Genomic DNA, 103,182 nt, shown 5'->3' on the forward strand with positions numbered 1-103,182 from the left:
GATGATTACATGTATAAGGATAATAGTCCTTTTTGGTGTTAAGCAAGCACTATTTTTAGCCTGCACGACATTGTGAACTTTCAAACTAGAAGAAAAAGCCCTAATTTTTTAAAACCAACCAAAACTTTACACTTAGCGGCAAAAACTAGCAAATCTGTTTTGATTATTAATTTTTTAAGTTTACTTATTTTCTTGCTGTTTGATCACAAAACGAGGGTTTCTCTGATTAGCCTGTTTTCTGTGGTCAAAGTTTCTGTTTTGATTGTTATTTTGCCCGCTGTGACCAATATTACCAGAATTGCCGGCTCTTTCAATCAGTGCCCGATGTGATGCTTTGATCCGATCATGCATGTCAACTTCGGTCACTTTGACTTTCATTTTATCACCCACTGTTACTACGTCAGAGACTTGAGCAACTCGATTCGCTTCTAGCTGCGAGATATGCACTAATGCCTCTTTACCGTGGAACAGTTCAACTATCGCACCAAATTTTTCAATTCGGATCACGGTTGCCTCATAAACTTCGCCAACCTTCACCTTTTTAGTTAACAAACGAATGATTTCTTCCGTGCGGTTGATTTCAGCTTGTTGACTGGACATGATCCGAACTGTCCCGTCCTCTTCGATGTCGATCTTAACTCCGGTCTCTGCAATGATCTTGTTGATCGTATCTCCGCCCTTGCCGATCACAATTTTAATTTGATCTTTGGCGATCTGCATTGTTTCAACCTTTGGTGCATATGGTGACAATTCTTTCCGCGGCTGTGCGATCGTACTTTCGATCACGTCTAAGATCTGAAGGCGGGCTTTTTTTGCTTGCTCTAAAGCTGCACGCAAAATTTTCCGGCTGATACCTGTGACCTTAAGGTCCATCTGCAAGGCGGTGATTCCTGTCCGTGTGCCGGCAACTTTAAAGTCCATATCACCAAGATGATCTTCCATTCCTTGAATATCAGTCAAAATTGCAACCTGCTCGCCTTCTTTGACTAACCCCATTGCGATCCCTGCAACGGGAGCTTTGATCGGCACTCCGGCTGCCATTAAAGCTAAGGTTCCGGCACAAATACTAGCCTGCGAAGAAGATCCATTTGATTCTAATACTTCTGCCACGACTCGGATCGTATACGGAAAATCTTCAACTGACGGAATAATTGCCGCCAGGGCTTTTTCTCCTAAAGCACCGTGACCGATCTCCCGTCGTCCTGGTGCTCTCATTCTGCCGGTTTCTCCCACCGAATACTGAGGAAAATTATATTGATGGATAAAGTGCTTCGTTTGCTCTGCATCTAAACCATCGATCACTTGCCCCTCAGACAGCGGTGCTAACGTAACGGTTGAAAGGACCTGGGTCTGGCCGCGAGTGAAAAGTCCAGATCCATGCACACGAGGAATATAATCCACTTTTGCATCTAATGAGCGGATCTCATCTAATCTGCGTCGGTCTGGCCGCAAGTGGTCCTGAATGATCAAAGAGCGCATAATTTTTCTCTCCAAATCGTTCATAATTTCAACCACTTGGTCCAGTTTTTCTTCTGGCAACTCCTCTTGTGCAGCGTAGTGGTTGTACACTAATTCTTTGATCGCGGCAATATTTTCCTCACGTTCCTGCTTTTCTTCAGTCAAGATCGCGGTGCGTAATTGATCACTGGCCATTTTTTCAATTTCATTCACTAAACTCTGATCCATTTCAGGAATTTGGAATTCTTTTTTAGCCAGTCCTATTTCTAGGCTAATTTCTGCCTGCCAATCACACAAACGCTTGATCTCTGCAGCGCCAAATTCGAGCGCATCTAGCATCAGCTCTTCTGCCATTTCCTGGCACCCTGCTTCAACCATGTTGATAGCCGAGCTGGTACCGGCAACCTTTAAATCTAAATCAGAGCCGGCAATTTTTTCTTGTTCGGGTTCGATTTCAAACTTGCCTGCTATCCTCCCAACTTGGACCACAGCCGCCGGACCGGCAAATGGGATATCAGAAATGCAGAGTGCCAAAGAACTGCCTAACATCGCAGCCGTGGCAGGAGAACAATCTTCTTCCACACTAAACACCGTATTAGTGACCTGAACTTCATCTTTAAAACCCGCAGGGAACAACGGCCGCAAAGCCCTGTCTATCATCCGAGCCGACAGAGTCGCTCCATCACTAGGTTTACCTTCTCTTTTAATGAACCCGCCAGGCAGCTTGCCCGCGGCATACATTTTTTCTTCATAGTTGATCGTTAACGGAAAAAAGTCATTTTCACCAGCAGCCGCTTTACTAACAACAGCCGATAAGACAGTCGTATCTCCAAAACGAACTAATACAGCAGCATCTGCTTGTTTAGCAACTTCGCCGCTTTCTACAACTAGCTTGTGTCCTCCCAATTGGGTCGTATATGTATGCTTAACCATCAAGTAATTCCCCCGATCAAAAATTTTTTATGACTGCTTTTTCTTGTTTATAGTATACAATTTTTGAAAACGGTTTTACAAGAAGGATAAAATTTTTAATTCATCATCTACAAGCTGTTAAAGTGAGGGACAAGGCAAAAATTTGGACGAAAAAAAAGCCGCGAATCGCTAAGCAGCGACCCCGACTTTTCCAGCAAGTAATTAACGACGCAAGCCAAGTGCTTGAATCAAATCACGGTAACGATGAATGTCTTCTTTACGCAAGTAAGCTAATAAATTACGACGATGACCGATTTTCTTCAACAAACCACGTTGTGAAGCGTAATCCTTTTTATGAGTACTGATATGCGCGTTTAACTCATTGATATCTGCAGTTAAAACTGCGATTTGTACTTCAGCAGAACCTGTGTCGCCTTCATGACGAGCAAACTTCTGCATAATTTCGTTTTTCTTTTCTTGAGAAATTGCCATTGGTAATTCCCACCTTTCAAAATATTTACTCCCTTGACCGTGTAAACCGGCGGTGAGCTCCGAGTAAACTCAGTCAGGGCCATACGTTATTACGTACTCTATTAATTTACTAAATGTTTCTGCAAAATGCAAGTTGTTTTTCAGACTTTTACAATCACAGTTCAGATCAGGAAGGTCACCCTCTTTTTTTTCGTGTGATCCCAAATTCCATTTGCGCTGAAAATTTTGCTTTTTATTGAGATTTTCGTATTTTTACAAAGACCAACCATAAACTGTCAAGGAAATTTTCTTGACAACACGATTTTTATTGCATTGTGCTGATTGCTCTTGTATAATTGTTGATGTTGAAATTAAATGATTACCATTAATGGAATCACATAAGCTGGAGGTGAAACCCGATGCCAATTATTAAATCTGCGATTGAACGTGTAAAAACAAATGAAAAAGCAAGTGCACGCAACTCAGCTCAATTGAGCCAAATGCGTACTGCCGTTAAAAAGTTTGAAACAGCTAAAACAGCTGGTGCAGACAACGTTGAAGAATTATTCAACCAAGCAGTTTCTGCAGTTGACAAAGCTTATTCAAAAGGCTTGATCAAAGCTAACAAAGCTGCCCGCGACAAATCTCGTATGGCTGCTCGTTTAGCTAAATAATAAAAAAACCGTTGCCTCGCTGCAACGGTTTTTTTTATGCTTTGATCTCAAGCAGCACTGTGCTGACTAAAGTTCAGTAAAAACAACTGAAACAGCAATTCAGGCTCGATCGAAGAAGATTTCATTTTCTCTTCAACGTGCACTAGGCCTAAAAAAGCAGCCTTTAGGTCCGGTAATTTAAACTGCCGATTTTTCTTTAGAGCCAATTTCACTCGATAAGGATGAACTTTTAACTGTGACGCAATACTTCCTTGATCATAACCATGTTGCCGTAAAACCATAACCTGCAACATCAGCCTGAATTGCCCCTCCAAAATTGCATTGATCTTGAGCGGCTCTTCTTTTTGCAAGATCAGGTCCCGATACATAGCCAACGCCTGGTTAACTTTCCTACCTAAGACCAAGTCTACTAAATCAAAGACGTTTTGTTCAAAAGACCGAGAGACCAGCCCCGCAACATCCGCTTTAGTAACTATTTTTGTATCCGCCGAAGCCAACATTAGCTTAGGAAGTTCGTTCATACCTGCAGTTAGTTCTGCCCCCGTCCGCTCCAGCAGCAGTTCCAGCGCATCTGAGTTGATTTGCCAGCCTTTTTTCTGGATGACAGAATTTAATCTTTGACGAACTTCACCCTCCTTTAAGGGAGAACAGTCAATAAATTCTGCTGTTTTACGCAGCTGCTTTGTCAATTTTTTTCGCTCATCTAACTTAGGATATGGTGCCAAAATCAGCAGCATGGTCGCCGTTTCGGGATTCTTAAGATATTTCAGCAGACCGTCCAAATCATGATCGATCGTCTTTTTTTGTCGTGCGCCAGTTAAAAAAGCCGGCCGCTCCACGACAACTAACCGATGCTCGCCAAAAAAAGGTAAAGACTGCGCATCATTGATCGCAACAGCAACGTTGACTGCCTCCATGTCGTAGCGGCCAACATTAAAATCTTCTTGTTCCTGCGGGATCAAGCTTAAAAAGAATCGCTTGAGTTTATCCAGCAAATAGGCTTCTGTGCCTAAAGCAACATATACTGGAGCAATTTTTCCCTGCTTAATTTTTTTTATTGCTTCTTCAACTCGCATAATAAACCTTCCTTAAACTTAAGTTTCCTACAATTTAATTCACTGCTGGTTTGCGTGATAATATTTCTCCACCGTAACTTGTCCTGACCGCCTTACTATCAGTTTGATCATGCCATCGCGAGCTGTCAGTAAATAAGGAACACGCAATCTGGCTAATGTCGCCAGTGTTTCAGCAGCAGGATGACCATAGCGATTATTCCTGCCGGCAGAAATTATTGCCAGTTTAGGCCGCATTTGAGCAATAAAACGCGGATCACTAGCTGTATTACTCCCATGGTGACCAGTTTTCATGACATCGGCGTGTAAAGAAGGATATTTCTGCATCACCATTAATTCATTTTGCTTGTCGAGGTCACCCGTAAAAAGAAAAGATAATCCCTGCAATTGATAGAGCAAGACTAGAGAATCCTCATTTTTTCCTTGGCCTGCTGCAAATGGATGCAAAATTTGAATTGATCCACGCGCTGAGCTGGGTACGAAATGATCAGTAACGGGAACCACATTCTGAGTGTCGATCCCAGATAGAGCCAACCGCCGCTTAAAGGACGCGAACTTCTCCATACCAGCCGGAACGATCAGCTTCTTCACAGCAATTTTTTGACTGATACTCGGAAAATTGCCAACATGATCGGTATCTTGATGAGTCAAATACATCCGATCAATGCGCGTGATCCCCTTGCTATGCAGGTAATTAACGACCACTGATTCTCCGTTAGTCTTTGCATGTCTGTCCTGCCAGTGCTCCTTGTTAAATGATAAACGGCCGCCTGTATCGATCAAATATACTTCACGCGCAAACTTAGTTCTGATCAACGAACAATCGCCCTGACCAATGTCAAAATATGTAACCTCATTATTCATTGGAAAGCGGATCAAACAATAACCCGCTAAAACAGTGACTCCTAACAATACCCCAACCTGCCGGCGCTTGTTACTGACTAAGCAGGTCAGCAATAAAGCCAGCATTAGTATGACTAATAGTCGCGACGGCTTGCCGTAGATGATCGTCCCTGGTAAACGTGCTCCCCAGCCAAAAAACTGCTGAACATAACATAAAACAGCATTACATAAGCTTCTCAGCGGGCCAACAAAGGCGCCTATTAGGACAACTGGAAAAATAAACCAGTCAAAAATTGGTCCGATCAAAAGCGAGAGCGGCAATGTCCAGATGTTCCAACAAAATGTCTGGTATAAAACCAGCGGAATAGTGAAACTGGTCATTTTTATTCCAAGCGCCAGCTGACTCTTCCTTCGATCAAACAGCAAGATCAACGTTAGTAGATAACTAAGTTGGGCGCCCAATGAAAAAATCGCTGCTGGGGCGATCACTAAGTTAAGAAACAAGACGATCGACCAGCATTCGACCCCGCTTAATTTGATCAAGCCAAATCTGCTGCTGCAGATTTGCAGCCAAGACATCGCCACTGAGCGCAGCAAACCTAAAGAACCGCCGCCAATGATCCCATAGAGCGGTAAAACCAACAAAAGGACCAGATCTGTCGTTTCCTTAGTAATGCCCAATTGCCGCAAAAGCCAGCGGATCAGCGTGATCAAATAGAAAACATGCATGCCAGAGAGTGTAAAGAGATATAGTAACCCTAGCTGGTTGATGTTGTCCATCGTGTCTTGAAACCCTTCGCTTTGATAACCCAAAACAAGGACTTGAATAAACCACCCTAATGGCTGGGGAAACTTTTCGGTGGTGACAATAATCTTTTTACGCCAAACATGCAGCAAATTACTCAAAGTTGTCACTGGACCTTGAAACTTCGCCTCTGGCTGACTGTATGCCAGCTTTGCAGCTTGGAGTTCATTGCTAATATTTTTACCCAACATATAACGACGAAAATCAAATTCATTTTCATTGGTTGGGCCGGGGATAGCGCTAATTTGCCCAGTTAATGTCACTAATAGGGGTTTAGTCTGTGCCTTAAAATTTTCTTTTTCCTGCCGGGTTTTAAAATGGTAATAAACCAGCAATGACTGCCGACCTTCCTGCCATTTGCCAGAAAATTTTAGCAAGTCGCCGTCAATTGTATATGCATCTGGATTCAACCAGACCTGCGAATCCATTGCTTTGGTCGGAGTAAAAAACGTGCGTTGTTGGACCTGTTGGATCCACCCCCACAGACAGCCGCACCAGATGACGCAAAAGACGAGATTCACCGCAAAAAATTTTTTCCTTTTGATTGCTAGGAGCCTGACCTGCAACATGATCCAAACCAACCACCACAATGGTGAATGCACTAAAATGGCACAAGTCAGAAATAATGCGTCCAAACTACCAAAAAAAAGATAATATTGGCGCGTTAATGCTCCTCCTGTCGATTGAAATGTTCATCTGAAAAAATCTTGTGTAAATATTTTTCATCAATTTCCACGCGCTGGACCTCAACTTCTTTGCGCTTCAAGAGCTCGACAGCATATTGGTCATTGTGATAATTGCGTAAATAATATATTTTACGGATCCCTGCTTGTAACAACATTTTAGTACATTGCAAACACGGAAAATCTGTCACATAAATTTCTGAACCTGCACTGGCAACACCAAACTTTGCACATTGAAGGACCGCATTCATCTCTGCGTGGATCGTTCTAACACAATGACCATCGACAAGATAACATCCTTCATCTAGACAATGGACATCGCCTGAAACTGAACCATTATAACCGCCGGCAATAATTCTTTTGTCGCGCACTAAAATTGCTCCGACTGATAGTCGCTGACATGTACTGCGTGTTGACAATAAGACAGCTTGAGCCATAAAATATTGATCCCACGGGATCCTTTCATCGATCATTTCTACCCACTCTCCTCGTTAACTATTGCAATCAAGTATAGCATACAAAAAGCCGCAGACAATAATCTCCAGACAGACTTATTTTTACAAACAGCGAACTTTATCTGGCAAATTGACATTCTGCCCACGCATAATTTCATGGTCTAAACCGTGATTTGGTCTGCTAGAGCAGCAAAAGTTTTATCTCCGATCCCAGAGACATTCTTTAAATCCTCAATTGTCTTAAAATTACCATTCTGCTGGCGATACGCGATTATTTGATCAGCTTTCTTATCACCGATCCCGTTTAGTTGCGTAAGCTGCTCCTTAGTCGCAGTATTTAAATTTATTTTATTTCCTGCTTGATTTTCCCCAGTCGAATCAAGACTGGCTGACTGTGCATCTTCACTAGTTGGATCCCCGGTTAGTCCCGGGTTTTGATCGATCAAGGCTGGACTTTTTATTGTGACATTTTCGCCTTTAGTCGGAATGTACACCAACATTTGATCAGCCAGTTTCACCGACAAATTAACTTGGTTTAAATCAGCTTCTTTACTTGGTCCGCCTGCTTTTTCAAGTACCTCAGTGACACGTTGATCAGCTTTGACCTGAAATACTCCGGGATGAATGACCGCACCCTTGACATCAACTTGAATCGTCTGTGAGCCCGTGCTAGAAGTTTGCGAATTAGTTGCAGCACTGGAAGTGACATTCGACGCAGTTTCTGTTTGAGCTGAATCCAACTGCTCGTCACCAGCCAGTTCAGATGCAGTGTTTTTATTTTCCCAAGGACTGATCGCCCTGATTTTTGGAACCAAGAATAGCAGCAAGATGATAATTCCTGCTGCTCCGACAATGATTTTAGCCTTATGTTCTTCCCAAAATATGCTCAAACTTTCCATCTTAATTCTCCTTTCTACTCATAGATACGCAAAAAAAGAGAAATCTTTCTTGGAAATTTCTCTTTTTTTGAATAATTTTATTTTCAATCGGAGCTTTTCAAGTATGAAATAGCCTGGTCAATATTTTTGACAGGAACCACTTTCATCTTAGTCTTGAGTTTCTTAGCAACAGCTGCCGCTTGCCAATAATTATCGCTCTTTTTTAACCGTGGGTCATGGGGGGCCAAAAAAATGTCCGCATGCGCACGCTTGGCAGCAACAACTTTTTGGCTGATCCCGCCGATCTGCCCAATACTGCCATCACCTTCCATTGTACCGGTGCCGGCAATTTTTCTGTCCTTAAAGAAATGGTCTCCGCTCAACTGACTGTACATCTGTAAGGTCAGCATCATTCCGGCTGAAGGACCGCCGATGCCTTGCATATTAACTTTGATCGGCACACTGCTTTTAGTTGTCACGCGGTCTGCCAAAGTGATCCCAAGTCCATTGCGGTCCACCCCAGGTAATTTGATCAATTTACCAGTTGCCTGTTTCACTTTATTACCGCGTAAAAAATTAATGGTGACCTGTTTTTTTAGCGGAAGCTTAGCGATCGCCTTAATATAACTGGCAGAACTCTGATAAGTCCGGCCGTTCACACTAGTGATCACATCACCGATTTTTAATTGTCTGGCAAAATTTGACTGGTGCAGAACTGAGAGAACATAGAGCCCAATATAGTTTCGTTGGGCCGGATAATGCGCGAGCTTTGAAGACCGATATTTTGCCTCCGCTACTGATGCTTGCATATCATATTGTGATATTTTAGCCATCTGACGATCATTGTAACTACCGAGTTCTTCTCGAGCTGAGACCCTTTTCGTATAATGATCTGTAAAACTAAGCAGCCATGTTAGCGGTGTAGCTTTGCTTTCATTGATATACACTAGCATTAATTTTCCCGCTTGCTCGTCCTTTTTCTCCGAGACCCTCACATAAGCGGATACATCCTTGGCAGCGCCAGGGCTTTCTAAGTAGACTGGCAAGGGCAAGAAGGCAAAGGCTATAATTAAAACCACTGCGAAAACCGGCCAAAGTTTACGGATTATTTTTTTCATTTCTGCCACTTCTTTTGCAAAGCAGTGGCCACATTGGCTGGGACCATCCCCCTAATGTCACCGTGAAACTGTGCAACTTCTTTGAGCATGCTAGACGACAAGAATGAATTTTCTGGTTTAGCCAATAATAAGACCGTTTCGATCTCAGGATCCAAACGATCATTCATTGCCGCGATCTCACGCTCATATTCAAAATCCTTAACATCTCTGACACCACGAACTAAGACTGCAGCGTTAAAGCGATGCATCACATTAACAGTCAAGTCCGATTCAACGGCGACCACCTCAGCATTCTTGATCGGCGCAATGTTAGCCTCGATCAACTTTACTTTTTCGTCCGTTGAAAACAACGGCCTTTTAGAGGTATTCGTCATTACGGCGACGATAATTTTATCATACATCTTAGCCGCACGTACGATTAGATCCAAGTGTCCATTCGTTAATGGATCAAAACTTCCGGGAAAAACTGCAATCATATTACTTTTCACCACCATTAAACTGATAACAAGTCAGAACGGTAATCCCATACTCAACCTGCTTTAATAAATCAAAATTAGCAATTTTTTGCGGCAAGTCAGCATTTTGATCTGTTTCACAAATAATTAATGCACCATTGTTTAACAACTGCAACTGTACTAAGCTTTGGATCATTTTCAAAATTTTTTGTTCGCGATATGGCGGGTCAAAGAAAACAAAATCAAAGTTCTGCTTTTGTTCAGCAAGCACTTTTAAAATTTTGAATGCGTCTCCTTTAACAACTGAAAATTTTTCCTCCTCTTTAGTCAGACCAATATTTTCTTTGATTGTTTTTACCGCTTGAAATGAACGATCGATCAATACTGCTTCTTGCGCACCGCGTGAAACCGCCTCGATCCCTAACGCTCCACTGCCTGCAAAAACATCTAAAACGCGTCCACCATCAAAGTAAGGTCCGATGATATTAAACATTGATTCTTTAACTTTATCAGTCGTCGGCCTAGTTTTAGTACCATTTACCGCTTTGAGCCGCCGCCCTTTATATTGTCCTGCAACTATCCTCATATCTATTCACCGAATCTTTACTTATTTTTATCTTGGTCTTCTTCAGTCATCTTGTAGATCGAACCCGTCTGAGAATCCTTCTTGATCTCAGCTTGGGGAGATTCAACGACAGACTTAACAAATTTCAAATGAACGATTTTTTGGATCGTTTCTGCAGCCTCGTCTTGGTCAAGGTACAAAACGACATATTTCATCTTGCGTGAAACATACATGATCGTCCCATATTTGCGTAAGATCTTACTCTGTTTTAAGTGATAGAGGTACACGATCACGCCTTGCCGTTGTTTAATTTGAAATGGCACTTTGTCTCCTCCTCTCAAAACAGCAGCTTTACATTTCCGGTAATTCTCGGTCACCCTGCTGCTTATCTGGGCTAATTTCTACTAAAAGATCTCCAGTTTCTAACAAATCGCCCTTTTGAACGTAAATGTGTTTGATCGTCCCATCAAATGGAGCCTTAATTGTCGTTTCCATTTTCATGGCTTCAGTGACTAACAGATCTTCACCTTTCTTAACCTTTTGCCCATTGGAAATCAGCAGTTCTAAGACCGAGCCGCTGAGTGTGGCGCCAACATGCTCTGCATTAGTCGGCTCAGCTTTAGGGATCGCAACACTGGTTACCGCGTGACTTTGATCTTTGACTACGATCCGAGAAGTTTCTCCGTTAACAGAGAAAAAGACAGTTCGGTTGCCAAGATCATCTGGTTTAGAGACTGAATCCAGCTTAATGATCAGTGTCTTGCCCGGGGCATAAGAGACCTCAACGGTTTCGCCTTGACGCATTCCCTGGTAGAATGTCGCCGTGTCCAGATATTCGACCCCGCCATATTTCTGCACTTCAGTATGGTATTGCTTGAAAACGTCAGGGTAAAGAATGTAGCTCAAAACTTCCAGCTGACTTGGCTGCCGGTGAATGATCCCTGCCAATTCTGCGGAAGTGGTCAGAAAGTCAACTGGCTCTGCCAAGCTGCCGGGACGAACTGTGATCGGAGTTCTCCCTTTCAGAACAACTTGCTGCAGTTCTGGCGGGAAACCTCCAACAGGCTGGCCAAGATCACCTGCAAAGAAATCAACGACAGATTGTGGGAAATCAAGGGATTTACCGCGGGTCAAAATATTTTCCGAGTCCAAGTCATTTTGAAGCATAAATAATGCCAGATCGCCAACAACTTTGGAACTTGGTGTCACCTTGATGATGTTGCCCAACAGTTCATTGACTGTCCGATATTTCTCCTTCACTTCTTCAAAATCTGAGATCCCTAGTGCCTGTGCTTGCTGCTGGAGATTAGAATACTGGCCTCCAGGCATCCCTGTCTGGTAGATATCGGTTTGCACCGAATCAGAAGTCTTCATGAATTCACGGTAGAAAGGCTTAACACCCGCCCAATAGCGATCAATTGTCTCAGCACTATTAACATCAAGCTGCGGCTGGCGCTTATTGCCGGCTAAACCATAATACAGGCTGGTCATTGACGGCTGGCTGGTTGTACCCGACAAAGCGCTGCTGGCTACATCGACAATATCCACGCCTGCTCGAGTCGCTTCAATATAGGTTGCAACCCCATTTCCAGTCGTATCATGAGTGTGCAAGTGCAAAGGAACGTCAATTGCTTCTTTTAAAGAAGAGATCAATTCATAAGCAGCCTGTGGTTTAAGCAAGCCAGCCATATCTTTGATCGCAATGATTTGCGCACCTGCGGAAACAAGATCTTTAGCCAAGTTAACGAAATAGTTCAGATCATATTTATGTTCGTTAGGGTTCAAAAGATCCCCGGTAAAGCACATCGTACCTTCAGCGATCTTACCGGAATCCCGCACATACTGAATACTCTTTTCCATCTGCTGGACCCAGTTTAAACTATCAAAGATTCGAAAAACATCGACACCTTCACGCGCGCTCGTTGCGATAAATTCACGCAAAACATTATCCGGATAATTTTTATAACCAACAGCATTAGACCCGCGGAAAAGCATTTGCAGCATAGTATGCGGCATTTTCTTGCTCATTAAGCGTAAACGAGCCCATGGGTCTTCATGTAAGAAACGGTAAGCAACGTCAAAAGTCGCTCCGCCCCACACCTCAGCAGAAAAAACGTCTGGAAAGGCATGGTCATAAACGTCTATCACCGGCTTCATGTCATTGGTCCGCATCCGGGTCGCAAATAAGCTTTGGTGCGCATCCCGCATCGTTGTGTCTGTCAACAGAAGCTGCGGGTGATTTTTGACCCAATTAATGACCGCTGGCGCACCCTGGCTGGTCAAAATCTCCTTCGGATTTTCATGCAGCGGCGCATTAAATAACGTTGAATCCAACTCCGGCTGCGGTAAATATTTCTTGGTATGCCGATGCATCCCAGGATAACCATTAACCGTTACTTCACTGATATAGTTAAGCAGCATATTGCTGGTGTTAGGCTTTTTCTCCGGCAAAAACAATTCCTTGGTATCATCGATGAAAGTCGTGTGCGCTTCTCCTAAACGAAAAGTCGGATGAGCTAAAACCTTCAGCATAAAGCCAATATTAGTCTTAACACCTCTGATTTTGAATTCTTGCAAAACGCGGGTCATTTTCTTGACCGCATCATCGAATGTTCGCGCCTGAACGCAGGCTTTGACTAAAAGCGAATCAAAGAAAGGTGTCACAGTCGCACCTGCATAGGCATTTCCTCCGTCCAAACGAACTCCCAGACCGCCCGGCGAACGGTAAGTTTCAATTTTTCCTGTATCCGGCAAAAATTTATTTTCAGGGTCTTCAGTTGTGATCCGGCATTGGATAGCATTGCCGTGCATCGTTAACTCTTCTTGCTTTGGCAAATGAATATCTGCCCACAGATCCTGACCGGTGGCAATTTTTAACTGCGTTTGAACAATATCGATATCGGTGATCATTTCAGTGACAGTATGTTCAACTTGAACTCGTGGATTAACTTCAATAAAGTAAAAGTCATCGCTAGTAACTAGGAATTCAACCGTCCCCGCATTCTGATAGGCCACGCTTTGCATTAAGTTGACCGCTGCTTGGCAAATTTCCGCCCGTCTTTGAGCGCTCAGAGTGATGCTGGGAGCAATTTCAATCACTTTTTGGTGTCTTCTTTGTACTGAGCAGTCCCTTTCAAATAAGTGCATCACATGACCATGCTGGTCAGCTAAAATCTGAACTTCAATGTGTTTAGGATGGTCCAGGTACTTTTCAACGTACAATTCGTCACTGCCAAAAGCCTGCTTAGCTTCACTCTTAGCGTGCTTGTAGTTTGACGCAAGTTCACTTTCGTCATTGACGATCCGCATCCCGCGTCCACCACCGCCTAAGGCAGCCTTTAGCATGATCGGGTAACCAAATTTTGTGCCAAACTCCTGAACTTCTTCCAAGGAAGCAACCGGGTCGGCAGTCCCAGGAATTGTATGTAAGCCGGCTTTAACAGCGGCATGTTTAGCGGCAACTTTATCGCCGAAGATCTGCAGTTGCTGAACTGTCGGTCCAACAAAAGTGATCCCCGCTTCCTGGCATTTGCGTGCAAATTCTTCGTTTTCAGCTAAGAAACCATAACCGGGATGAATTGCATCTGCCCCAGTCTGCTTAGCGACTCTGATAATGTCATCGCTATCCAAATAGGCTTCGATCGGTTTTTTGCCCTTGCCGATCAAATACGCTTCATCAGCTTTGAAACGGTGAACTCCATATTCATCTTCTTTAGCATAAACCGCAACAGTTTGCAGTTTTAACTCGTGACAGGCACGGATGATCCGCACAGCTATTTCACCACGATTGGCAATTAAGACCTTCTTCATTTTTCCACCACTTTCAATTAAAATTTCATTTTTCTTTGGTTTTGCCAAATATCAAACTCAAAAAAATAATTTTTCTTAAATTGGATTTTCTCACATTAACGGTCAAGTAAATCAAATTCCGTCCCCCGCCGCTGATTAGCAGAGATATTCATTACCATCCCCAGCGCCAAAGACAAAACAATCATACTTGAACCGCCATAAGAAATAAATGGCAATGTTACCCCAGTGATCGGCAGCAAACCTAAGACACCGCCGATATTAAAACAGGTCTCGACCAAGATAAAAGTCCCGATCCCATAACAAAAAAGGGAATTATACGTATTCTGCGATCTAATCCCGATCAAAAAGACCCGTAACGTTAGAAAACAGATCAGCAGCAAGATCACCAGTGCCCCAACAAATCCCAATTCCTCAGTAATGACAGACAGGATAAAGTCAGTGTAAGGTTCTGGTAAATAGCCGCGTTTTTGAATGCTGTTGCCCAAACCCAGCCCAAACAAACCGCCATTGCTGATCGCATAATACGAGTTCACCAACTGTTTGCCAGAAGATTGTGCGACCGAAAAGGGATCGAAGAATGCTTGAAATCTTCCATGCATATATGCATAAGGTGTATTTTCCAGAGGATTCCAAATGCGTAAAACCTGAATTGCTCCAAAGAAGCCAGCCAAGATCACGCCCCATAATGCCGACCTTTTTTGATATGAGATCTTGCCATTGTTGGTCGAAGCACTAGCGATCACTAACACGATCGCTAAGTTGATCATAAAACCGCCCAAATCAGGAGCGGACAGAATAAAGCCCAGCATGAAAACTACGAGTAAATAAGGTTTGACCTTATCCATGGTTGTATATTCTTTGCCATTGGCCAGCCCTTTCTCCCGTGATGCCATCAAACGGGCCATAAACATCGTCAAATAAAGTTTACAAAACTCGGAGGGCTGCAGGCTGACCGGTCCTAAATTGATCCAGCCGTGCGCTCCATTGATCGGATTGGTAAAAAAACGTGCAATAAATAACAGTACGATCAAAGCAAGGTAAGCAAACAAAATATACCAGGACTTGGCCCACCAACGTGGACTCAAGTGGCACACAGTCAATAAGCCGCAGACACCTAAGACCGCAAAAATCAGCTGTTTCCAAAGATACTGATCAGTTTGTGCTCCGTTATAGGACAGGTTGATCGAACTGGCAGAATAAACCATTACGACCCCGACCAGGCATAAAATAATGTAAGGAATGAACAAATAGTAATCAAAATATTTTAGTTTTTCTTTAATCCTTTTCATCATGTCATTTTGACTGAGCAGCACGCTTGCTTGCTTCCTGTTTGATCGCAGCCAAATCATTTTCTAAATCAGTGACCATCTGATCACCTTCACGTTGACTCAGTAAACCGCACGCAACAACGAAACGAACCTGGCAAGAAAAACCATAGATCCTTGTATCAGCCACATCATCAAAAGCTGGGCATTCCGTTAAGCATAGGGCAGCTTTCTGATTGCCGATCAAACGTCGAATACCCGCAGCACTATCTATTAAAGCAGAAATTGCATCATTTTTAGTTACCGCCTGCTTCATTTTTGCTCTCCTTTCTTCATTAAAAGCAAGTATATCACAATCAGTAAATGTTAGGTGCCAGCAGCACTGATCCACTGGTCATGCATTTATTCTCCATTATCCTGATTTTTGACTTAAAATGCAACCAAAGCTCCCCAATAACACATTGCTGCTACTTAGCACTCCAGCAAGAAGCGGCCGGGTTTTCTTTGGCGATTCAAGATAATTTTACTTGCACTTAAGCACTTCTTAGTGAATGGTTCTCCCAAGAAATTGAATCCAACTAAAGCAAAAAGACCCGGAGTCGCTTACCACGCATCCAGGTCTTGCAAAAGTCTTAATTAGTTTGTTTCTTTTTTGGCTTTCTTTGCTTCTTTTTCGCGGGCATTTGTATTTAACGTCCGTTTACGCAAACGAATAGATTCTGGTGTGATCTCCAGCAGCTCATCTTCGTTCAAGAATTCTAGTGATTCTTCCAAAGTCAAATGTGTCGGTTTCTTGATTGAAGCCGTCTGATCCTTGTTAGATGAACGAACGTTGGTCATATTTTTACCTTTAGTAACGTTCACAGAAATATCACGTTCACGTGAAGATTCACCAACGATCATACCTTCGTAAATTTCAGCACCTGGATCAACAAAAATCGTTCCACGTCCTTCAACACCCATGATCGCATAGGTCGTTGCCTTGCCTTGATTGATCGAAACCAAAGCACCATTACGGCGACCCGGTTCCCAGTTGCGGATCAAAGGCTTATATTCAGCAAAAGTATGGTTCAAGATCCCATAACCGCGTGTCATTGACAAGAATTGAGAATCAAAACCGATCAACCCGCGAGTTGGTGTTGAGAACGTGATCCGCGTCTGACCGTTATTACCAGTTTCCATATTGGTCATTTCGCCTTTGCGTTGAGCCAGGGCATCGATGATCGAACCGGAATATTCGTCAGGTGTGTCAATGATCACATTTTCGAACGGTTCGCTAAGTTTGTCGTCGATCTTACGTAAAATAACTTTTGGACGAGAAACAGCAAGCTCGAATCCTTCACGGCGCAATGTTTCGATCAAGATCGAAAGGTGCAATTCACCACGACCGGAAACAACCCAAGTATCAGGAGATTCTGTATCTTCAACACGTAACGAAACGTCAGTATGCAGCTGCAGTTTTAAACGGTCTTCCAATTTACGTGCAGTAACATTGTCACCCTCACGGCCAACAAATGGTGAGTTGTTAGTGATAAAGTTCATCTGCAAGGTTGGCGGATCGATCCGCAAAATTGGCAAAGCGTCAGGGTGGCTAGCTGGGCAGATCGTCTCCCCAACAAAGATGTCATCCATTCCTGAAATGGCAACTAGATCGCCGGCTTTAGCTTCATTGATTTCCAGACGTTGGAGTCCAAAATAACCAAAAAGCTTGGTTACACGGAAATTCTGCTGGCTGCCATCCAGTTTCATAACCGTGACGTTGTCTCCGACTTTAATAGTTCCGCGGAAGACACGACCAATACCAACACGGCCAACGAATTCATTATAATCAAGCATGGCAACTTGGAACTGGAGCGGTTCATCTGAATTGTCCACTGGAGCAGGGATCGTATCAATGATTGTATCAAAAATTGGATCCATCGTATGTTCTTGCGAATCCAAAGCTGGATCCAGAGATGAAGTCCCGTTCATTGCTGAAGCATAAATAACTGGGAAATCCAATTCCTCTTCGTCTGCTCCCAATTCAATAAAGAGATCTAAAACTTCATCTACAACTTCTTCTGGACGAGCCCCTGGACGGTCCACTTTGTTGATAACTACGATCGGTGTCAAATGCTGTTCAAATGCCTTCTTTAAAACGAAACGAGTCTGAGGCATCGTTCCTTCAAATGCATCAACAACCAGCACAACACCATCAACCATTTTCATGATTCGTTCAACTTCGCCGCCAAAATCAGCATGTCCTGGAGTATCCAAGATATTAATCTGTTTATCACGGTAACGGACGGCGGTGTTCTTTGAGAGGATCGTAATCCCTCTTTCTTTTTCAATGGCATTCGAATCCAAAGCGCGATCTGCGATCTGGGTATGCTCATCAAGAGTGTCTGACTGTTTTAACAATTCATTCACTAACGTTGTCTTACCATGGTCGACATGGGCAATAATAGCAACGTTACGAATATCGTCACGTGTTTTCAAAGTATTTCTTCCTTTCATTGCTCTAAAAGTTACATATTCACAGAGATTTTTTCATAAATTTTGTGAAAATTTTGGTAATATTTTCATAGCCTGGCATAAAAAAAGCTGTGACAGTCCAGCCACAGGCTTCGGCTATGATTCAGCGGTCATGATCCCCGTAATTTGCCGATAAGCTTGCGGGGTCGCTACCAGTACATCTTCTGATTCTACCATGCCCAAGGGCTGGCCGTCAATCGTTTTCACTATCAAATTCAAACTTTCAGCAAGAATTGCACCCGCAGCATAATCCCAAGGACGCAAATGTGAAAGGTAACCAACACACTGCCCCTGCAAAACATGGATAAACTCGATCCCGGCACTGCCATAAATTCGAGCTCCAGCACTTTGTTTGACCGCCGTTTGTACATTCCGATAGTTGTGCATCAGCATTGCCCCGTTGACTCCCAACAGACCGTCTGCGAGTGCAAGATCCATTGGCGCAGTCAATTTCTGGTCGTCGCGATAGACCCCAAGTCCTGGGCCGCCCCAGTACAGGTGGTCATTGATCACATCGTAAATGTAACCCAACAGCGGCTTTTGATCTTGGTAGACCGCGATCATACTAGCAAAATGCGTGCCTTGCTTGACAAAATTCATCGTTCCGTCGATCGGATCGATCACCCAAAATAAGCCTTGGCTTGAGCGAAATTCATCCTTTTGTCCTTCTTCACCCATAATGTTAGAATCCGGAAAATTTTCACGGATCTTTTCTCGATAGAACTTTTCAATTCCACGATCCATGTTTGTCACTAGATCCAACCGTGATGTTTTATAATCAACATTCAAGCCAGTTTGCTTGCTGTTTAAAATCTGATCGCGTGCACTATGAAACCAGCTGCTGATTTTTTCATGAAGCTCAAGCTGGTCAGTCATGCAACCACCTCCCTGCAGAATATAAATTAACTCATTAACTTTACCAAAGCTGACACACTAACTAATGTGCAGATAATTCTCTTGATGCTCTGAAACATATTTAACAGCTGCATAAATGCTCATGCCAGTCGCTGCCTTAAACCGTTTATCCAATTGTTTTTGGATCATCTTAGCCGGCTCAAGTTCTAAAAAAAGCCGGTACTTGCTGAGAAATTCTGCCCGTTTGATCCCAGTCTGATATATTTTTTCAACCGCTTGATAAAAATCTGTCGCCACGATGATTTCTGCCACGTCCCATTCAGGCATCAATGGATACTCAACACTTTTTTCCTGCAAATTATTTTCCACCCATCAATTCTTGTATTTGTGCTAAAACTTCGGCTTTGGCTGCACCAAGCTGCTGATTCTCATTTTCAGATAGATTTACCAGCGGCATCGTCGAAAGACCTTGCGCAGACAGTAAGACTGGCTCGCTGATCGCGATCAAAGAATCACCTAGTTCTACCTGATGGGCTAAGGTAATGATCAAACCAAATGAGGAAAAAAGAGCACCAAAGATCTGGTCTAAGCTGTTTAGCATTGCCGGCAACAAGCCTTCAAGCGAATTGTGCTGTAAAGCTGCCTCGATCTCGTCCAAATTATCTTGATTAAACAGGCTGTTTTCCTGTGCGATCAGTGACAGCAGCGGTATTCCTGCGACTCTCCCCCTGCTCCAAGCAGGGATCGGTCGACTGAGAGTTCCCACAACGTTGACTTGGATCTGACGGACATCGACATGTAAGACCTTGCTGACCAACTGTTCAGCTAAAAGTGAAAGCTGAGCCGTTCCGATCCCAAAAACAGACGAAGCCGGCAAGCCTGAAAAGCGGATCGCTGAAACGACCTGTTGTTCACTGTTAGCCGATAAAAAACAAACCTTACCCGAGAAATTATTAGCCATCGCCTGGTTGATCAAAAATTGCGTCCACTGAGTCTCGACCCGCATCCGCTCAACGAGTGACAGATCCTCCGCAAATTCTGGCTGACCTACTAACAGCAGGTCAATTTCTCCCCAAGGTGGAGTGTTAGTCCCAGTTAAGCTCAGGTTCTGCGCCAAAACAGCTGAGGAAAGGATGTCATTGACCTCTTGGGAAAACTCAGCTTCCCTTTGATACCAGATCAATTCAAACGGCTGATCCTTAAAAACATTATGTCGTATGATCGATTGAATTAATAGATCATTCCCGCAAAGCAATACTTTCTTAGTCATGTCGCGCCTCCAGGTAAATTCCGGCCACCGGTTTTAATTCATCTATTTTAACATATTCTCAAGCATTCTGAACCTTTCATTTCTTGATCAGCCTCTCTTGTTCTAAAAATCAGTCCCTTAGCCAGGCAGAATTTTTCTTGCTTTTCTGCTCAAGTCCCCGGCACTTTTGCAAATCCAAGTAAATTTGCGGGCCAAACACAATCTTAGTGCGCTAGTTCGTAGTATTTATGCTAAAATAAATTATACAATACTAATTGGAGGCAATATACACGTGATTTTAATGGACGATATTACTCGTGACGGCAATCCCGTCTTGCGCTCACGAGCCAAAGAATTAACCTTCCCACTTTCATCCGATGAGATTGAAATGGGCCATAAAATGATGGAATACTTAGAGGTCAGCCAAGATGAAGAGCAGGCTGAAAAATATCATTTGCGTGCTGGAGTTGGACTGGCTGCCCCGCAGATCGGTTCACCGACTAGAATGGCAGCAGTCCTTGTTCCCAATGATGAAGATGAGGAAGATCAAACACCGCTTTTCAAAGAAATTTTGGTCAATCCTACAATTTTGAGTGAGTCGGTCCAGCCGGTCGCTCTTGGGACCGGGGAAGGATGCCTATCTGTCGATCAAGACGTTCCTGGCTACGTTTGGCGGCATGACCGCATTAAACTTCGCTGGTACGATTTAGATGGCAATAAACATATTACTCGCTTGAAGGATTACCCTGCAATCGTAGTCCAACATGAATTTGATCATTTAAACGGGGTCTTATTTTACGATCACATTGATAAAACAGACCGGTTTAATACTCCAGAAGACTCCATCTTGATCCACTAAAAGCATGATCCTAATTTAAAGCTGACGTCGGCTTGCCTCGCGTCGGCTTTTTATTTATCGATTTTTTTAATATCGTGCAAATACTGTTCAGTCGAAGCATTGATCACATAGGCGATCTCAATATGCAGGGTATGTTCTCGTGACCAGATATCTGAAATGACAAACGGTGCCGTATTATCTGCATGGGGTAAATTTTCTTCTGCACCATAATGATTTAATGCTTCCACTAAGAAAGATTTGATTTTTATCACTTCATTGACGGCTAAAGAATCCGGGTCCAAAGGCAATGCGTAACCATAAACAACAACATTTAAGCCCCAGACCTGAGCGACATGCAAAACCTGGACCTGCGCCAAATCGATATCTTTGCCTGTAAAATTAGGAGTTTGGACCTGGTTCAGACCTGCCTGAAAAGCCCGTGTCACCACATGTTCATATTGTTGCTGCGCTTTTATTTTTCGGGTATGAAAGATGTGCTGCAAGATAAAAAATCCAACAACTAGAGCACAAATTAAGCCGATCACTATCCAGATTTTCATAGCAAACGCTCCTTTTTTTAATCTGCATCACAAAATAAATCCGCCTTTATTCTACCATACCAGATTTGAAAACGGCGCAGTTCTATACTTGCTCACTTTTCTATGCTAAAATAAGACTAAATATCGTGCAAACGATCCATGTTCGGCTTTAATTTTTGTGTCACTGCTAAGCAAACACAGTTGATTTTTTAATTGTAAAGGAGAATGAAACATGATCTATAAAGTATATTATCAACCTTCCAAAAATATCAGTCCCCGCAGGGAAAGCACAGAAAGCTTATATTTAGAAGCTGATTCTGAAGTTGCTGCCCGTGCTCTGGTTGAGGAACAAACAGAACATAATGTCGAGTTCATTGAAGCACTCGACGGCGCAGCATTGGAATATGAACAGCAAAGCGCTAATTACCATTTAACGGAGTTTACTAAATGAAGAAGCTGAGTGTCAGAAATAACGAAACAGCTGTTTTTGCAGTCGGCGGTTTGGATGAGATTGGTAAAAATACCTATGGGATCCAATTCCAAGACGAGATCATCGTTGTTGACGCTGGGATCAAGTTTCCTGAAGACGACCTCTTAGGTATTGACTACGTGATCCCAAACTACCAATATTTAGTAGCGAACAAGCAAAAAATTAAAGCCCTGGTGATCACTCACGGGCATGAAGACCACATTGGCGGGATCCCTTATTTGTTAAAACAGATCAACGTTCCTGTCTATGCTGGTCCTTTAGCCCTTGCACTGATCAAAAGCAAATTAGAAGAACATGGTTTGTTAAGAACGACAGAGCTGCATGAAATTAATGAAGACACTGTCCTAAAATTCCGGAAAACAAGTGTCTCCTTCTTCCGCACGACCCACTCGATCCCTGATACCTTAGGGGTGGCTGTTAAAACCCCGTCTGGGACGATCGTCGCAACTGGAGATTATAAATTTGATCTGACTCCGATCACGAACCAGCCGCCTAACCTGCAAAAAATGGCACGGCTGGGTGAAGAAGGCGTTTTGTGTCTTCTGTCAGACAGTACCAACGCCGAGATCCCTAACTTCACTAAATCTGAAAGATGGGTCGGTAAGTCTATCCGCCGGATCTTTGAAAAAGTCGATGGACGGATCATCTTCGCTTCCTTTGCTTCCAACATCTCACGGATCCAGCAAGCAGTCACAGCTGCTGTCAACCGTGGACGTAAGATCGCCGTCTTTGGTAGAAGTATGGAAGCAGCGATCGAAAATGGCCGCGAACTCGGCTATCTGGAGATTCCTGATGATGCACTAGTTGATGCGCGTGAGATCAACCATCTGCCTGCCGAGAAAATCATGATCTTATGTACCGGGTCCCAAGGTGAGCCGATGGCAGCCTTAAGTCGGATCGCCAACGGAACTCACCGTCAAGTTTCAGTTCAGCCTAACGATACGGTCGTCTTTTCAAGTTCTCCGATCCCCGGCAACACATTAAGTGTCAACCGTGTGATCAATGAACTCGAAGCTGCCGGAGCGACCGTAATTCATGGTAAAGTTAACAATATCCACACTTCCGGCCACGGTGGCCAAGAAGAACAGAAATTGATGCTGCGCTTAATGAAGCCAAAATTTTTCATGCCAGTCCACGGTGAGTATCGGATGTTAAAAATCCACACCGAACTGGCACAAAGATGCGATGTTCCTAAGGAAAACACTTTTATCTTACAAAATGGTGATGTCTTGGCTCTAACTAAGGATTCTGCTCGAATTGCTGGTCATTTTGATGCTAGCGATGTTTATGTCGACGGTTCCGGCGTTGGAGATATCGGTAACGTTGTCTTACGTGATCGGCGGATCCTGTCTCGTGATGGAATCGTGGTCGTGGTTGCAACCATCGATTTGAAAAAGAAAACCATTTTAGCTGGAGCAGATCTTTTATCCCGCGGTTTTATTTATATGCGCGAATCCGGTGAATTGATCAATAAGGGAAGACGCTTATTAAACCGCTCGATCAATCGCAGCTTGAAGCAGGAAAATGTTACTGAAGCAAAGATCCGAGAAGCAGTAACTTCAGACCTGCAATCGTTCCTATATGAACAAACTGAACGTCATCCGATGATCTTGCCGATGTTTGTAACTGTCTAACGCAGCTGAATAAACCGGGATCTGCCAAAAAGGTATTTCCCGGTTTATTTATTGCTTGATCGAACAGAAAGGAGGAAGAAAATTGCGCTCATTTTTTCTCATCGTCAATTGCCGTGCAAACCACGGTAAATCTGAAAAAATTTGGCACCAAGTCAAGAATGCTTTAGATGAAAAAAAGGTTGATTACACTTTTAAACTCACTAAAAAACCTGGAGATGCGCGCAAATTTGCCTATGCATTCACAACAAGCCTTTCTGCTGCCGCAGCTCAAAAGTATGTTGTCTTGGTAGTTGGCGGTGACGGGACCTTAAATGATGCTCTCAACGGGATCAAAGATGCTCGCTCTTACGAACTGCCCTTAAGCTTCATTCCTTCGGGAAACAGCAATAGTTTCGCCCGAGGGATCGGCTTAGCCAAAGAACCCTTAGCAGCCCTAGATCAAACCTTAAATGCACAGGAACCTTTTTTTTACGATATAGGCTCCTACCAGGAATTGACTCATAATACTCAAGGCTATTTTCTTAACGATTACAGTATGGGACAAGATGCTTATCTGATCAGCATGCTGCATCATCAAAAGCCCGCCAAATTGATCAGCAAGCTGCATCTGGGGCTATTAAGTTATGTCATAGCTTTGTTCAAAGCATACTTGGATCAAGAGGCTTTCCCTGTCACTTTAAGGATCGGCGATAAGTATGAATTTTTCCAACATTCATACATCGTTAATGTATCGAACCAACCATACTTATCCGGCGGCTTCGTGCTCTCCCCTGATGCCGATGCGACTGACCACCAACTGGATCTGATCCTCGCGGACAACATGAATTTCTTTAAATTCTTCCTGCTTGGCTTGATGGTTTATTTTAGAAAGCAATTTCGTCTTCCCGGCATTCACCGGTATAAAAACACAAAGCTGCATATTGTGGTCAATTCAGTAGAATTTGGCCAAATCGACGGCGAAGAATTGCCCAATCAATACTATGATCTTTATTTTAAATCGGTTAAATACCCTTTTTGGCTGGATGTCGAAAGTATCCCAGTCAAAGAGAGACGTCAGTAATAAAGACACAAATAAGGAGCTTTCAACCACACGGATCTGACAGCATTTTCGTGAGGTTAAAGCTCCTTATTTTGTGTTATACAAATATTTAGTGCATAAAATCACGGGGAGAAATACCATTCATCCCGATCATCGGATCGATCTTTTGATTTGCGATCAGTGAAAGTGTCAAACGATAGCTGTTTTTAAAGTCTGCTTGAACTGCATCTGGATCTGAGTTCTGCACACCAGCTGCTGCTTTTTCATTGGTCTTTTGTTCAAACTGCAGTTTCTCAGGCGTTGCCAGCTGATTATTTGGGACAGTTTCATCTTGCTTGTCGCTTTCTTGCTGACCAAGCGTGTTGACCAGCCGTTCTTTCAGTGAAGTCAGCCGATTATGCGAGACCTTCAAGACACTTTGTCTAAAAGCATCCAAATCTCCAACTAAAATCAGTTTTGACTTGGCGCGTGTCACTGCAGTGTATAGCAAGTTTCTGGCGAACATGCGAGAAAATTGTTTCACCATGGGCAAGATCACGATCGGAAATTCACCACCCTGGGATTTATGGATCGACAAACAATATGCCAAGGTCAGATTATTCCAATCCTTTTTTCCGATTTCAACTTCAGTTTGTTCAAAGGCAACCGTGATCGAATCTGCTGCCTTCTCTTTTTGTTCGCCAATGTCAATTGCAACAATTTTACCGATATCACCATTGTAAATGTTTTTCTCCGGATCATTGACGAGCTGCAAAACACGATCACCGATCCTAAAAATCTGTCCGTTAACTTCAATTTCCTTTTGATGTGTGTTCGTTTTAGGGTTCATGATATTTTGCAGCAGTTGATTTAAATTATCAATGCCGGCCGGGCCGCGATACATTGGTGCTAGGACTTGGATCTTTTCTTCACTGTTGCCTTTACGCAATGCCACTTTGATAACTTGTGCGATCACCTGTGGGACTTGGGCAGTGGAACAAGGAATAAAGGAACGATCCCCTTGCTGTTCAGCAAAATTAGCGGGTAACTGACCGGCATTGATCGCATGCGCCAAGGAAACTATGGTTGAAAATTCACCCTGTCGGTAAATCTTAGTTAGTTCTTTTTTGGGTAAAACGTTACTCTGCAGCATATCAGCAAAAACTTGCCCTGGTCCAACTGAAGGCAGTTGATGACGGTCACCGACAAAAATCACCTGCATCCCGGCAGGAATACTTTTGAGCAGAATTTTCATCAAATCAGTATCCACCATCGATGTTTCATCAATGATCAACAAAGTCCCATCCAATTCATCGATTTCATCAGGGAGTTCATCATCATGACCATTGATCCCCAGCAGCCGATGGATCGTGCTAGCTGGCAATCCCGTCATTTCGCTCATTCTTTTAGCGGCTCGCCCAGTCGGCGCTGCCAATAAAATCGGTAAATGTTTATCCTCTAAGTCAATATCATTTTCATAAGCATACAGCGCGACAATACCGTTAATAATAGTTGTTTTCCCGGTTCCTGGTCCGCCAGTCAAAAGAAAGACCTGGGTGCTTAAAGCTTGAATGATCGCCTCTTTTTGTGTCTCATCGTACTCGATACCCATTCGCTGCTCAATTTTGGCAAGATCTGTTGCGAGTTTTTCAGGTTCTTCTGTCGTGTCTTCATCTTCATTAGACGAAATTATTCGTTCTAATTCAGTCGCGATCTCCCATTCTCCGTAAAAATATTTCTTCAAATAAAAGTTATGGTCCTCTAGGGCCAACTTGCGCGCATTAACTAACTTGATCAACTCATCAGCTATTTGATCGACCGTTATTTTCTGGTTCTGTCCGGCTTGGAGCAGCTGCTGGGTCTGCTGCAGCAATATTTTGCCCGGTATATAAGTATTACCTTCAGAGGCGCTGAACTCGTATAAAACCTGAAAAATTGCTCCGCGTAAACGTCCGGGAGCGTCCGCCGCAAATCCAAGCTGACGAGCAATTTGATCAGCACGATAAAAACCGATCCCATTAATATGGATCGACAGTTGATAAGGATCCTCATGCAGAGTCTTTAAAGTATCTTCTTGAAAAAAACCGTAGATCCTAGCAGCCATGTTACTGGAAAATCCCAGACTATTGAGGCCAACAATGATTTGTTCCATTCCCTGATCAGCCTGAAGGTTAGTTTTTAAAACTTCCTGTTGCTGTTCTTTTAAACCCAATTTTGAAATTTGGGACGGATCTTTCAACAAGATATTGAGCGCATCATCTCCCAAAATATCGACGATCCGTTCAGCTGTTTTCTGACCGATCCCTGGAAACTGACTGCTCGACAGGTATGTTACCAAGCCGGCCTTTGAAGTTGGCATTTCTGTTTGATAGTTTGCGGCTTGAAATTGCTGACCATACTTAGGGTGGTGCACAACTTGACCCGAAAAACGATAAAGGGTCTCCTCACGGATCTCCGCGAAACTTCCAGTCACCGTGATCGTTTTTTCAGCCCAATTGAAATTATTTTCCTTAACTGTCACCAACAAAACTTTATAGAAATTCGTGGAAGACTGAAAGAAAATTTGAGCGACTCGCCCGACAAGATAGAATTCCCCCTGCATCTGACGATCATCAAGCAATTCCAAATTTTGTTGTACCATACAATTTACTCCCTTGGATCCTGGCGGTCTTTGATCAGTGTTGCGATATCATCCAGCCTTTCCTTATTTTGCCGGTAAAACTTCGGGTCAGTCTGTTTGACTTGTTGGAAGAAACGGCTGCCATCCTCGCCTAAAGCCAATGCAACTATCCCCCGCTGAAAATTGACGCGGACGTTGGCTGGATCCTTAGCTAAAGATTTATCATAGTAATTTTGTGCGTTTTTAAAGTCTCCAAGCGCTAAAAAGCAATCACCTAACAGGGCAGATGGACTCGGATCCGCCGGCCGCTTTTCGCTGACTGTCAGTGCATAAGCCAAGGCTTGCTGATATTGCTGCTGGGCATAGTAGCTCTGAGCTAGCATCATCAACGAATCCAAGCGCAGTTTTTGATCTGTCACTAAATCAAATTGTTGGACTGCTTGCGTGTACATACCAGCGGAGTAGTAGACATTTCCCAAACCATAATGCAGAATATTTTGTTTGGCGGGCTCTTTTTCAAAAACATTGAGTCCCTTTAAAAAAAGCTCTTCCGCCTGTTGAAAGCTTTGCATTTCTGTTAACATACTGCCCAAATCATAGTATCTTCGAGGTTCATAAGGATCGTCGTCCAGAGCTTTGATCATTTTCTGGACGATTTGTTGATTTTTTTTCTGTTGTGCATTTCTTAATCCCACTTCTAACTTCTCCTAACTTGACGCTCAAAAATCACACCGTATCATTTTTAGTTAGTTTTCTTGATAGATAATCCGTTTTGTTCCATTCCAAGCACTTAAAATGAGCTCCCTTGTCAGTTGTAGACAAAATAGTTGTACTGGTATTGGTCAACCCGCCCCGTTTACGGATCCTTTCCAGGGGAACTCCCTGCAAATGACGGATCTCAGCACATAAGGCAGCCCCGTGAGAAACAATGATCACATTTTCTTGCGGGTAACGACGGCAAATTTCTAAGATCTTAGGGGTCATTCTAGCAAACAATTCTTGAAAAGATTCCGCTTCAATTTTCGTTGGATCATATCGTTCAGGAAAATGCCTAAAACTTTCTAATTCTTCCGGGTATTGAGCTTGAACATCCTCAAAAAGCATTCCTTCCATTTTACCTAAATTGAATTCGGCAAAAGCTTCATCAGCAACAATATTAAGTGGTTGATCTAACTTAGTTTCTAAAGTTTGCGCGGTCACGCGGGCACGTCTAATAGGACTAGTATAAATTTTTGCAAAACGATATTGATTTAAAAAAGACGCCAGTTCTCCAATTTCACGAATACTTTCAGGCAATAAAGGTGAATCACCATGAGCCCCTTGATAACGCCCCTCTAAATTCCATTGCGTACGTCCATGTCTTACAAAAAATAATTTTGTCATATTTTCCCGTCCTTTATTAGGATAATGATTTAATTATCTCACAAACACTGCAAAAAAGAAAAAGTTTGAACAAAACTTAAAATCCATTAAAAAAAGAAGAAAGCGTATCATTTCGCTTTCTTCTCAGTTATTAGACATACTGCAATTCTTTTTCTTGCTGATAAGCATGATCGATCGTGCCGCTGCCTAAACATTCTTCCCCTTCATAAAAGACAACTTCTTGTCCAGGGGTGATTGCGCGTACGGGACGATCAAACTCAACAGTAACATGACTGCGATCGGGATTAAGATGAACTGTCACACCCTCGTCTTTTTGCCGGTAACGGAACTTAGCAGTACAGTGAAAGTCTAAACCATATTCCTCGATCGGAGCAATAAAGTTTAGTTTCGTTGCATCTAAAGATGTGGCGTACAAATGTTCATTTTCGTATCCTTGACCAACGATCAACTCATTTTTTGCTAAGTTTTTGCCCACAACAAACCATGGGTCATTGCTTTGCCCATCCCCGCCGATACCAAGGCCGCGCCTTTGACCGATCGTATAATTCATCAGTCCATAGTGATCTCCTTTGATCTCACCATCTAACGTGACCATCTTACCCGGCTGAGCAGGGAGAAACTCGCTCAAAAATTGCCGAAAATTGCGTTCGCCGATAAAACAGATCCCGGTTGAGTCCTTTTTCTTGGCAGTTGCCAAACCAGCCTCAGCTGCGATCCTTCTAACTTCGGACTTTTGCATTCCGCCAATGGGAAACATCACTTTTTCTAGCTGTTTTTGGCTCAATTGACTCAAAAAGTAGGTTTGGTCCTTATTATCATCGGCTCCGCGCAAGAGATGGATGGTTCCATCTTCATCCTTGCCAATTTGCGCATAGTGTCCCATCGCAACGTAATCAGCGTCAATTTCCATTGCATAATCCAAGAAGGCCTTGAACTTAACTTCCTTGTTGCACATCACATCTGGATTGGGAGTCCGACCGTTCCGGTACTCATCCAAAAAGTAGGTAAAGACCCGATCCCAATATTCTTTCTCGAAGTTAACTGAATAGTAAGGGATCCCGATCTGACTAGCTACTTTAGCTACATCTTGATAATCTTCGGTTGCCGTACAAACTCCGCTGTCGTTTGTATCGTCCCAATTCTTCATGAAAACTCCAACAACATCATAACCCTGCTGCTTTAAAAGATAGGCACAGACTGATGAATCAACTCCGCCGCTCATCCCTACCACAACACGCGTCTGGCTATGGTCTGTCATTTAAATCACCATCATTCATTTAGATTCTGAATCTATACGATTTGAAGGTCGTTTTATTCAGTAAATTTAAGTGTAGCATAAAAGCTTTACTTTTAAAAGGTAACCATCTGCTTGGCCTCAGCCTAACAGTCCCCGTGGACAACCTTGGCACTGATCACCCAGCTTTGCTTGCCAACTAGACTAAAGTGATAATATTTCTTTCCTGCAGATCATGCAACAAATAACCCAGCTGCTCTGATTGAGCTTTAATATCACCCGTTTTAAAAATGTTGACCTCTTTTAAACCGTTCGCGGTCGTAGTCGACATTTTGAATTTTTTCAAATCTGCATCAACGACAATTTTTAATTTTAAGGAAACATTAGCAGAAACATTGGGATCCAAAGCTCTTTCCAGTTGAAACTTGCCGGCTTTCTTCTCCCTAAAACCTGCGTCCCTTAAAGCATATTTCTTTAGACCAGCCGCTAAGCTGTATTCATTCGTGTCTCCTAAGATCCGATTCTTTTCTGTTGCTGCCATACTGATACTCTCCCCTTACTGTCTATTTTTTGATGATCTCTGTTAAGATTTGAATCAAATCGGCAATATCTTCACTAGTTGTATATGCTCCGAAACTAAACCGTAAAGACTCGCTGACCCTCGGATCATTGGGACCAAACATTGCAGTTAACACATGTGAAGGTTCCAACGATCCGGCCGTGCAAGCAGATCCCGCTGAGGCTGAGATCCCTTTTAAGTCAAGGTTAGTCAGCAAAACCGCAGCTTTTTGGTTTTTAAACCAGATATTGATCACATGCGGTAATTCGCCGTCCGCAATTTTTCCATTGACCTCAAACTCGATCCCGTTATCTTGCAGACCGCTGGTTAACTGCTGCTTAAACCCATAATACCGTTCTCTATGTTCTGCTTTGACCGCAGCAGGATTGAGTTCAATCGCTTTGGTAAAACCAGCAATTGCAGGAATGTTTTCTGTTCCCGCTCGCCGTTTTAATTCTTGGTCTCCACCTTTAAGAAGAGGTTCAAAGTTGCGCTCAGAACGCCGGTACAAAAAACCGCTCATCTTCGGACCATTCAGTTTATGGGCAGATGTTGACAATAAGTCGATCTGATCGGCCTGAACATCGATGTCCAATAAGCCGTAAGCCTGAACCGCATCGGTATGGAACCAGGCGTTAGAATCTGCCACGATCGCCCCGATCTCGTGGATCGGCATTTTCGCACCGACTTCATTATTGCCCATCATGATCGACACTAGGATCGTATCATCTCTAAGGGCGTGCTTTAAATCCGCCAGACTGATCTGACCATTCTCATCAACCGGCAGATAAGTGACCTCAAAACCCTGTTCTTCTAAGAAATGCATTGGTTTTAAGACAGCCTCGTGTTCAACACTTGTTGTGATCAGATGCCTGCCTTCATCTTTTCTGGCTAGAGCAGTACCAACGATTGCTGTATTATCGCTTTCTGTCCCCCCGCTGGTAAAGATGATCTCATTATCATTATTTGCATTGATCGAGTCTGCGATCACATGTCTGCTTTGGTCCAATATCGTACGAGCTTGCCTGCCATAATAATTTGTAGCAGAAGCATTGCCAAACGTTGTTTTCATGACCTTGCTCATCTCGTCGATCACAGCTGGAGCCATTGGCGTTGTGCCCGCATTATCAAGATAGATATGCTTCAATTTTCTTTACACCTTTCATACAATTACAAACCGGTCCAAACAGGAGCTATTGGATAATTGTTGGCTGACTTTTTTCTTCCAACTAATCACTGCCTGACCTATTTAAATACCTCACAAAACTAAGCTAGCAAATTCAAGATCATTTGCGCCGAGCGGCGGCCAGCTTCAATGACAAATTCATCAAAACTCTGCCCCGCGTTTTCGTCACCAACGTCAGACATTGCCCGAATTACAACGTATGGACAGTTAAACTGGTAGGCGGTTTGCGCAACAGCCGCCCCTTCCATTTCACAGCACAAAGCTGTCGGGTATATTTTCTTGATGCGTGCAATTTCTTGCTGATCAGCAACAAACTGATCACCAGACACGATCAAGCCTTTTTTTGTTTCAAGCCCTGTTTTAACAGCTGCTTGCTCGATCTGTGCTAGTAAATTTTGATCTGCAGGATAAACCTGCGGTTGCTGTGGCAGCTGTCCCAACTTATAACCAAAAGCAGTCGCATCCGCATCATGATAGGCTGCGCCTGTTGAAAGTACTAAGTCGCCCACGCGAAGACCCGCGCCGATCCCGCCGGCAGAACCCGAATTGATCACTGCATCTACTTTAAAGTCCACGATCAATAAAGCCGTAGTGATGGCAGCTTGCACCTTGCCAATTCCGGAGCGGACTAGCACAACTGGCTGTCCGTTGATTTGACCCGTGTAAAAATCAATGCCGCCAATGTTAGTTTGATTCATGTCGGTCAAATTAACCAACAATTCCTTAATTTCCTCTTCCATTGCACAAATAATTCCATACTTCATTAACTTTGTCTTCCTCTTTTCTACTCCAGATTTGTCTTTTGTTCTCTCTTTAATAACAAATCCTTTTAAAAATTAATAAACCTCATGACCAAAAATACCGCAATGATCAATAAGACCAGTACCAAAATAATTTTATCAAGCCGTTTTTGCAGCCGTTTTTGTTTTTCATCATTTTGTAAGTTCTCATATTTCTCTTTAGAGGCACGACGAGAGAGCGGTTCACTGTTCCCGTCAGCACTCTCAGACTGAAATTCCGCCTGCTGAGGTTCTTTGGGGTTAACCTGGTCTCGCTTTTTTCTGCTGAATAGTCTCAGCCACTTGCTAGTTGCGGCTTGCTTGGGTTTGCTTCTGCGCAGCTTTTCTTTATCATCCATAGGTTATTGCTCCATTAATTGCCAGAATAAGACTGCCATGATCGTTTTAGCGTCGCAGATCTCACCGCGTTCGATAGCAGCATTGATTTCTGAACGCGATAAGGCAACAATTTCAAGCAGTTCGTCTTTATCCTGAGGCAGCTCCTTTTTCACGGGAGTTAAGTTGCTGGCATGATAAAGATACATTTTTTCATCTGAAAAACCTGGTGAACTAAAAAAGGTCGATAATAATTCATAGTTTTCGGCGTGATAACGCGTCTCCTCGTTCATTTCTCGTTGTGCAGTCTTAAGCGGTTCTCCCTGTTCGTTTGCCTCGATCTTACCTGCCGGAACTTCAAGGGTAACTTGTCGCAACGGTTCGCGCCATTGCCTGATAAAAATCATTTTATCTGCAGCGGTGATGGCGACAACGGCAACCGCTCCAGGGTGCTTAACGATTTCTCTTTTCGCCGGCCGACCATCGGGCAGTTCAACAGTTTCCAAATCTAAATCGACGACATGCCCGTGGTAAATGTGCTTAACAGCTTTTACTTTTTCTTCAAAATCCATAAATTACCTGCTCCTCTGCTAAATCATTTATTCGTTTGCTCAACAGCAGCCGCAAAACCGAGATATGCAGCCTGCTCACCGCTATCTTGCCAAACCAGCGAAGCAAAATTTCCCTGCATTGCTTCTTTTAGATTCAAAGTTACTTCAGCAACAAATGTTGCATTTCCGATCAAGGAGATCCAGTACTCGCCATTTTCTCGCTGATGGACCACGGTTTTAACCATTCCCCCAGGATTATTGACCCTCAGTTCTTTTTCAAGACCGCGTTGTCCTAAAACCTGCATCACATACAGTAAACTTGAAGCACTCATTGCAGTTCCGCATGCATTCGTCAGACCAACTCCACGTTCGTATGTCCGCACAAATATTTCATTTTCAGCTAAGATCTCAACAAAACTGACGTTGACCCCGTCAGGAAAATAAGGGTTAGCACTGTTCAAGCGTGCACCAAGTTCAACAAGCTGATCTCCTGCCAGGGTCGCATGATCAACAAATGCGATCAAATGCGGATTAGGGACTGCTACAGCCGAAAACTTGAGGCTTGGCGACAACTCTGGAATAATTGTATCCTGCAATTCAGCATGATCAAGATGCATTCCGATATCTGCTGCCTGGAAACTGACCGGCGAAATTTCGACATCGAAAGCCGGTACTTGATCAGCAAATTGTTTTGCGCCTTTAACTTGCAAATTAGCCTGCATTGTCTCAACTTGAAAGGTCTCATCATTTGTCAGGCTATTTTTTTCAGCAAGGTAACGTGCTACCGTCCGCAAACCATTCCCGCACATACTTGCTTCACTGCCATCAGCATTGATCACCCGCATCCGTGCCAGGGCGCCCTTGTTAGATTTAGTGACCAGGAGCAGCCCATCGGCACCTCCAGTGGTACCTTTTTTACGGTCGCACATCTGCTGGGCGAGTGTTCTGATTTCTTTTTCATTTAACGGTTCGCTGAGTTTCGTCTGATCCAATAAGAAAAAGTCGTTGCCAGAACCGTGTACTTTTAAAAGTTTTACCATAATTAAATTACCTCTTCGTTGGTAAATTTTATTGTGAAGCATCCAAGATCCAGAATTTTAGGACTCCCGGTACACTCAAATATTCAAAAAGACTGCCTCTATCGAGTAGACTATCAGCTTTTATCATAGCAAATTTTTGCCGTCTCTGCGAAAAAAAATACTCAAAAAACCAAGCAAGAATTGGTGCATCTTGCTTGGTCCCAGAATTTTACTAAATTTATTCTAAACCTTCTTGAATTGCTTCAGGATAATTTTCTGTGACGATCGTGGTACAACTTTGACATAGTTGCGGGAAACGCTCGTCTTGCCCAATATCTTGTTTGATCATCCGGCAGCGTGGACATACTTCGCCTTGGGCGTGAGTAACCTGAACAGCAACTTTGTCAAACTTATGCGCTGTTTTTGGCGCCTCATCCAAAGCATGGATGTGCAGGTCAGAAACGATCAACAATTGACGCACATTAGCATGCAGCTCATCTAAAAGCGCTGCAACACTATCTGTCACATACAGATCAACTTGGGCTTCGAAAGATTTACCGATCAGCTTCTGATCACGTGCTTCTTCCAAAACTTTAAAGACATCTGAGCGGACCTTCATAAAGTCATGCCAGCGTGACAAGAGCTTTTCTTCCCCATCATGGTATTCAACACTTGGCATCTCAGCTAATTGAACGAATTCCTCAGGTTCCTGCAAAAATTCCCAGATCTCTTCGGTCGTATGCGGGATGATCGGTGTTAACAATTTAGTCAAGCGTACCGCAACATCATAGAGAACAGTTTGCATTGAACGACGCTTATGACTATCAGCGGCTTCGATATAAACCACATCTTTAGCAACATCTAGATAAAAGGCAGACAGCTCAGTTGAAATAAAGTTGATCAAGCGCTTATAGATGTCCATAAAATCATAATTGGCATAATCATCCAAAATCTGCTTGGTAAAGTGATTGATCTCAACTTCCATGTACTGATCGATTGCTTCCAACTCATTATAAGCAACCCGGTCTTTACTTGGATCAAAATCAGTTGTGTTAGCCAGCAAGAAACGAATCGTGTTGCGCACCTTCCGATAACTTTCAGAGATCTGCTTAAAGCTTTCCATTGAGACCCGGACATCAGCAGAAGAATCAACACTGGCAGCCCACAAGCGAATGATCTCAGCGCCCATCTGTTTGATAACTTTTTCTGGTACGATCGTATTGCCTAAAGATTTACTCATCTTACGGCCTTTGCCATCCAAGGTGAATCCTTGCGAGAGCACCTGCTTATATGGTGCCTGACCTGAAAAAGCAACGCTCGTGATCAAACTAGAGTTAAACCAGCCACGGTATTGATCAGAACCTTCTAAATACATATCAGCTGGATAGGTCAGATAATCACGATCGGCTAAAACACCCTGGTGTGAAGAACCAGAATCAAACCAAACATCCATGATATCAGTCTCTTTCGTGAATGTACCATTTGGTGAATGCTCACTGGTAAAGCCTTCTGGCAAAAGATCCTTGGTTTCTCTTTCGAACCAAACGTTTGAACCATGTTCAGCTACTAATTGGGCAACATGCTCAATCGTCTCAGGGGTCATGATCGGCTCACCGTCCTCACCATAGAAAATCGGCAACGGTACACCCCAGACGCGTTGACGGGAAATGACCCAATCGCCGCGATCTCGAATCATATTGTGCAGCCGTTTTTGCCCCCAATCAGGGAAGAATTTTACACCATCGATTTGGTCTAAGATCTGGTCCCTGATTTTGTCAACAGAAGCGAACCACTGCGGTGTCGCTCTGAAAATGATCGGCTTCTTGGTCCGCCAGTCAAATGGATAACTATGTTCATAATCCACTTCTTTCAATAAAAGACCAGCTTGTTCAAGTTTATCCAAAGAAATTTTGTTAGCATCTTCATAGAAGACACCGGCAAAATCAGCGCCTGCCTCATCAGTCAGATAACCCTTGTCATCAACAGGCACAAAGATATCCAACCCATATTGCCGGCCAACATTAAAGTCATCTTCACCAAAGCCGGGAGCTGTATGAACTAAACCAGTCCCAGCGTCTAATGTTACAAAATCACCCAGCATCGTCACTAGCTTGCGCTCAGGATAAAATGGATGTTGTGCCAATACATTTTCTAACTGGGCACCTTTAACAGTTTTCAAAACTTTGACATTTTTCCAACCGAAAAGCTCAGCGTTGTTTGCAACTAATTCCGCGGCCAAGACGTACTTCTTGTCAGAACCTTCCGGCAAGACAACAGCATAATCAAAATTGGCGTCGATCGTGATCCCTTCAGAGCCAGGGATCGTCCAAGGTGTAGTAGTCCAGACAACCATGTATGTGTCCCCTTCATCCAAGACACCTTGGCCATCAACCACTTGTTCACCATAAAAGGCAGAAGGAGAAGTCACATCATGATACTCAACTTCAGCTTCAGCCAAAGCAGATTCAGATGACCAAGACCAAAAGACTGGCTTCTTACCCTTATAAATCAGGCCTTTCTCAGCCATCTTACCAAAGACACGGATCTCATGCGCTTCAAATGAAGGGTCCAAGGTCACATATGGGTGATCCCATTCTCCCGTAACGCCCAAGCGTTTAAAGTCTTCCCTTTGTTTATCAACCTGCTCTAAAGCAAATTCACGGCATTTTTCCCGAAATTCAGCAACCGACAAAGTTTTACGGTCAACACCGGCTTTTTTGAGCTGCTGTTCAATTGGCAAACCATGAGTATCCCAACCTGGAACATAAGGTGCCCGAAAGCCCATCATCGACTTCGAACGGACGATAAAGTCCTTTGAGATCTTGTTTAATGCATGGCCCATATGGATGTTTCCGTTCGCATACGGAGGTCCGTCATGCAAAATAAAACTCGGTTTAGCTTCGTTTAATTTTTGCCGTTTTTCATAAACTTTATTTTCCTCCCAGACTTGCTGACGCTCTGCCTCCCGGACAGGAAGGTTGCCGCGCATTGGAAATTTAGTTTTCCCAAGATTTAATGTATCTTTGACTCTCATATGACCTGCTCCTCTTTGATTTTTAAGTTCCTGCTTACCAATAAATTACTAGACAGAGTACTATTTTCTCTGCCAAAACAGCCCGGACTAGCCGTAGAAAACTAATTCAAAAAATGAATTTTCCAAAAGAAAAGAACCCCGCCCCCAAAGGGACGAAGTTCTCGTGTTACCACCCAAATTCGATACAGCAAAAAGCGGTATCCTCTTGCATCCGTTAACGGGTATGAACCGGTCAAATCCAGCGATAGTTGCCTATGTACTTTAGGACCCAACAAATCTTTCAGGGGATGATAAACATTCAGCTCACAAGCATCGACCTTGCACCAACCATCGACTCGCTTAGCCGTTTACTGAAATTCTTGTTCTCCTGACGATGCTTTTATGCATCAGTTTCTTCATTATCTGAATCAACAGCAAAATGCTGACCTGCATCTTCAACCGTTGCATCAGGGAAAATAACCACTGTATCGTCGTTATCGACGTCGGATTCTTGTGCTTCGGTGTATTCATTTGCAGCATTTTGTTCGTCCGTTGTTTCTTTTGATTGTACTTCTTCATCTGCTTTTCTGTCAAGTTCCTCTTCGTGGCGCAGAGCATCCTGAATTTCTTCATAGCTGCTGGTCTCGCCTTGCTTCAAGATATCATCCCACTCAGATCCTTTAACCACCTCAAGTTGAGACTCCATCATGACCTGCAATTTTTGCCTAAAGATCCGTGCCTGCTTGCGCAAGCCATCAGTTTCAATGGCTAATTGTGTGGCTTTACGTGAGGCTTGGTCAATGATATGCCGTGCTTTCTCATTGGCCTGATCGATCGCATCCTGACCTTCTTTTTGTGCTTCGCGCTGGATGATATCAGCTTCGCGCTGCGAGTTAGCTTTAACTTTATCAGCAGCTTCCTGAGCAACAATGATCGATTGATTCAAGGAATCTTTCAGGTCGTTAAAATATTTCAATTTTTCATTACTTTGTTCCAAGCTGGCAGTTAATTTTTCATTCTCCTGCAAGGTCATCTCATAGTCTTTAATAATTTGATCTAAGAAATCATTTACCTCATCTTGGTCATAGCCATGAAATTTTGTATGAAATTCTTTATTATGAATATCCAAAGGGGTCAATGTCATTGACCTACACCTCCTACATTAAATTCAAGTTTCTACTTTTTCAAAATTGCTGCACTGATTTTAAGTTTTCCTTTTTTGGATAGACCAAATTGTTCGTTTAATTTGATCCTGCCATAGCCGCGAACAGATAAAATATCATAGTCCGCTAATTCATAATCTGGTTTCTCCAGCAAAGCCCAGTTCAAGTGGACCTTATGCGCGCGAATCAGCTCTTTGGCATGCTTACGAGACAGCCCGTAAAAATGTGAGACTAAAGCATCGGCACGCAAACTCGCAACTGTATCATTGACTTCTTCCCACTCGCTGATCTGATTAACCGCCTCTGTAAGGTCTTTTTGGACCAGTCGGACTTTGACTCGGCCGATCCGTGTCACTTGCTCTTGCAAGAAAGGAACCAGCGGAGCTTCGAGGGCGAATTGCCAGCGGGTAGAATCCGTAATGATATCACCTAAAACTTCCCGTTGGATCCCGCTGTTAACTAAGGTCCCCAAGATACTGCCATGTGACAAAACCGCAAACTTTTGCGGGTATTCAATTTCCATCAACACCAGCTGGTAATCCTCGAGCGTTGGTGTGTAGTAAGTCGGAAAAAATAACGCACGCTTGCGTTCGGCAGTCGTCACACCGCCAAAGCTTTTCAGCTTGACCTCATCGTGAGTATTAACTAGAGTCTGGGCGATAAATAGCTCGCGTGGATTGAGAAAATGTGACAAAACAGGCCGATATTCGTTTTCAGCTTGGTTGATCAAATCATTAAGCTCATCGATCACTGGTGCCTCATCCGAACGAAAATGCTGGTAAATTAATGCGTTCACTGCTGTCATGATCAAAATACCCCAAGTCCGAGGATCGCCAAAAGATACATCAAACCACGTTCGACTAATTCCAGAACGATCAATGCGACCCAAGGAGCAAAACTGATCCCAAAAATTGGAGGGATGAAGTTAAACAAGCTCAGGTACGGCTCGCAGATCCGGCCTAAAAACCCGCCAAAACTAGTCTGATAAGCGCCTGGAAACCAAGACATCAGAACATAAACTAAAATTGCCAGCGAATAAAGCTGGAATAAACCACTTATTATATACAAAAGCACCTTGAAAACTCCTTAAAAATCAGTCTGACGCGAATTTTCTGTAATGTCGCCTTCCACAGTAAAATCGTGCGGCGTGCATAAAAAGATAGCTTCACCAATGCGAGAAATCTCACCATCGATTGCAAAAGTAACTCCTGAGAGAAAATCAACGACTCGACGCGCTTGCTGATTATCCATTTTTTGAAAATTAACAACTACCGCCTCACCCGACAACAAACGGGATGCGATCGCTTTAACATCTGAAAAAATACCAGGTTCAAACAACATGATCTTTTTGGGGATCACTTCCCCGTTTTTTCCGTTGCGAATCGACATGACACGGCTTTTTTGCGGTCGATAAGCGCCGTCATCTTGCCCTTGCTCTTGATAATCAGTCTCGTTTTCCGATTCATCATAACCGCCAAACCAATTATTGATTTTATCGCCGATCGACATTACTTTCCCCTCCTTTGCGTCATATCACTTCGTGAAGTATTAACGCCGACGATGACGTAAGAAAGGCGGTGTATTCAACCCATCGTCATCGCCATTGTCAGAAGAATTGTCGCTGTCAGCTGAATCTGAGCCGAAAACATTGAAGTCTTTCTTCTCAATGTTCTTAAATTCATTTTCCCGTGAATCCTGTGAAACCTTACGATCTCCATTGATTTCACGATTTAAATCCCAATCACCCAAAGGATCAGGACGTGAAGTTGAATCTGGCTGATCTGTTGTCCTCTTGCGCTCATTCTGAGCTTGTTTTCTGGCAGCAGATTGCGCCTTCTTCTTATCGATCCCCGTAGCGATGACTGTCACGATCACACTATCATCAAGATTTTCGTTGATCGAAGTCCCAAAGATAATATTAACATCACTAGTTGCAGCTTGTGCCACAATATCAGAGGCTGCTTGTGCTTCAAACAAGCTTAAATCTGGACCGCCCGTAATGTTTAACAAGACCTGCTCTGCTCCATCGATCGAAACCTCCAGCAACGGTGATGAAATTGCTTTTTTTGTTGCTTCTTCAGTCCGATTTTCACCATTGGCAGTCCCGATCCCCATTAAAGCAGAACCTTGGTCTTGCATAACGGTTTTAACATCCGCAAAGTCCAAGTTGACATATCCTGGAGAAGTGATCAGATCAGAGATACCTTGGACACCTTGACGCAAGACATTATCAGCTTCCTGAAATGCTTCGAGCATCGGTGTCTTCTTATCAACGATCTCCAAGAGCCGGTTATTGGCAATGATCACTAAAGTGTCGACGTGTTCCTTAAGTTTAGCAACACCCTCTGCGGCATAACGAGCACGTTTAGGCCCTTCAAATGTAAAGGGACGAGTCACAACGCCAACCGTCAAAGCACCCTGTTCCTTGGCAATTTTAGCGATAATTGGAGCAGCCCCGGTACCAGTTCCGCCACCCATACCGGCAGTGACAAAGACCATGTCTGAACCTTGTAAGCTTTCAGCAATTGCTTCTTCACTTTCCTGACCGGCCTTATTACCAACGTCAGGATTAGCACCTGCGCCTAAACCTTTAGTTAATTTCGGTCCTAATTGGATCTTAGTTTCAGCTTGAGAATTCTTCAGTGCCTGAACGTCGGTGTTGGCAACGATAAATTCAACACCTTGGACGTCATCTTCGATCATCCGGTTGATCGCATTACCGCCGGCACCGCCGACTCCGATCACCTTGATCGTTGCTCCCATGCTATTTTCATTTGCATCCATTGAAAATTCCATCTTTGTACCCTCCTATGTTGGTGACCCCTTAGTCAAAGAAATTGTCAAACATATGCTTAAATTTATAGCCAAAGCCACTTTCTTCATTGTGGTCATTGCCTGCTTTTGCTTGATTTTCTTTAACATTTTTCTTTGGCTTCTTAACTGGTTTTTGTTCCGTTTGGGGCTTAGTTGTTGTGCGCTGACTTGATGAAACATGACGGACCGCATTAGCAGAACCTAAGGTTTGTTTAACGATCAGTTCAATTTCACTTTGTTTAGTTGCATATTCTACCAAACCGATCACTTGAGTGAAAGAAGGGATCCGCAAATTAATTTCTTGTGGAATATAAACTTTAACCTGAACTTGAAAAATTTCTTCTGCTAACTCAGCAATTCCTGGCAAAGCAGCCATTCCGCCAGTCAATACGACTCCACCCGGAAGTTGGAAAGCATTGATTTGGTTTAAAGCTGCACCCAGCTTTTCAAATATTTGCCTCAACCTGGCTTCAATGATTTCAGCTAAGTATTGTTCAGTAACTTTTTCTGGTTCCTGCTTACCGACAACTTGGACAGGAAATGTTTCCTCGTCAGAAGCCAATGCAGCTTGCGCATAGCCGTAGTTTCTTTTAAGCATCTCAGCGTTTTCGCTAGATGTGTTTAAGACTACAGAAATGTCGCGGGTAACAAAATCTCCACCCTCTTGATCCACATAGGTATACTTCAGTTTATGGTCGTGCATCACCGCAGCAGTGGTTTTCCCACCGCCTAAGTCAACCACGATCGCACCAAAATCCTGTTCACCATCATTCAAAGCGACCTGAGATAAAGCAATCGGTGCGACTACCAGATCTGAAACGTTGAGCCCCGCGCGTTCAACACATTTTTTAGTGTTATGTAAAATTGTTTTTGGACCGGTATACATGACACCCTGCATTTCCATCCGGACTCCAACCATTCCGCGCGGATCCTTAATACCATCAAAACCATCGACAATGAATTCATCAGGCACCACATCGATCACCGTTCGCTCCGGCGGTAAATTCTGGACAAGTGCCGCTTGTGTTACCTGGCGCACATCCTCTTCAGTAATTTCTTTGGCACTGCCATCCTCGTTACTGACAGCAATCATCCCATGACACTGTTCGATCTGCAGCATATTGGCCGGAACTCCGACTGTAACATTAGAAATGTCAATATTTGCACGCTGTTCAGCCTGCTTAACAGCATCTTTGATCGAGGAAACAACCTGATCAATATCAACAATCACACCACGGTTCAAACCAGCTGAACCAGTATTTCCGTAACCAATAATGTTGAGCTGATTTTTTACATACTCTGCGATGATGACTTTGATAGATGTAGTACCAATGTCTAAACCGACGAATATATCAGAATTATTCATCATTCAGCCCCCTAGTTATTTTTAATATTTTATATGACAAAATGCTTATTAAGGAAATTTTACCATAGAAACCGCTACAATGACTACGATTCTGCTAATAAATCACAAAGTTTTTACTTTTTTGGGTATGGATATGAATAAGCACCGACCTCAATATCGACCACACCCGCTTGATCCATACTTGCAGCCATGTTCGGATAATACTTCATTTTTTCCGCAAAAGTCGCAATTTTCGCTAAAACTTGATTCCCGTCATTCATATAAACCCTGATGCGTTGCGGATCGACCTTGCTTGGAAGAGCATGAACCTCCGAAATATTTTGCTTGATCTCTGGCGATAATTTAGCAAATGCCCCTGCGATCTCCTTAAGATCCTTTTGATCTGCGAACGAATAAAAAGTCGGGTATGAGCCAGTTAGCTTGGCCGCAATTTTATTTTCAGTCGTCCCAGCAGAAGTTAAGCGGTAATAAGAAGAGCCCTTCTTCAGGTAGCCAATAGTTGCATATTCTTTGGCTTTGATAGCTATCTTACTACCCTGATACGAAATATCAACCGACTTGACCGCTGGGACCTCCTTTTTGATCCGCTCTTCAATTTGTGAAGTCCGCGGCCAAACAAAGAAAAGAGACTCGTAGTACTTTAAACCGCTAGCTTGCAGGATATCGCCTTGATTGGACTGATGTGCTGTCTGGACATCAACTGAAGTCACACGGCTAATTGGCAAAATACAGTAGAGCGCGATCAAAGTCACCATTGTAAATCCGAGCAAGAGCACCTTTTCGTGCTGCTTTAACCGCTGAGTTCGCTTCTTTTTAGTTTTCGGTAAATTTTTATCATACCGTGGACGAATGATTTTTTTCTTTTTCTCAGTTGCCAGTCTTTTCGCCCTTAACTGCTGTTGTTTTTCCCACGGAGTCAGGGGTGCAGCCGAGCGTTTATTTTTTTTATTTTTGTGCCGCTTACTTTCCATCGGCTGTGCCCCCCTTCCTCAATGAATGATTTGCTCCAAACTGCACTTTTTTAATAAACCCAAGTGTTATTTGGAAATTTGTTCTAAAACAGCCAGCAATTGGTCGGCCGCATCTGGAACACCGGCCTTCTTAGCATTTTCCGCCATTTGCAAGCGATATTGCTGATCACTCATCAGCTTATCAGCCCGCTGGTAAAGCTGGTCGCTAGTGAGTTGGGCTTCAGGAAGCAGCTCTGCCGCTTTGGAATCAACTAAACTCAACGCATTTTTAGTCTGATGATCATTAGTAACATACGGACTTGGGATCAAGATACTTGGGATCCCTAAAGCTGTGATCTCTGCCAGACTCGTTGCTCCTGCTCGACCAACGATCGCCGCAACCTCTGGTAGAATTTGCGGCATGTTCGCAATATACGGCTGGATCACAACGTTAGCTGGCAGGTTTTGTGCGTTTTCTTGTTTGATCAGTTTATCATAATGTGCTCGTCCTGTGACGAAGAGCACCTGATAAGGACGGTCGTTAAATAGCGGCACAGCTTCCAGCGTTGTTTGATTGATTTTTTCAGCACCGCGTGAACCGCCAAAAATTAACAAAGTTGGCAGGGTTGGCTTCAGCCCATACTGGAGAAGGCTGTTGTCAGCCTGAATCCCAGCAACCTGCTGTGCGCGCGGGTTACCGGTAAAAACGACCTTTTCTGCCGGAAAATCCTTTTTGACATCCGGAAAACAGATCCCGATTTTATCCACATAATGACTTAAAAACTTGTTGGTGACACCTGAAACACTATTTTGCTCATGGATCATTGTCGGTATCTTGGATTTGGCTGCGGCATAAACAACTGAACCACAGACATACCCGCCCGTACCAACAACAACATCCGGTTTAAAGTCTTTGATGATTTTTTTAGCATCACGCACGCTCTTTAAAAATAAATAAATCGTTTTAAAATTCTCTAAACTTAGCGACCGCTTAAAGCCCTGGATCTCAACCGTTTTAAAAGGAATGCCAGCATCAGGCACGATCTTGCTTTCTAATCCGCGCTTAGTACCCACATATAAAACTTCAGCGGTCGGGTCTTTTTGCTTCAGTGCCTCGATCAATGCCAAGGCTGGGTATATATGACCACCTGTACCCCCGCCAGATATCAATAACCGCATAATAATTATTCCTCCGTTGCTTTAGTTAGTTTTGCGACAGCCTCAATATACTTATCTCCTCGAACTTCGAATGTCGGCCATTGATCCCAGCTGGCACAAGCTGGCGATAACAAGATCACATCCCCGGGCGCACTCTTTTCATATGCAAGCGGGACCGCTGTCACAGCATCTTTTGTATGAATAATTTCTTTGACCCCAGCTTTTTTTGCAGTCTGGGCAAACTGTTCAGCTGTTTCACCAAAAACCAGCACGGCTTTGACATGTTTTTTAAGCGCCGGGATCAAAGGTTCAAAAGAAAGATGTCGGTCTAAACCGCCTGCCAACAAAATAACCGGTTGCGTAAAACCTTCCAGCGCTTTCTCAGTTGCTTCAATATTTGTGGCTTTGGAATCATTGTAAAAGATCCGTTCTTTGTAGGTCGTCAGATATTGCGTACGATGTTTGACTCCGGAAAAAGTCCGTAAGACTGCAGCGATATGCTCGTTGCTTTGTCCCAGTAATTTAGCCACCGTCAGAGCAGCCAGCGCATTTTCAACATTATGCTCGCCAGGGATCTTGATCTCGTCGGCTGCGATGATCATTTCTCCTTGAAAGTAAAGTTTTCCCTGACGCAAATACGCTCCCTGCTCGATCGTATCAGCTGGTGAGAAAGGCACGATCGTCGCCTGAGAATTTGCACTTGCTTTTCTTGCTTCATGATTATCCCAGTTTACAACAAAATAATCGTCTGCAGTCTGATTTTTAGTAATATTCATTTTTGCCTGAATGTATCTTTCATGGGTCCCATGGAAATCAGTATGTGCTTCATAAATGTTGGTTAAAACTGCTATATGCGGATGGAGGCGAGTGACCCCATTCAGCTGAAAACTGGATAATTCTGTCACGATGACATCATCATTACTTGCTTTTTGGGCAATTAAAGAAACTGGAATACCAATATTTCCTGCTTTGTAGACTTTTTGGAACTTAGGCAATGCCTTTAACATCAAAGAAATCAAAGTGGTGGTAGTGGTTTTCCCATTCGTTCCAGTTACCCCGATCATTGGTGCCTCCGAGACTTCATAGGCCAATTCAGGTTCTGTGATCACTGCCAAATTTAAAGCAAGTGCTCTTTTGACTAAAGGGTTGGAATATGGGATCCCCGGGTTTTTGACCAACAACGTACAACCTTCCAAAAGGTCCAGCGGGTGACTGCCTGTAACTACTTGGATCCCCAAACTGCTCAACTCGCCAACTAGTTGTTCATCTGCCGGCTTTTTAAGATCGTTGATCGTAACCTTTGCACCCAGCCGGTTCAAAAGCCGCGCGGCATTTACTCCGCTTTTGCCTAAACCCAAAACTAAAATCTTTTGTCCTGCATAATCTGTCACGTTCTTCATTGTCCTGACTCCCTTATCTGACACAGGTCCACTGTTGAGTAGCAAGACACCAACGGCTTTCCATCTACCGTACTAAACGTTCTTAAAGAATAAACCATAATGTCACAACTGCCATAATGACGCCAACGAACCAAAAAGTCCAATCAATGCGCCACTCACTCCAGCCGCTCAGCTCAAAGTGATGATGTAATGGGCTCATTTTAAAGATCCTTTTTCCAGTAGTCTTAAATGAAATGACCTGCAAGATGACACTCGCGGTCTCAACTACAAAAATCAAACCAATAAAAAGCAAGGATAATTCGTGGTTCAATAAGATCGAAACGGCAGCTAAAGCCCCGCCCAAGGCAAGTGAACCCATATCGCCCATAAATATTTTGGCCGGTTTTCTGTTAAATAGGAAAAAGCCGCACAAAGCCCCGATCACCGCCAAGCAAAACAGCAAAACATCGTACTGAGCCTGCAAATAAGCGACAATGGCGTAAGCACCAAAAGCGATGATTGATTGGCCTGCAACCAAACCATCGATCCCATCGGTTAAGTTGACAGCATTGGAGAAACCGATCAGCCAAATGAGTACAAATAAACTGTAAAACCAAACTGCATTGATCTCAAAGCCAAAAATTGTTAAAGAAAATTCTAACCCCTCATAGTGGAAAACCAGCAAAAAAATCACACCGCCAATAATTTGACCGAGCAGTTTCTGCCACGCTTTTAAACCTTCATTTTGCTTTTTCAAAAGCTTGATCGAATCGTCAAAAAAGCCTAAGAATCCATACAGCGCTAAGATAAACGCCAAAATCAGCAGAGTTGAGTTAAATTCATGTAAAACTAAGCCGCCAAGCAAGGCGATCACCACGATCACGAGATCAAAAACCAAGCCGCCCATCGTGGGAGTCCCCGATTTTTTTTCGTGCCATTTAGGCCCTTCCTCCCGGATCATTTGTCCAGCCTTTTTCTTATGGGCATAGTTAATAAATAACGGTGTAAAAACGATCGTCAAAACAAAACTGAAAATAATCGTGCCTAATATACTTATTAAATTCACTGTGAGCAACTCCTTTAATTATCTAATTTACTGGTCTTTCAGTTCAACAGTCATCTCTGGAACATTCTTTAGGGCTGTCCCTGCAGCAACGCTTTGCTTGGACCCATACCCTGAGCCGTTAAAGTTAATTTTAAGGCCAACCATTTGACCAAATTTAGCAATATCAGCTCTTGACCAGCCCGATAGATCAGGCATAGTCTGCTCACCATTGGTCAGTAAGATCACTCTTTCGCCCTTGATGACTTGCGACCCGGCAACTTGTGACTGCTTCGTGATCTTGCTGCCGTTTCCGACCACGTTGACTTTCAAACCGCGTTTCTTTAATTTTTCGGCAACCGTCTCAGGATCTTGCTTAGTGAAATCACTGATTTTATAGGAAGAAGCCTTAAAGTCAGTGCTGTCCTCATCTAGAGCTCTTTGCATTAATGGGTTAAAAATCGTGGCAAGCATCTTAGTTGCCGTCCCTTCAGACGAAAAACTGCGTGGCCGTTCGATCGTGACATACAAAATATACTTAGGATCATTGGCCGGGGCAATTCCTGCCACGGAAAAAGTATAATTCATCTCACCGCTCATATAGCCGTTACCTTGCGGGTTGGCGATCTGGGCAGTCCCTGTCTTGACTGCAACGGGATAGTCACTAAGCTTGTAGTCCTGCCCCGTCCCATTTTCATCAGTAACAACTTTTTCCATTAAATTTAAGACCTGCGAGCTAGTAGACTTGCTGATTGGATGACCCACGACCGTTGGTTTCGTTCGATAAACGATTTTGCCGGTGTTAGGATCCTTGATTTTATTGATCAAACGCGGTTTAACCATCTTCCCGCCGTTAGCGATCGCAGAAAAGCCTTGCATCATCTGAAAAGCAGTGACATCAATTCCCTGACCGTATGAAGTATTGGCTTGATCAATTGGATATTTGAAACTGATCGACCCATTGGATTCATCACCTAAACCTGAATCTGTACTCTTTAAGAAACCAAATTTTTTAATGTAACTTCCCCAGCGTTTAGCACCCATTTGCTGCTCTAAGTGAGCCATCCCCACGTTAGAAGAACGGATAAACGCCTGTTGATAGTTGATCGTCCCCCACCCGGCACGATTCCAATCATAAATCGTCTGGTGATTGATTTCAGTCGTTCCGGAATGGTATGTCGCATTCGGGTTAAAATTCCCGCTGTTGATCGCTGCAGCAGTGGTAAAGATCTTCATCGTTGAACCCGGCTCATAAGTATCCTCTAACAAAGTATTACGCCAGATATCAGACAAGCCCTCCCGATTCTGAGGATTAAAAGTCGGTCTTTGCGTTGCGGCAACGATCTCACCGTTTTTTGAATTCATTAAGATCGCACGGATCCCTTGCGGATGATATTTATTTTGCGCATTATCAGTCAAGGTTTCTAAATAAGTCTGCAGCCGCTGATCAAGAGTCGTATAAATATTATCACCATTCTTGACTTTGCGCGTTTTAGCCTTCCGGTTGGTTAAGGTCGTTCCCATACTGTCAAAAGATGATCTTTTGACCCCGTCAGTACCTCTCAGCCATTTCTCAAAGTGTTTTTCTAATCCCATTACACCCATCAAGCGCCCGTCAGTATTTTCTGCCAGCCCTATCAGATGAGAAGCAAATTTACCATTAGGATAGAGGCGCGACTGTGCTGGGATAAATTTAATTCCCGGTAATTTAGAAGCAGCGATCGTCTTTTTAGTTTCCAAGGAGATGTTTTTACCGGCATTTCCCAGTTCAACCTGGTAAAGATCCTTGTTTTGCGGGTGCAAGGCCTGCCAGACTTTTTGATAACTCATATTTAAATTTTTACTCAACAAAGAAGCCGCCTGATGTTTTTTTGAATCAGGCAGGTAGTCGATCTTACCGTTATAAGTTGCCTTTTTAGACAAAACAATATAGATAGAATATGTAGTGGTATCCTCAGCAATAGGCTGCAGGTTAGCATCATAAATCGTCCCACGCTTGGCATTCAGCCGGGTTTTTGCATCATAAAGACGGGTGACCTTCTGCCGAATATCTTCGCCTCCAGCCCGGTGAAAAACTGTGATATAAAAAAAACGCCCCGCGAACAAGCCGAAAATTAAGATAATCACAAAGAAAATGACCCTGCCAAAGTGCTTGCGATTATACTCTATCTTCTTATTGTTCACAGATCGCTTTTGTTTATTATTCATTTTGAAACATTCCTTGTATTTTGCTCGTTCATTGATAAGCCAGCCTTTTTAGCAACAGCATCAAGGCGTGAACGACTTGTCAATTCCCCGACTTCTTGCTTGGTATTTGAATTTTTAGCCTGCATGTTAGTGATTTGCCCATTAATTTTTTGCAGATGAACCTGCGATGAGTTCAAATTAATCGCAGATGCAATCACCAAACATGCTAGAATGCTGACCCAAGCAGAAATTAATACTACCATAGTTTTCTCAATTTTTAAATACGTTCGCTTTTGCGACTGTTTTTTTGGTTGCCTTTCAGGGTTATGTATCGGCCTTTGCAGTGGTTGTGCAGAAAGTTGTTTCGCAGTATTCGAAGCCATGTAATCACATCCTTAATTAAAGTAAATTTTATTCAGAAATTTTTTCGATAACACGTAATTTGGCAGAATGAGCACGATGATTTTGTTCGATTTCTTGTTCTGACGGAACGATCGGCTTTCTAGTGATCAATTTAAATTTAGGTTGGAGTTCAGGCGGGATAACCGGCAACCCACTGGGGAGATCATCAGGCAAGCTTGATTTTTCTTTAAAAAGATTTTTAACTAAGCGGTCTTCTAAAGACTGGAACGTGATCACCGCTATCCTGCCGCCAGGGGCTAATAGTTCCAAGGCTTGTTCTAACGAATCTTCTAGAGCACCAAGTTCATCATTGACCGCAATTCTTAATGCCTGAAAAACCTTTTTAGCTGGATGCCCGCCATGACGTCTGGCTTTAGCTGGGATCCCCTGTTTGATCAGTTCAACCAGCTGCTGGGTCGTTTCGATCGGCAGATTTTCACGTGTCGTTTCGATTCGCCGCGCAATTGATTTAGCATACTTTTCTTCCCCATAACGGGTAAAGATCCTCACCAGCTCTTGATAAGACCACTGATTCACTATTTGCTGTGCGCTCAGAGCTTGTCTTTGGTCCATGCGCATATCCAATGGGGCATCAAGCCGGTAGCTAAACCCTCTATCAGCAACATCGAATTGCGGTGAGGATACACCTAAGTCATACACAATTCCATTGACTGCAGAGATCTTTTCTTTTTGCAAAGCATCCTTCAGCGCACGAAAGTTAGCTTGGATCAATGTCAGCTGGCTATTTGCAATGTAACGTTCAAGCTGGTGTTGGTTGTATTTGATTGCTGTTTCATCCTGATCGAATGAATAAAGCCGTCCGCTTAAACCAAGCTGCGATAAGATCAGACCTGAATGGCCGCCCCCGCCAAGCGTGCAGTCGACGTAAGTTCCATCAGATTTTATCTGCAGTTGTTCAACAGCTTCATTCAAGAGAACTGTTTTATGCTCAAATTCTGCCATCTTTTCCCCTAACTTTCTTGATCAAACACAACTTTTCCTCACAGCCCAAAATCGATCATATTTTCAGCAATCTCGTCAAAGTTTTCTTCAGCACTGTCAGAGAAACTTTGCCACCGTTCTTCAGACCAAATTTCAAAACGGTTAGAAACCCCGACGATCACACACTTTTTGTCCACTCCCGCATGAGAAAGTAAAGATTGGGGGACATTAATTCGGCCTTGTTTATCAAAGTCGCTTTCAGTCGCCGCCGAATAGAAGAAACGGACAAAAGAACGTGCATCTTTTTTGGTTAACGGAAGCTGTTTAAGTTTTTCTTCCAGGGTTTGCCATTCATCTAAGGGATAACCAAACAAACACCCATCTAATCCGCGAGTTAGCACACATTTCTGACCCAACTCATCCCGAAACTTGGCTGGAATTATCAGACGGCCTTTAGTGTCGAGTGAATGTCGATATTCTCCCATAAACAATGGCTGCACCCCCCTTACTGTTATTTAATTTAAATATTACCACATCTCCCCACTTTTAACCACTAAATGGCACAAAAATGACACTTTCTCCACTTTACAGGTAAAAAAAGGTTACTTCTGCCAAACGCAGCCATTTTTTTCTGGTTTCGACATTAGTAACTTATTCTTTAAAATAAAAAAACAGCCTCCGTCTCAGGACGAAAGCTGCTGCAACTATAGATATATTTTTATTAAATCAGATTGCCAACCACTCGGACGAATTGTAGGGCAAGCAAGATCAAATATGCAACCAGTGCTAACATGTCAGCAACGCGCAAGTAGCGCACGAAAAATGCACTGTATATGATGTCGCCTTCAAAAAAAACGTAGGTCAGAGTCATGGCAATACCAAACAATCCCAGAGCAAAAACCAAGAATGGCAAAAGTGATAAGCCCAATAAGTCACTAGATAAGAAATGGAGCGCACAAAAAAGCAGCGGTAAGTTTAAATCAAGAATTTTCAATTGTCGCGGCCATTTTGTTGACGCTAGTTTCTGAGTAACTAATAGCAGAACATTCCAGCCCACTAAAAAAACCAGCCAAAAGATCCAATTTTTAAACATCGAAATACTCCTCTTTCTGGGGACAGAATTTAGCAGCAGCAATTAAACAACTTTCTTACTAGAAATCACTCAGCTAGATTCACAAATTCTAAGACCCGCTGTCACCTAAACGGCAGCAAACTGGAAATTCTACATCCGAGTTTGACATTCTTACAATGAAAAATGTAAGATATACCTAGAAAAAAATAAGGGTGATTTAAGATTGCATAAAAAGAAAAAGCGAACTACTTTTCAAAAAATAACTTTAGTTATTGTCTGGCTGATGCTGATATTCACCGTTGGTGCTGTGATCCTCGGTTCCGTCGGCCCATTCCTAGGCAACTAATTTTAGATCTTCTGCAAGGTGAAAAATTCACCTTGCTTTTTTAATGCCAATAATTAGCAAAAAAACGACTGACCTTTTGCCGATAGGCATCCGGATAATTTTTAAAGGATGCAGCGTGCTTAGTCTTGGGGGTTATCCATATTTTTTTTGGGCCCTGGGTTGCATGATAATTTTGGTAAACCATCTTCGTTGGTACAAAAGTATCGTTTTGACCATGAATAAAGAAAATCGGCAATTTATTTTTACGTAAAGCAGCAACTGAATTACCGTGATAAAAATTATAGCCGACCCGATAACGTGCAACCAGCAAGCTCAAAGGGATCAAAGGATACCGGGGAAAATTAAATTGCTGCTTTAATTGGAAAGCCAGTTCATTTTCAACCGTGTCATAGCCGCAATCTTCAACAATTGCCTTAACTTGTTTGGGCAACTTTAAACCACTCATCATCATGACTGTTGCACCGCCCATGCTGACACCGAACAGCCCGATCTGGGAAGACTGGCCGTTTTTAGCGATCACTCGGTTGACCCAGCGCACATAATCTCGGCTGTCAGGATAACCAAAGGTAACATACCGTCCCGAACTAACTCCACTGCCGCGATCATCTGGCGCCAGCACATTATACCCTAAATTATGAAACATTCTGATATAGCCTGCCATCGTAAAATGGCTGCCTTGATATCCGTGGGCAACAACGATCGTCTTTTTCGTCGCCTTTTGTGCTGGATAGTAGAAGGCAGCGAGTTTTTGCTCGGTATCGACGGCCTTGATCTGCCAGCGGGAAGTCTCTTTTTGCTCTAAAAGCCATTTCTGATCCTGCCCGCTTTGTCCTTTTTCCGCAAGTTCATTTTGGGTCCGCGTCGGATTATCGAAGGCATATGAAACTAAATAATTTGCACCATATCCTAATACTCCAAGAATAACAACGATCAGTAAACCAGTAAAGCCTAAAAATATTTTTTTCTTTTTTGTCATCGTATAATTCCATTCATCTCAAAATTAAAAATGCAGCACCAAAAGCAAAGATCTCTCTTTCTAACTTGGTAGATACTTTGCCTAAAGTATTGGTGAAAGCAACCGCGAAAAGTACTGTTTAAATTTCAGCCACCGTGATTGCTGCTCAAAAAATTCAGGTGTCAGCTTAGTACTCTTCTTTTCATCGTTTTCAAATACTTCCGTCAATTGAACCGCCAATTTGCGATCATAACAAAATGCATTAACTTCAAAGTTTAATTTAAAACTGCGAAAATCTAAATTAGCTGAACCAACGGAAGCCATCTGCCCATCGATGACCATCGTTTTTGCATGCATAAATCCATCCTCATACTGATAAATCTCAACACCTTTACTTAAAAGCTCTTTGGCGTAGTATTGTGTCGCCCGGTAAACGAAGGCATGGTCAGGCATGGAAGGGATCATGATCTTAACTTTAACGCCCGAAAAGGCAGCAACATTCAGCGCCTCCAAAACAGAATCATCGGGGATCAAGTATGGTGTCTGAATGAAAATGTAATCATGAGCATTACTGATCATTTTTAAATATCCCAATTTGATTGCTTCTGTTTCATTATCTGGCCCGGAAGATACGATTTGGATCCCAGTCGAGCCCTGCGCCCGCTGCAAAGGAAAATAACGGTCAGCATATTCGATTGGCGAAGCTTCGGGAGAATTTTTAACTGTCGCATTCCAATCCTGAAAAAACTGTGATTGTAAGGCAACTGCTGCGTTTCCAATAATTCGTAAATGCGTGTCACGCCAATTCCCAAATTTTTTCAAACGGCCCAAGTACTGGTCTCCAATGTTGAAACCGCCAATATAGCCGATTGTTCCATCGATCACCACAATTTTTCTATGGTCGCGGTAGTTTAAACGGGGGCTGTGAAAATACGATTTCTTAGACCCAAAGAACGGTTCTGCCTGACCGCCTAATTCTTCTAAGTGCTTAAAAAAGTGATGTGCTTGCCCGCGTGAACCCATGCTGTCATAAATCACACGAACGTTCACTCCTCTTTTTTGGGCAGCTTCTAACGCGCCTAGTATCTGCGTACCGATCTCGTCACTGTAAAAAGTATAGTACTCAATATGTATGTCATCCTTGGCATTTGCAATATCAGTCAGCAGCTGAGTGAACTTAGTTTGACCATCAGTATAAAAAGTAACTTGATTGTTATCAGTAAATATTGCTTGGTCGGCTTCTAAGAATAAACGGGAAGTCTGCTGTGACTCTCGAGTCAACAGATCATATGGGAGTAATTCTTTTTCATTCCACTGCTCTTTTTGTAGTTCTACCAACTGGTTGATCCCCAGTTTTTCTTGCAGTTTAATGTCAAAGATCCGTTCTTTGGAAATCTTTTTGCCGACGACCAAATAAATCACAAAACCGATGACCGGCAACAAGTTAAGCACCAAAAGCCAAGCCCAAGTCGCAGCGATATCTCTTTTTTCCTTGAAAACTGTTACGACCGCCAAAACCGTATTTGCGAAAATCACTAACCAGAGTATGTTATAAACCCAGCTCACACTTATTCACCATCCACTTTTGATTCAAATATAGAGAAATTATAGCAAAAACCTGCATTAAAGTATAATAAACACAGCCATTATTGAAAATGGTCCGTTCGCTTGATTGGTTAGACCATTCTCTTTTCAAAAGCTGAATCAAAATAAAAAGGCCATTACTGACCTTAAATAACCTAATGAATGCACGTGTTACTTATCTTTTTTAAACCATGCACCAATTTTATGGAAAAACCCAGCTTTTTTAGGTTCTTGCAAAGACATTAGCGGTACTGTTTGACCTTCAAGCCTCCTAGCAATATCGCGATAGCCTTGTGCAGCCGGATTTTTCTCGTACAGGACAATTGGCTCACCGCGGTTAGAAGTAGCGATAACTTGATCTTCATCAAAGACGATCCCTAACAATTCCAGTGCCAAATGGCGCGTGATCTCATCAACGTCCATCATTTCACCGTCATTGATCATATGACGTCTGATCCGATTGATCACTAACATTGGCGGTTTATCTAAATTTTCTTGTTCCAGCAAACCAACAACTCGGTCTGCATCACGAACTGCTGAAATTTCAGGGGTCGAGACGACAATTGCTTCGTCAGCACCTGCTACAGCATTCATAAAGCCCTGTTCGATACCGGCTGGACAGTCTAAAAAGACATAATCAAAATCGTTTTTGAGTTCATTTACGATCACAACAGCTTGTTCCGGAGTTAAAGATGTTTTATCCGCATTTTGTGCTGCTGGAAGTAAGTATAGCTGATCATTAAACCGCTTGTCTTTGATCAAAGCTTGCGGAAGTTTAGCGCGTCCTTCTGCTACATCCACAATATCATAAATGATGCGATTATCTAGTCCCAGCACAACGTCTAAATTGCGCAAACCGATATCTAAATCAACTAAACATACTTTTTTATCCATCAATGCTAACGCCGTACCCAAGTTAGCGGTTGTTGTTGTTTTGCCTACGCCGCCCTTGCCCGACGTCACTACAATTGCTTTGCCCATTCTAAAATCCTCCCGCCTTTACAAATAGCTTTGGCCGAATTGTTTTTAGTTCTTCGATTTTTGTTAACGCCAAAGCATGCAAATCATTAACAAATAAAGCACCTGTCTGGTCCATTTGCTGGATCTTCTGGTCTTCATTTACAATTGCAACCAAGTCAGCGATCCTAAGCTGCTGGGCTTTCTTAATGTTACCAGCGAGTACTGCGCGGGTATTATTTTCATACCCAGCACATAGCGTACCATGCACCGTGCCCATCACAAAAATACTTCCAGTCGCCCGTAAAATTCCGCCTTGATGCAAATTGCCTAGAAAGAGCAGATCTCCATGGAACAACTTATCCTGCCCGTTGCGAATAATATCCCCGTTGACATGCAGTGTAGTACTATCAACGATCTCTTGTGCTTCTTGCCGATCGATGACAGAACTTTGAATTTTATGAATATTGAAACGGGGATAATCAGCAAAAATATTCTCTAATTCTTGCTTTTGTTCAGCTGTATACAGAACTGACTCTGTATTGATGTCAAAAGAATATTTTTGGGTCCGATCTGAACTTTCATCATTGTGCAGTCTCTTCATGAGTTCAGACAGTTCTGCTTTAATATCTGCAAAACTTGCACCTGGATTTAAAATCAGCTCATAACCGCTTTTATGTCCCTTTAAAACAACTGCCTGCATTCCTCCTACACATCCTTACCTAAAAATTTCAAAAAATCGTTTCAAAGGCCAGTACAAAAGTACATAACTGGCAAGATTAAAGGCCAAAGTTGGTCCCAGAGTCCGACCGATAAAGGTCACGATAGAAACCGAAGTAAAACCGATCAGCACATTGACCCAATAAAATAAAGCCGTTAAAACCGTTACATCTATTAAATATATTAATAATACCACAATAAACGAAGGTTTAAAAAACGTTAAAATATTTCGAGTCAGGTAAACCATAAATGGTAAGAGCAAGGTAAAGATACCTAACACCCCGGTAAAATAGAGATCGAACATCAATCCAGCTAAAGCAGCCCAGAGTAATAAATGTTCCACTTCACCATAGCAGATCGCAAGCACTAACCATAACAGGATCAAGCGGCTTTCAACCGCTCTGGTTGGAGAAAAAAAGGAGGACGCGAAAATTTGACTGACAGACCCGTCCAAAAATAAAAATAAAAAGGTCCCAATCGGAAAAAAGTATCTCATTTTTGAAATTCTCATTTCGCAAAACTCCTATTCCACTCTGCGAGCCACAGTCACAACATCTAAATCATTAAAGTCAGCAGCCGGTTTAATATAAATTCTCGCCGGCATCCCTTCATCGTTATCAACGACGCGCACAACTTTTCCGACTAGCAGTCCTTGCGGAGTTATCCCGCCCATTCCAGATGTGATGACCTTTGTTTTCTTAGCAACTTTTACTTTGCTAGTAGTCTGGCCCATAATTAATTGGTTTTTTTCAGCACTATAGCCTGTGATCAAACCATTGACAACCGTCCCATCAGAGGTCGTCAAGCGCACGGCAAACCTATTAGCAGAATCATTAGTTGTCGAAAGCAATTCTACTTTACTATTTGTTTGATTGACCTCGGTCACTCGACCTGCTAACCCGCGTCGGGAAAGAACCGAGTCGTTTTTCTTGACCCCAGCCGCAGCTCCTTTATTGATTACGATTTGATTTTGCCAAGAAGACGGAGTCCGGGTCAAAACTGAAGCATTGATCTTGTTATATGCAGTCAGCGTCTGATTCAGCTTCATCTGCTGCTTAAGATGCTTATTTTCCTGCTTCAATGTCTGATTTTCTACCTTTTGCGAAGCAATGGTATCAACTTCTTTTTTCAACTTGCTATTTTCAGTATAAGTATTGTACAAGTCCTCAATCGATGCAGCAGCATTGCCCACACCTTTTACGGGGCCGCCAACGATTCGATCAACGATCCCTCCTGCTTCATTGCCAATTTTTTGCAAAAATAAAGGTGCATTGCGATTGTTACGTACACTGATCGAAAGTGCGATCAACAAAAAACCGACGATCAAGACGATCATGGTGATCACTAATCTTTTATTAAATGAGAATTTTTGCACACTTCGGCCTCCTCATAATCACTTCATGAACTAGCAAAACACGCGTTGTTAAATTAAACTCTCTTGCACATGATCGATTGCATAAAAATTAAGAGGCTGGAGAAAACTGCTCCAACCTCCAAACAACGTTTTACGCTAATTTAGTTTTTTTTCATAACATCGATGCTCTTCAAAGATTCACCGGTACCAATGGCAACACAGTCTAACGGCTCGGAAGCCACAAAAACCGGCACCTTGGTTGCATCAGAAATCACTTCTGGCAAGTGGCGCAATAAAGCTCCGCCGCCCGTCAAAACGATCCCATGATCGATCACATCAGCAGCAATTTCAGGTGAAGTTTCTTCCAATGTTTCTTTGATCGCTGTGATAATTTCTTGGATGACTTCCTGAATTGCCTCAGCCACAGCTTTAGCTTCAATCTCAATTGTTTTAGGCAAGCCGGTAACTAAGTCACGGCCGCGAATTGTCTGCGAATCCAGATCTTTAGCTGCTTCAACTGATGCAGATGCAACATCGATCTTAAGCTGTTCAGCCGTACGTTCACCAATCAAGAGATTGTAGTTTTTCCGGACAAAGTAGACGATTGCTTCATCAAGCCGATCACCAGCCATGCGGATCGAACGGCTAGAAACGATCCCGCCCAGTGAAATTGTCGCAACATCAGTAGTACCGCCACCGATATCAACGACCATGCTTCCTGTTGGATCCATCACAGGCAGCCCTGCACCGATCGCAGCAGCGAATGGCTCTTCGATCACGTAGGCATCCTTTGCGCCAGCGACACGTGTTGCATCGATCACTGCACGCTTTTCAACTTCTGTAACACCGCTTGGGACACAAACCATCACGTAAGGACGGCCGCCGCGTTTACCCAGGGCTTTTTCAATGTAATATTTCATCATCGCTGCAGTTGTATCGTAATCAGCGATCACACCGTCTTTCATTGGACGAATCGCAACTATACTAGCAGGCGTCCGCCCAATCATGTCACGTGCTTCCGAACCAACTGAAACAATTTCGCCGGATTTTGTGTTCTTCGCTACAACTGACGGTTCACGCAATACGATCCCTTTGCCTTCAGCATAAACGATCGTATTAGCAGTTCCGAGGTCGATCCCGATATTTTTTGTTCCCATTCCGAACACTGTCTTCCATCCCTTCACAATTCAATTTATAGTTAATTTTTTTCGGATAATACTAAAATTATAACACAGGCGCTGAATAAACTTAGTAAGACTTTCTTAAGAAAAAATCAAATCAGCTCAGCGGTCGGATAAAATCCGTACGTCACACGCTTGCGGCCCTCTGATCCCTTCGACAGAAACAAAACTTACCTCTTGTCCAGCTTCTAACACTTTATATCCTGGAGTCAGGATCGCAGAAAAATGAACAAAGAAATCTTCTCCGCCATCGTCGGGGATAATAAAACCGTAGCCTTTATCTTTATTAAATGAACGAACTTTTCCCGTTAACATTTTGTATTCCTTTCAATACTTGTACTTTTGCAAGTTTACCACATTTTATAACCTTCCACAACATTTGGTGAGTTAGAACTAAAGTCATTAGTTTTGCTTTACCAAGATTTAAGCAGACAAAAGCCCCGGTTGTTGGTCGAACAATCGGAGCTTTTGATCAATCTTTTAAGTTTTACGAGTGTTAATGCCCGTTTAAGCGATGATCTCCTCTTCACGCATGCTTAAGTAAGCAGTATCCCCCACGATGATATGGTCCAATAACGTGATCCCGATCATTTCGCCGCAAGAAACCAGCCGCTTGGTTAAAGCAATATCATTTTGCGAGGGGGTCACATTACCGCTTGGATGATTATGCACGACCATAAAACGAGCTGCGCTGCATTTGACTGCTTCCTTAAAAATCTCTCGTGGATGGACCGTGGCAGAATTAAGTGTTCCTTTAAAAATATTTTTTTGCAGCATCACTTGGTTCTTAGTGTCTAAATAGATTCCCACTAAAAGTTCTTGTTTGGCAGAACCGTACATCTTAGACATATATTCGCCAATTTTTTTGCTAGAATAGACCGTTCCTAAAGGCAAACAAGGACGCCGTTCAAAACGCTGTGAAAATTCACTTAAGACTTCAAAAAACCATTGCTTGTTTTCTCCCGGCAGCAGCTGACGAAACTCAGCTTCAGTGAGATACTGCATTTGTTTGAGATCTTCATATTCACTAAAAAAATTCCCAGTGATCTTAGCAGCGTCCCTTTTTGAAAAAGCACTGCAGCAAACACAATACAATAATTCCCTGTCGGTCAAATCTTGCGGTCCATATTCTTTGATCTGTTCCGTTAAATAATCTAAATCTAGGGCATTGATCAATGTCATTTTTATCACTCCTCTTTTATATATACGCAAAAGAGAAGCAATTCTTTTTAATAAAAAATATTTTTTATTTCATTTAAATCTTGAAAGATCCCCACGCAATTAGCTTGGTCATAATCAGTTGGCCCGATCAGATCAGGAACCATGGCGACCGGCAAAACAGCCCGGTTAGCGGCGACGATCCCATTATGAGAATCCTCGATCACCAAAGTTTGTTCTTTAACGGGCTGACCGCTCTTTTCCCATGCCTGCAAGAAAATTTCCGGCGAAGGCTTGGCCTGGCTCACATCATCGGCGGAAATTATTCGAGCAAAGCCGAGTTCTTGGTGTGCATTTTGCAAATAGTGATCTATTTGCTGACGGTCATTACTAGAAGCCAAAACATATGGGACCTGATGCTCCTGTAGATACGCGGACAAAGCAAGAAAACCTGGTTTGAGCTCCATCTTTCCCTGCGCTACCAAAGTATCGATCAAACCGAAGCTGCGTTCCATAAAGGCAGAGATCAGTCCAGCATCGCCAAAATCTGCGGTCATCGCCTGCATCATATACTCATTACCGGCACCGATGAATCTGCGGTAGTAGTCTAATGAATAGCTCATTTTTAATTCATCGGCCGCCATTTTATTAGCTGTAAAATACAGTTTTTCGGAGTCAAAAACAACTCCATCCATATCAAAGATCACTAATTTAGGTTCCACATCAATTCTCCTTATCTCATCTAGATCCTAGCTTGGGTTTATTGAAAATACTGGCGAACCTCTGCCGCAAAATACAATGAGCCAGAGATCAAAAGCAGATCTTCGGCAGACATCTCCGACAAAGCTGCACCCAAAGCTTCATTCCATTTGTCGATCACCTGTAATTCAGGATACTTGGCAGAAAGTTCATCCAAAGGAAAACTGTCTCTTGGAGCATTAAATGACGTTAAAATCAACGTCACATTAGGCAGCTTTTGCATGATTTGAATCATCTGCTCGTATTGCTTATCCTGTAAGATCGCAAGTATCAAATAAACATGCGCCTGGGAAAATTTTTCCCTTAGTGTTTGCGCTAACTGTTGGATCGCCGCCGGATTATGGGCACCATCAATGACGATCAAAGGTTCTGAGTTGATTTTCTCAAATCTCGCTGGCCAGACAGTTTTCTCCAATACTTTGGCAGTTTGCCCCAAGTTAACCGTCCGCTTAATTTTTTGCATCAAAACAGCAAAACTGGTCAAAGCCACGGCAGCATTGTCCCTTTGGTATGCCCCAACCAAGCTGACCTTAACATCTTTGATCGTCTTAGTTTTAAAGCGGTAGTCAAACACTTCACCCCAGAAGTTTCTGCTTAATTTAGGTTTGGTAAAAAATTCTTGTCCAAGCAAATACAAGTCAGCGCCGTTTTCTTGACTTTTTTGCCGAATGACATTTAAAGCGCCGTCTGGCAAATGACCGCAAACCACTGGGATCTTGTCCTTAATAATTCCAGCTTTATGAGCAGCGATCTCTTCTATTGTGTTTCCCAAGAGCTGCATGTGGTCTAAGCCAACACTAGTAATAACTGACAGGAGCGGAGTAATAATATTGGTCGAATCGTTTAAACCGCCGATCCCGACTTCGACGAGTACAAAATCTGGAGTATGCCGGCTAAAATAAAGCAGCATCATCGCAGTCACAACTTCAAATTCCGTTGGCCCGCCTCCAAAATCAGCAAACTCACGGTCTACTTGGGCAATTAGCGGAACCAGTTCAACCACCAGCTCCGTGATCTCATCGTCACTGATCATCTGACCATTGACTGAGATCCGCTCGTTAAACTTAACGATAAAAGGCGAAGTAAAAGTTCCAACCTGATAACCCTCCGCCATCAACAAGTCGCGCAAAAAAGCCGTGACTGAACCTTTCCCATTTGTTCCGGTAATGTGAACAAAAGACAGCTTTTTTTCAGGTTCACCAAGTAATTCAGCTAAGCGGCGCATCCGTTTCAAGGTCGGAGCTTTGGCAAACTTACGCCGGCCATGAACAAAAGCTAATGCTTCTGAGTAATTTCTTATTTTTTCTTGCATCTATTCACAAAACCTCATATTTTTGCTTGTTGCATGAATTTAAAAAACAAGAAAAGCACGACTGCTTTTCTTGTTTTTGAACTTACAGTTCTTTTTTGACTTCTGCAATTCGTGTCTGAGTAGCAGTTAGTTTTTCCCGGTAGGCAGCCAATTTTTCATTTTCCTTTGCGATCACGGCTTCGGGCGCATGAGCCACAAACCCCTGATTGCTGAGCTTCTTCTCACCCCGCGCTACTTCGGCGGTCAATTTTTCTTCTTCCTTGGTTAATCTTTGTACTTCTTGGTTTAAATCAACCAACCCAGCTAATGGAATATAAACTTCTGCACCAGTTATCACAGCTGTCATAGCTAATGTCGGCGCATCAAGGTCAGGCGCGATCTCCAGTTTTTCCGGGTGGCAGAACCGTTCGATGTAATCCTGATTAGCTTGAAAGATCTGCTTGGTTTCTGGGATCGTTGTTTTGATTGAAATATCGATCGGAGAAGAAAGAGGAGCATTGGCATCCGCACGAATGTTGCGGACAGCTTTGATCAATTCGATCAAATTCTCCATTCCTTTTTCTGCAGCCTGATCATTGAATGCATCTTGCTCAGTTGGGTAAGCAGCTGTGACCAATGACTGGCCGTCATGCGGCATAGCTAACCAGATTTCTTCTGTAACAAAAGGCATGATCGGGTGCAGTAAACGCAAGGTCTGATCTAAGACATAGCAAAGGATATTTTGCGTGTTTTGCTTGCGAGACTGATCTTTACCATAGAAATCTTCCTTGGCCATTTCAATATACCAATCGCATAAATCATTCCAAATAAAGTTATACAAGGCACGGCCAGCTTCACCGAATTCGAAGGAATCAAAGAGCCGAGTCACTTCACCAATAGTGCTGTTCAACCGGCTTAAGATCCATTTGTCGGCTAACTGCCACTCTTTTTTCTCAGGCAGTTCGGGTTTGATGCCCTCATCAAAGTTCATAATGGCAAAACGACTGGCATTCCAGATCTTATTGATGAAATTCCAAGCAGAATCCATCTTTTTATATGAGAAACGAACGTCTTGCCCTGGTGTCGAGCCTGTAGCTAAGAACCAGCGCAGTGCATCAGCGCCATATTTTTCAATGACGTCCATTGGATCGATCCCATTGCCTAAAGATTTGCTCATCTTTCTGCCAGATTCATCTCTGATCAAGCCATGGATCAAAACATTCTGGAATGGCCTTCTGCCAGTAAATTCCTTACTCTGGAAAATCATCCTTGAAACCCAGAAGAAGATGATATCATAGCCGGTCACTAAGGTATTTGTTGGGAAATAACGTTTAAAATCAGGTGCTTCTTCATTTGGCCAGCCCATCGTTGAAAATGGCCAAAGAGCACTTGAAAACCATGTATCCAAGACATCAGGATCTTGTTCCCAGTTCTCAATATCTGACGGTGCTTCTTCGCCAACATAGATCTCGCCTGTTTCTTTATGGTACCAGGCCGGGATCTGATGGCCCCACCACAGCTGACGGGAGATCACCCAATCATGAACATTCTCCATCCATTGAGTAAAGGTGTTCTCAAAGCGGCCAGGCACAAAGTTGACCCGATCTTCAGTTTCCTGATTCTTCAAGGCAGCTTCTGCTAATGGTTTCATCTTGACGAACCACTGGGTCGAAAGACGTGCTTCGACTTGAACCCCGGTCCGTTCTGAGTGACCAACACTGTGGACGATCGGCTCTTTAGACAGGAGGTAGCCCTGTTCTTCCAAATCTGCCACAATTGCTTCGCGCGCTTCGAAACGATCCATCCCAGCATATTTGCCGGCTTTCTCGTTCATCGTAGCATCATCATTCATAGTGTTGATCCGTTCTAAGTTATGGCGATTGCCAACTTCAAAGTCATTAGGGTCATGGGCAGGTGTGATTTTAACCATCCCAGTCCCGAATTCAGGGTCAACATACTGATCAGCAATGATCTCCAAGTGTCGTCCCTGCAACGGTAAGATCACCTGTTTGCCCACAATTTCCTTGTAGCGCTCATCAGAAGGGTTAACTGCAATGGCAACATCACCCAGCATAGTTTCTGGACGCGTTGTGGCAATTTCAATGTAATCTTTGCCCTGAAATTGACTGCCATCAGCGAAAGGATACTTGACATGATAAAAAGCACCCTTATCATCTTGGTGGATCACTTCAATATCTGATAAAGCTGTCCGGGCTTTCGGATCCCAGTTGATGATGTATTCACCGCGATAAATTAATCCTTTTTCATATAAGGCCACAAAAACCTTGCGGACCGCCTGAGAAAGGCCCTCATCAAAAGTAAACCGTTCACGGCTATAGTCAAGAGAAAGGCCAAGCTTTGCCCATTGTTGTTTAATGATCGAAGCATATTCGTCTTTCCATTCCCAGACCTTATCCACAAACTTTTCTCGTCCTAGATCATAGCGTGAAACACCTTGTTCTGCCAAACGTGCTTCCACTTTGGCTTGGGTTGCAATTCCGGCATGGTCCATGCCAGGCAGCCATAAAGTATCATACCCCTGCATTCTTTTCTGGCGCACGATCATATCTTGTAAAGTAGTATCCCAAGCATGACCCAAATGCAGTTTACCCGTCACATTTGGAGGTGGGATCACAACTGAATACGGTTTAGCATTATGATCACCGCTTGGTTTAAAAAGATCTTTTTCCAGCCATTCATTGTAACGGCCATGTTCAACAGCAGTTGGATCATATTTAGTAGACATTTCAATATCTTTACTCATAAAAATCACCCTTCCTAAATTTTCTGATTACCAAGAGCATAAACCTGCAAATTAGACAGCTGCATAGTGGATAAAAAAAAACACCATCATCCTAAAACAATAGGACGACAGTGCCGTGGTACCACCTAAATTGGGACTTTTACCCCCGCTTAATTCTTAGTTAACGGTTAAAAAAACCGGCTGCCCCTACTTTTTTTCAAGGCAACAGCTAACAAGCTACTATCAACCGACCGCTGAAATGTTGCACCACCCATTTCTCTCTGTGAAGCGGCAACCGGTTAAACCTCTTGGTCAAAGCTTTATGGAGATAATTTTAACCTTGTGTCAAGCATTCGTCAAGCACCATTCGGTTAATTTCCACCCGTTCTAAAATCAGGCAGGTTTAGAGGAGTTCCGCAAATGACTCTTCTTGTGAATTCAAGAAATGATCATCACTGCTGATCTCAGTGATTTTGATCCCCTCCAAAGCACGACTGATCAAACCATCAACATCGAGTTTGCTTTCGTAATCACGCGCACGATCAATTCTTGGTTTAGTCTTAGGGGCAGTTGGCGCAAAAACGGTACAGCAATCTTCGTATGGTTTGATCGAAAGCTCAAAAGTATCGATTTCTTCAGCGATCTTAATGATATCATTTTTATCCATTGAAACTACTGGCCGTAAAACCGGCATCGAAGTCACATCATTGATGGCTGCCATGCTCTCCATCGTCTGAGAAGCAACCTGGCCAAGAGACTCACCGTTAAAAACTGCCAAAGCCTTACGTTTGCTGGCGATCTGTTCACATAAACGCAGCATAAAGCGGCGCTGGATCGTCATCAGATAACTAGCCGGCACATCACGTTTAACAGTTTCCTGGATCTCCGTAAATGGAACTTGAATAAACTTGATCTTACCAACGTACGGAGCGAGTTTAGCTGTCAGGTCCTTGGCTTTGTTCAAGGCTTGTTCACTAGTATATGGCGGACTGAAAAAGTGCACCATTTCCAGATCGACCCCGCGTTTTAAAGCAAGATACCCTGCCACGGGGGAGTCGATCCCGCCTGAAAGCATTAATAATCCTTTGCCGGCAGTTCCCACTGGCAAGCCGCCAGCACCAGGGATCTGTTCATAAGATAAAAAGATCCCATCCAAACGGACCTCGACTCTTAATGTGACAGTCGGTTGTTTCATTTGAACCTTGATTTCTGGAAAGTTTTCAAGGATCACTCCTCCCAACATATCATTTATTTCGTTGGTATCATATTCAAAATTATGGTCTGAGCGGCGTGTGTTGATCTTGAAAGTCATCCCAGCGCGATAAATTTCCTGAAAAATTGCTACAGCCGTTTTTTTGACTTCTTCGAGGTCACGTGCCACTTTAATGCTCGGCGCAAAATTTTGGATCCCAAAAACTTTACCTAGCCGTTCAGCAACTTGCTGGTAGTCAGCCCCGTTTAGCTGGATGTGCATCCGGTCACGGTGAGCCTTGATCTCGAGCTGTGAAAAGCCTGCCAGGGCATTCCGAGTATTCGTGCCCAGGCGATCAATAAAACTGCGGCGATTTTTACCCTTCGTTGATAACTCACCGTAGCGAACCATTATTTCTGTATACTGCATTTCATTTTTCCCTTCTATTTAACAAAAACCTTTGCAAACCGTGCGTAGATCTGATCAAATGCCTGGTTGAACTTGTCAGCTTCTGCTAGCGTATTGTTTTCATCTAAACTAACTCGCACCGCTGAGGTCGCAATTTTTTCAACGATACCCATTGCATTTAATGTACCTGAAACCGTCCCTTTTTTAGAGGAACAAGCACTGGTGGTAGAAATATAAATTCCCTTCTCTTCAAAAGCGTGGACGATCGTTTCGCCGCGGACACCGCCGATCGCAAAACATAAGATATGCGGCGAAGAAGCTGCACCCAACTCTGAGAAGACTGTTACATTTTCCTCTTGGACAATATGGTCATAGATCCTTCGTTTGATTTCTCGTTCTTTGCTGACATTTTGTTCTTCATTTTCTAAGAGCAAGCGCAAAGCCTTGCTCATCCCAGCAATAGCCGGCAAATTTTCAGTTCCGCTGCGCTGATTTTTTTCCTGGCCGCCGCCAGCCATCAGCGGAGCCAACATCCGACCGGCTTTTTTATAAATAAAACCGATCCCGCGCGGTGCATGAAATTTATGTCCTGAAAATGTTAAGAAATCGATCCGCTCCAACTTTAAAAGCTCGCCAATGCCCTTACCGATCCCCTGCACAGCATCAACATGAAAATGAACACTAGGATGTTTTTCCAGAATGTCAGCAATTTCGGCTAAGGGCTGCACTGAACCAACTTCATTGTTGATGGCCATTACGGAAACTAAGATCGTGTCTGACCGCAACGCCTTGCGCAAATCTTCTGGTTGTACTTGACCGTGGACATCAACCGGTAAATAAGTGACTTCAAAACCCAATTCTTCCAATTGCTTCATTGAATTTAAAACAGCTGGATGTTCGATGGCTGAAGTGATTATATGTTTGCCAAAAGTCCGCTTGGCAAAGGCGGTCCCCTTGATCACCCAGTTGTCGCCCTCAGTTCCTCCACTTGTAAAAAAGATTTCGTGGGGGGCACAGCCTAGCAGTCCAGCAATCTGCCGGCGTGACTGTTCCAATAAATTATCTGCCGTTTCTCCCAGCGCATGCAAAGATGAAGGATTGCCCCAAATCTGTTCACTCACTGTCTGGTATGTTTTTAAAACTTGCGGTGCAACTTTTGTCGTTGCACTATTATCAAAATATATCATCATTTCATCCTTCTAACTTTTTTCTTACTTATTGTAACCACTCGCCATCTTAAAGACAAGCCTTTCCGCCCAAAATAAAACAAAGCGCCAATTTAGTGTGCGCTTTGTTCTTTTAACCGACATTTTAAAAAACTTAAATCGCCATGGACTCTTTATCGGACTGAAATTGTTCGGAGATCCGTTGAAATGCTCCCGGCTCAACTGTATCAACAGCCTGCGAAATGGTATCTAAGGCAGCGACATAATTGTAATCATGCTGAAATTCACTGAGAGCTTGTTGATAAGCTTGTTCCACCTCAGGATATCTGTTACGGTAGCGATTTGAATACTGCAAAAGCCGTTCCGCAAGCTTGGAACTGTCTTCTATCTCTGTCGTTTTATGATCCAAAACATCTAAGTCTGATTGAGTGTTGATCAAAGTTTTAGTGATCACAGCCATATCGATCTTCATCTTATTCAAATCAGCATCCAGCGTCTCAATTTCCTGACTGACTTTAAAGAAATACTCTAAATAGTTATCTGGTAAACCTGGTAAATTTAACTTTTCCAGCTCACGTTTCATTCTGTGGATCTCAGTATCAAATGTTTCAACGGCAGTTAAAGCATCTTGTTCTTCTTTCCACAGCCCTGAAATACTTTGGTTGATTTTTTGCTGTTCTTCCTCAGTCTCAGTCAGTGTTTGTTCGTCTTGTTCAACTTGAGCAAGCGCTTTTGAGTAAACCAAGCCGGTGCTTTGTTCGATCGCATGATCGATATGTTCAAAATTATCTTGGATCTTCTTTAATGTTTGTTCCAAAGCAGCTGAACGTTCCTCTTCCTGCTCGTTAAATGTATAATTTTGCCCTAAACGGTCCAACTCGATTGCCAGCTCTTTTTGCTGTGTTTGTGCATGCTGTAAGAACTTGCCAAAAACTGCTAATTTTTGTGACAACTGCTGTGCTGCTGTGTACTCTAACTCGATTGCAGCATAGATCTGATCGATCTCTTGAATGATCTGAGCGTCTAGCTCTTGAGCAGCATCTAATTTCAGGCGTTTTAAGTTCTCCTCATTTTCTTGAACTTGCGAATTAAGCCGCTCCACCTTAGCACCCAGATCTTCACTAAATAAGCAATTAGACTCCTTCATCTGCTGCAAACCAGCTTTCAATTCAGCTAACTGCTCAGGAAAGACGTTGTTTAAATTTTTAAATAATGGTGGAACTTGGCTCACGGCATCTTCCAAGTCATTCATATCAGCTTTTAATTGATTTAAAGGTTCTTCCGAACTAACATAGTCGCCGCTTTCTGAAAGTTTAGTGTAATTCGCGAAATCAGCCTCAATGTCAGCAGATTTTTCTTCTAATTGATCAATGCTTGGGCCAAAAGAGAAATTTTTGGACAGTAAAGTAGAGCGCAGTCCCTGATACTTATACTGCAGGCGCTTCAATTCGCCTTCATGCTGTCTAGTGCTTTCCTCGATCCCAGATAACTTGGATTGCAATTCATTGTAGTGCTGCTGCGCCCCAGCCGTCTTATTTTGCAAGATTTTTAATTCACGCGACAGGCGAAAAAATTGGTAATGCCCTAAAGCATCTTCCAAATCAGTGATCCGTTCCGACAATTCAGGCAGTTCCCGGTTTTTTAAGTAATGGTAACCCTTATCCAAGGTCTCGAATTCACTCAAGCTTTCACCTGAAAGGTTAAGCTGACTGATTTCAGCCAACTTGCTGTCCAAGGAATGCTTGGCTATTTTTTCAACATTAGTTTTTTCCTGTCCAAGTCTTTCGCTGTAGCTTCGTTGAAAATACAACACAGCGAGATAGCCTACCACTGCGACGACTACGATCGCGATTAGAAAGATTACCATGAAATCCCACCCTTTTATAGTACTTTCGATTTTATAACCAGCCTTCCACATTAGCTGCAAAGACATGTTAAATTAAAATCTGCTTTTTTAGTTGATATTCGTGCAGATCCCGTTTAAAATTTACTTCTAATTATATCATAACAATAGTAGTTTATATACGATTTTAATGGAGGAATTTGATTTGAGCGATTCATTATTAGCATTACAAGTAGACGCTCTTCTAGAAAACGAGCATGATTTGGTCGCCAATTTAGCCAATTCGGCTGCCCTGCTCTATCAGGAGCTTCCTGATATCAATTGGGCCGGATATTATCTTTATGATAAAACTAACCAACAACTTAACCTCGGTCCTTTTCAAGGAAAAGTTGCCTGCATGCATATCGAACTAGGCAGCGGTGTCTGCGGGAGCGCCTTTGCCAGTCAAAAGATCCAGCGAGTCGCAAACGTCCATGAATTTCCCGGTCATATCGCCTGTGACTCTGCCAGCAATTCCGAGATCGTTTTGCCTCTCACCAAAAATAGCCAACAAATTGGTGTTTTAGACATTGATTCACCTTTGTTGGACCGTTTTAGCCCCGAGGATGAAGATAATTTGACTGAATTCAGAAACCGGCTGCTGGAACACCTTTAATTTTCTCCTGCTTTTTACTCCATCAAGACTAAAGACCACCCACTTAAGGCTTGACTTTTACCTGTCAGGCTGGTATGTTAGCAGTTGTGTAAAATAATGCAGCAGTAAACGGTAAGAACGTCAACAGTTCGTTGCCCCTTAGGGTATGGCTAGTAACTTTTCGGCTGCAAAAGCGAACGTTCAGAACAAACTGCACGAATACTAAGTTTACAGGATTATTTTACTCCAAAAAAATTATTGGAGGAATTACATTATGCGTTATACAGGTCCAGCTTGGAAAGTTTCTCGTCGTTTAGGTGTTTCACTTTCCGGCACAGGTAAAGAATTAGCTCGTCGTCCATATGCACCAGGTCAACACGGTCAAAACAACCGCCGTAAACTTTCAGAATACGGTCTTCAGTTACAAGAAAAGCAAAAATTACGTATGACATACGGTTTGTCAGAACGTCAATTCCATAACCTTTTCTTGAAGGCTGGTAAGATCCGTGAAGGTAAGCACGGTGATAACTTCATGATCTTGTTGGAACGTCGTTTGGATAACGTTGTTTTCCGTTTAGGTTTAGCAACGACTCGTCGCCAAGCACGTCAGCTTGTTAACCATGGTCACATCACAGTTGATGGCCAACGCGTTGACATCCCTTCTTTTGAAGTAAAACCTGGACAAGTTATTTCTTTGCGCGAACGTTCAAAGAACTTGCAAGTTGTTAAGGATGCTTTGGAAGCAGTTGTTGGTCGTCCTGCATTTGTTTCATTTGATGATAACAAATTAGAAGGTTCACTCGTTCGTTTGCCAGAACGTGAAGAATTGGATGCTAATATCGACGAAGCTCTGATCGTTGAATACTACAACCAACTTGGTTAATTTCTTTAAAAAGCTCGCTTTGCGGGCTTTTTTTGTACCCTTTTCAGCCTTTTTTGCACTATACAAGTTTCTTGGTGAAAAGTTACCTTGTCACTGAATCTAGCGCGAAATCGCCGCTTAAATTAGAATTTGCCTAATACAATAATCTATACAAATACAGTTTGAAGGAGGGTTCAAGTGAAACCATTAGCTTACCGGATGCGTCCCACTAAAATTGATGAAGTCGTCGGTCAAAAGCATCTAGTTGGCCCTGGGAAGATCATCGCGCGAATGGTTAAAGCCAGACTGCTAACTTCGATGATCCTCTATGGGCCTCCAGGAACTGGTAAAACTAGTATTGCAAGTGCGATCGCGGGTTCTACAAAATACGCCTTCCGTGCCTTAAACGCTGCAACTGACTCAAAAAAAGAGCTTGAAGCTGTTGTGGCAGAAGCCAAAATGAGCGGCACGGTCGTTTTGATGCTAGATGAGATCCATCGACTGACCAAACCCAAACAGGATTTCTTGTTGCCGCACTTAGAAAATGGACGGATCATTCTGATCGGTGCCACAACTGAAAACCCATATATCTCGATCAGTCCAGCGATCCGCAGCAGAACCCAAATTTTTGAGGTCAAACCATTAAGTCCCGCTGATATAAAAGAAGCAATCGAGCGTGCCTTACACGATAGTCAAAACGGCTTGGGTCAAATGAAGATCAAATTAACCCCTGCTGCAATGGATCATCTGACTAACGCGACCCATGGCGATCTGCGCAGTACTTTAAATGCATTAGAATTAGCCGCGAAGTCTACCGAACCGGAGCAAGAAAGCGCCACGATCACATTGGATCTGTCTGTTGTCGAAGAGTGTCTGCAAAGAAAGGCTTTAGTCCAAGATAAAAACGGTGACGCACACTACGACGTGATCTCAGCCTTTCAAAAATCGATCCGCGGCTCAGACGCTGATGCAGCCTTGCATTATTTGGCTCGTCTTTTAGAGGCTGGAGATATGATCTCGGTTGATCGGCGGCTTTTAACGATTGCTTATGAGGATATCGGTCTAGCTAACCCGCAAGCAGCTGCTAGAACTGTGAATGCCGTGACGGCTGCGGAAAAAATTGGTTTGCCTGAAGCTAGGATCCCTTTAGCGAATGCCGTAATCGAGTTATGCCTTTCTCCCAAGTCCAATTCAGCCATTTCAGCAATAGATGCTGCATTAGCGGATATTAGAGCCGGCAATTACGGAGATGTTCCGAATCGTTTAAAAGATTCCCACTACCAGGGAGCAGACCAGCTTGGACATGGAACAGAATATAAATTTCCCCATGATTATCCGCACGACTGGGTCCAACAAGAATATCTGCCAGCAAAATTGCGGACGCGTCAGTATTATCAGCCAAAAGAAAATGGAAAAATCGAACAAGCTTATAAAAAACAGTATGATTCTCTCAGAGCGGCTCAAAAAAATAAAGGTCCCCGTTAAATGAGCGACCCTGTTAAACGTACATTTAATACTCATTTTACGGATCAAGCGCGAAACTGTCTGCTTGAACAAAGCCGGGCACTCACAGAATTGCGCTTTCATGGATGATGTGCTACTATAATTATGAGTTCTGTAGCATACGCGTTTCCTCATCACGTAAGGTTGACCGAACAATTATCAATACACTTGCTTTGCTCCAATAACTTGTAGTCTGGCAAACTCATTTCACTTGAGTCCCACAAACAAGCGCGGAGCAATATTCCTGCATTCTGCGGGTACAACTACCGAGGTAATTAACGGTGCGAACGGAATTACGGCCTAGTTTTCTAGGTCGTTTTTTTGTGTGCCCCTCAATTTTACTGGTTCAAGTTACAGCTAAAATCCTACAGAAATACATATTTAAGGAGAAAAAAATGCACAAGACAGCTTTAGTTTTACTATTTATCATCGCCATCGCACTTTTCATAATCGGTCTGTTCTTATTTAACCACCGCAACCGGCCTTTTTTCATCTTTCACCCTGAAAAGGAACATGGTCTCCGTGTTTTTTGTACCTATTTTGGCGGGTTTGTTCTCTTATGCGCAACAGCAACGATCATCGCGGTCTTTATCGATCTTAATGCCCTCATTTTCCCCCTGCTTTTGGTCGATGCCTTGTGTGCGTTTATCATTCCGTTTGTTTTATGGGCCTATACTTTGTGAAAGTCGCTTCAAAAAAAGCGATTTCACTTTCTTTTTGCTTATAAAAAAGTTAGAATGTAAGTGGAAACATAGAAAGGGTGAGCATCATGTTGCAAAGTTACGAAAATATATTAGTACCTGTTGATGGCTCTTATGAAGCTGAATTAGCCTTTAAAAAAGCTGTCAGCGTCGCTAAAAGAAACGGAGAAAATAGTTCGATCCATTTGGTTCATGTCGTCGATACCCGCGCCTTCCAGAATATTTCTAGTTTTGATACAGCAATGGTAGAAGAAGTCTCTGAGTCAGCGAAAAAGACGATCGAGGGCTATATCGAAGAAGCTAAACAAGACGGCATCAAGAATATTGATTATTCGATCGAGTATGGTGCACCTAAACTCGTGATTGCAAAGGATTTGCCCGCAGAAAAAAATATCGACTTGATCATGATCGGAGCAACAGGCTTGAACGCCGTCGAACGGATCTTAGTCGGTTCAGTGACTGAATACGTCACTCGCAATGCAAATGTCGACGTTTTAGTAGTTAGAACAGACCTGGATAACAAACCTGCCCTGAGCAAGGAACAGCGTAAAGGACAAGACTAAATTCACTTAAAAATAACAAAAGCTGCCATTTCCCCAGATCGAGTCTGAAAGAGACTAAATCTGAACAAAATGGCAGCTTTTTAGCAGAGTTAAGTTAATCATACTTAGCGGAGCATGCTTCCAAATGATCATTGACAAGCCCGGCAGCTTGCATAAATGAATAAATAATAGTTGGACCAACAAATTCAAAACCCATCTTTTTCAAATCGCGAGAAATCGTTTGCGAAAGTTTTGTTTGGGCAGGAACTTCTTCTGGGTGCTGCCAATGATTGATGTGCGGTGTATTGTCGACATAAGCCCAAATCAGCCGGTCGAAACTGCCGCCCTGCTTTTCTAGAGAATTCACAACTTGGGCATTTTTGAGAATGGCATGTATTTTTCTTTTATTGCGGATGATTCTAGCATCTCCGCTGATTGCAGCAATTTCAGGCTGAGTTAACCGGACGATCCTACACGGTTCAAAGTCCCTAAAATCTGCGCGAAATGCAGTCCGCTTGTTTAAAATAGTTTGCCAGCTCAACCCCGCCTGCATCAATTCTAGGCTCAACATCTCAAAGAGCTGCTTGTCGCCATGCAATTCTTTGCCCCACTCTTGATCGTGATAGGTTTTCATATTAGCCGGAGCATTCAATGCCCATCCGCAACTTGTCATAAGATCCCTCCAATTTAATTCACTACTACAAAGTACGAAAAAAATTGTTATTTTTATCAATTATTCGCAAAATATTTCCTAGTTGCTTTAAATTTCTAAAACAGGAACACCAGAAATCACTGTTTCCAACATTTTGTCCGCCATATCGCCAAATTTATCCTGAGAATGCGACTCATGAAAAAGATAAATATCCAAGGCACTCATAAACAATAAGACTTGCTGGCAAGCTTTCTGCGGGATCTCAAATTCCAGCAATGATTGATAGCCAGCGATGAAACTCTGGCGCAATTCCCGGTCCGTGACTTCAAAGAAAAAGAATTTAATAAAATCCTCATACTGGCAGCCAATGTGAGCCCATTCAAAATCAAGCAAAATATACTTGTCCTGATAACGCATGATATTTCTTGTACTGAAGTCCCCATGTAAAACTACTTTTTTTAATTTAGAGTATTCCTGGTCGGCTGCAGGTATATCCTTTTGAACATGCTTCAGCCCCGCCTGCAAAGCCTGCCGGTGCTTCTCATCTCGCACCTGCCCCATCTTTTGCTTGATTTGTTCAGACAAGGGCCGATCATCATGAGGAACTGCCACTTGATCTGTCACTTTTCGATGAAATTCAGCGATCAGCCTGCCATAAATATATGCACGTTCATCGCTCAATTGTTCTTGATCCACATCAGTTAATTGCCGATCTTTTAAAACAACAACGTAATTATCACCAAAAATTACTGTCCCGATAAAAATCTCGGGACAATATTTCTGATCAACATGCTGCTCAGCATAAAAAATATCTTCATTCTTGAAAATTTTAACGAAGAGCTCAGTGTGGTAATATTTACTATATCCAGTCAAATGCTGATTGCCTGCCACATCGTGGATCTTGGTCAGATCAGCTTGGTAATAATCATTTAAAAAGTCAATTAAAACGTTATCCATTAGAACGCACCCTTTTCTAGCGAAGCAATTATTAATGTAATTTTACGTTAAAAAAAAATCTCTCGCAACAAATCAAGCCTTTTCATCAATGCTTTCACACAATTTCCAACTGCCAGAATGACTTTTTCCCGTTGATAACCGCTCTTAGTTGAAAAAAATTTTTCAATTACTTTGATTCAGGGACTTTTTCCTAAGTATTAATTGCACTCTGCCTGTATTTAAGGTACATTATAAACCGTGACTCAAATTTATTTCACAACTTTCATACAATATGTTGGATCCAATTTTCATAAACCATTCATCCAGCAAAATAACAAAAAAAGGACTGAGTTAAATTGGAAGAAAGTGAACACAGATTCATAAGCTGGCCCGTCCTAGCAATGATGGCTTTTGTAACCGTCATCGGTTTTGAAGATATCATGTATAACTTCAAAAACCAAGGTATGGGCGTTATTACCTCTTGGATCATTATGATGTTTCTGTATGTGATCCCATACGCATTAATGGTTGGACAATTGGGATCAATTTTTAATCACGAAGGCGGCGGCTTAAGTTCGTGGATTCGCGGAACAAACGGAGAATTCTTAGGCTACTTTACAGCTTGGACTTACTGGGCAGCTTCTATCCCCTATGTAGTTGACTCAGCTCAATCAGTGATCGTCGGCTTTGGCTGGGCCTTTACCGGCAGCAACGAATTTCAAGCTAAAATGCCGAACTCGCTCTTTACTCTGGTAACTTTTATTATTTTTATTATTTTCATTATTGTTCAAAGGCATCTTGCAAATTCGATGGAAGTTTTATCTACAATTGGCGGTTTTGCAATGTTCGCAATGACGGTCCTCTTTGTTATTCTGTCGATCGTCGGCCTCAGCCAAAGCGGCTGGCATATGGCAACCCAGCCGATGAATATTCATACGATTATTCCTAAATTTGATTTAAAATACCTAACAACCATTGGACTCTTGATTTATGCTGTCAATGGGGCAGAACTAGTGGCACCATTCGTGACCAGGATGAAAAAACCAAAGGTAGAATTTCCTAAGGCCATGATCACTTTAGCTCTAATGACCACTTTCTTGACCATTTTTGGCTCATTTTCACTGGGGATCTTCTTTGACGCCAACCATTTGCCCAATGACTTGAAAATGAACGGCGACTACTATGCTTTCCAAGCCTTGGGTCAACAGTACGGTGTCGGCAACTTATTCATGTACATTTACGCCTGGACTTCAGTGATCTACATGTGTGCCTTACTAGCAGTTTTATTAGACGCAATGACTAGAATGCTGATCGCGGATACCGGCGATAAGTATATGCCTAAGTTTTTGCAAAAGAAAAATGCCAGCGGCTTGCCGATCAACGGTTATATCCTAACCTGCGCACTTTCAGGTTTCATTATGCTGCTGGGAGTCTTTTTGCCTGAAATGAACGACATTTTCAACTGGCTGCTCAACTTAAACGGGATCATTTCGCCCGGAGTGACCTGCTGGATCTTCTTTGCCTTTATGCGCGTCCGTAAAAATTCTGCTAAATATCCTTCTGAATATGTCTTTATTAAAAACGACAAAATTGCTTATGATTTTGGTTTATTCTTACTAGTAGTGACCGCTGCTGCGACCATCTTTGGCATCGCTCCTCAAGATGTTTCAACATATAGCGGGACCTGGTGGTACGAGCTGGTGATCAATATCGTTGCAATTTTCGTTTTGATCGGACTCGGGGCACTCTTGCCTTTGATCAGAAAACGTGAGGAAGAATATGGCATTGCCTTTGACAAAGCACAATGGAGCGCAATGATCGCAACAACTTTGATCGCGATCATTGCCATGGTCTGGCTAGGCGGATCTCACTTTTCAGCGCGGATCACTCTCATCGTAGTGATCGCTGCTGTCGCCCTCTTGCTTCTCTGGTTGATTGGACGCAGAAAGCCTGTACAAACGAACTTGAAGAATAGTTAACTTAGTAAACTAAAAGCATGTTCACCCTGAACCTTGAATCGGGGTGAACATGCTTTTTTAGTTTTCATTCATTTCTATCTTGCCCGAGATTTCATTCAAGCCGTCGGGCACAAGCGGATAGACGTAAAGGTCTGTTTGAGTTTGTTCAGTATCAAAGAAAATTTTCCCAGGACTGCTCTTTTTAAAACCAAACTCGCTGGGATCGATCTGACCAGTCTGCTCCCACAAAACAAAGCGATATCCGGTCCGCAAAGCACGATCCAGCAGTTCATCCAGCAACGGCTTTAACCGCCCGTCTTTTTCTACGATCGGGCCGACCATTAAGCCAACGCTTTGACCCACAAGGATCTGCTGCAAGCTTCCAGTACCGACGACTTCTCCATTCTCAATAGCAACCACTTCTAAAACCGATTGATAGTTGACTTGTTGGCGCAATACCACAGCCTGTCGCCCTAAATGCTGCCGTTTACCGCCTAATTTTTCCAGCAAGATGTCGGCTGCGGCATGCTCCGCCGACTGGATACCCCTAATTTTCACTAATACGACCTGCCTTCCACCGCATAATTTTTTCCATTTGTTGACCTGCTTGCTAATTTGCCGGTTTAGACGCATAAGAAGCTGTAATCATTACCGTTTCAATGATTACAGCTTCTAGTGCTTTTTTATCCCACAGACCCTTCCATCTGATAATTGATCAGACGGTTCAATTCAACTGCATATTCCATTGGCAATTCTTTGGTAAATGGTTCCACAAAGCCCATAATGATCATTTCCGTTGCTTTTTCTTCAGATATCCCGCGGCTCATCAGATAATAGAGCTGTTCCTCAGAGATTTTAGAGACTTTAGCTTCATGTTCCATCGAAACATTGCCGTTTAAAATCTCATTGTACGGGATCGTATCACTAGTGGACTTATCATCCATGATGATCGTGTCGCACTCGACATGAGCAAAAGAACCATCTGATTTGCGCCCAAAACGGACCTGCCCCCGATAATCAACACTGCCCCCATCTTTGCACAAAGATTTGGAGACGATCGAAGAGGAAGTATTTTTCGCATTATGCAGCATACGTGCACCAGTGTCTGAACGAATATCCTTACCAGCAAAGGCGATCGAAAGCATCGTACCTCGAGCGCCTTCTCCGTTTAAGTATACACTCGGATACTTCATAGTGACCTTAGAACCCAGGTTGCCATCGACCCATTCCATAGTGGAATTTTCAAAGGCTTGTGCACGCTTGGTTTCCAAACTATAAACATTATCAGACCAATTCTGAATCGTCGTATAGCGGCAATAGGCGTCCCGTAAAACGTTCACTTCCACCACGGCAGCGTGCAGACTGTCTTGCGAGTAATTCGGGGCAGTACAGCCTTCAACGTAGTTCACGCTTGCACCTTCGTCAACGATGATCAAGGTCCGCTCAAATTGCCCTGAATTACCGGCATTGATCCGGAAATAACTTTGGATAGGCGTCGTGACCTTGACACCTTTAGGGACATAAATAAACGTTCCGCCAGACCACACAGCAGAATTTAAAGCCGCTAATTTGTTGTCCGCCGGCGGCACTAGTTTGCCGAAATATTTTTTGACCAGGTCAGGATATTCCTGCACTGCAGAGTCAGTGTCCATAAATACGATGCCTGTATCCTCAAATTGCTTGCGCATATTGTGATAAACGACCTCTGATTCGTACTGGGCAGAGGACCCGGCTAAATACTTTCTTTCGGCTTGCGGCACACCTAAACGATCAAATGTCCGTTTGATGTCCTCGGGCACATCATCCCAATCCCGCGCTACCTTATCGGAATCGCGGCGGAAATAATTGATCTTATCCAAATCGATCCCAGACAGATCCGGCCCAAATTTAGGCATCGACAGACGTTGGTATATTTTATAAGACTTTAAGCGAAATTCGAGCATCCAATCCGGTTCGTTTTTTGCAGCCGAGATCCGACGCACGGTCTCTTCTGTTAACCCTTCGCCTGTGGTATACAAGGGCTCAATATCATCTTTAAAGCCATACTTATATTCCCCGCCAACTTCAGGGACTGTCCCATTACTCATTTTTCTCACTCTCCTCGATTGCCTGATAAGCAGCTTTCCAAGCCAATGTAGCACATTTGATCCGGGCCGGGAACTGAGAAACACTTTGCAAAATTGAAGCGTCCCCTAAGAGCTGTGCCCGGTCAGGCACATCCTTACCGGTAACCATATCAGAAAATGCCAAAACCATTTTTTCAACTTCTGCAGTTGTCTTGCCCTTGATCTGATCGGTCATCATCGAAGCTGAAGACTGGGAAATCGTACAGCCTGACCCAGTATATGCGGCGTCCTGAATTTTACCGCCCGCAATTTTCAGCTGAATTGTCAAAACATCACCACAAGTCGGATTGCGTAATTCCAGCTCTTCATCGGCATCAGCAAGTTGCCGGTTATTATGCGGGTGCTTGGCATGGTCCATGATGACCTGCCGGTATAAATTATTTAAACTAGAAAGAGCCATTTAAAAAGAACTCCTTTGCATCTAAAATAGCGTTGACTAGGGCATCTGTGTCTTCCTTGGTATTGTACAAGTAAAAGCTCGCCCGAGCAGTCGCGCTGACTCCGAGATATTCCATCAATGGCTGGGCACAATGATGCCCCGCGCGAACGGCTACACCATCCATATCCAGTGCACTGGCAAGATCGTGGGGATGGACCCCGGCTAAATTAAATGACAGTACGCCGGTCCTCAGTTTAGGATCCTGCGGCCCATAAATCGTGATGCCGGGGATAGCTTGTAATTTGGGGAAAAGATCAGCAACCAGATGATGTTCATGTTCGGCGATCTTGTCAGGTCCAACAGAATTCAAATAGTCGATCGCGGCTCCTAGACCGACTACACCAGCGATATTCTGTGTTCCGCCTTCGAATTTATACGGAGGTTCTTTGAAGTCTGTCTGATAAAGCCCGACATTGTTGATCATTTCACCGCCAAATTCAAGCGGCGGCATCTGTGCCAGCAATTCTTTTTTACCCCACAAAACTCCGATCCCAGTCGGCCCCATCATCTTATGACCAGATAAGGCGTAAAAATCGGCTCCCAGCTCACGAACGTCGACTTTCATATGCGGGACTGCCTGTGCCCCATCAACCACCATGATCGCACCATGGTGGTGGGCCAACGCCGCAATTTCTTGAATTGGATTAACCACACCCAAGACATTAGAAGCTTGACATAATGAAACGATAGCCGTTTTGTCAGTGATCACTTTTTGTGCCTCTACCATATCCAACTGCCCATTTTCCGTCAGTCCGATGTACTTCAGTTTGGCACCAGTTTTGGCCGCCAAATTCTGCCAAGGGACAATGTTGCTATGGTGCTCCATATAAGAGAGCACGATTTCATCACCAGGCTGAAGGTGAGTGCTGCCATAGCTGGCGGCAACCCAGTTGAGCGCCTCAGTCGTGCCCTTAGTATAAACAATCTCGTGCGGGTCATCCACGCCTAGCAGACGTGCGGCTTTGCTTCTAACGGCCTCATATTGTTCAGTTGCTCGCTCTGCTAATGTGTGAACTCCCCGGTGCACATTGGCATTGTCAGATTCATAATAATGCTTGATTGCAGCGATCACTGCCTGCGGTTTCTGAGTCGTTGCTGCATTATCCAAATAAACTAACTGTTCATCATTGACTTTTTGCTTTAAAATTGGAAAATCTGCTCGATACTCATTCATCATTTTGTCCATTGACCAGTTTCCTTTCAATCATGTCCGCCAAGATCTGTTGAACTTCCTTGGAAGGCAATGCAGATAAAACAGGGCCAAGAAAACCGCGAATTACTAGTCGTTCTGCAGTTTTTTTGTCAATTCCTCGACTCATTAAGTAATACATTTTTTGCTCATCAACCCGACCAACACTCGCAGCATGACCAGCGATCACATCATTGTCATCGATCAGCAAGATCGGATTTGCATCACCGCGCGCCTTCGTGGACAGCATTAGCACCCGGCTTTCCTGCTGGGCTTCAGCTCCGTGAGCGCCGTGAACGATGTGGCCGATCCCATTGAAAATCAGACTAGAACGTGCCAGGATGACCCCGTGCTGTAAGATATTTCCTAAGGAATGCTGTCCGTAATTGGTGACTCTAGTATCAATGCCTTGAACCTGTTCACCCGTCGAGATCGCAACGACTTTGACCTCAGCGTGGGAAGCAGTCCCAACCAGCTCAGAATCAAAATCTCCTACGATATCTCCATCATTCATCATCCCCATCGACCAGTCGACTCGCGCATCATTTTCCAAATAACCGCGCCGGTTGAGGTAAGTTGTTGTGTGCTGACCTAAACGATCCACACTGGCAAACTTGATCTTACTATTTTGACAGGCGATCACCTCTTCGATGATATTAGCCGTAGTCTCACTAGTGCCGACCGTCCCGGTATTTTCCAGGTATGAGACCTCACTGTTCTCATCTGCAATTAAAAGGAGATGATGAACGTAATCCTGTTTTTCACGTGCATCTTGATAAAAATAAGTTGTCAAAGGTGCCTGCAAAATAACGTTTTTAGGGATATAAATCAGCAAGCCGCTGGTCAAATTCGCCACGTGTTCCGCATTTAACCGGTTTTCCGTCGGCTTAGTCGCTTTGGTCATAAAATATTTTTGCACTAGCTCTGGGTGCTCTTTTAGTGCTGTTGGCCAATCACACACGACTACGCCTTTTTCTGCCCATTCAGCTGGCAGTTTGGCTTGGACCAGTTGCGGTCCAACTTGAACGAAATTTCCCTGCCTAGTTTCTAAATTTAAATCAGCGGTCTGGGAATGCTTGACTGACAGCTCTTGCTTCAAGTTGATGGGCCAGGTCCGATACTTGATTTTTTGAAAATCAGGCAGCACCAACTCTGGGATCTTTTGCCGTGCGGCGACCCGTAATTGTGTAAACCACTCCGGCTCCTGCATCTGCTGGGCATACTCAGCAATATCAGCGTATTCTTGTATCTTGCTTGTCATTGGATGCACCCCTATTCTTCATCAACGAGTTTTACATCTAAGCCTAGCTCATCGCGAAGTCCAGCATAGCCTTCATCTTCCAACTTAACAGCCAATTCGGCGCCACCAGATTTAACGATCTTGCCGCCCATCATGACATGGACAACGTCAGGTTGAATATAATTTAGCAGCCGCTGATAGTGAGTAATAATCAAGGAACCAAATTGCGGTCCGCGCATCTCGTTTACTCCGCGTGAAACCACCTTTAAAGCATCGATGTCCAGCCCAGAATCGATCTCGTCTAAGATTGCAAATTTAGGAGCGATCATCATTAATTGCAAGATCTCATTGCGTTTCTTTTCACCGCCCGAGAAGCCCTCATTCAAATAGCGGTCTGCCATTTCTTGAGTCATATCCAAAGTCTGGAGCGTTTGATCTAATTTTTGCAAAAACTCTGGGATCGGCATTTGATCGTCTTCGGGGCGCCGTGAATTAATTGCTGCGCGGATAAATTCAGCATTAGTGATCCCTGGGATCTCTGCGGGGTATTGCATCGCCAAAAATAAACCGGCCCGTGCCCGCTGATCGACTGGCAGATCAATGATACTTTGGCCATCGATCAAAATATCGCCTTGCAGGATCTCATAATTAGGGTTGCCCATGATCGATTCCGATAAGGTAGACTTCCCAGTCCCATTTGGCCCCATGATAGCGTGGATCTCTCCGGTCGACATTTTTAAGTTGACCCCTTTTAAAATCTCTCTTGATTCTTCTTTTGCTTTAACGTGTAAATCTCTTATTTCTAAAGTAGCCATTCTCAATCTCCTTCAAAACCAAATTTTGCCGGGAAACAGGCAAGTAATGCTAAAACCTTCACATTCATTTTAATGCAAATGAGAATCGTTTTCAATTAGTTTTAGAAAGATTCTAATCAAGCCAATTCTCAGCGTAAATCTCTTCTTTAAACCCACAGGTTAATTTGTCGCCTTCGACCATTAACGGTCGTTTGATCAACTTGCCATCACTAGATAAAAGCGCGGCAGCTTCCGCCAAAGTCAGACTAGGCAACTTATTTTTTAAATTCTGTTCCCGGTAATGCTGACCGCTAGTGTTAAAAAAATATTTTAAAGGTCGCGGCGAGTTTTGCAGCCACTTGAGGATGTCCGCCTTTGCCGGGGGCTGTTCGACTAAATCTTGCGACTCATATTCAACACCATTGGCATCCAGCCATTTTTGCGCTTTTTTGCAGGTTGAACACTTCGAATAACAGTAAAATTTTTTCATTTCTTCTACTCCAATCTGATTTTTGCTCTTAATGTATTCAGTATGGTCGACAAGGAACAAAAAAACAAGTTTTCCTAATTCCATCCCTAGGTTTTTATGTTAATTTTCACTTTTGTGCAAACTCTAGTCTAATTTCGGCAGCAAGCACACAAAAAGCAGCCTGCCTTAAGCCGCAAGGGCTTGCTAACAGACTGCCAAAACATTAATTAAATTCTTCATTGTTGCTAAACATATAACTCTTATAGTGATATCTCATCGACATGATCAAACCGACCCCGAGCATATTACCGATCAGAGCCGAACCCCCTTGACTAACAAAAGGCAGTGGGATCCCGGTCAACGGTAAGAGTCCAATACTCATCCCAATATTTTCAAAAACATGGAAGATGATCATCATGATCACACCTGTCGAAATATAGGCATAAAACTCATTCTTGGTATCAAAAGTCACCTGAATCATCTGGAAAATCAAAAGCAGATAGATAAAAATCAGCACGCAGGAACCAACAAATCCAAAGTTCTCACCAATCACTGAAAAAATCATATCAGATTCCCGCACAGGAACATAAACCTTGGAAACATTGAAGCCCTTTCCCAGCAGCTGCCCGGAGCCGATCGCTTTCATACTCTGCCAGAGCTGGTAGGCACTGGATGAAGTATTGGCTGAAGGATCCAGCCAGGAATCGATCCGTTTGAACTGATAATCTTTAAACCCGATCGACAGCAAAGCAGACCGGTCATAGACAACCAGAAAAATCAGTAAACCGCCAAACAAGGCAACAAGCGCAAAAGTCGGGATAATTATTTTCCAAGATATTCCGGATAAAAGGACAACTCCTCCAAAAATAGCAAAGAAAACCAACATTGTCCCAAAATCGTTTTGCAGCTCAAGCAACACGGCCACGGGCAAGGTCCAAGCAACCATCTTTCCGATCAGCTGCCAATCGCCTTGAATCGTGTGGTTCGGATATTCTGTATTATGTTGTGTCACGACCCGACCTAGCATTAAGATATAAGCCGGTTTCATGACTTCTGACGGTTGGAAAGTCAGCGGCCCGATCGCAAACCAGCTCTTGGCCCCCGTCATCAGGGCATATGACCTGCTATAAAGGAATAAGACCATGATCAGCAAGAAAATTGCCAACCCATATGCGATCGGTGCAACCTTCCATAACTGTTCGGCATCAAACTGCATGACAAAAATCACCAGTCCGATCCCAAGCGCATAAAAGATCGCCTGTGAGATCATCGCCCGGGCGATACTTGTTGTACTGGTATCATGATTAGCTGCAACATAAATCGAAACTATCCCGATCACAGCCAATAACAAAACCGAGAGGATCACGCCCCAATCGATCCGCGAGTCTTCTGCATCATTTCTTCTTAGCTTTGTATTCATAATGAACGAAAACCGCCCCTTTATTTAAATCTTTGCACATAAACTTAGCTATGATGCAGATGGAATTCCCTGATCAAGGCATCTACCCCAGTGGCTTTGTTAGACGTATGGAATTCCTCACCGGAAGGATAAGTGACCACAAATCTTTTACCGTCAGCCTTGATTTTCCCGAGTGAGGTGTTCCCCATAACAAATTCACTGACCGTTTGCCCATCGACTTTTTGCTCTTTTTCTTGAATTTCAATATTTTTTTCTTTGCTCATTTTTCTTCCTCCATTCGGCAGCAGCTGAATCTTCATTGACCCAGTCTAGATTGCGAAAGATAGAAAATTTTTCCGGAACCGGATCATACCCTCCACGGATAAACGGATTACAACGAATGATCCGCGCCAGTGCCATCACCGCACCCAATATCAAACCATGCTTTTCAAGTGCTTGGAGCGCATAGTTGGAACAAGTCGGATAATACCGGCAACTTGGAGGAAATAAAGGAGAGATCACCTTTTGATAAATTTTTATTGGAAAAATCAAAATATTTTTCACAACTACCACCAGCTAATTATTTTAAATCTCTGATCTTATCAGGATGTTTCAGTAAGTAGCCTGTACCCTTTGCAACATCTTGCAAAGGCGATGGAGAAACATTTACTGGAACACCCAACTCGTCTGAAAAAAGTTGTGGAAGCCCATCGATCAAAGCACCGCCGCCGGTCAGCATCACACCATGATCAATAATATCAGCAGCAATTTCAGGAGGGATCTTGCCCAGTAACTCTCTAGCTGCAATCACAATACTCTGAAGCGTATCATGCATTGAGGTTTCGATCTGACTAGATTCTAAGGTGATCTCCTTAGGCAAACCATTGACGATATCACGGCCGCGAACCTGGATCTCTTCCTTGCGATGACCTGGAACCGCTGTCCCGATCTCGATTTTTACTCTTTCGGCCGTGTGCTCTCCGATCAATAAGCCAAAATCTTTCCGTAAGTAATTGACAATATCAGTATTTAGCCGATCCCCGGCAACACGCAAAGAACTGCTTTCAACGATATCTCCCAGAGAAAGAACCGCTAAATCACTAGTTCCTCCACCAATATCAATGACCATGTTGCCTACTGGTTGGAAAATGTCCAGACCAGCTCCAACGGCTGCGACCTTAGGTTCTACATCGACATAAACAGTGCTGCTCCCTGATTTTTCAGCAGCCTGTCTAATGGCTTTTCTTTCGATATCTGTTGTACCTGTAGGGCAGCAGATCAAAATGTTAGGCTTCGACATCAGTCCCTTAACATTCAGCTTTTTGATGAAATATGACAGCATCTGCTCAGTCATATCAAAATCCGCGATCACGCCGTCTTTCAATGGCCGAACTGCACGGATATTACCTGGGGTCCGCCCCACCATCTTATATGCTTCTGATCCAACCGCAAGCACCTTATCAGTGTCTGTATCAATTGCTACAACTGACGGTTCGTCTAAGACGATGCCTTTGTCTTCAACGTTGATCAAAACATTGGCTGTGCCTAGATCGATCCCAATATCTTTTGCCATTCTAGTTCTCCTTTATCTTTTCATTCAATAATGTACTTTAAAATATGTCCAAATAAGTATACCAAATAAACACTCAACTGTACACCGTTCCTATTATAGCAACGTTTTCACGTCAAGACTTGCTTTGCTGTAAACTTAAAATAACATTATATTTTGCCTTGCTTTTCCCCACACTAGGCAACTTTACCGAATTTTTTTATCATGCTTAAAATGCGTTCATCCAAACAATGAACGCATTTTAAATATGACCTGCTAGTTAAATCAATTTTCAGTTTTTTTCTTTAATTCAAGCGGATTATCTGATAAATCATCAATTCGTTTGATCGATGCTCCTAGACCGGCTAGTTTCTCATTAAATTGATAGTAACCGCGGTCAAGATACTTCAGGTTGGTGACCTGGGTGATATTTTTTGCTACCAGTCCCGCTAAGACTAGGGCTGCAGCGGCTCTGAGATCAGAAGCTGCCACTTCCGCCCCTGTAAGCTGGTTAGGTCCCTCCATGATCGCCGAGTCGCCCTCAATTTTGAAATTAGCATTCATGCGCCGCAGCTCTTCAAGATGCATGAACCGATTTTCAAAGACGGTTTCGGTCATCACGCTTGTCCCATCTGCCATCAGCTGCAAGACGGTCATCTGCGGCTGCAAGTCGGTTGGGAAACCTGGGTGCGGCATAGTTTTGACACTTGTTGCCTGCAAAACTTTAGGTCCGATCACCCGGATACCGTCCTCTTCATCTTGAATAACCACATCCATCTCTTCAAGCTTAGAGATCAGTGGTTTATTATGCTCAGCAATCGCATCTTTGATCAAAACATTGCCCTGAGTTAAGGCAGCTGCCACCATAAATGTTCCAGCTTCGATCCGATCTTGAATAATTGCATGCTCCGCCCCGTGTAATGAAGGGACGCCAACAATTCTGATGGTTTCAGTCCCTGCTCCAGTAACCTTAGCACCCATCTGATTCAAGACATTAGCTAAATCAACGATCTCAGGTTCACGGGCGACGTTCTCGATCACCGTCGTTCCTTGCGCAAGAGTCGCAGCCATCATAATGTTTTGTGTGGCACCGACACTTGGAAAGTCCAAATAAATATTGGCCCCGACTAAGCCAGAAGTCGTTGCTTCGATATAGCCATCGTGTTTTTCAATTTTGGCGCCCATGGCCTCCATCCCTTTTAAATGGAGATCAATTGGCCGTGTCCCGATCGCACACCCGCCGGGCATTGCGACCTTGGCATGTTTTAAACGAGCCAAAAGCGGTCCCAAAACTACAATTGAAGCGCGCATTTGCGAAACGTACTTAAATGGAGCTTCATAGGATAAATTTCCAGTTGCATCAACCGTGATTTGCTTATTACTCTCATTAAAATCGACATCTACATTTAAAAAGCGGATCACGTTGTTCATGGTATAAACATCAGATAAAATCGGGACGTTGGTCAAAACCGTTTTTCCTCTGCTTGGCAGTATGCTGGCAGCTAAAATTGGCAAGACTGCATTCTTTGCCCCTTCAATTTCAACATTGCCTTGGAGCTTGTGTCCACCACGGACAATTATTTTTTTCAAGATACTTTCCTCCAGCAATTACATTCATATATTCAAGAAGTTGTTATTTTTTTATGATTTGGTGACAAAATCAGCGAGGTTACGCAAATTATCCACAAAACTAAGGAAAAATTCACTGCATAAAAAACCGATTGCAACAGAAAGCAAAACTAAAACGAGCTTGAATTTCCCCTGTCGTTCGGGTGTGATGTAGCGATCTAAGCGTAACGACTGTATGGCAGAAAAAGATAAAGCGATAAAAACAAAATGACTGCAAATCGTTAAAATTGCCGTAAATCCTAGTGCCAAAGTAAAACCCTCCAAATCGTTATTTCAAAAGACATCATAACATAATAAATTGGTTGTGAGCAACAATTAGGCTAGAGTTGAAGCTTTTCTTAAGGATTCGCAACCACTTGATCTAAGCGAGCAGCTGATTAAATCAGCTGAGGCGGCGCTGCATGATTTTTGAAGATCAAGCTCAAAAAAAGCTGCCCATTCCAGACAGGAATGGACAGCTTACTTGTTAAATCTTAAAACCGGAACTTGCCATCTTATTCAAGAAGAATAATCAGCAGACGGTATTAATGACTTGAGATATTCAAACGGTTCAAAGCACGGCGCAACGAAACTTCTGCCCGGCGTAATTCATCGGGATTATGCGCTTGTTTAGCCTTCTTAACCCGTTCTTGAGCTCTTTGCCGTGCCCGTTCAGCACGTTTAGCATCAATGTTTTCCTTACGTTCAGCAGCTGATGAGATCACGGACAAGACATTATTCGAGAACTCTATAAAGCCGCCGCTCACAGCGATCTCATCAAATTGTTGGTCGCCTTTTCTAACCCGGATCTCATCGATTGCCAGCGAAGCCAGTAACGGCAGCCGGTTAGCCATGATACCAATTTCTCCTTGGGTTGTCTTACAAATGACCAGGTCACTGGTATCTTCGTAAACATTTCCGTCAGGAGTAACGACGTTGACAGTTAATTCAGGTTTGTCATCCATTGGACGTTACCTCCTTAATTGTTTTGCGTCATTTTTTTAGCTTTTTCAACAACTTCTTCGATCTTGCCGACCGAACGGAAAGCATCTTCCGGCAAATCATCGTATTTACCTTCAAGGATCTCCTTAAAGCCTTTAACTGTTTCCTCTAATGGTACATAAGCACCTGGGAGACCAGTAAAGTTTTCGGCAACGTGGAAGTTTTGTGAAAGGAAGAATTGGATCCGGCGTGCACGGTTAACGATGATTTTTTCTTCATCAGATAATTCGTCCATCCCAAGGATCGAAATAATATCTTGCAATTCACGGTAGCGCTGCAGCACGTGCTGAACTTCAGTCGCAACTTGATAATGCTCTTCCCCGACAATTTCGGGTGTTAAAGCAACAGAAGTTGAGGCCAATGGATCCACAGCCGGGTAGATCCCCTGCTGGGTCAATGAACGTTCCAAGTTAGTGGTGGCGTCCAAATGCGCGAATGTTGTTGCTGGAGCAGGGTCAGTATAGTCATCGGCAGGCACATAAACCGCCTGGATCGAAGTAACTGAACCCTTTTTAGTTGAGGTGATCCGTTCCTGCAGCTGACCCATTTCAGTAGCTAAAGTTGGCTGATAACCAACGGCTGAAGGGATCCGGCCAAGCAAAGCAGAAACTTCTGAACCAGCCTGGGTAAAGCGGAAGATGTTATCAATAAAGAGTAGCACATCTTGGCCTTCAACGTCACGGAAATATTCAGCGATCGTCAACCCAGTCAACGCAACACGCATCCGGGCTCCAGGCGGCTCATTCATCTGACCAAAGACCATGGCTGTTTTTTCCAAAACACCTGACTCTTTCATTTCATAATAGAGGTCATTACCTTCACGTGTTCTTTCACCAACACCGGTAAAGACAGAAATACCATTATGCTCTTGCGCGATGTTATGGATCAATTCCTGGATCAAAACGGTTTTGCCAACACCGGCGCCGCCAAACAAACCAATCTTACCGCCACGAACATATGGCGCTAACAAATCAATAACTTTGATCCCAGTTTCCAAAATTTCAGTACTTGTATTTAATTCATCATATGCAGGTGCATCGCGGTGAATTGGATCGCGACGGTGATCTGCATCAAAATCAGGCCCATTATCAATGGTATCCCCTAGTACGTTGAACACACGTCCAAGCGTATCTTTCCCAACTGGGACACTGATCGAAGCTCCTAAATCAGTTACGGTTGCCCCGCGCTTCAAGCCATCGGAAGAATCCATGGCAATCGTACGCATAACTCCATCACCTAATTCAAGTGCAACTTCGACAACTAATTGTGTTCCATCATCACGTTTAACAGTCAACGCATTATTAACGTCGGGTAAAGATTCATTCAGAGGAAATTGTACATCAACAACTGGTCCGATAACTTGAACAACTTTACCAGAACTCATTGTTTTAAAACCTCCTATTTCTATTCTAAGGCTGCTTGAGCACCTGTGATCTCGGTGATCTCAGTTGTAATAGCACTCTGGCGCGCACGGTTATACTGCAGCTGCAAGCTAGCAATGATATCATTAGCATTATCTGAAGCCGACCGCATGGCAGTCGAACTGGAGGCATGCTCTGAAGTCTTAGCATCAAGCATTGCACCATAAAGTAAACTTTCAGCATACTGCGGCAAAATCACTTCTAAAATTGCTTCTTCAGAAGGTTCTGTATCGTATTGCAGCTGATAGCCAGAGGAACTAGTCTCTTCCAAGCCTTCACTGCCAATATTTTCAGCAGAGATCGGCAGCATTTGCTCACCACGGAAGGTCGAAGTTAATGAATTGACAAAATGATTGTAGCAGACAAACAATTCATCAAATCTTTCACTCTGATACATCCTTAAAATCGTCCGGACGATCGGGCGCACTTCTCTAAACGTCGGAACATCGCTTAATTCACGGAACTCATAAACGATATCGTAACCGCGCTTCTTAAAGAAGTCTGCACCTATACCGCCGATCGCAACGATCTCAATGTCATCTTGAGAATGATGATTATCTGAGATCAATTGCAATGTTTGTTTGATCACATTGCTGTTATAGCTGCCGACCAGGCCGCGATCCGATGTAATAACAACCAGCCCTGTTTTTTTAACTGGGCGCTGTTTTAACATCGACAAGGTGTTAAACTGGTCTTTTTTGACAGCTTCAGCAGGCTCGACATTTTCAAGCAAATGCGATGCCGCTAGGTGGGTAATGACATTCCGGATCTTAGAAGCATAGACTTGATAACTAGTCGTATGCTTTTGAATCTGATTCAGCTTAGCCGTAGAAACCATCTGCATAGCAGCAGTGATCTGCCCGGTTTTTTTCGTTGAGGAGATCCTGCGTTTGACCTCTTGCAAAGATGCTGACATCAGTTGTCACCGCCCTTTCTATTCTTTACTTGCTTGGAAATTCTCCGCAAATTCTTTGATAGCTGCATCCAACTTATCAGTATCAGGCAACTGCCCTGACTTGGCAATATCGGATAAAAGCTCAGGTTGATTATTGTCAACGTAAGCAAACAGCTCATCTTGATAACGTAAGATGTCATCGACTAAAACAGAATCCAGGAAGCCATGAGTCAAAGCATACAGGATCAAAACTTGTTTTTCAACAGGTAATGGCTGATGCAATGGCTGTTTTAAGACTTCGATCGTTCTGCGGCCACGATTTAATTTGGCTTGGGTTGCTTCGTCTAGATCGGAACCAAATTGAGCAAATGACTCCAACTCACGGTAAGAAGCCAGGTCCAAACGGAGTGTACCAGCAACCTTCTTCATGGCTTTGATCTGTGCGTCACCGCCGACACGAGAAACAGAAGTCCCGGCATCGATCGCTGGCCGAACACCTGAATAGAAGTTATCACTATCCAAGAAGATCTGCCCATCGGTGATGGAAATTACGTTAGTCGGGATATAAGCAGAAACATCGCCCGCTTTAGTTTCAATAAATGGTAATGCGGTCATTGAACCGCCGCCCAGTTCATCACTTAACTTAGCTGCGCGTTCAAGCAAACGTGAATGCAAGTAGAAGACATCACCAGGATAAGCTTCACGACCAGGCGGACGTCTCAAGATCAAGGAAAGCTCACGGTAAGCATCCGCCTGCTTTGAAAGATCATCGTACACTACCAAAACGTGTTTGCCATTGTACATAAACTCTTCACCCATTGCCGCACCGGCATAAGGTGCCAGCCATAACAATGGTGCTGGTGAAGACGGTCCAGCTGAGACAACGATCGTATACTCCATTGCCCCAAGCTTTCTCAATGTTTCAACCTGTGTTCTAACTGTTGATTCCTTTTGCCCAATAGCAACGTAAACACAGATCATGTTTTGATCCTTTTGGTTCAAGATCGTATCGATCGCAACTGAAGTTTTACCAGTCTTGCGGTCACCGATCACCAATTCACGCTGACCACGACCAATTGGTACCAAGGCATCGATCGCCTTTAAACCAGTTTGTAATGGTTCAAAAACTGATTGACGCTCCATAACGCCAGGAGCCTTCTTTTCGATCGGACGAGTTTTATTGGTCTTGATCTCGCCCTGTCCATCGATTGCCTGACCAAGCGGGTTAACGACCCGACCGATCATTTCTTCTCCAACTGGAACTTCCATGATCCGGCCGGTCCGCTTCACCGTATCGCCTTCACGAATGTTCTTAAAAGAACCTAAAATAACGATACCGACATCATTGGACTCCAAGTTTTGGGCCATTCCGTAGGTCCCATCTGAAAACTCAAGCAACTCGCCAGCTAAAGCATTTTCCAAACCATTTGCTCTAGCAATACCGTCACCAACATAAGTAACTGTCCCAATTTCATCAACTGTCAGTTCATCTTGATAATTTGCTAACTGTTGTTTGATCAGAGCACTGATTTCCTCAGCCTTAATGCTCATAAAAGTCTCACCTCTTTAAATCAATTTAATAACAGACGTTTGATGTTGTCTATTTTGGACTTGACCGAGCCATCATAGATATTATCCTTCGAACGTAAAATCACGCCGCCAATAATTTTCTTGTCTACGACCGGCTCAAGGACAACTTTATTAGCACCTACAACTTGAGCAAATTTAGCTGAGAGCTTTGTTTTTTGATCGTCATCCAATTCGATTGCTGTCGTAACTTTTACTCGAACGGTCCCATTTTTTTCGTCATATAATCTGTTAAACTCATCTATAATTTCGGATACATTTTGTAACCTTTGGTAGTCGGACAGCATTTGTAATAAATTGCTGACCAACTCTGAAGCACTTGCCTGCAAACTTGCAAGCAGTTCTTTTTTAGCTTCCGCGGTGATTTGCGGGCTCGTAAAAAAGACGAGCAATTCGGGCTGCTGCTCGATCACCGTTTTTAGCTCAGCAAGTTCCGTTGCGATTTGGGGAGTTGCCTCTTGTGACTCAGCAACATCGAACAGCGCCTGACCGTAACGGCTTGCCACTTGAGCATTACTGAGCGCCATTTATTTCCCCAACCCTTCAATATACTTATCTATTAAAACCTTTTGATCGTCCGCTGATAATTCTTTGCTGATGATCTTTTCAGCAATTTCAATAGACAATTTGGCAACGTCGTTTTTGACACCTGCAAGAACTTCCTGTTTTTGCCGTGAAATGTCTTGTTGAGCATTGTTTTTCAGGGTAGCTGCATCATCGTTTGCCTTTTGCATGATCGTAGAACGCTGCTGTTCCGCATTTTCTTTGGCACGGTTGACGATTTGGTTTGCTTCAACATGAGAATTACTCAAAGCATCCTCGCGCTCTTTAGCCAATTTTTCAGCTTTTAAACGCGCACCTTCAGCGGAATCAAGATCATTTGAGATCTTATCAGCACGTTTTTGCAACATATTTTGAATCGGGTTCCAGGCAAAGTGACCTACTAAAGCCATTAAAACAACGAACAAAACCAAGTAGAAGATAAAGTCTCCCCAAGCAACCTGTTGTGCTGCCCCCAGCAGAAACGTTGAATTCATCTATTGACACCTCCTCTATTAGCTGAATAAATTAAGCCTTTCCTATAATTTATTTAGCGTACAATAAGAAGGCAATAACAACGGCGATGATCGGAACAGCTTCGATCAAACCAACACCAATAAACATGTTTGTTCTGAATTGTCCTGATAATTCTGGTTGGCGAGCGGATGCTTCCAACATTTTAGAAATAACTAACCCGTTACCAACACCAGTACCGATCGCAGCTAAACCTGCAGCGATCCCAGCACCTAATAAAGCTAAACCTGCACCAAGAGACATAATTGAATTCCTCCTTAAATTTGGGTGTTACTATTCTTTAACAATTTTTTTAGAAACATAAACCATTGTTAACGTTACAAAAACGTATGCTTGAATTGCCCCGATAAAGACTGAAAAGCCTTGCCAGATCATTTCAAGCGGTACTGAACTAATGAATCCTAACCAACCAGCTTTTGACATGGAACTAATCGTTGTTAGTAAAACTTCACCGGCATAAATGTTACCGTATAGACGAAGAGCCAGCGTTAGAAAATTCGTAAACTCTTCCAGCAGCTCGATTGGAAACAACGCTGGCATTGGGCTGAAGAATGAGTTCTTCACGTAGCCTTTAAAGCCAAACCTTGCGACACCGCAGAAATGTGCAAGCACCATCACCAGCAAAGCCAACGACAGAGTCGTTAACGGTGAGGCGGTTGGACTTTTAACATAGGTAACGCCGCCAGCATTAAACTGGAACATCAGTCCCAGCATGTTGGACATGAACACTAAAATGAAAAGCGTAAAGGCAAAAAGCTGATATTTTTTCCCTTCTTCATCTTGGACGTTTGCTTTCACAATATTATTAGTAAAATCAATCAACCATTCCAAAGCGTTCTGTTTTCCTTTGGGCTTGAGTTCAATTTTTCTTGAAAACCAAAACACAAGGATAAAGATGATCGCAGCAGCAATCAAACCAGAGAGACAGTTTCCTACGTTAAAAGGGATGCCCAAAAGTGTAATAACTTTTGTTCCTTCATTCACCAAGTCTCACCTCTTTTCAATTGTAATCACTACGGCTGAACTTTTACGGTAGAACCATAAGGTCGATTCAAATAGAGTATCTTTGAATACAAATGAAATCATACCACCATTCACCATTAAAAATAAAGCATTTATTGAATTTATTTTCTGAAAACCAGCAGCCTATTTTCAAAAATTGTTAAAGCTGCAATTTTTCACAAAGTTGGGCACAACTTATTTTATGAACGACCATTTGGGCATAACAGCCGGACAATGTTCTAACTAAACATTGCTCCGGCTGTTTTATTATTTTGTTCCAAAAAGACGATCGCCTGCGTCGCCTAAACCTGGAACGATATAACCATCTTCGTTTAAGTGATCATCCAGGGATGCTGCATACACATCAATATCAGGATGCTTTTCTCGGAGTGCTTTAACACCTTCTGGCGCAGCAACTAAACAAACAAACTTGATGGTTTTCGCACCGCGTTTTTTCAAGGCATCGACCGCCATGATCGCTGAACCGCCAGTAGCAAGCATTGGATCAACAATGATCATCTCACGACTCCCCAGATCCTCAGGCATTTTGACGAAGTATTCATGCGGCTGCAGAGTCTCCTCATCGCGGTACATCCCAATATGACCGACCTTAGCTGCAGGAATCAACTCTAAGATCCCATCGACCATTCCCAATCCTGCACGCAAGATCGGCACAATCACCACTTTTTTACCGGCTAATTGTTTTTCAGTCGCTACAGCAACAGGAGTCTTAACTTCAACGTCTTCTAAAGGCATGTCGCGTGAAACTTCATATGCCATTAGTTCAGCAATTTCATTGACAACTTGACGAAATTCCCGTGTTCCGCAATTCTCGTTCCGAATGATTGTTAATTTATGCTGAATCAACGGATGATCCAAAATCTCAAATTTTCCCATTAGTTCTTACACTCCTTTAGTTTTCTGTTTCCTATTTTAATCGAATTTGCCCAGAATAACCAGACCAAAGCGCGCTCGGTCACAATTAATCAATTTTCGCCTTAAAAAACTGGTCTCCTGCTGCCTTTTTCAACCGGTTCATGTAGGCAGCACCCAGCCCCTCTTCCTTAAAAGAACAGGCTAAGATCCAGTTGACAGGTTCATCATTATCAAAATGACGCAAACCATCAAATAGCCGGTGAGTCGCTGAGGTTAGGTCTGCGCCCATATCGTATGTCACGACATTGCCAGGAATTTGGCTGTTTTCTAAGGTCGTAGATAAAGCCATCATTGCAACCTTTTCTTTTTGATTTGCGGCCCACTCTAAGGCTTGCGGCCAATCCTTGTCGGCAACGATCAGGACCTGAGCTGCAGGGGCATAATGTTTATATTTCATGCCTGGGGCTTTGGGTGTTTCTTTTGCCCCAACTTTATGCTGATCTGATAGGACCTTAACACCCAGAGTATCTTCCAGTTCGTTCAAAGTCACACCGCCCGGCCGTAAGATTGCCGGAGAATCTATACTCAGATCCACGATCGTAGATTCCACCCCAACCTTAGTCGGTCCGTCATCCAAGATCCCGGCGATCTTGCCTTCCATATCATGGAAAACATGCTGCGCCGTGGTTGGACTTGGTTTACCGGAAGAATTAGCCGATGGCCCCACAATTGGGACACCAGCTAATTCGATCATTTTTCTCGTTACTTCGTTTTCCGGCATTCGAAAGGCGGCAGTCTCCAAACCGCCGGTTACAGCTGACGACAAGGAGCCTGGCTTAATTTTAAAGACCAGCGTTAACGGCCCTGGCCAGAAATCATTGATCAGCTTCTGGCCGTACGATCCAAAATCTTCTATATATTCGGCTGCCATTTCTGGCGACGAAACTGTGACAATCAATGGATTATCTGAAGGCCGTCCCTTTGCCAAATACACCCTTTTAACTGCCTGTTCATTGGTAGCATCAGCCCCTAGACCATAGACCGTTTCTGTTGGGAAAGCAACTAGTTCACCTAGCTTGATTTCAGCAGCGGCTTGATCAACTTCGGTATTTGCATAGATTTTTGTGATCATCATGATTTCATTCTTCCTTTCTATTCAAAAATAACGCGGACCATTCGCTCGTTATCATACATGTCTGTCTTCAAGGTCACTTCCGCACTGGGAAACTTGTGCTCAAAAATGCCGGTCACAGAAGCACCCTGGTGGTAACCGATCTCTAAATACAGTTTTGCTCCGGGGTGAACATAACTAAGAATATTTTCACTGAGCTTACGATACATGGCCAGCCCTTTTTCAGCCGCAAATAAAGCTAAGTGCGGTTCATGTTCAATTACACTTTGATCCATGACCGGTGCCTCTGTGCGGGCAATATAGGGGGGATTGCAAACGATGATATCGTAATTGTTATCCGGCAAAGGCGCTAGCATATCCCCTTGACAGAACTCGACTGGCAGATGCAGCAATTCTGCATTTGTCTGTGCAACAGACAAAGCTTTGTCTGAAATATCAGTTAATGTGACCTGCCATTCAGGACGTTCACTCTTCAGGGCTAAGCCGATCGCCCCGCTGCCAGTTCCAATATCAGCAACTTTTTGTGCTCGCTGGCCGTTGTCTTCCAAAATCCAATCGACTAACTCTTCAGTTTCCGTCCTTGGGATCAAGACATCCGGAGTGACCTTGAGCCGCATCCCATAAAATGAAGCCTGACCTAGCAAATACTGCGGTGGCCAGCCCTGGCAGTACAGTTCAACATTGGTGCGAAAATTTTGCCAGTGCTCCACTGGCATTTCATCGCGCAAATGCACCAGCAGCTCGGTCGTCGAATAGCCCATCTCGCCACATAAAAGCAGATCAACTGCCGCTTTTTCCAAACGATATTTTTTTACATAAGAAAAAGCCCATTTCTGAGCTTCAAAAAAAGAGTAATTACTCATTTTCCAAATTCTCCAAGGCTTTTGTTTGATCGTACAGGACCAAAGCATCGATCACTTGCTCCAATTCGCCGTTCATGATGCGATCAAGCTTGTTGAGCGAGAGACCGATCCTATGATCAGTTACCCGGTTTTGCGGATAATTATAAGTCCGGATCCGTTCAGAACGGTCCCCGGTCCCTACCGCGGATTTTCTATTCTCATCATATTCATTTTGTTCTTTGGAAGCATAGTAATCATAAACCCGCGCTTGGAGGATCTTCATCGCTTTTTCACGGTTTTGCTGCTGGGAACGCTGGTCTTGCATGGCAACTACGATCCCTGTTGGCAAATGAGTCATTCGCACAGCAGAGGAAGTCTTATTGATATGCTGTCCACCGGCACCGGAGGAACGATAAACATCGACCCGAATATCTTTAGGATCTAAGTTGATCTCAACATCTTCTTCTTCCGGCATCACGACTACTGTCGCAGTCGAAGTGTGCACTCTGCCCGCTGACTCAGTTGAAGGGACCCGTTGTACTCGGTGTGCGCCGCTTTCGTATTTTAATTTAGAAAAGACACTCTTACCGTTGATCAGAAGTGCGATTTCTTTAAAACCGCCAACTTCAGTCACGTTTTTATCCAGGACTTCGATTGTCCAGCCTTGTTTTTCAGCGTACTTGCTGTACATCGTAAAAAGATCAGCAGCGAAAAGGCTGGCTTCGTCACCGCCGGCTGCCCCGCGAATTTCCATGATGATGTTTTTGTCGTCATTTGGGTCCTTGGGCAGCAACAAGATCTTAATTTCTTCTTCCAAATCTGCTCGTTGTTTTTTGGCATCGGCTAATTCTTCTTTGACCATCGCTGCCATCTCATCGTCAAGACCGGAACGTAACATCTCGTCATCATCTTCGATCGTCCCCTGGACTTCTTTTAACTGACGAAATTTTTCCACCGTTTCGCGCAAGTCGCCCATCTCTTTGGACAGCTTGGTAAAACGCTGGGTATCTGCGATCACATCTGGATCAGACAGCAATTCGGCTAGCTCGCCGTAGCGGTCCTCTAAAACCTGTAATCTCTCAAAAATTTTATCCATCTTTTACTCCTTAATTTCTTGTTTTTATAACTGACCGACAAGGCTGAACAGATGATCAGTCAGTCGCCTTGGGCGGATCAAAGTAATGTTTGCGGCAGACCGGATAGTACTGTTCATTGCCGCCGATCAAGATCTGTTCGCCAGCATAGACTGGCTGACCATCATTAAAGCGCAGGTTCATAACTGCCTTTTTATTGCAGAACCAGCAAATTGTTTTCATCTCTTCGATCTTGTCTGCATACAATAATAGGTACTTGGATCCTTCAAACAGTTCATTTCTAAAATCATTTTTCAAGCCAAAAGTCATCACAGGAATATTTAGCTGATCGACAATTTTAGTCAGCTCCAGAACATGGTGCTTTTGCAAAAACTGGGCTTCATCAACTAAAAGGCAGGCAATGTCTTCGTTTCCCGCTTGGACTAGGCTCAAAATATCAGTTTCGGCAAAAATCGGGACCGCAGTTCTTTTTAATCCGACCCGACTTGCAATATAGCCGACTCCTTCACGATCATCCAGACCGCTAGTACAAATTAAAACCTTTTTATGTTGTTCTTCATAATTATGTGCAACTTTGAGGATCTCGATCGATTTGCCGCTATTCATTGCGCCATAGCGAAAAAATAACTGTGCCACTTAATTTCACTCTCCCTAAAAAAGCATCATTTTTTAGTATATACGATTTTCCCGTAAATTTCATCTTTAGCAGCCGATTTAATTTGTAGAAAGACAATCAAGCTGGCAAAATTAAATTGCTAGTTTGTCTGTTCAGCTATATTTGCAAAAAGACTGCCTGATAGTTCAAAATCACATTACGGCAACTCCATTTGTGGTAAGATATCATATGATTGTTTAATTTACCCGACCACCCAAAAGCCATTAATTTTTTGGCTAGTTGACTACAAATCAATCTCGCAGGCGGTTGGAATAATAAAAGACTTTAACTCTGAAAGTGGAGGAAAAAAATCAATGACTCTCAAAAGTTCACTCGCAATCACAGCGGGGAAATCTTCTTACTGGTTTTTGCATAATTTTATGCACGGCGGGACCTCGCTGCCTGGTAAAATCACCCTAGCGATCGATCCTGATGTCTTAAAACAGCTAGCTTCTGATTATGAGATCATACTGATCACTGGGACCAACGGAAAGACACTGACCACCGCTTTGACTGTCAAGACCTTAAAAGCAAAGTACCCGCAAGTACTGACGAACCCCAGCGGTTCCAATATGAAACAAGGGATCGTAACCGCCTTTTTGACTAACAAAAAAGCTGCCACCGGTAAAAAAATTGCTATTTTGGAAACCGATGAAGCCAATGTGCCTATAATTTCCGCCTATGTAACTCCAACTGCCTTTGTTTTGACCAATCTCTTTCGTGATCAAATGGATCGTTACGGTGAAATTTATACGACCTATGACAAAATACTGAAGGGCATTAAACTCCACCCTCACGCAACCGTGATCGCTAACGGAGATGCGCCGATCTTTAACAGTAAAAATCTGCCCAATCCCATGATTTACTATGGCTTCAACCAGCAGGCAGATCAAGAACAACTCGCTCCAGCCAACACCGACGGCTTATTGTGCCCGAAATGCCAGCACATCCTACACTTTAAAAATAGGATCTACAGCAACCTCGGTAAATACTATTGTCCGCACTGCGGTTTTAAGCGGCCAGAGTTAAAAACACAGGTCACCTCTGTCCAGAAATTAACTCCACAGTCTTCAACCTTTGAGATCGACGATCACCAAATCACCCTGCACATTGGCGGAACTTACAATATCTATAATGCTTTAGCAGCATACACGATCGGCCAATTTTTGCAAGTTGAACCTGAGCGGATGACCCAAGCATTAAGCGACCCAGACAGTAAGGTCTTTGGCAGGCAAGAAGTGATCCAAGTGCAGGACAAGGAAGTTACATTGATTTTAGTTAAAAATCCGGTCGGGCTCGACCAGGTTTTGCAAATGATCAAGAACGACACCCAGCCATTTTCACTAGCAGTGTTGCTAAACGCAAATTATGCCGATGGGATCGATACTAGCTGGATCTGGGACGGAAATTTCGAAGACCTGCCCTTCGCAAGGATCCCGGCGGTTTTGACTGGTGGTGAGCGCTATCAAGACATTACCTTTAGGTTAAGAGTTGCTGGCGTCCCCGAAGAAAATTTCGAGCAGCAAGCTGACTTGCCAACTGTGTTAGAAAAAATCAAAACCATGCCGACTAAACATGTCTATGTTTTAGCGACATATACCGCGGTCTTGCAACTGCGCAAAATGCTTGCACAGCAAGGTTATATTGAAGGAGGAATGAATTAATGAAATACTCATTGAAATTAGCCCACTTATATGGCGACCTCTTAAATACCTACGGTGACATCGGCAATATCTTGACTTTACAATATTACGCTAAGCAAATGAATGTGGAACTGACCGCTGATGTGGTCTCCTTAGAAACACCTTTTGATGCTCAAAAATATGATCTCTTCTTCTTTGGCGGCGGTCAGGATTATGAACAGATGATCGTATCGCAAGATATTCAGCAAAAAAAAGCTGCCTTAACCAATTTCATTGAGGATGGCGGTCCTGGGCTGGCGATTTGCGGCGGTTTTCAGCTGCTGGGCAAGTACTATATCGGTGCTGCTGGGCAAAGGATCGATGGGATCGCTGCTTTGCCCCACTATACTAATAGTCAGGATAACAATCGTTTCATCGGGGATATCACGATCAAAAACTCAGCCTCCGGCCAGACCTATCACGGCTTTGAAAATCATAATGGCGTTACCTACTTAGGCGAAAACGAAGAGCCATTAGGAAAAGTCATTTCTGGGCATGGCAACAATGGTGAGGATGGCGGAGAAGGTGCAATTTATAACAACGTCTTCTGCTCATATTTTCATGGACCGATCTTAGCCCGCAATGGCGAGTTAGCCAAAAAATTGCTTTTACTCGCCTTAAAGCGCAAATATCCGACTGCCGACCTTTCTGAGCAAGAAAAACTCAAGATCAAACCAACTTATTAATAGAAATGCGCGTTCCGCTGAAATAAGGGAACGCGCATTTTTTATTTATTAGGCATCTTTGCCAGGTTCAGAAGCAATTATCGATAAATCGCCCTTTAACTGCCACTTTTTAACGGCGTACGGCAGAATAAAGTGGACTCCTTTTTCGATCTGATAAGTTTGACCGTCCACGACGAGCTGGCCTTCTCCATCCAAGACAGACACTAAAGTATATGGTGCTTCCTGTCGTTCAAAGTCAGCTGCCCCACCGGCTAGGTCCCAGCGATAAACTGCAAAGAACTTAGTGGATACGAAACGCGTAACCTGCGCATCACCCACTTGGTATTCCTTTTGCTCGATCTCAGGTTCTTTAAACGGAACATTGGTACAATCGATCGATTGTTTGAGATGCAGTTCCCGTTTCTGCCCTGTCTTTTGGTCGACCCGGTCAAAATCATACAAGCGATAGGTCGTATCGCTGCTCTGTTGGGTCTCTAAAACCATGATCCCCTTACCGATCGCATGGATCGTACCGCTTGGAACATACAAGAAATCGCCTGGCTTGACCGGCACGTGACGGAACAATTTCTGCCACTGCTTCTTTTCGATCATGTCAGCTAATTCTTCCTTAGTCTGAGCATGGTGACCATAAATCATTTCAGCACCAGGATCAGCCGCAAGAACATACCAGCACTCAGTCTTGCCCAATTCGCCTTCATGTTCCTTGGCATAGGCATCATCAGGATGAACTTGAACAGAAAGATCCTCTTTGGCATCCAAGATCTTGGTCAGCAGAGGGAAAACATCACCTGCAGCATTCCCAAATAACTGCCGTTCTTCTTGCCATAACTGCATCAAATTTTTACCTTGATATGGTCCATTGATCACAGTTGCTGGACCATGGCTATGTCCCGAAATTGCCCAGCATTCGCCAGTATGATCACTCGGAATGTCATAACCATAAACGCTCTTTAAGCGCGAGCCGCCCCAGATTTTTTCTTGAAAATAAGGTTTTAAAAACAATGGTTCCGTCACATTGATCCGCTCCTTTATTAGTTCACCTCTAATTTTAACCGCCCAAGCCATAATTGACAACTAGCGGGAAGTTTTTGTTCAAAATCGGGTAGGAGATAGTTCACACTATCGACCTCCCACACCACCGTACGTACGGAACCGTATACGGCGGTTCAACAACTTAAGCTTTTGCTTGAATTGACTGATACAACTGGGACATGTTTAA

Annotated in this window: 102 protein-coding genes and 1 other annotated feature; of the genes, 14 read left to right on the forward strand and 88 right to left on the reverse strand. The window is 43.3% G+C overall.

Going from position 1 to position 103,182, the window contains the following annotated elements; all coding sequences use genetic code 11:
• Positions 1 to 180: 180 nt before the first annotated feature.
• Positions 181 to 2,391, reverse strand: a complete 2,211-nt coding sequence (pnp, locus tag LFYK43_RS01795; protein WP_124974839.1) for a polyribonucleotide nucleotidyltransferase — start codon at positions 2,389 to 2,391, stop codon at positions 181 to 183.
• A gap of 201 nt (positions 2,392 to 2,592) precedes the next feature.
• Positions 2,593 to 2,862, reverse strand: a complete 270-nt coding sequence (rpsO, locus tag LFYK43_RS01800) for a 30S ribosomal protein S15 (protein WP_124974841.1) — start codon at positions 2,860 to 2,862, stop codon at positions 2,593 to 2,595.
• A gap of 398 nt (positions 2,863 to 3,260) precedes the next feature.
• On the opposite strand from rpsO, the gene rpsT reads away from it, so the two are divergent.
• Positions 3,261 to 3,515 (forward strand): 30S ribosomal protein S20, encoded by a 255-nt coding sequence (rpsT, locus tag LFYK43_RS01805; RefSeq protein WP_124974843.1) that lies wholly within the window; start codon positions 3,261 to 3,263, stop codon positions 3,513 to 3,515.
• 47 nt (positions 3,516 to 3,562) lie between these two features.
• Here rpsT and holA read toward each other — a convergent pair whose 3' ends face one another.
• The 15 genes from holA to LFYK43_RS01880 form a co-directional block, all read right to left on the reverse strand.
• Positions 3,563 to 4,591 carry a DNA polymerase III subunit delta gene (holA, locus tag LFYK43_RS01810; RefSeq protein ID WP_174713948.1) on the reverse strand — a complete coding sequence of 343 codons (1,029 nt, stop codon included), beginning with the start codon at positions 4,589 to 4,591 and terminating at the stop codon, positions 3,563 to 3,565.
• A 39-nt stretch (positions 4,592 to 4,630) separates the two neighbouring features.
• Entirely contained in the window at positions 4,631 to 6,757 is a 2,127-nt protein-coding gene (locus LFYK43_RS01815; RefSeq protein ID WP_158609169.1) for a DNA internalization-related competence protein ComEC/Rec2, read from the reverse strand.
• Between the two features lie 143 nt (positions 6,758 to 6,900).
• A complete protein-coding gene (locus tag LFYK43_RS01820; RefSeq protein ID WP_124974849.1) occupies positions 6,901 to 7,392 on the reverse strand; it encodes a ComE operon protein 2 in 492 nt (163 codons plus the stop codon).
• A 143-nt stretch (positions 7,393 to 7,535) separates the two neighbouring features.
• Positions 7,536 to 8,273 (reverse strand): helix-hairpin-helix domain-containing protein, encoded by a 738-nt coding sequence (locus LFYK43_RS01825; RefSeq protein WP_124974851.1) that lies wholly within the window; start codon positions 8,271 to 8,273, stop codon positions 7,536 to 7,538.
• Positions 8,274 to 8,356: 83 nt separating this feature from the next.
• Entirely contained in the window at positions 8,357 to 9,370 is a 1,014-nt protein-coding gene (locus LFYK43_RS01830) for a SepM family pheromone-processing serine protease (RefSeq protein WP_124974853.1), read from the reverse strand.
• Positions 9,367 to 9,846, reverse strand: coding sequence for a pantetheine-phosphate adenylyltransferase (gene coaD, locus LFYK43_RS01835; RefSeq protein WP_124974855.1), 480 nt, complete (start codon positions 9,844 to 9,846; stop codon positions 9,367 to 9,369). Before coaD ends, LFYK43_RS01830 begins: the two co-directional genes overlap by 4 nt.
• Before the next feature lies 1 nt (position 9,847).
• Positions 9,848 to 10,411 (reverse strand): 16S rRNA (guanine(966)-N(2))-methyltransferase RsmD, encoded by a 564-nt coding sequence (gene rsmD / locus LFYK43_RS01840; RefSeq protein WP_124974857.1) that lies wholly within the window; start codon positions 10,409 to 10,411, stop codon positions 9,848 to 9,850.
• 17 nt (positions 10,412 to 10,428) lie between these two features.
• Positions 10,429 to 10,713, reverse strand: coding sequence for a YlbG family protein (locus LFYK43_RS01845; RefSeq protein ID WP_124974859.1), 285 nt, complete (start codon positions 10,711 to 10,713; stop codon positions 10,429 to 10,431).
• Positions 10,714 to 10,741: 28 nt separating this feature from the next.
• On the reverse strand, positions 10,742 to 14,200 hold the full coding sequence (locus LFYK43_RS01850) for a pyruvate carboxylase (RefSeq protein ID WP_124974861.1): 3,459 nt from the start codon (positions 14,198 to 14,200) through the stop codon (positions 10,742 to 10,744).
• Positions 14,201 to 14,295: 95 nt separating this feature from the next.
• Positions 14,296 to 15,492, reverse strand: coding sequence for an FtsW/RodA/SpoVE family cell cycle protein (locus tag LFYK43_RS01855; protein ID WP_174713950.1), 1,197 nt, complete (start codon positions 15,490 to 15,492; stop codon positions 14,296 to 14,298).
• Between the two features lies 1 nt (position 15,493).
• Positions 15,494 to 15,781, reverse strand: coding sequence for a DUF1507 family protein (locus tag LFYK43_RS01860; protein ID WP_124974863.1), 288 nt, complete (start codon positions 15,779 to 15,781; stop codon positions 15,494 to 15,496).
• A gap of 320 nt (positions 15,782 to 16,101) precedes the next feature.
• Positions 16,102 to 17,943, reverse strand: coding sequence for a translational GTPase TypA (typA, locus tag LFYK43_RS01865; protein WP_124974865.1), 1,842 nt, complete (start codon positions 17,941 to 17,943; stop codon positions 16,102 to 16,104).
• Positions 17,944 to 18,075: 132 nt separating this feature from the next.
• Positions 18,076 to 18,855 (reverse strand): inositol monophosphatase family protein, encoded by a 780-nt coding sequence (locus tag LFYK43_RS01870; protein WP_124974867.1) that lies wholly within the window; start codon positions 18,853 to 18,855, stop codon positions 18,076 to 18,078.
• Positions 18,856 to 18,912: 57 nt separating this feature from the next.
• Positions 18,913 to 19,191, reverse strand: coding sequence for a UPF0223 family protein (locus LFYK43_RS01875; RefSeq protein ID WP_229717884.1), 279 nt, complete (start codon positions 19,189 to 19,191; stop codon positions 18,913 to 18,915).
• A gap of 1 nt (position 19,192) precedes the next feature.
• Positions 19,193 to 20,104, reverse strand: coding sequence for a lactate dehydrogenase (locus LFYK43_RS01880; protein WP_124974869.1), 912 nt, complete (start codon positions 20,102 to 20,104; stop codon positions 19,193 to 19,195).
• A gap of 271 nt (positions 20,105 to 20,375) precedes the next feature.
• Between LFYK43_RS01880 and def the strand changes: the two genes are divergently transcribed.
• On the forward strand, positions 20,376 to 20,942 hold the full coding sequence (def, locus tag LFYK43_RS01885) for a peptide deformylase (RefSeq protein ID WP_174713951.1): 567 nt from the start codon (positions 20,376 to 20,378) through the stop codon (positions 20,940 to 20,942).
• Between the two features lie 50 nt (positions 20,943 to 20,992).
• On the opposite strand, the gene LFYK43_RS01890 is transcribed toward def, so the two are convergent.
• Positions 20,993 to 21,481 carry a hypothetical protein gene (locus LFYK43_RS01890; RefSeq protein WP_124974871.1) on the reverse strand — a complete coding sequence of 163 codons (489 nt, stop codon included), beginning with the start codon at positions 21,479 to 21,481 and terminating at the stop codon, positions 20,993 to 20,995.
• Between the two features lie 211 nt (positions 21,482 to 21,692).
• On the opposite strand from LFYK43_RS01890, the gene LFYK43_RS01895 reads away from it, so the two are divergent.
• The 3 genes from LFYK43_RS01895 (at position 21,693) to LFYK43_RS01905 (ending at position 24,644) form a co-directional block, all read left to right on the forward strand.
• The gene (locus LFYK43_RS01895) at positions 21,693 to 21,911 is read left to right on the forward strand and encodes a DNA-directed RNA polymerase subunit epsilon (protein ID WP_124974873.1); all 219 of its coding nucleotides are present in this window, start codon (positions 21,693 to 21,695) and stop codon (positions 21,909 to 21,911) included.
• Positions 21,908 to 23,584 (forward strand): ribonuclease J1, encoded by a 1,677-nt coding sequence (rnjA, locus tag LFYK43_RS01900; RefSeq protein ID WP_124974875.1) that lies wholly within the window; start codon positions 21,908 to 21,910, stop codon positions 23,582 to 23,584. Before LFYK43_RS01895 ends, rnjA begins: the two co-directional genes overlap by 4 nt.
• Positions 23,585 to 23,666: 82 nt before the next feature.
• Positions 23,667 to 24,644, forward strand: coding sequence for a diacylglycerol/lipid kinase family protein (locus LFYK43_RS01905; RefSeq protein ID WP_124974877.1), 978 nt, complete (start codon positions 23,667 to 23,669; stop codon positions 24,642 to 24,644).
• 88 nt (positions 24,645 to 24,732) lie between these two features.
• Here the strand turns inward: LFYK43_RS01905 and recD2 are convergent, their stop codons facing one another.
• The 26 genes from recD2 to LFYK43_RS02035 all read right to left on the reverse strand — a co-directional run bounded on the left by recD2 (position 24,733) and on the right by LFYK43_RS02035 (position 51,778).
• Complete coding sequence (gene recD2, locus LFYK43_RS01910) at positions 24,733 to 27,243, reverse strand: SF1B family DNA helicase RecD2 (RefSeq protein ID WP_124974879.1); 2,511 nt, start codon at positions 27,241 to 27,243, stop codon at positions 24,733 to 24,735.
• Between the two features lie 5 nt (positions 27,244 to 27,248).
• Entirely contained in the window at positions 27,249 to 27,917 is a 669-nt protein-coding gene (locus LFYK43_RS01915) for a tetratricopeptide repeat protein (protein WP_229717886.1), read from the reverse strand.
• A 31-nt stretch (positions 27,918 to 27,948) separates the two neighbouring features.
• Positions 27,949 to 28,605, reverse strand: a complete 657-nt coding sequence (locus tag LFYK43_RS01920) for a histidine phosphatase family protein (RefSeq protein ID WP_124974881.1) — start codon at positions 28,603 to 28,605, stop codon at positions 27,949 to 27,951.
• Between the two features lie 130 nt (positions 28,606 to 28,735).
• On the reverse strand, positions 28,736 to 29,863 hold the full coding sequence (mnmA, locus tag LFYK43_RS01925) for a tRNA 2-thiouridine(34) synthase MnmA (protein WP_124974883.1): 1,128 nt from the start codon (positions 29,861 to 29,863) through the stop codon (positions 28,736 to 28,738).
• A 175-nt stretch (positions 29,864 to 30,038) separates the two neighbouring features.
• Complete coding sequence (locus tag LFYK43_RS01930; protein WP_124974884.1) at positions 30,039 to 30,380, reverse strand: cysteine desulfurase; 342 nt, start codon at positions 30,378 to 30,380, stop codon at positions 30,039 to 30,041.
• Positions 30,381 to 30,402: 22 nt separating this feature from the next.
• The gene (locus tag LFYK43_RS01935) at positions 30,403 to 31,545 is read right to left on the reverse strand and encodes a cysteine desulfurase family protein (RefSeq protein WP_124974886.1); all 1,143 of its coding nucleotides are present in this window, start codon (positions 31,543 to 31,545) and stop codon (positions 30,403 to 30,405) included.
• Between the two features lie 119 nt (positions 31,546 to 31,664).
• Entirely contained in the window at positions 31,665 to 32,348 is a 684-nt protein-coding gene (locus LFYK43_RS01940; protein WP_124974888.1) for a 5'-methylthioadenosine/adenosylhomocysteine nucleosidase, read from the reverse strand.
• 65 nt (positions 32,349 to 32,413) lie between these two features.
• Positions 32,414 to 32,722, reverse strand: a complete 309-nt coding sequence (locus LFYK43_RS01945) for a hypothetical protein (RefSeq protein WP_124974890.1) — start codon at positions 32,720 to 32,722, stop codon at positions 32,414 to 32,416.
• Positions 32,723 to 32,725: 3 nt separating this feature from the next.
• Positions 32,726 to 33,271 carry an NUDIX hydrolase gene (locus LFYK43_RS01950; RefSeq protein WP_124974892.1) on the reverse strand — a complete coding sequence of 182 codons (546 nt, stop codon included), beginning with the start codon at positions 33,269 to 33,271 and terminating at the stop codon, positions 32,726 to 32,728.
• Between the two features lie 23 nt (positions 33,272 to 33,294).
• Complete coding sequence (gene dapF, locus LFYK43_RS01955) at positions 33,295 to 34,290, reverse strand: diaminopimelate epimerase (RefSeq protein WP_124974894.1); 996 nt, start codon at positions 34,288 to 34,290, stop codon at positions 33,295 to 33,297.
• A gap of 217 nt (positions 34,291 to 34,507) precedes the next feature.
• Positions 34,508 to 37,303 (reverse strand): isoleucine--tRNA ligase, encoded by a 2,796-nt coding sequence (gene ileS, locus LFYK43_RS01960; RefSeq protein WP_124974896.1) that lies wholly within the window; start codon positions 37,301 to 37,303, stop codon positions 34,508 to 34,510.
• A gap of 379 nt (positions 37,304 to 37,682) precedes the next feature.
• Positions 37,683 to 38,426: a DivIVA domain-containing protein gene (locus LFYK43_RS01965; protein ID WP_124974898.1), complete on the reverse strand. Its 744-nt coding sequence runs from the start codon at positions 38,424 to 38,426 to the stop codon at positions 37,683 to 37,685.
• Positions 38,427 to 38,458: 32 nt separating this feature from the next.
• Positions 38,459 to 39,250: a YlmH family RNA-binding protein gene (locus tag LFYK43_RS01970; RefSeq protein ID WP_124974900.1), complete on the reverse strand. Its 792-nt coding sequence runs from the start codon at positions 39,248 to 39,250 to the stop codon at positions 38,459 to 38,461.
• A 2-nt stretch (positions 39,251 to 39,252) separates the two neighbouring features.
• Positions 39,253 to 39,519 (reverse strand): YggT family protein, encoded by a 267-nt coding sequence (locus LFYK43_RS01975; RefSeq protein WP_124974902.1) that lies wholly within the window; start codon positions 39,517 to 39,519, stop codon positions 39,253 to 39,255.
• Between the two features lie 12 nt (positions 39,520 to 39,531).
• A complete protein-coding gene (locus tag LFYK43_RS01980) occupies positions 39,532 to 39,954 on the reverse strand; it encodes a cell division protein SepF (protein WP_124974904.1) in 423 nt (140 codons plus the stop codon).
• A 39-nt stretch (positions 39,955 to 39,993) separates the two neighbouring features.
• Positions 39,994 to 41,241, reverse strand: coding sequence for a cell division protein FtsZ (gene ftsZ, locus LFYK43_RS01985; RefSeq protein WP_124974906.1), 1,248 nt, complete (start codon positions 41,239 to 41,241; stop codon positions 39,994 to 39,996).
• Positions 41,242 to 41,269: 28 nt separating this feature from the next.
• Positions 41,270 to 42,625, reverse strand: a complete 1,356-nt coding sequence (ftsA, locus tag LFYK43_RS01990; protein WP_124975030.1) for a cell division protein FtsA — start codon at positions 42,623 to 42,625, stop codon at positions 41,270 to 41,272.
• 113 nt (positions 42,626 to 42,738) lie between these two features.
• Positions 42,739 to 43,596: a cell division protein FtsQ/DivIB gene (locus LFYK43_RS01995; protein ID WP_124974908.1), complete on the reverse strand. Its 858-nt coding sequence runs from the start codon at positions 43,594 to 43,596 to the stop codon at positions 42,739 to 42,741.
• Between the two features lie 66 nt (positions 43,597 to 43,662).
• On the reverse strand, positions 43,663 to 44,754 hold the full coding sequence (murG, locus tag LFYK43_RS02000; RefSeq protein ID WP_124974910.1) for an undecaprenyldiphospho-muramoylpentapeptide beta-N-acetylglucosaminyltransferase: 1,092 nt from the start codon (positions 44,752 to 44,754) through the stop codon (positions 43,663 to 43,665).
• Between the two features lie 5 nt (positions 44,755 to 44,759).
• On the reverse strand, positions 44,760 to 46,133 hold the full coding sequence (gene murD / locus LFYK43_RS02005; protein ID WP_124974912.1) for a UDP-N-acetylmuramoyl-L-alanine--D-glutamate ligase: 1,374 nt from the start codon (positions 46,131 to 46,133) through the stop codon (positions 44,760 to 44,762).
• Positions 46,134 to 46,215: 82 nt separating this feature from the next.
• Complete coding sequence (gene mraY / locus LFYK43_RS02010; RefSeq protein ID WP_124974914.1) at positions 46,216 to 47,178, reverse strand: phospho-N-acetylmuramoyl-pentapeptide-transferase; 963 nt, start codon at positions 47,176 to 47,178, stop codon at positions 46,216 to 46,218.
• Between the two features lie 27 nt (positions 47,179 to 47,205).
• Positions 47,206 to 49,362 (reverse strand): penicillin-binding transpeptidase domain-containing protein, encoded by a 2,157-nt coding sequence (locus LFYK43_RS02015; RefSeq protein ID WP_124974916.1) that lies wholly within the window; start codon positions 49,360 to 49,362, stop codon positions 47,206 to 47,208.
• Positions 49,359 to 49,724, reverse strand: a complete 366-nt coding sequence (gene ftsL / locus LFYK43_RS02020; RefSeq protein WP_124974918.1) for a cell division protein FtsL — start codon at positions 49,722 to 49,724, stop codon at positions 49,359 to 49,361. The genes LFYK43_RS02015 and ftsL overlap by 4 nt, the downstream gene beginning before the upstream one ends.
• Before the next feature lie 28 nt (positions 49,725 to 49,752).
• On the reverse strand, positions 49,753 to 50,706 hold the full coding sequence (rsmH, locus tag LFYK43_RS02025) for a 16S rRNA (cytosine(1402)-N(4))-methyltransferase RsmH (RefSeq protein WP_124974920.1): 954 nt from the start codon (positions 50,704 to 50,706) through the stop codon (positions 49,753 to 49,755).
• Positions 50,707 to 50,744: 38 nt separating this feature from the next.
• Positions 50,745 to 51,176, reverse strand: coding sequence for a division/cell wall cluster transcriptional repressor MraZ (mraZ, locus tag LFYK43_RS02030; RefSeq protein WP_124974922.1), 432 nt, complete (start codon positions 51,174 to 51,176; stop codon positions 50,745 to 50,747).
• 230 nt (positions 51,177 to 51,406) lie between these two features.
• Positions 51,407 to 51,778: a DUF3397 family protein gene (locus LFYK43_RS02035; RefSeq protein ID WP_124974924.1), complete on the reverse strand. Its 372-nt coding sequence runs from the start codon at positions 51,776 to 51,778 to the stop codon at positions 51,407 to 51,409.
• 202 nt (positions 51,779 to 51,980) lie between these two features.
• Here LFYK43_RS02035 and LFYK43_RS02040 point away from each other — a divergent pair, with 202 nt between their 5' ends.
• A complete protein-coding gene (locus tag LFYK43_RS02040) occupies positions 51,981 to 52,103 on the forward strand; it encodes a DUF4044 domain-containing protein (RefSeq protein WP_124974926.1) in 123 nt (40 codons plus the stop codon).
• Positions 52,104 to 52,143: 40 nt separating this feature from the next.
• On the opposite strand, the gene LFYK43_RS02045 is transcribed toward LFYK43_RS02040, so the two are convergent.
• The 15 genes from LFYK43_RS02045 to LFYK43_RS02115 all read right to left on the reverse strand — a co-directional run bounded on the left by LFYK43_RS02045 (position 52,144) and on the right by LFYK43_RS02115 (position 69,438).
• The gene (locus LFYK43_RS02045; RefSeq protein ID WP_124974928.1) at positions 52,144 to 53,079 is read right to left on the reverse strand and encodes an alpha/beta hydrolase; all 936 of its coding nucleotides are present in this window, start codon (positions 53,077 to 53,079) and stop codon (positions 52,144 to 52,146) included.
• Positions 53,080 to 53,160: 81 nt separating this feature from the next.
• Positions 53,161 to 54,624: a cardiolipin synthase gene (cls, locus tag LFYK43_RS02050; protein ID WP_124974930.1), complete on the reverse strand. Its 1,464-nt coding sequence runs from the start codon at positions 54,622 to 54,624 to the stop codon at positions 53,161 to 53,163.
• A 189-nt stretch (positions 54,625 to 54,813) separates the two neighbouring features.
• A complete protein-coding gene (gene minD / locus LFYK43_RS02055; protein WP_124974932.1) occupies positions 54,814 to 55,623 on the reverse strand; it encodes a septum site-determining protein MinD in 810 nt (269 codons plus the stop codon).
• Between the two features lies 1 nt (position 55,624).
• A complete protein-coding gene (locus LFYK43_RS02060) occupies positions 55,625 to 56,302 on the reverse strand; it encodes a septum site-determining protein MinC (protein ID WP_124974934.1) in 678 nt (225 codons plus the stop codon).
• A gap of 15 nt (positions 56,303 to 56,317) precedes the next feature.
• A complete protein-coding gene (mreD, locus tag LFYK43_RS02065) occupies positions 56,318 to 56,830 on the reverse strand; it encodes a rod shape-determining protein MreD (RefSeq protein WP_124974936.1) in 513 nt (170 codons plus the stop codon).
• Between the two features lie 12 nt (positions 56,831 to 56,842).
• Positions 56,843 to 57,694, reverse strand: a complete 852-nt coding sequence (gene mreC / locus LFYK43_RS02070; RefSeq protein WP_124974938.1) for a rod shape-determining protein MreC — start codon at positions 57,692 to 57,694, stop codon at positions 56,843 to 56,845.
• A gap of 140 nt (positions 57,695 to 57,834) precedes the next feature.
• Positions 57,835 to 58,839: a rod shape-determining protein gene (locus LFYK43_RS02075; protein WP_124974940.1), complete on the reverse strand. Its 1,005-nt coding sequence runs from the start codon at positions 58,837 to 58,839 to the stop codon at positions 57,835 to 57,837.
• A gap of 117 nt (positions 58,840 to 58,956) precedes the next feature.
• Positions 58,957 to 59,169 (reverse strand): cold-shock protein, encoded by a 213-nt coding sequence (locus tag LFYK43_RS02080; RefSeq protein WP_124974942.1) that lies wholly within the window; start codon positions 59,167 to 59,169, stop codon positions 58,957 to 58,959.
• 192 nt (positions 59,170 to 59,361) lie between these two features.
• Entirely contained in the window at positions 59,362 to 60,036 is a 675-nt protein-coding gene (gene radC, locus LFYK43_RS02085) for a RadC family protein (protein WP_124974944.1), read from the reverse strand.
• Positions 60,037 to 60,083: 47 nt separating this feature from the next.
• Complete coding sequence (locus tag LFYK43_RS02090; protein WP_124974946.1) at positions 60,084 to 60,734, reverse strand: HAD family hydrolase; 651 nt, start codon at positions 60,732 to 60,734, stop codon at positions 60,084 to 60,086.
• A gap of 38 nt (positions 60,735 to 60,772) precedes the next feature.
• Positions 60,773 to 62,083, reverse strand: a complete 1,311-nt coding sequence (locus LFYK43_RS02095; protein WP_124974948.1) for a bifunctional folylpolyglutamate synthase/dihydrofolate synthase — start codon at positions 62,081 to 62,083, stop codon at positions 60,773 to 60,775.
• A gap of 82 nt (positions 62,084 to 62,165) precedes the next feature.
• Positions 62,166 to 64,826 carry a valine--tRNA ligase gene (locus tag LFYK43_RS02100; protein WP_124974950.1) on the reverse strand — a complete coding sequence of 887 codons (2,661 nt, stop codon included), beginning with the start codon at positions 64,824 to 64,826 and terminating at the stop codon, positions 62,166 to 62,168.
• A 97-nt stretch (positions 64,827 to 64,923) separates the two neighbouring features.
• Positions 64,924 to 65,130: a binding site (T-box leader), on the reverse strand.
• 78 nt (positions 65,131 to 65,208) lie between these two features.
• Positions 65,209 to 66,426, reverse strand: coding sequence for a tRNA uracil 4-sulfurtransferase ThiI (gene thiI / locus LFYK43_RS02105; protein WP_124974952.1), 1,218 nt, complete (start codon positions 66,424 to 66,426; stop codon positions 65,209 to 65,211).
• Positions 66,427 to 66,440: 14 nt separating this feature from the next.
• Complete coding sequence (locus LFYK43_RS02110; RefSeq protein ID WP_124975032.1) at positions 66,441 to 67,592, reverse strand: cysteine desulfurase family protein; 1,152 nt, start codon at positions 67,590 to 67,592, stop codon at positions 66,441 to 66,443.
• Positions 67,593 to 67,725: 133 nt separating this feature from the next.
• Positions 67,726 to 69,438: a septation ring formation regulator EzrA gene (locus LFYK43_RS02115; protein WP_124974954.1), complete on the reverse strand. Its 1,713-nt coding sequence runs from the start codon at positions 69,436 to 69,438 to the stop codon at positions 67,726 to 67,728.
• A gap of 181 nt (positions 69,439 to 69,619) precedes the next feature.
• Between LFYK43_RS02115 and msrC the strand changes: the two genes are divergently transcribed.
• From msrC to LFYK43_RS02140, 5 genes are all read left to right on the forward strand, one after another.
• Positions 69,620 to 70,069 carry a free L-methionine (R)-S-oxide reductase MsrC gene (gene msrC / locus LFYK43_RS02120; protein ID WP_124974956.1) on the forward strand — a complete coding sequence of 150 codons (450 nt, stop codon included), beginning with the start codon at positions 69,620 to 69,622 and terminating at the stop codon, positions 70,067 to 70,069.
• 250 nt (positions 70,070 to 70,319) lie between these two features.
• Positions 70,320 to 70,931: a 30S ribosomal protein S4 gene (rpsD, locus tag LFYK43_RS02125; RefSeq protein ID WP_124974958.1), complete on the forward strand. Its 612-nt coding sequence runs from the start codon at positions 70,320 to 70,322 to the stop codon at positions 70,929 to 70,931.
• 177 nt (positions 70,932 to 71,108) lie between these two features.
• Positions 71,109 to 72,395 carry a replication-associated recombination protein A gene (locus LFYK43_RS02130; protein ID WP_124974959.1) on the forward strand — a complete coding sequence of 429 codons (1,287 nt, stop codon included), beginning with the start codon at positions 71,109 to 71,111 and terminating at the stop codon, positions 72,393 to 72,395.
• Between the two features lie 413 nt (positions 72,396 to 72,808).
• Entirely contained in the window at positions 72,809 to 73,096 is a 288-nt protein-coding gene (locus LFYK43_RS02135) for a hypothetical protein (protein WP_124974961.1), read from the forward strand.
• Positions 73,097 to 73,182: 86 nt separating this feature from the next.
• On the forward strand, positions 73,183 to 73,677 hold the full coding sequence (locus tag LFYK43_RS02140; RefSeq protein ID WP_124974963.1) for a universal stress protein: 495 nt from the start codon (positions 73,183 to 73,185) through the stop codon (positions 73,675 to 73,677).
• Positions 73,678 to 73,771: 94 nt separating this feature from the next.
• On the opposite strand, the gene LFYK43_RS02145 is transcribed toward LFYK43_RS02140, so the two are convergent.
• Positions 73,772 to 74,329 carry a DNA-3-methyladenine glycosylase I gene (locus LFYK43_RS02145; protein ID WP_124974965.1) on the reverse strand — a complete coding sequence of 186 codons (558 nt, stop codon included), beginning with the start codon at positions 74,327 to 74,329 and terminating at the stop codon, positions 73,772 to 73,774.
• Positions 74,330 to 74,416: 87 nt separating this feature from the next.
• Positions 74,417 to 75,265, reverse strand: a complete 849-nt coding sequence (locus LFYK43_RS02150; protein ID WP_124974967.1) for a phosphotransferase — start codon at positions 75,263 to 75,265, stop codon at positions 74,417 to 74,419.
• 380 nt (positions 75,266 to 75,645) lie between these two features.
• Here LFYK43_RS02150 and LFYK43_RS02155 point away from each other — a divergent pair, with 380 nt between their 5' ends.
• Positions 75,646 to 77,223 carry an APC family permease gene (locus tag LFYK43_RS02155; protein WP_229717887.1) on the forward strand — a complete coding sequence of 526 codons (1,578 nt, stop codon included), beginning with the start codon at positions 75,646 to 75,648 and terminating at the stop codon, positions 77,221 to 77,223.
• A 57-nt stretch (positions 77,224 to 77,280) separates the two neighbouring features.
• Here LFYK43_RS02155 and LFYK43_RS02160 read toward each other — a convergent pair whose 3' ends face one another.
• The 26 genes from LFYK43_RS02160 to LFYK43_RS02285 form a co-directional block, all read right to left on the reverse strand.
• Positions 77,281 to 77,760 carry a GNAT family N-acetyltransferase gene (locus LFYK43_RS02160; protein ID WP_124974971.1) on the reverse strand — a complete coding sequence of 160 codons (480 nt, stop codon included), beginning with the start codon at positions 77,758 to 77,760 and terminating at the stop codon, positions 77,281 to 77,283.
• Positions 77,761 to 77,885: 125 nt separating this feature from the next.
• Positions 77,886 to 79,289 (reverse strand): Fe-S cluster assembly protein SufB, encoded by a 1,404-nt coding sequence (gene sufB, locus LFYK43_RS02165; protein WP_124974973.1) that lies wholly within the window; start codon positions 79,287 to 79,289, stop codon positions 77,886 to 77,888.
• Entirely contained in the window at positions 79,282 to 79,728 is a 447-nt protein-coding gene (sufU, locus tag LFYK43_RS02170; RefSeq protein ID WP_124974975.1) for a Fe-S cluster assembly sulfur transfer protein SufU, read from the reverse strand. The genes sufB and sufU overlap by 8 nt, the downstream gene beginning before the upstream one ends.
• The gene (locus LFYK43_RS02175; protein WP_124974977.1) at positions 79,715 to 80,953 is read right to left on the reverse strand and encodes a cysteine desulfurase; all 1,239 of its coding nucleotides are present in this window, start codon (positions 80,951 to 80,953) and stop codon (positions 79,715 to 79,717) included. The genes sufU and LFYK43_RS02175 overlap by 14 nt, the downstream gene beginning before the upstream one ends.
• Entirely contained in the window at positions 80,934 to 82,217 is a 1,284-nt protein-coding gene (sufD, locus tag LFYK43_RS02180) for a Fe-S cluster assembly protein SufD (RefSeq protein ID WP_124974979.1), read from the reverse strand. Before sufD ends, LFYK43_RS02175 begins: the two co-directional genes overlap by 20 nt.
• An 11-nt stretch (positions 82,218 to 82,228) precedes the next feature.
• Complete coding sequence (gene sufC / locus LFYK43_RS02185) at positions 82,229 to 83,011, reverse strand: Fe-S cluster assembly ATPase SufC (protein ID WP_124974981.1); 783 nt, start codon at positions 83,009 to 83,011, stop codon at positions 82,229 to 82,231.
• A gap of 112 nt (positions 83,012 to 83,123) precedes the next feature.
• Positions 83,124 to 83,480: an arsenate reductase family protein gene (locus tag LFYK43_RS02190; protein ID WP_124974983.1), complete on the reverse strand. Its 357-nt coding sequence runs from the start codon at positions 83,478 to 83,480 to the stop codon at positions 83,124 to 83,126.
• 202 nt (positions 83,481 to 83,682) lie between these two features.
• Positions 83,683 to 84,879 carry an FtsW/RodA/SpoVE family cell cycle protein gene (locus LFYK43_RS02195; RefSeq protein WP_174713953.1) on the reverse strand — a complete coding sequence of 399 codons (1,197 nt, stop codon included), beginning with the start codon at positions 84,877 to 84,879 and terminating at the stop codon, positions 83,683 to 83,685.
• Positions 84,880 to 84,923: 44 nt separating this feature from the next.
• A complete protein-coding gene (locus tag LFYK43_RS02200; RefSeq protein ID WP_124974987.1) occupies positions 84,924 to 85,142 on the reverse strand; it encodes a DUF2969 domain-containing protein in 219 nt (72 codons plus the stop codon).
• Complete coding sequence (yidD, locus tag LFYK43_RS02205; RefSeq protein ID WP_124974989.1) at positions 85,120 to 85,422, reverse strand: membrane protein insertion efficiency factor YidD; 303 nt, start codon at positions 85,420 to 85,422, stop codon at positions 85,120 to 85,122. The genes LFYK43_RS02200 and yidD overlap by 23 nt, the downstream gene beginning before the upstream one ends.
• 16 nt (positions 85,423 to 85,438) lie before the next feature.
• Entirely contained in the window at positions 85,439 to 86,431 is a 993-nt protein-coding gene (locus LFYK43_RS02210) for a rod shape-determining protein (RefSeq protein WP_124974991.1), read from the reverse strand.
• Between the two features lie 261 nt (positions 86,432 to 86,692).
• Entirely contained in the window at positions 86,693 to 87,997 is a 1,305-nt protein-coding gene (gene murA / locus LFYK43_RS02215) for a UDP-N-acetylglucosamine 1-carboxyvinyltransferase (protein ID WP_124974992.1), read from the reverse strand.
• Between the two features lie 51 nt (positions 87,998 to 88,048).
• Entirely contained in the window at positions 88,049 to 88,285 is a 237-nt protein-coding gene (locus LFYK43_RS02220) for a DUF1146 family protein (protein WP_124974994.1), read from the reverse strand.
• 275 nt (positions 88,286 to 88,560) lie between these two features.
• Positions 88,561 to 88,980 (reverse strand): F0F1 ATP synthase subunit epsilon, encoded by a 420-nt coding sequence (locus LFYK43_RS02225; protein WP_124974996.1) that lies wholly within the window; start codon positions 88,978 to 88,980, stop codon positions 88,561 to 88,563.
• A 14-nt stretch (positions 88,981 to 88,994) separates the two neighbouring features.
• On the reverse strand, positions 88,995 to 90,401 hold the full coding sequence (gene atpD / locus LFYK43_RS02230; RefSeq protein ID WP_124974998.1) for a F0F1 ATP synthase subunit beta: 1,407 nt from the start codon (positions 90,399 to 90,401) through the stop codon (positions 88,995 to 88,997).
• Positions 90,402 to 90,421: 20 nt separating this feature from the next.
• On the reverse strand, positions 90,422 to 91,354 hold the full coding sequence (locus LFYK43_RS02235) for a F0F1 ATP synthase subunit gamma (protein ID WP_124975000.1): 933 nt from the start codon (positions 91,352 to 91,354) through the stop codon (positions 90,422 to 90,424).
• An 18-nt stretch (positions 91,355 to 91,372) separates the two neighbouring features.
• Positions 91,373 to 92,884 (reverse strand): F0F1 ATP synthase subunit alpha, encoded by a 1,512-nt coding sequence (gene atpA / locus LFYK43_RS02240; protein ID WP_124975002.1) that lies wholly within the window; start codon positions 92,882 to 92,884, stop codon positions 91,373 to 91,375.
• A 20-nt stretch (positions 92,885 to 92,904) separates the two neighbouring features.
• On the reverse strand, positions 92,905 to 93,447 hold the full coding sequence (locus tag LFYK43_RS02245) for a F0F1 ATP synthase subunit delta (RefSeq protein WP_124975004.1): 543 nt from the start codon (positions 93,445 to 93,447) through the stop codon (positions 92,905 to 92,907).
• The gene (gene atpF, locus LFYK43_RS02250) at positions 93,448 to 93,957 is read right to left on the reverse strand and encodes a F0F1 ATP synthase subunit B (RefSeq protein ID WP_124975006.1); all 510 of its coding nucleotides are present in this window, start codon (positions 93,955 to 93,957) and stop codon (positions 93,448 to 93,450) included.
• Between the two features lie 49 nt (positions 93,958 to 94,006).
• On the reverse strand, positions 94,007 to 94,237 hold the full coding sequence (gene atpE, locus LFYK43_RS02255; RefSeq protein ID WP_124975008.1) for a F0F1 ATP synthase subunit C: 231 nt from the start codon (positions 94,235 to 94,237) through the stop codon (positions 94,007 to 94,009).
• Between the two features lie 30 nt (positions 94,238 to 94,267).
• Positions 94,268 to 94,978 carry a F0F1 ATP synthase subunit A gene (gene atpB, locus LFYK43_RS02260; protein ID WP_124975009.1) on the reverse strand — a complete coding sequence of 237 codons (711 nt, stop codon included), beginning with the start codon at positions 94,976 to 94,978 and terminating at the stop codon, positions 94,268 to 94,270.
• A gap of 285 nt (positions 94,979 to 95,263) precedes the next feature.
• Positions 95,264 to 95,893, reverse strand: a complete 630-nt coding sequence (upp, locus tag LFYK43_RS02265; RefSeq protein ID WP_124975011.1) for a uracil phosphoribosyltransferase — start codon at positions 95,891 to 95,893, stop codon at positions 95,264 to 95,266.
• A gap of 85 nt (positions 95,894 to 95,978) precedes the next feature.
• Positions 95,979 to 97,007: an L-threonylcarbamoyladenylate synthase gene (locus tag LFYK43_RS02270; RefSeq protein ID WP_124975013.1), complete on the reverse strand. Its 1,029-nt coding sequence runs from the start codon at positions 97,005 to 97,007 to the stop codon at positions 95,979 to 95,981.
• Between the two features lie 17 nt (positions 97,008 to 97,024).
• Positions 97,025 to 97,867 carry a peptide chain release factor N(5)-glutamine methyltransferase gene (gene prmC / locus LFYK43_RS02275; RefSeq protein ID WP_124975015.1) on the reverse strand — a complete coding sequence of 281 codons (843 nt, stop codon included), beginning with the start codon at positions 97,865 to 97,867 and terminating at the stop codon, positions 97,025 to 97,027.
• Positions 97,860 to 98,942 (reverse strand): peptide chain release factor 1, encoded by a 1,083-nt coding sequence (gene prfA, locus LFYK43_RS02280; RefSeq protein ID WP_124975017.1) that lies wholly within the window; start codon positions 98,940 to 98,942, stop codon positions 97,860 to 97,862. Before prfA ends, prmC begins: the two co-directional genes overlap by 8 nt.
• A gap of 55 nt (positions 98,943 to 98,997) precedes the next feature.
• Positions 98,998 to 99,576 (reverse strand): thymidine kinase, encoded by a 579-nt coding sequence (locus LFYK43_RS02285; RefSeq protein WP_124975018.1) that lies wholly within the window; start codon positions 99,574 to 99,576, stop codon positions 98,998 to 99,000.
• Positions 99,577 to 99,909: 333 nt separating this feature from the next.
• On the opposite strand from LFYK43_RS02285, the gene LFYK43_RS02290 reads away from it, so the two are divergent.
• Positions 99,910 to 101,259, forward strand: a complete 1,350-nt coding sequence (locus tag LFYK43_RS02290; protein WP_124975019.1) for a Mur ligase family protein — start codon at positions 99,910 to 99,912, stop codon at positions 101,257 to 101,259.
• The gene (locus LFYK43_RS02295) at positions 101,259 to 101,963 is read left to right on the forward strand and encodes a type 1 glutamine amidotransferase (RefSeq protein WP_124975020.1); all 705 of its coding nucleotides are present in this window, start codon (positions 101,259 to 101,261) and stop codon (positions 101,961 to 101,963) included. Before LFYK43_RS02290 ends, LFYK43_RS02295 begins: the two co-directional genes overlap by 1 nt.
• Before the next feature lie 48 nt (positions 101,964 to 102,011).
• On the opposite strand, the gene manA is transcribed toward LFYK43_RS02295, so the two are convergent.
• Positions 102,012 to 102,977 (reverse strand): mannose-6-phosphate isomerase, class I, encoded by a 966-nt coding sequence (gene manA, locus LFYK43_RS02300; protein WP_124975021.1) that lies wholly within the window; start codon positions 102,975 to 102,977, stop codon positions 102,012 to 102,014.
• Positions 102,978 to 103,182 lie beyond the last annotated feature (205 nt).

The sequence above is a fragment of the Ligilactobacillus salitolerans genome (genome assembly GCF_003864415.1).
In the GTDB taxonomy this organism is placed as follows: domain Bacteria; phylum Bacillota; class Bacilli; order Lactobacillales; family Lactobacillaceae; genus Ligilactobacillus; species Ligilactobacillus salitolerans.

What these genes read in the sequence shown, in the direction of transcription:
- LFYK43_RS02100 (WP_124974950.1), bottom strand. Translation starts at nt 64,826, where the DNA reads ATGAGTAAAGATATTGAAATGTCTACTAAATATGATCCAACTGCTGTT.
- LFYK43_RS02015 (WP_124974916.1), bottom strand. Translation starts at nt 49,362, where the DNA reads ATGAATAATAAACAAAAGCGATCTGTGAACAATAAGAAGATAGAGTAT.
- LFYK43_RS01890 (WP_124974871.1), bottom strand. Translation starts at nt 21,481, where the DNA reads ATGAAAATCTGGATAGTGATCGGCTTAATTTGTGCTCTAGTTGTTGGA.
- prfA (WP_124975017.1), bottom strand. Translation starts at nt 98,942, where the DNA reads ATGGATAAAATTTTTGAGAGATTACAGGTTTTAGAGGACCGCTACGGC.
- LFYK43_RS02210 (WP_124974991.1), bottom strand. Translation starts at nt 86,431, where the DNA reads ATGGCAAAAGATATTGGGATCGATCTAGGCACAGCCAATGTTTTGATC.
- murD (WP_124974912.1), bottom strand. Translation starts at nt 46,133, where the DNA reads ATGAAGAACGTGACAGATTATGCAGGACAAAAGATTTTAGTTTTGGGT.
- rpsO (WP_124974841.1), bottom strand. Translation starts at nt 2,862, where the DNA reads ATGGCAATTTCTCAAGAAAAGAAAAACGAAATTATGCAGAAGTTTGCT.
- LFYK43_RS01870 (WP_124974867.1), bottom strand. Translation starts at nt 18,855, where the DNA reads ATGACTGACCAGCTTGAGCTTCATGAAAAAATCAGCAGCTGGTTTCAT.
- LFYK43_RS02150 (WP_124974967.1), bottom strand. Translation starts at nt 75,265, where the DNA reads ATGGATAACGTTTTAATTGACTTTTTAAATGATTATTACCAAGCTGAT.
- LFYK43_RS02290 (WP_124975019.1), top strand. Translation starts at nt 99,910, where the DNA reads ATGACTCTCAAAAGTTCACTCGCAATCACAGCGGGGAAATCTTCTTAC.
- holA (WP_174713948.1), bottom strand. Translation starts at nt 4,591, where the DNA reads ATGCGAGTTGAAGAAGCAATAAAAAAAATTAAGCAGGGAAAAATTGCT.
- prmC (WP_124975015.1), bottom strand. Translation starts at nt 97,867, where the DNA reads ATGAGTAATTACTCTTTTTTTGAAGCTCAGAAATGGGCTTTTTCTTAT.
- LFYK43_RS01965 (WP_124974898.1), bottom strand. Translation starts at nt 38,426, where the DNA reads ATGACATTGACCCCTTTGGATATTCATAATAAAGAATTTCATACAAAA.
- LFYK43_RS02245 (WP_124975004.1), bottom strand. Translation starts at nt 93,447, where the DNA reads ATGGCGCTCAGTAATGCTCAAGTGGCAAGCCGTTACGGTCAGGCGCTG.
- LFYK43_RS01880 (WP_124974869.1), bottom strand. Translation starts at nt 20,104, where the DNA reads ATGACTAAGAAAGTATTGCTTTGCGGGAATGATCTATTAATTCAATCG.
- LFYK43_RS01930 (WP_124974884.1), bottom strand. Translation starts at nt 30,380, where the DNA reads ATGGCAGCAACAGAAAAGAATCGGATCTTAGGAGACACGAATGAATAC.
- rnjA (WP_124974875.1), top strand. Translation starts at nt 21,908, where the DNA reads ATGAAGAAGCTGAGTGTCAGAAATAACGAAACAGCTGTTTTTGCAGTC.
- LFYK43_RS02200 (WP_124974987.1), bottom strand. Translation starts at nt 85,142, where the DNA reads ATGAGCAAAGAAAAAAATATTGAAATTCAAGAAAAAGAGCAAAAAGTC.
- sufB (WP_124974973.1), bottom strand. Translation starts at nt 79,289, where the DNA reads ATGAGTAATGGGACAGTCCCTGAAGTTGGCGGGGAATATAAGTATGGC.
- ftsA (WP_124975030.1), bottom strand. Translation starts at nt 42,625, where the DNA reads ATGAATAATTCTGATATATTCGTCGGTTTAGACATTGGTACTACATCT.
- LFYK43_RS01895 (WP_124974873.1), top strand. Translation starts at nt 21,693, where the DNA reads ATGATCTATAAAGTATATTATCAACCTTCCAAAAATATCAGTCCCCGC.
- LFYK43_RS01980 (WP_124974904.1), bottom strand. Translation starts at nt 39,954, where the DNA reads ATGTCGATCGGCGATAAAATCAATAATTGGTTTGGCGGTTATGATGAA.
- LFYK43_RS02095 (WP_124974948.1), bottom strand. Translation starts at nt 62,083, where the DNA reads ATGCAAGAAAAAATAAGAAATTACTCAGAAGCATTAGCTTTTGTTCAT.
- LFYK43_RS02035 (WP_124974924.1), bottom strand. Translation starts at nt 51,778, where the DNA reads ATGTTTAAAAATTGGATCTTTTGGCTGGTTTTTTTAGTGGGCTGGAAT.
- LFYK43_RS01945 (WP_124974890.1), bottom strand. Translation starts at nt 32,722, where the DNA reads ATGGATGATAAAGAAAAGCTGCGCAGAAGCAAACCCAAGCAAGCCGCA.
- radC (WP_124974944.1), bottom strand. Translation starts at nt 60,036, where the DNA reads ATGACATTGATCAATGCCCTAGATTTAGATTATTTAACGGAACAGATC.
- sufC (WP_124974981.1), bottom strand. Translation starts at nt 83,011, where the DNA reads ATGGCTACTTTAGAAATAAGAGATTTACACGTTAAAGCAAAAGAAGAA.
- coaD (WP_124974855.1), bottom strand. Translation starts at nt 9,846, where the DNA reads ATGATTGCAGTTTTTCCCGGAAGTTTTGATCCATTAACGAATGGACAC.
- mnmA (WP_124974883.1), bottom strand. Translation starts at nt 29,863, where the DNA reads ATGACAGACCATAGCCAGACGCGTGTTGTGGTAGGGATGAGCGGCGGA.
- atpD (WP_124974998.1), bottom strand. Translation starts at nt 90,401, where the DNA reads ATGAGTTCTGGTAAAGTTGTTCAAGTTATCGGACCAGTTGTTGATGTA.
- LFYK43_RS02270 (WP_124975013.1), bottom strand. Translation starts at nt 97,007, where the DNA reads ATGATGATCACAAAAATCTATGCAAATACCGAAGTTGATCAAGCCGCT.
- LFYK43_RS01820 (WP_124974849.1), bottom strand. Translation starts at nt 7,392, where the DNA reads ATGATCGATGAAAGGATCCCGTGGGATCAATATTTTATGGCTCAAGCT.
- minD (WP_124974932.1), bottom strand. Translation starts at nt 55,623, where the DNA reads ATGGGCAAAGCAATTGTAGTGACGTCGGGCAAGGGCGGCGTAGGCAAA.
- LFYK43_RS01970 (WP_124974900.1), bottom strand. Translation starts at nt 39,250, where the DNA reads ATGACAGCAGTGAACGCATTAATTTACCAGCATTTTCGTTCGGATGAG.
- rpsT (WP_124974843.1), top strand. Translation starts at nt 3,261, where the DNA reads ATGCCAATTATTAAATCTGCGATTGAACGTGTAAAAACAAATGAAAAA.
- LFYK43_RS02155 (WP_229717887.1), top strand. Translation starts at nt 75,646, where the DNA reads ATGATGGCTTTTGTAACCGTCATCGGTTTTGAAGATATCATGTATAAC.
- LFYK43_RS01950 (WP_124974892.1), bottom strand. Translation starts at nt 33,271, where the DNA reads ATGGATTTTGAAGAAAAAGTAAAAGCTGTTAAGCACATTTACCACGGG.
- recD2 (WP_124974879.1), bottom strand. Translation starts at nt 27,243, where the DNA reads ATGGTACAACAAAATTTGGAATTGCTTGATGATCGTCAGATGCAGGGG.
- LFYK43_RS02225 (WP_124974996.1), bottom strand. Translation starts at nt 88,980, where the DNA reads ATGGATGACAAACCTGAATTAACTGTCAACGTCGTTACTCCTGACGGA.
- rsmH (WP_124974920.1), bottom strand. Translation starts at nt 50,706, where the DNA reads ATGGCAGAATTTGAGCATAAAACAGTTCTCTTGAATGAAGCTGTTGAA.
- LFYK43_RS02175 (WP_124974977.1), bottom strand. Translation starts at nt 80,953, where the DNA reads ATGGACAAAATGATGAATGAGTATCGAGCAGATTTTCCAATTTTAAAG.
- thiI (WP_124974952.1), bottom strand. Translation starts at nt 66,426, where the DNA reads ATGCAGTATACAGAAATAATGGTTCGCTACGGTGAGTTATCAACGAAG.
- LFYK43_RS02115 (WP_124974954.1), bottom strand. Translation starts at nt 69,438, where the DNA reads ATGGTAATCTTTCTAATCGCGATCGTAGTCGTCGCAGTGGTAGGCTAT.
- ileS (WP_124974896.1), bottom strand. Translation starts at nt 37,303, where the DNA reads ATGAGAGTCAAAGATACATTAAATCTTGGGAAAACTAAATTTCCAATG.
- LFYK43_RS01825 (WP_124974851.1), bottom strand. Translation starts at nt 8,273, where the DNA reads ATGGAAAGTTTGAGCATATTTTGGGAAGAACATAAGGCTAAAATCATT.
- LFYK43_RS01995 (WP_124974908.1), bottom strand. Translation starts at nt 43,596, where the DNA reads ATGGAAAGTAAGCGGCACAAAAATAAAAAAAATAAACGCTCGGCTGCA.
- upp (WP_124975011.1), bottom strand. Translation starts at nt 95,893, where the DNA reads ATGGGAAAATTTGAGATTTTGGATCATCCGTTGATTCAGCATAAATTA.
- ftsZ (WP_124974906.1), bottom strand. Translation starts at nt 41,241, where the DNA reads ATGGAATTTTCAATGGATGCAAATGAAAATAGCATGGGAGCAACGATC.
- atpE (WP_124975008.1), bottom strand. Translation starts at nt 94,237, where the DNA reads ATGTCTCTTGGTGCAGGTTTAGCTTTATTAGGTGCTGGGATCGCTGCA.
- pnp (WP_124974839.1), bottom strand. Translation starts at nt 2,391, where the DNA reads ATGGTTAAGCATACATATACGACCCAATTGGGAGGACACAAGCTAGTT.
- mreD (WP_124974936.1), bottom strand. Translation starts at nt 56,830, where the DNA reads ATGAGAATTTCAAAAATGAGATACTTTTTTCCGATTGGGACCTTTTTA.
- LFYK43_RS01855 (WP_174713950.1), bottom strand. Translation starts at nt 15,492, where the DNA reads ATGATGAAAAGGATTAAAGAAAAACTAAAATATTTTGATTACTATTTG.
- murG (WP_124974910.1), bottom strand. Translation starts at nt 44,754, where the DNA reads ATGCGGTTATTGATATCTGGCGGGGGTACAGGTGGTCATATATACCCA.
- LFYK43_RS01850 (WP_124974861.1), bottom strand. Translation starts at nt 14,200, where the DNA reads ATGAAGAAGGTCTTAATTGCCAATCGTGGTGAAATAGCTGTGCGGATC.
- dapF (WP_124974894.1), bottom strand. Translation starts at nt 34,290, where the DNA reads ATGGTAAAACTTTTAAAAGTACACGGTTCTGGCAACGACTTTTTCTTA.
- LFYK43_RS02060 (WP_124974934.1), bottom strand. Translation starts at nt 56,302, where the DNA reads ATGCAGGCAGTTGTTTTAAAGGGACATAAAAGCGGTTATGAGCTGATT.
- sufU (WP_124974975.1), bottom strand. Translation starts at nt 79,728, where the DNA reads ATGGCTCTTTCTAGTTTAAATAATTTATACCGGCAGGTCATCATGGAC.
- LFYK43_RS02235 (WP_124975000.1), bottom strand. Translation starts at nt 91,354, where the DNA reads ATGTCAGCATCTTTGCAAGAGGTCAAACGCAGGATCTCCTCAACGAAA.
- LFYK43_RS02045 (WP_124974928.1), bottom strand. Translation starts at nt 53,079, where the DNA reads ATGACAAAAAAGAAAAAAATATTTTTAGGCTTTACTGGTTTACTGATC.
- LFYK43_RS01860 (WP_124974863.1), bottom strand. Translation starts at nt 15,781, where the DNA reads ATGAAGCAGGCGGTAACTAAAAATGATGCAATTTCTGCTTTAATAGAT.
- LFYK43_RS01920 (WP_124974881.1), bottom strand. Translation starts at nt 28,605, where the DNA reads ATGACAAAATTATTTTTTGTAAGACATGGACGTACGCAATGGAATTTA.
- LFYK43_RS02195 (WP_174713953.1), bottom strand. Translation starts at nt 84,879, where the DNA reads ATGAATACAAAGCTAAGAAGAAATGATGCAGAAGACTCGCGGATCGAT.
- LFYK43_RS02080 (WP_124974942.1), bottom strand. Translation starts at nt 59,169, where the DNA reads ATGTTAACGGGAAAAGTTCGTTCATTTAATAAAGATAAAGGCTACGGT.
- rsmD (WP_124974857.1), bottom strand. Translation starts at nt 10,411, where the DNA reads ATGAGGATAGTTGCAGGACAATATAAAGGGCGGCGGCTCAAAGCGGTA.
- sufD (WP_124974979.1), bottom strand. Translation starts at nt 82,217, where the DNA reads ATGACAAGCAAGATACAAGAATACGCTGATATTGCTGAGTATGCCCAG.
- LFYK43_RS01940 (WP_124974888.1), bottom strand. Translation starts at nt 32,348, where the DNA reads ATGAAGTATGGAATTATTTGTGCAATGGAAGAGGAAATTAAGGAATTG.
- LFYK43_RS02140 (WP_124974963.1), top strand. Translation starts at nt 73,183, where the DNA reads ATGTTGCAAAGTTACGAAAATATATTAGTACCTGTTGATGGCTCTTAT.
- LFYK43_RS02135 (WP_124974961.1), top strand. Translation starts at nt 72,809, where the DNA reads ATGCACAAGACAGCTTTAGTTTTACTATTTATCATCGCCATCGCACTT.
- atpF (WP_124975006.1), bottom strand. Translation starts at nt 93,957, where the DNA reads ATGAATTCAACGTTTCTGCTGGGGGCAGCACAACAGGTTGCTTGGGGA.
- LFYK43_RS02110 (WP_124975032.1), bottom strand. Translation starts at nt 67,592, where the DNA reads ATGATATATTTTGATAATAGTGCAACGACAAAAGTTGCACCGCAAGTT.
- LFYK43_RS02190 (WP_124974983.1), bottom strand. Translation starts at nt 83,480, where the DNA reads ATGAAAAAATTTTACTGTTATTCGAAGTGTTCAACCTGCAAAAAAGCG.
- LFYK43_RS01830 (WP_124974853.1), bottom strand. Translation starts at nt 9,370, where the DNA reads ATGAAAAAAATAATCCGTAAACTTTGGCCGGTTTTCGCAGTGGTTTTA.
- atpA (WP_124975002.1), bottom strand. Translation starts at nt 92,884, where the DNA reads ATGAGCATTAAGGCTGAGGAAATCAGTGCTCTGATCAAACAACAGTTA.
- LFYK43_RS02295 (WP_124975020.1), top strand. Translation starts at nt 101,259, where the DNA reads ATGAAATACTCATTGAAATTAGCCCACTTATATGGCGACCTCTTAAAT.
- LFYK43_RS02145 (WP_124974965.1), bottom strand. Translation starts at nt 74,329, where the DNA reads ATGACAAGTTGCGGATGGGCATTGAATGCTCCGGCTAATATGAAAACC.
- ftsL (WP_124974918.1), bottom strand. Translation starts at nt 49,724, where the DNA reads ATGGCTTCGAATACTGCGAAACAACTTTCTGCACAACCACTGCAAAGG.